Origin of the sequence: Bacillus sp. AFS073361 (genome assembly GCF_002567005.1) — a bacterium.
In the GTDB taxonomy this organism is placed as follows: domain Bacteria; phylum Bacillota; class Bacilli; order Bacillales; family Cytobacillaceae; genus Neobacillus.
Genome location: NZ_NUZU01000013.1, coordinates 80339 through 195681, shown reverse-complemented (window position 1 = coordinate 195681; position 115343 = coordinate 80339). Strand labels below are relative to the sequence as shown.

Below are 115343 nucleotides of genomic sequence, written 5' to 3'. Positions count from 1 at the left end.
CACCTAAAGACATAACGCCCATAATTGATTTTAAGTTAACTTTTTTACCTTTATATTCTAAATGAATCTCAGAATCAAATCTGCTTGCTGTTTGAACTAATAAAGTTGCTGGTCTAGCGTGAATTCCTGTTTCTGCGACTATTTTAAATTGTTTTTCTGACATGCTAATCAAACTCCTTTAGTATTTATATAAGATAAAACTTGCTTCATTAAAAATAAACATTTCTCATCATTTAGTCAACTAAATCAATAACTAACTAAAGAGTAATAGTAAAATCATTTCTTTCCAACTATTTTTTCCCAAAAAGAAACAAACATGTAATGCTTATTAACTCTGATGATAATGTTTTGATTTATACAATTGCTAGAATATCATTTTCTTCATATTCAAACAACTGAAAAAGGCTAATTTATATTTTATGTCACAAATCTGTCAAAAACAATCAAAATCTTTCATTTTTTTAATAAACATAAAAAATCCTTCAACATAACTTCTACAGCATTTTAGTTATCCGGATTTTTTATTACTATATAGAAAAAGAACTCCCTATTGCGAGAGTTCTTCTGTGTCAGCCATTAACTTCTTGGCTCCTCTAGATATTGATACAATACATCTCCGCCCCTTTGACCAATCCCGCGGAAATGTTTAAAGTCTGCCCTTTTCACTAGCACCTGACGAAATTCCATAAACTGATCATTTGTGACATAATACTCAGAAAGTTCCCCTGACATGAGGCGATTCAATATATCTGTAATCATTTCTTCTGTCATTTCAAACACCACCTTCACCTGATTTTATTTTAACGCAACCGCCTTTCCTTAAGCCAGCATTGTAAATTTCTTCAGTGATTTTTGAAAGCGTTTTCTATTCTTTTGTTGCCTTTTTTCTCATATAATTATATTGTTAATAAAGAATTAACATAATTGTCAAATAAAAGGCTTTACGAAACGAAAAAAGTAGTGCAAACTGTTATTTAACTGGATTTTATTTATAGTTTTTGAGGTAAAGGAGAGAGACATTATGAGAAAAGCAGAAGTTGGAAATATCATAGAATTCCGTGGTGGCTTGAAAGGGATTGTTGAAAAGGTAAATGAAAATTCTGTCATTGTCGACCTAACAGTTATGGATAATTATCGTGATTTAGAATTGGATCAGCGAACTGTTGTCAATCACAAAAACTATAAAGTTATAAAAGAAAGCGCTTATTAAAATAATAGTATACTAGAAAAGGCAGCCCTTACTATGGCTGCCTTTTCTTTTTTGACATTAGCCAAAATAGTTATTGGCCCTTTCCAGCTTCATTTGCCAATTGCTTTTTTGTTTTTACTTTTCCATGTGGATTTTGATCTTGCTTCCGGACAGTCCATTCTCTTTCTTGTTCACTTTTTGATTTGCTCATTTCTTTCACTCCCTTCCTTTTTTATTTTTTTCTTTTCTTTATGTTCTAACCTAACGAAACCGTAAAATTAGAGATGTAATGATTTCCATTCGAAAAACTAATTTGATAAAATATATTTTATGTTTTGTAAAAAGGAGATCGCGTAATGAAGATATTCTTCCAAGACCCGCGCGTACTAATTGGATTAATTATTGCACATGTACTTTTATTTTTTTCATTTCATGATAAAGTGATCTTTTGGTATATTTTTGCTGGTTCGATTTTAATCTTAATCGCTTATGCTATGTTTCAAGAAGAGGTGGATGATAACGTATCCTTTATTCAGTATATTTTTCTTGGGGCACTTACCGGTTTATTATTATATAGTATCTTTTGGGTTGGGATTCGGGGAATGAAGATCCTGCATCTACCCTATGATACAAGTCTTAGGAACCTATATAAATGGTTTGCTCCTACAATATTTTGGCAATATATTGCCCTTGTATTAGTTGCAGCCCCAGGAGAAGAACTTTTCTGGCGGGGGTTTATCCAAAAAAGATTGAGCAAAATGTTTAAGCCTGGGTTCAGTATTTTGGTAGCGTCAATCCTGTACGCTTCTGTCCATATTTATGCCGGCTCATTTTTATTAGTACTTGCAGCCTTTATTTCTGGTTTCGCTTGGGGATATCTGTACCTTTGGAAAAAGAGTATGCCTTTGGTGATTGTTTCTCATATCATTTTTGATTTGATGATGTTTATTTTCTTACCTTTGCATTAAAAAGCAGTTGCTCTCCTGAACAACTGCTTTTTTTTATTTTCTGACACTTGTTGGTAATGGCTTTATCCAAAGTAAAATAAAAAAAATCATACAAATATACCCAAACAAAGGATATAAATAGGAGAGCAGCGTCCCATAATTTACAAGGCTGATTAAATAAGAAACAACAAAAATGAGTGTTACAGATAGGATTGTCGGAATAGACGAATATTGTTTCAACTGCCGATCGAGTCCAAACACATTTCCAATCACAGAGGTGAAAATTTCTCCATAAATAACGAGAACAAAAATCCAAAATAAAAAAGGGGCTAAATTTTTCATGACAATGGCCATTGGGATGTTATATATTTCTAAACTAGGAAGCATGATTAACGAAAAGTGACTTGCAATTAAGATTATAGTTAAAGCAGCCCCTCCAAGAATTCCTCCCCATTTAATCGTCCAATCATCTTTCACTTCTGTAGCAATTGGCACTAAAACTGCTTGAGATAGGCCAAGATTTAATGCCACATAAGAAAATGGGGCGATGACACTCCTCCAGCCATCATCCGCATGCGGAATAAAAAGTAATTGATCGATAAAGTGGGGCATTTGCACTGAAAAGAGCATTAAGATAAGGCTGAAAGTTATCATAAGTGGAACAACAAATGTATTAACTGCAAAAAGACCTTTTGTTCCAACTAACATGACTAAAAAGGATAAAAAAATGGTCAAGAAAACGCCGGCCGCTTTTGGCAAACCTAACTGCTCCTCAAATACAGCCCCTGCTCCGGAAAGCATGACTGCACTAACTCCAAGAAGCATAAAAAGCATAAAAATATTAATGACACGACTTGGCCATTTGCCAAACAAATACTCATTAAACTCTTGATAGGATTTTGCATTTATATGTGCAGCCATTCTCATTAATTTCGACCCCAATGAAATAAAGAGATATCCGCTCATTATTATACTTATTAAGCCAAAGAAACCAAACCGTGAAAAAAATTCAACGATTTCTTTTCCCGTGGCGAAACCAGCCCCTACTACAGTCCCTACATAGACTGCAGCTATCTGAAACGCTTGCGTCCATTCCCTCTTCACATCATCTCCTCCTTATCATCAATATATGATGATAGGGGCAAACTCAGACGAGCTTTTTTCCTTAATTAGAAAGCATTGCCAAAACATTTCTCTTGAAAGTCAAAAAAGGTCAGAGTATACTATCGACATAAGGTCAAATATAGTCAAAGTCAAACAATATTATTCCATAATTTAATAGGAGGTTATTTACTTATGCTTTGTCAAAAATGTAATGAAAATAATGCAAACGTACAATTAAATATGATTATTAATGGGCAGCGTAAGGAAATTAAACTCTGTCATGAATGTTATGCAAAAGAAAAGCAATCTTTAGGAGCAGGGCTGGGTCAAAATATGAACTTTTTCCAAGGTTTCCCGTTCGAAGACTTTTTCATGTCAAGTGCAGCCCATGGGAAAGATGACATCAGTCAACCTGTTACACAAACTGGGGGAAAAAGCAGACATAGCAGTTTTATAGATCAATTCGGACGAAATTTAACTCATCTGGCTAAAGCGGGATTAATTGATCCGGTAATTGGTCGTGATGGAGAAGTAAAGCGTGTTATCGAAATATTAAATAGACGTAATAAAAATAATCCTGTCCTAATTGGTGAACCAGGAGTGGGAAAAACAGCGATAGCTGAGGGTCTTGCGCAGAAAATTGCGGAAGGAGATGTTCCTGGTAAGTTGCGTAATAAAGAGGTTTACTTGCTAGACGTTGCTTCCCTCGTTGCCAATACAGGAATTCGCGGACAATTTGAAGAGAGAATGAAACAACTCATTTCCGAATTACAAGACCGGAAAAATATTATTCTTTTTATTGATGAAATCCACCTTCTTGTTGGTGCTGGTTCCGCAGAAGGGTCAATGGATGCAGGAAATATCTTAAAGCCTGCCTTAGCCCGCGGTGAGCTTCAATTGGTTGGTGCAACCACACTTAAGGAGTATCGACAAATCGAGAAAGATTCGGCTTTAGAACGACGCTTCCAGCCGGTACATGTTCTTGAACCAACACCAGAGGCTGCCATTGAAATTTTAAAAGGGATACAAAAGAAATATGAAGATTATCACCAAGTAAACTATTCCGAGCAAGCGATTCTTGCCTGTGTTCACTTGTCACATCGCTATATCCAGGACCGCTTCTTACCTGACAAGGCGATTGATTTACTGGATGAGGCTGGTTCAAAATTAAATCTTAATTCAGATTATCAAAACAATGAACAAATTGAACAGCGCTTAAAAGAGATTGATGTTGAAAAAGAAGAGGCACTGAAAGGCGAGAATTATGAAAAGGCAGCTACACTTCGCGATGAAGAAGCCAAACTGGAAAAAGCATTAAATAAGGTTTCAGGTATAGAGAGACCTCTTGTGGATGTATCTCATATCCAAGAAATCATCGAAGAAAAAACAGGTATTCCAGTTGGAAAACTACAACAAGATGAACAGTTAAAAATGAAATCTTTAGAAGAAAATCTAAAGTCTAAGGTTATCGGTCAGGAAAAAGCAGCAAATAAAGTAGCGAAAGCAATTAGACGCAGTCGGGCCGGTTTAAAATCAAAACATCGCCCAATCGGTTCCTTCTTATTTGTTGGACCCACCGGAGTTGGTAAAACAGAATTAACTAAAACACTTGCCGAAGAACTATTTGGTTCAAAGGATTCGATGATCCGCCTAGATATGAGTGAATACATGGAAAAACACAGTATCTCTAAATTGATTGGCTCACCTCCTGGCTATGTAGGTCACGAAGAAGCAGGACAGCTAACAGAAAAAGTACGCAGAAACCCTTACTGCATTATTCTATTAGATGAAATTGAAAAGGCACATCCAGATGTTCAACATCTATTCCTGCAAATTCTTGAAGATGGGCGCCTGACGGATAGTCAAGGAAGAATTGTCAGCTTTAAGGATTCCGTAATCATTATGACAAGTAATGCTGGCGTAGGCCACAAGACCGTTCATGTTGGATTCGGTACAAACGAGGCGATTGAAGAAGCAAGTATCCTTGACTCACTTGGCAGTTTCTTTAAACCTGAATTCCTGAACCGCTTCGACAGTATCATTGAGTTTAATTCACTCAGCAAAGAGCATATCCTTTATATTGTCGATTTAATGATTAATGAGTTACAAGAAATGCTTACGGCACAAAAGATTGAATTAATGGTAACACAAGAAGCGAAAGAAAAACTCGCAAGGCTCGGATATCATCCAGCTTTCGGAGCACGACCGCTCCGCCGTGTCATCCAAGAGCAGCTTGAAGATAAAATAGCGGATTTTATCTTAGAGCAGCCAGAGATTAAAAAATTAACTGCTATTGTTGAAGAAGATGAGCTAAAAGTTGTTTCCCATGTTACTGTGGTTAAATAAATAATAGCGAAGCCCTTCTAGAAATTCTAGAAGGGCTTCGCTTTTTTCATTTATAGTTTTTTATCATCTACAGAGTTTAACCAATTTTCAATCACACCCACTACGGATTCTACACAACCGGCCTCAAATGGCGAGATTAAATTCGCTGCTTCAACTAACTTAGTGAATGACATACTACCGCCTAATTTACATAGTTTAACATAGTCTGCCCATGCCTCTTCTTGATTTTCTCTCGAGCGCTTCCAGAATTGAAAAGCACAAATTTGTGCAAGTGTATAATCTATATAGTAAAACGGTGAATTATAGATATGTCCTTGGCGCTGCCAGAAGCCGCCATTTTCTAAGTATTCATTCTCGTCGTAATCTTTATGAGGTAAATACTTCTTCTCAATTTCACGCCATTGAAGCTTACGCTCTTTTGGGGTTGCTTCTGGATTTTCATAGACCCAGTGTTGGAATTCATCAACGGATACCCCGTAAGGCAGGAATAATAGGGCATCACTTAGATGAGAAAACTTGTACTTATCGGTGTCTTCCTTAAAGAACAAATCCATCCATGGCCATGTGAAAAATTCCATACTCATGGAATGAATTTCACATGCTTCGTATGTCGGCCAAGCATATTCAGGAATCTCAAAATGACGACTCGAATAAACTTGGAATGCATGACCAGCCTCATGTGTTAGAACATCAATATCTCCAGAGGTACCGTTGAAATTTGAAAAAATGAAAGGTGCTTTATAATTTTCAATAAAAGTACAATAGCCACCGCCAGCTTTTCCCTTCTTCGCTACAAGATCCATCAAATTATTTTCTTGCATAAATTGAAAGAATGCCCCAGTTTCTTGTGAAAGTTCCTCATACATTTGCTGCCCATTTTCAATAATCCATTCCGGAGTGCCCTTTGGAGTGGCGTTTCCCGTTTGAAAATTAAAAGATTCGTCGTAATATTTAAGCTTATCGAGACCGATTCTATCTTGTTGGCGCGCCTTTAATTTTGTTACAATTGGTACAATATATTCCTTAACTTGATTACGGAAATTGGCAACCATTTCTGCATTGTAATCGGTTCTCATCATCCGGTAATAACCAAGTTCAACAAAGTTTTTAAAACCAAGTTTCTGAGCGATTTCAGTCCTAACTTTAACAAGGTCATCATAAATACGATCAAACTCTGCTTCATGCTCAACCATAAATCCAAATTTCGCTTCATTTGCCCTTTTTCTCATTTCTCTGTCCGTTGACTGAGCGAACGGTTCTATTTGGGCTAGAGTTCTTTCTTCCCCTTCGAAGTCAATCTTTGCAGATGCCATTAGCTTCGTATATTCCGTTGACAATCGATTTTCTTTCTGAAGTAATGGAACGATTTCTGGTTTGAATGTCTTCAGCTGTCCTTCGGCAAGGGCAAAAAGCTGTTTCCCCCATTTTGCCTCTAATTGAGACCTAAACTTAGAATCAACCAATACTTGGTAATACTTTGTCACTAACCCTTCCACTTCAGGCTGAATTTCATCCATATAATCTTGTTCTTCCTTGTAAAACTCATCATTCGTGTCAATGGAATGACGGATATAACAAAGATTGAACATCGTACCCAAGTCATTTCTTAGTGTATTAATCTCATTCATTACCGCGTTTTGTTCATCTAGTGAAGTTGCGTTTTTAAAACTCTCAATTGCCGAATTAAATTTTTTAGTTACTTCTTCTAAATTTGGCCGTATGTATGTATAGTTTTCAAACCCCATTGAAACAACCCCTTAGTAAATTTTTCTAATATTTCCACCTATTTTATTATATACTATCGCTTAACATTCCTGACAAAAAAAATACGGCCAAATGACCGTATTAGAATTTACCAGCAGGTATTCCCAGCTTTTTTAACAATTCAATCGCTTCTAGTTTTTCAGATTCACTAAGCGATGACATGAGACGATTGATTTGCTCTGCATGTTCAGGGAAAATTTCCTGAATAAATTTTTTCCCGTCTTCTGTGATTTGTGCATAAGTGACACGGCGATCTTTCGGACAGGCAATTCTTCTTAACATTCCTTTTTGTTCAAGCTTGTCGACCACGTAAGTAATACTTCCACTTGCAAGCAAGATTTTCCCGCCAATTTGCTGCATGGGCTGGTCACCCTTATGATACAGAAGTTCCAGAACGGCAAATTCCGTAGGGTTTAACCCGTTTGCCTGGATTACTTTATTTACATGTTCGTTAATAGCTTTATATGCTCTTGAAAGGACGATAAAAAGCTTTAATGAATTAGCAGTTGAATTATTTTCCATAAAAAACTCATCCTTTTAGTTTTATATAAATTTCATTAATATAAGTGACCGGTCCTTATAAATATCTTGATTTCAAGATTATTATAAGGAATTTTTGACTAGTTGTCAATTTACCCAACACAGAGGAGATACGAATTTTTGTTGAATAAAGAATAAATATTTCTTATTTCCCTCTTTCAATAGTAAGATAAGGTTAGCATATATTTACAACTACTTTAATAAAGAAGGGATGTTTATGAGTCAATCAGCAGTTTTACCATCACGCAAACCCAATACTTCTGAAGCAACCATGTACAAAATTTTATTTATTATTGGATTGTGCCATTTATTAAATGATGCCATTCAGGCTGTCGTTCCTGCGATGTTTCCTATTCTGGAAAAATCAATGGGCTTGAGTTTTACCCAACTTGGGATAATTGCTTTTTCCTTAAATATGGTTTCGTCCGTTATGCAGCCTATTGTCGGGTTTATTACCGATAAAAAACCAATGCCCTACGCACTGCCGGTTGGGCTCACTTTCACTTTAGTCGGTATTCTTGGATTAGGATTTGCTTCAAGCTTTGGATTGATCGTACTGTCAGTTCTGTTCATTGGTCTTGGGTCAGCGGTATTTCATCCAGAGGGTTCTAGAGTTGCCTATATGGCAGCGGGAAATCGCCGTGGATTGGCTCAATCCATATATCAGGTCGGCGGTAATACAGGGCAGGCACTAGCCCCTTTAATTACAGCATTAATTTTAGTTCCTCTAGGGCAAATTGGAGCTTCCTGGTTTACGGTTGTCGCTGCACTTGCGGTAATTTTATTAGTCTATATCGCTAATTGGTACCATCAGAGATTAATAGTTTCTCCAAATGTATTAAAGAAAAAGAAATCTAGTGCAGGAACGAATAAAGGGTTAACGAAAGAGGTAAAAACTACATTAGTTTTGATTCTGTTATTAATTTTTGCTAGAACTTGGTACACTTCTGGAATTACAAATTTTTACACTTTTTATGCAATCAAGGAATATTCTTTGACGATTAAACAGTCTCAGCTCTTCCTCTTCGCTTTTTTAGTTTCGGGAGCAGTTGGTACTTTTTTCGGAGGGCCGCTTTCAGATCGCTTTGGAAAGAAAACCATTATTACGATCTCAATGTTAATGACCGTTCCCTTTTCTATTTTAATTCCGTATATACCGCCCACGCTGGCGTTTATTTTCCTGATTATCACTGGATTTATCTTAATGACTAGTTTCTCAGTTACGGTAGTATACGCTCAGGAATTAGTCCCAGGTAAAATTGGGACGATGTCAGGATTAACAGTTGGCCTTGCATTTGGTATGGGGGCAATTGGTTCTGTAGGCCTTGGTTATATTGCAGACTGGATTGGACTGCAATCAATGATCCGATGGCTCGGAGTGCTCCCAATACTTGGTATAATAGCTTTCCTTCTTCCGACCGATAAGAAGATTTTGGAATGGAATAAGCAGGAAAAATAAAGGATGGGCACGGAGCCCATCCTTTTATTTTTCCTGGATTTTTTGATATAGTTCTTCCTTTTCCTCGTCTGTTAGCATTCTTTCCGCCATTGGGAATAAAACATTTTCCTCTTTGGAGAAATGCTCTGTTAAGATAAAGTAAGCACTTTGAACGAGCTGTGCTGCTTTTTTCATTTCTTCAATGGCCCCCGATTTATTTTCTATATTTGTAAGAAATTCGCCAATTTTGGTTTTTGCTTGGTCATGCTCATACTCCATTACAGCAATAGGTCCTGAAGTTGTTCCGATATAAACACCCATCATCGGAAAAAGAACACCTTCTTCTCTTTCGGAATGGGGGTCTAATGCGGTCTTAAATTCTTTTACACTTGTAATTAATGCTGAGAAATTAGTCTCGATACCTATTTCTTGGTCAATTTTTTGTGTCAACTCGTACATGTCATCTAATTGCTTTAATAACGGTGGATGTTCACCTTTTAATTGCTTCAGTCCTTTACTTAATTCAGCTTGGGGCATGCCTCCAAACGCACTCATACAGCCACTCATCTACAATCACCTCAATCACTTTTATTGGTACAAGTATAAAATCAACCAGTAGTCTATGTAGTGACTTTGCTCACATTTATGTAAAATTGGGAATCAATTAATGAAATTTTGTCAGTTTAATGAAAGTTCACTAATTTTTTTAATAATTTTAACATTTATCACACAAAAAAAGATTAAATGTTTCATATAATAGAGGTAGACAATTATAAGGGAGGGAAAAGAAATGAAAACCCCAAATTATCACGATTTTTATCAAAAGGCACTAATCCCCATTGGTGTAAATGACCAAATTGCTTTACAGGAATCCAGTGCATATTATGCGAACTCACCTTCAACCCATTGGCTGATTGCCGTAGAAGGGGTTCAACTCCCACAGACAAAAATATATTTTCATTGGAAAGTAAGTATATACCCTGCTGATTGTGAAGGAGATTTCGATTGGAAAAAGCCTTATTATTGTTCTCCAAACATGGAGTTAATTGATCATGCAAACGCATTTGCATCTTCTCTCGTTACAGCCGGCAAAAACGATAAACTTTCTTCAGCAACGCTTCTAGAGAAGATAAGCTAACCCCTAAAAATATTACCTTCTGCTTCACCTTCTTTTTACCTTCATTTGTGAAATAACCCACATATAGTAAAAAAGAAAAATTTACATAAAAAAGGTGCTGTCTGCGATTGCAGACAGCACTTTTTTCATTTGAAACTTAAGCTAACCTAAAGACAATTCCATGTCCGCCTTTAGGGTATTCCCATTTAATATTTTGATATGGACAGCCGATCCGACAGCTTCCGCATTCATGGCAGCCCTCATAGCCTACCTGCATGCGTGTTCCTTCCCACTTATAAACCTCAGCAGGGCAAAATACTGTACAAAGCTTATCGGGACATTTTGTCATGCAGACATCATGATCCAGTACGGTCAAATGAGATTTTGTATCACATTTAAAACGGAGGAGATACTGTTTTTCCTCGATATTTTTCGTTGACATTATTTCACCGCCTTCCAGGCACGATAAATATCTTGTATCACACGGATGGTTCCACGTTCTGAAGTCACACTCTTCATGATTTGTTTTTGTTTTTCCCGCTTCGGTGTTCCATCAACGGTAAAGAATTTGCTCATAGCTTTATTCATCATTGGAACATATTCATTAAAATATTGTGGATACTTCTCAAAGGTATGTGCAGCATCCTTATATTTCTCTAAATCCTTCATTATGAAACTACTATTTAGTGCATCACGATAGCTATTTAAGCTTGATTCACTGAAATCCCCGCGACTATGTGCCTGAACTACGGCTTCTGCAGCCATTTTTCCAGATGACATCGCCATGTTCGAACCTTCACGATGAATCGCATTGACTAGCTGTGCTGCATCTCCAACGACAATAACTCCATTTCCAGCCACTTTAGGAACGGAACGGTAGCCGCCTTCTGGTATGAGATGGGCAAGATATTCAGCCGATTCTCCCCCAGCGAGCATTGGTTTTACCATAGGGTGAGTTTTTAAGTAGTCTAGGAGCTCATATGGCTTTATTTTCGCTTTGATCATACTCGATAGTGTTGTACCTACTCCAATATTTAAGCTTTCTTTATTGGTGTATACAAACGCGGTTCCTAGGTTGCCTTTTGTTGAGTCACCAAAGATTTCAATGGTACACCCCTGATTATCTTCCAAATTAAAACGATCATTGATTTTTTCTTTTGGTAAATTAATCACTTCCATTACTGTTAAAGCAACTTCATCTGGTCGAAATTCCTTATGGAAGCCCAACTGTTTTGAAAGGAGCGAGTTAACCCCGTCTGCAAGCACAACGACATCAGCATATACCTCACCATTTGGACGGTCAGTACGAACTCCAACGACCTTACCGTTTTCAACAATACATTCAGTTACTACTGTTTCATTTATCAGAAGGGCACCTGCATCTACTGCCTTTTTGGCAAACCATTGATCAAACTGTGCACGTAGGACTGTAAAATTATTATATGGTTCTACACCCCATTCAAGACCTTTGTATCCAAATTGAACAACAGATTCTTTATCCATCATCCAAAAACGCTGTTCAATTACAGGTCGTTCCAAAGGTGCTTCCTTCCAAAATTCAGGAATTAATTCTTCCATTTGCTTCCGGTACAATACCCCGCCCATTACGTTTTTAGCCCCTGGGTATTCCCCTCTTTCAAGTAGTAAAACGTTTAGTCCACTTTTTGCACAGGTAAGGGCACATGAAGTACCTGCTGGTCCAGCACCAACGACAATTACATCAAATTTTTCAGACATAACTCATTTCACCGCCCTTTACAGATTTAATCTGCCTAAATTGTTCGGTTAATTTTGGAATGATTTCCAAGGCATCTCCAACAATTCCATATGTTGCAACATCAAATATTGGCGCATTGGGATCTTTGTTAATCGCGATAATGAAATCAGAATTTTTCATACCAACGACATGCTGAATGGCTCCAGATAAGGCAACGGCAAAATAAATTTTTGGAGTGACTGTCTCACCTGTTTGACCAATTTGAAGGTGATGCGGCAGCCAGCCAGCCTCAACAACATCACGTGTACCACCAACCGTTGCACCAATAGTTTCTGCAAATTCATATAGAAGCTGGAAGTTCTGCAAATCTCCCATTCCCTTTCCGCCACAGACGATGACATGGGCATCAGCTAAATTGACTTTTTTTGTTACGTCATTCACAATTTGCAATACCTTTGTACGCATATCTTCTTCATGAAGTGATATTTTTTCCTCAATGATTTTGCCAGTTCTCCTTGACTCAGGTTCTAATGCCTTCATTACCTTTGGTCTCACTGTTGCCATTTGCGGTCGATGTTTCTTACAAAGGATGGTTGCCATAATATTACCACCAAAGGCAGGTCTGCTTGCTTCTAGTAATCTGTTATCAATATCCACGTCTAGCATGGTTGTATCTGCCGTTAAACCAGTGTTTAAATCTGTAGCTACGGCACTAGCTAAATCTTTCCCATTGGGTGTTGCACCGTAAAGGATGATCTCTGGTTTGTATTTTTCTGCAAGGAGCATTACACCCTTCATATATGATTCTGTACGATAATTCATTAAAACAGGATGATCAACCATATATACAATGTCTGCACCATAAGAAATGATTTTATCAGCCAATGGTCTTATTTCATGACCAAGTAAAAAGCCAGCTAATGGGACTTGTAATTTATCTGCTAACTTTCTTCCTGCACCAAGTAATTCTAGAGAAACGCCTTCGACCCTGCCATCATTTTGTTCAATGAATACCCAGACTCCTCGATAATCGTCTAGATTCATATTAATTTCCCCCCTTGACAAAAAATTGTTCTATATTATTTAGATATCTGGATTGTTAATAGTTCCTTCTTCTCCATCAAAAGGTCCATAAGTTGCTTAACCTGCTCATCTATAGCACCTTCTAGTCTTTTTCCACCTTCTGGACGAGGCGGTGTAAACATCTTCCCTACAATTGTTGGTGAACCTTTTAGTCCGAGCTGCGAGCGTTCAACATTTTCAAAGTCACTTACTGCCCAAATTATCGGTTCATACCTTGCAGCTTTAATCATGTTGGTCATTGGTGAATACTCAATCTCATTAATCTCTTTTTCAACTGTTAATAAGCAAGGTATTTCTGACTGAATCAACTCATAGCCGTTTGTTAATTTTCGTTTTATCAGTACTGTCTTTTCTTTCTGATTGACCTCTGTCACTTCAATTACATTGGTAATTGGCGGGATATCCATCCTTCTTGCGATTCCGGGCCCAACTTGTCCTGTATCACCATCGATTGCATGCTTTCCACAAATAATCATATCCACTGGGTGCTCTTTATTTATTTTTTCTAAAGCTTTTGAAAGAGCGTAACTTGTTGCCAGTGTATCTGCTCCTGCAAAGGCACGGTCTGAAATTAGATATCCTTTATCTGCACCTATTTCTATACTCTTTCTTATGATTTCAGTCGCTTGCGGCGGACCCATTGATAAAACAGAAATAATCCCCCCAGTTTTCTCCTTGATTTTTACCGCCTCCTGAACAGCGTGGGCATCGTAAGGATTCAAGATAGCAGGTGCACTGCGGCGGTCGAGTGTGTTCGTTTTTGGGTTGATTTTAATAATTTTTGTATCGGGTACTTGTTTGACACATACGACAATATGCATGTAGGAATTTCCCTCCTCCATATGATCTCTAGAATTAGTGAAAGCGTTTGCTTCCTTATGGTTGAAAAATGCTTTTATTAACGATATATGTATCGCAACAGAAGCATAGTACCAAACATTGATAGATTTCTAAATTTCTTACTGGATTTTACTTAAACTAGTGATGTGTAAAAGATTCCAAACAAATCTTTATGCAATATCTGAGAGGCAGTGATAAAAGTATTAACAATTTGAAGTTATGACAAGTTGTGGTAAGATATGTAGTTAATCGTGATGTAAATATTTGATTAATAGTACTAATATAACTATATGAAATATTTAGATATAAACAATGATAAAAATCACAGTTCATGTCTAATTTTGTAGATGTCTTGATTAGGATTATTGGATAAGGAAGGAAGTATGTGATGACTGAGGTTATTTTTGGCAGTGTACTTTCAGCGCTATCTACTGGGGCAGGTGCACTACTCATTCTATTTATTCAACATTCTATTACACATCGCTGGAAGGATATTTTATTAGCCTTTAGTGCTGGTATTATGATGGCAGCTTCTACGATAGGTTTAATTCCTGAGGCATTGAAATACGGTGGATTTGCATCACTTTTTGTAGGAATCTGTTTAGGAGTATGGACGCTTACTCTATTAGAAAAAAATATTCCTCATATTGACTTACAACATAACAAATCTGGAATTCAGTTTGACGAGAAAGCTCTATTAATTATTTCTGCGATTACGCTGCATAATATTCCTGAAGGATTATCAGTTGGTGTCAGTTACGCGTCGGAGCAAGGCGATACAGGCAATCTTATCGCTTTGGCAATTGGATTTCAAAATGCACCGGAAGGCCTTCTTGTCGCATTATTTTTAATTAATCAGCGGATAGGTAAGTGGAAGGCCTTCATTATAGCGACCTTGACGGGAGCCATTGAAATCGTTACATCTTTATTAGGATATTTCTTGACATCATATGTTCAAGGTCTTGTACCCTATGGGCTTTCTTTTGCAGCCGGGGCAATGTTATTTATCATTTATAAGGAATTGATACCCGAAAGCCATGGAGACGGAAATGAGCGGGTGTCCACCTATGCATTTATCATGGGACTGCTTGTCATGGTGTACATTATTGATATATTTTCATAGGTTTAAAAAAACGGGGCCTAATCGAAATGGTTGTTTTTGTATTGTTATTAAATCAATATTTTAGGCCAAATCATAATCATCTGTTTAAAAGCAAACTTAATTTCATCATTTGGCTTGGAGGATCCTTCCATAGCCTTTTGATACTTGTTTATTAATTCATCCAGCTCTTGACTATATTTTATAGTTACTTCACTCGTAAACCCAAGTGAGTTGGCACTATTAATCATTAGTTGCCTTTTTTTCTTAATCTCTTCAATCATTTCATTATAATTATTACAATGCTCGTACATGTGTTTCCGCTTCCCCCTACCTATTACCCAATTGCAGTAAACCACTAAAATTTAGACTACTTGATGAATTATGACAAGAATTTTACTAAAAGTAAACACATTCGCAAAAGTAGACAAAACTTCCTATTTCTTTTGTTTTTCGACAATTTCTTTGTTTAATATATCGGTTTTGCGACAAAATTCTTCATTTTTCATAAAAACCCTATTCCAATAAATTAATAAGTTGGGAGCTAAAAAAAACTGGCCGCTTTAACACAGCAGCCAGTTTTCCTCTTACTATTATTGAACTTCTAACTTCTCGTAAATTGGAACCCATCCTTCGGTTGTTACAAATATCCTTACTGCAACAACTTTTCTGTCTTCTTCTAAGGTAAAATAGTGTCTTGTATTTTCGGGTACTGAAATCAAGTCGCCAGGATTTAAATGTACCTCAAAGAACTCACCATCTTTTCCTTGAATGACAAATACACCGTGACCACTGACAATAAAGCGAACTTCATCATCTGTATGATGATGTTCATTTTTAAAATTTGTCAGCAAAACATCCAAATTCGGCGTATTTTCTGACAGTGAAATGACATCTTGAGCTTTGTAACCCCGTCTAGCAGAGATATCAGCGATTTCTTCAGAAAAAACACTTAATATTTCTTCTTTTTCTCCCTCACTCAAAAGATACTTTTCTACCAAATCACTAGGGAGCTTGCTAATATCCCAATTTTCATAAATAACTTCTTGAGATTCAAGGAAACTTGCAACCTCTTCTTGAACATTTATTTGCTCTTCTTTGTTTTGAAACGTAATATATGCCATTTTATATTCTTCCTTTCCATTTTTGGTTGATTAGACTGCCTTAAATAATTGGGGATGGTTTATGTTCTAATAACCGTAATTGATACCGAAATAAAAACTCAGAAGCTTCAAGTATTTTTTTCGCTTCAAATGCAGTTCTCCCCCATACCGTGATTCCATGGTTACGAATTAAAATAGCACCTGTATCACCTGAAATATGTTCAGAGAATTCAGCAGCCAGAGTCGGTATATGTGCATAATTTCGAATGATCGGTATTTTTAAGGTTGCATCCTCTTCCCACATATCAAATGCTTTAATTAGCTCTTGTCCTTTAAAGGTGACCACACCCTGATCACCATATATTTCTGAAATAACATTATTATCAATTGTATGAACATGAAGACTGCAGCCAGCATTCGTTTTACGATAAATTTCAACATGAAGAAGTGTCTCGGCTGAGGGTTTTAAATGTGTTTGTTCGACAGGATGACCAAACTCATCAACAAGTAAAAAATCTTCATCCGTACGTTTCCGCTTATCCTTACCACTAGCTGTAACCAGAAATTGGAGTGGATGATCATTTACTTTTATCGCTAGATTGCCACTCGTACCCATAAACCAGTCACGATTTGCAAGTTCATCTTTTACATCTGCTAGATCATTCCATCTTTCCTTTATCATTTTAGTTCCCTCACCTCAATTCTTTTTTTTATTTCCTCGATGCATTCGAAGAACGTACTAAATCCTTGATGATTAATGCCCCATTCCTCACATTTCTCCTGCAGTAAATCTCTTGCTAACACAAAATTAGCATGTTTCGCTGCCTCAAGATCTGTGACCGAATCTCCGATGACAATCTTGAACAGGTCGTTTTCATGGGTCAGCTTTCGAATAATGCTCGGCTTACAGCAGCCACAATTATTGTCACATAACGAATCGCATTCGTTCGGCCAAAGAATTTTAATCCTCTCACCTGAAAAATCAGATTCGTTACAATAAATACCAGCAAATGGTCCAAACTTCCCTAATATCGGATAAACAAAAAAGTCAATCCCACCGCTAACAATATATAAAGGAATCTCTTCTTTATGCGCAAATTCTACAAATTCTTTAAATCCCGGGCGGATTTTTGCATGCTCAATCGCAAACGCAGTCAACTCTTCCTTCAATTGACTAGGTAATAAGGAGAACAATTTTCCTACTCCCTCATTAATGGAAATTTGGCAAGTGAGAATTTGATCTTTAATTTCTTCCCATCCCTGAGGAGCAAATTCTTCCATCATCCGGATAATGTTATCACTTTCCGTTACGGTTCCATCAAAATCACAAAAGATTACAGGTTTTGTCATACTGTTACCTCTGCATTTCCCCATAGCTTTAGTGCCAGCTTAAGTTCTGGATACATTTCAGCCCCTTCAGACAATAACTTGCCTTGGAGATTAGTTTCAATCGCTTGTCGGAATGCAAGACCGCCGCCCCGGGCACCGTCTGGATGTCCATGTACTCCACCTCCAGCATTAATAACCGAATCGATACCAAAATCACCTATTAACAATGGAACCAAGCCAGGATGAATTCCAGCCGATGGAACGGGGAACGACTTTTTAAAACTGTCCTCACTTGTTAATTCATTAGCAATCGACAGTGCCTTTGGTTTTTCTAATGCAACTGTCCCATACGGCGATGGGAACAGTGACAAATCAGCACCGGCATATCGAAGCAGTTTACCTAGTAATAAAGAATGAGATACTCCATATACGGGTGATGATGCCAATGCACCACTGAAAGCAGGATGTGCCATAAGCGGTAATGCAATTTCATCATCTTCTCTTAATTCCTGCAGCACATCTAACCCATAGGAAAAAACATTAAATAATAAGAGGTCTGCTCCAAGTTCAGCAGCCTTTCTAGCTTTTTCTTTGAGCTGCGAAGTTCTGCCTGTTAGATTAACAGCATATAAAGTGCGGTGTCCTGTTTGGTCATACACTTCTTGCAGTGCTTTTTTCCCTTCGACAATTCTTTTTTCAAATGGTGTTAATTCATTTTCAAACAGGATTTCATCATCCTTGACCAAATCAACACCACCAAGGGCTTGTTGTTTTAACTGTTCGACTAAAAACGTTAGGTCTTTCCCGAGTACGCCTTTAAAGATGCTCATTAATAAAGGTCGATTATTAACGTTTAATTTATTCCTTAGTCCATCAATCCCAAATCTTGGACCAGGAAACTGCCTCTTTAATCCCTCATCAAATTGCAAATCAAGTAATTTAATTTTTCCATCCAATGAGAGTTTACCGAAAACGGTTGTTAAGATAGCAGGGAGGTCATTAGAAAAGTTTATCGTTGGATAGGCAATTTTAATCAGTGCTTGCTCTTCTGTTTCTGAGGGATTCACTTCGACTGATACAACTCTTCCTTTATGTTTACGCAATTGGTTTTGTTCTAATTCAGGCAGATTCGTCCATGACCCAACGGTTAAACCAAGGGCAATTTCTTCTGCCTTCTTGGATGGTTTCTTTTCGTTATTTAGTAGATATGTAGCAATAATTTCAGTCATTATAAAAACACTTCCTTTTATTCAAACATAAAAAAACCTCTTCAACAAAGAAGAGGTTAGCCGCCAACTAACATCTTCTCATCTTTCAGCCTTGTTGCTGCAAGAATTAGCACCGTGCTTAAAACTAGATTTAAGTCGGTTGCCGGGCTTCATTGGGCTTTTCCCTCCGCCTGCTCTTGATAAGAAAACGATTCGTATATTATTCAGTTATTAATGTGTGTTTCACTTTAATTTGCATTATCGCAAGAAAAAAATAAAATGTCAATCGATTTAACTGGCTAATCAGAATTTTAAACAAAATTCTGAACGCATAAGTGCAACTACTCTTCTGTCTTCGCCTTAAGGGGCTCGCCATTCGGGGAGTTTTCTCTAAATATTTCTAAACGACTAATTCTTTCGACGGCTTCAGCTAATCGTTCTTCTGTTGAAAGTAGTCCCACCCGAACATACCCTTCTCCAAATTCACCAAATCCAATTCCAGGTGCAACCATAATATGTGCCTGTTCAAGGAGAATATTAGCAAATTCCGTAGAGGAAAAGCCTTCAGGAACCTTAAGCCAGGCAAAAAAGGATCCCCTTGGTGCGCTGACATTCCAACCCAAGGAATGAAGCCCACTTATCAATACATTCCTTCTTCGCTCATACAACTCGTTTAATTCCTTTACACAGTCTTGAGGGCCAATTAAGGCCTCCGCAGCAGCCTCCTGTACGGCTCCAAATAAACTGACATACAAATGATCTTGTAAAAGTTCAATAGCAGAAATGACACTTTCATTCCCAATTGCAAAACCAACACGCCAGCCTGCCATATTATAGGTCTTAGATAAGGTATAAATTTCAATTCCAACTTCCTTTGCCCCTTGAACCTGTAAAAAACTTACAGGTTTCTTACCATCAAACCCGATGGCACCATAGGCAAAATCATGAACTATACAGATATCATGTTCATTCGCTAGTTTGATTGTCTCCTCAAAAAATTCATGAGTCGCTACCGCACCAGTTGGATTATTAGGATAATTGAGGAACATTAGTTTTGCTCTATCTAAAACATCCCCATTCAACTCACCATAATCCGGTAGAAAATTATTTTCCTCCCTTAGCGGCATCCTTACCATTTCGGCTTTTGCAAGTGCAACCCCTGACAAATAATCCGGGTAGCCTGGATCGGGCACGAGGATGGTGTCGCCGGGATTTAATAAACACTGCGGAATTTCGACAAGACCCGCCTTACCGCCAAACAGTATAGCCACTTCTTTATCTGGATCAATGGGAACTCCATATTCTCTAAAATAAAAATCAGCTGCAGCTTGTTTTAAATACTGGTGCCCTTGAAAGGGAGAATATTTGTGATTTAATGGATTCACAGCGGCTTCCTGAAGTTTTGCTACGATATGTGCCGGTGTTGGCTGATCGGGGTTCCCTTGCCCCAAATTAATCACATCATACCCTTGTGAAATATATTCCCCGACTTTTTTAACGAGTGAAGCAAAAAACTGCTTAGGAAGACTATTTAAAATCTCTGATGTTGAAAATTGCTTCATGGTTCTCACCTGCTTTAATGATTTATAAAAGTAATTCTATTGTTAAATTCTAGTCACAAATGATATAACTTTTATAACAGCTTGTAAAGAAAAAATTCCGAAAGTTCAAACGAGGTGAAGATTCGTGAAATTAAAAATTTCATGTATACAAATGGATATCGCCTTTGGGGATCCAAATAAAAACTATCAATCTGCTGAAAGACTCATTGAAAAGGCTGTAGCCGGCCAGCCCGATATCATTGTACTACCAGAGCTGTGGACAACAGGGTATGACTTAACTCGTCTAAATGAAATTTCTGATTATCATGCTGGTAAGACCATTGATTTCCTTCAAAAGGCAGCAAAAAGGTACAAAGTAAATTTTGTTGGCGGATCTGTAGCCAACCGAGAAGAAAACGGTATAAAAAATACCTTGCTCATCGTCAATAAGGAGGGTAAACTCGTTCACCAGTATAGTAAACTTCACCTGTTTAAGCTAATGGATGAACATGTTTATTTAGAAGCAGGCTCTCAAAAAGGACTTTTTGAAATTGAAAATAATAAATTTGCGGGGACTATTTGTTATGACATTCGCTTTCCGGAGTGGATTCGAGCACATACATCTGAAGGGGCTGAGGCACTGTTTGTGGTTGCCGAATGGCCAGCGCAGCGATTGTCTCATTGGAGAGCCCTTTTAATTGCCAGAGCCATTGAAAATCAATGTTATGTCATTGCTTGTAACCGTGCCGGTCAAGATCCTAATAACCAGTTCGCCGGGCATTCCTTAATTATCGATCCGTGGGGAGAGGTGATAGTGGAAGCTGAAGAAAGCGAAGAAATTTTATCGGCAGAAATTGAGACGGATTTAGTCAAAGAGATTCGTAAACAGATCCCTATTTTCACAGATAGAAAACCCGAATACTATAATTAATTTTCAAAAAATATTGACAATATTATTTTATTGCTGATATGATTTTCACCAGTTAAATAAATATTCTCTTATCACGAGCTGGCTGAGGGATTGGCCCTTTGAAGCCCAGCAACCGACCTTAAACAAATTGGATAATAGAGCGCTTCATGCGCTTAACGATTCCAATAAGGCACGGTGCTAATTCCAACAGAAGGATTATCTTTCTGAGAGATGAGAGGTGCGATAGACAATTTGTCTTCCCGAGCCTCTTTCAAATGAGAAAGAGGCTTTTTTGTGCCTAATGCACAATGAAGCCTCCAAAAAACAAGGAGGAGCCATTATGAGTCTACTAAAACAGAAAACATACCAACCATTAACTAACGAGAGTGCGGTAGAACTTGCACTGGAATTAAATATTTTTCCAGGGCATGCTAAACTCTCCTGCAAGGAGATTGGCGACGGAAATCTCAATCTTGTTTTTCATATTGTCGAAGAATTAAAAGGAAAAAGTATTATTATTAAACAAGCTCTCCCATATGCAAAAGTAGTTGGTGAAAGCTGGCCATTAACACTGAAAAGAGCAAAGATTGAAGCAGATGCCTTAAAAATTTTCGGGCAAATTGCTCCTGAATATGTTCCAGAAGTATTATTCACAGATGATGTCCTTGCTCTAACTATTATGGAGGATCTTTCCCATCTTTTGATCGCAAGAACTGGCTTTATTAAAGGTGAAAGCTATCCATTAATTGCTAAACATCTGGGTGAATATCTTGCTAAGACATTATTTTACACTTCAGATTACGGATTAGGCCCTGGAGTAAAAAAAGAACGTGTCCAACAATTTATTAATCCCGAATTATGCAAAATCACTGAGGACTTGATCTTTACCGACCCATTTATGGATGCAGATACAAACGAATTTGAGGATAGCCTTCGTCCAGCAGTCGAAGCTCTTTGGCATGATGAAGAAGTAAAATTTCATGTAAATGTCTTGAAGAAAAGCTTTTTAACGGAGGCTGAGGCCCTCCTGCATGGAGATTTACATACTGGAAGTGTGTTTGCTAGTAATTCTGAAACCAAAGTAATTGACCCTGAATTTGCTTTCTACGGACCTGCAGGCTTTGATATAGGTCAAGTATTTGCGAACCTCCTTTTCCAGGTTATTGTGAATGAAGAAAAACGTGATCTTTTCATCAACCACATTGAAACCGTATGGAATGTGTTTGAGGAACAATATACATTCCTATGGAATACAGAAAATAAAGAGATTGCTGTAAAAACTTCTACATTCTTAAACTATCAGATATCCAAGTTTTTTGGGGATACCCTCGGGTTTGCAGGCTGTGAATTAATCAGAAGAACCATTGGCCTTGCACATGTTGCAGATTTAGATGGGATTGAGGACGAGCAAATCAGAATCACTGCTAAACAAAAAACGATTGAGCTCGGAAGAATCCTAATAAAACAACGAAATGAAATTAAGGATCTAATATCGCTTATCGCAACTATAAAAGAACGTATATAGGTAAGAAAAGCAATCCACTTTGGATTGCTTTTCTAGTCCATTTTTGCCCACATCTCTTCTGGATTTAGTTCATAAATACCATTCTCTCGAAACATATAGTGATTAATGATAAATTCCCGGCGAATGGTTGCATAGTCATCATGGAATTGTTTTATAAACTCATTTAATTGTTTTTCTTCGTATTTTTCACCCATTTTTAACCCCTGTATCATGTGTTCGAATACGATTAATTTCTTTTTTCGTTGTGCTGGAATATTTTTTAGTTTCCCAGTTTTCGTAAAGAAATTTTCGATGATTTTTTGTCTCTCGAGACTAGACTCGACCATTTCATCCAACTCCTCTCCCTTTTTTTCTAACAGTTCTGTAAACACCTTTGCCTGCTGATTTATCAATGATTCGTTTAGGTAAAAGTAGATCGTATTCTTGACTCTTCTGTCATAAACCACATGAACTTCCCGTAATTTCTTTAAATGATGTGTAATCGTTGGAGCAGACAGGCCAAGCTTTCCAGCAATCGCCTGACCGTGGAGTGGGCCTTTCGCCAATATGGCTACAATTCGAATTCTTGTTGGGTCTCCCATTGTTTTATAAAAAGATACGATTTTATCTAATTGGATCAATTTCCTACCTCACTTTTTTATAATTTCGATAACCATCTAATTAGATATATATCAAATTAAATTTACCATGTCAATAATTAAAAAAAACACTCCCAAAAGGAAGTGTCTTTGATCTATTCTACTATTTACAACATTGGATTTTCATCTTTTGCTTTTAGACGCTGCCATCTTTTCTCAACTTCAGCTTCAAACTCTTCTAACATTGGCTTGTTCTCTTCTTTTAGTAGATGTTTTGTTTTTCCCATATACTTTAACCAATCCGAAAGTGGAATTCGTTTATTCTTTTCTTCTGGATTGTAAGTGATTGTTGTAACACCCTGTTCGACTTCATAAAGCGGGAAGAAACAAGAGTTTACCGCAGCCTCCACTATGGTTGTGCCAAAACGGTCATCGGATTTCCAGTTAAGTGGGCATGTAATGAGAATTTTACCATAAACTGTTCCAACATTTTGTGCATACCATTGTGCTTTTGCACCCTTTTTCACTAGGTCCTGAGGGAATGCCTCGGAACCAGTAAATACATATGGAATATTCGTTGCTGCCATTATTTGTGCGGTATCTTTATGATGGAAAGCTTTACCACGCTGTGTTTTTCCTACACCAGAAGTACTTGTCATATGACCAATTGGCGTGGAATAAGACATTTGTGAGCCGGTATTCATGTAGCCCTCATTATCATATTCAAGCATAATTAGCTTATGACCACGAAGAGCTGTACCAATAGCTGATCCCATTCCGATATCCATTCCGCCATCGCCAGTAATCATTACAAATGTAGCATCATCAGATACTTGAATTTCACCGCGGCGTTTTAATTCCATGAATGCTTCAACTGTACCTGATAATGTTGCAGCACCGTTTTGGAATAAATTATGCATCATTGTTTGCTTATGGGATGTGCTTGGATAGGATGTTGTTGTTACATAGGCACATCCAGTTTGGAATAGTGTAACGATGTCTCCTTCAATTCCTTTAAAGAACAACTCAAGACCAGCAAAAATACCACAGCCCGGACATGCACCGTGACCTGATGCAATTCGTTTCGGTTTACCAGTTAAGGCCCTAAGTGGTGGAATTTTCACTTTTAATTTATTGGTTTCTTCATCCATCTTTACATCAATTAATCCGGTTTTAAAGACATCCCCATGTTGTGGTAAAATAACTGGTTTGAGAATTTTCTCAGGATTGCCAGGGATATGTCCATAGTAATCAAATGGCTTTTCGGCAAAGCCTTTTTCCAATGTATCCAATGCCATATCAAAGAAAGCCTCGGCATCACTTGCATAGAAATCCTTACCTCCAAGTCCAAATACACGACTTAACACAATCGTCTTGTTGTCTTTGTCATCTTGAAGGGCAGATTTCACTTCATGTGTAAGATTAGGCCCATTTGCTCCATAAGAATCCGCGCGTTCCCCAATTAATAATGATTTTACATTCTTAAGAGCTTCGCGAATTTCTTTTGCTGGGAATGGACGAATAATATTCGGGCTGATCACACCAGCCTTTATTCCTTTTTCACGAAGTTGATCCACAACATCTTTAGCAGATTCTGCTGCAGAGTTTAATAGAAATAAAGCTACCTCTGCATCTTCCATTTTATATAAATCTAGTATAGGATATTCTCTTCCAGAAAGCTTCGCGTATTCTTCAGCTACTTCTTTAAATACCTCACCAGCATTATACATTGCTTCTGACTGCTGGAAGTGATTATTAAGGAAATCATCTCCGCTCATATGCGCACCAATTGTTACTGGTTTACTTAAATCCCTGATAAAGTTGTAATCTGTTGGGCATTCACCCACAAATTGCTGTACAACACTGCGATCCTTAAAGAATTCAACCCGGCGCTTTTGATGGGAAGTAAAGAATCCATCATAAGCAACAATAACTGGTAAACGGACTTTAGAATGTTCCGCAATTTTTAATGCCATAATATTCATATCATATACAGCTTGCGGGGTTTTTGCTGTTAATATGACCCAGCCTGTATTTAAAGCATAATATAAGTCAGAATGATCTCCGCGAATATCTAATGGACCACTGACAGCACGTGTAACAAGATTCATTACCATAGGAAAACGAGTACCTGATTGGACTGGCATCTGCTCAAGCATATACAAGAATCCATTTGCACTTGTTGCATTGATTACCCTTGCACCTGTTGCTGCTGCACCATAGCAAATCCCGGCCGAACCATGCTCACCATCTGCAGGAATCAGTTTAATATCATGTTCTCCACGTGTTTTCATTTGATCTAGAAATTGAGCAACCTCTGTGGAAGGCGTAATTGGGAAGTATCCCATAATATGATAATTGATTTGTGCTGCGGCCAATGCAGCCATTTCATTCCCAGATTCAAAAGTAGAAATTTGTTCTGCAATCCTTTTTGCTGTTAATTTATCTTCTAAAATAGACATTATTGGACCCCTCCTGCAATATACGGAAAGTTTTGCTTTACGCGGTGTTCATCTGCATACCCAAGTAACTCACGAAGATCACCAAGGGCATCTGTTGGACAGGCCTCCACGCATTTCAGGCAGCCCTTACAGTATTGATAATCAATACCTTTAAGGAACATTTGTTTTCTGCCGCGCTTATCCTCCCCTTCTTCCCAAACGAAACAAAAGTCCGGACAAACATTGTCACAAGCTGCACAGTTAATACATTTCTCTTGCTGGAATTCTGGAAGGAATCCTTGGCGTGAGCCGCTTAAATCTTTATAAATACTATTAGCTTGTGAAACCATGACTCCACCGATTTCCTGGGTCATGTATCCAAGCATTGGCAATGAACGGGTAAAGGATTTTCCTTCCGCACCGGCTGGTACTTCGTATGTTTTAAATTGAACCTCATTATAACCGCGGTCAAAAGTACGGATATTTGGTTCAACTAGATGTGGGTATTTTTTTGTGAACGTTTTCCTTATTACATCTCTCATTGATTCTGGATCTAAAAAGTCACAAATGCGATAGAGTGCACCTAGCATGGCTGTATTTACTTTCGTTTTTTCCTCAACGGCAATCGAAAGGGCATCTATTATAGCAAGTGTACCGTATTGCAATTGTAAATCCTTTTTTACTTCATCAAAATCTCTCGCGGTATTAACGAGTACGATACCATCAGCATTTAATCCGCTGACAACATTAACAGTTCTATATAAAGCTTCATGGAAAACCCCAACAATATGTGGTTGTTCAATTGGACTATGGTCTCTAATTTCCACACCTGGTTCACAGAAGCGGATGAAACTCTTTACTGGAGAGCCCTTTTTTTCGGATCCGTAGGATGAAAAATTGGATCCTTTCAAGCCAAGACTCAAAACGCCTGCCTCCGCCAACATTTTTCCAGCAAGGTTAGCACCTAATCCCCCAATTGATTCAAGACGGATTTCAAAAAATCCTAGTTCATTTTTTTTCGGTAAAATAGACATAATGTCCCTCCCTGACTTCGTTCAATAAAACTCCACGAAATAGACATAAAATTTTACTATCCCACAACCATTGTAAAACGAATATTTTTATTAATCTGTGATAAAAGTCAAACACAAAGAAAAAAATTTTGTAACACAAAAATTAATTATTGAATAAACGCTAGTATATATGATCTTCAAGATGACATTTCATTATATAACAGATTATAAATTGTTGTATAACAGAATAAAACAAAAAAAGCCTGCACCGATTATGGTACAGACCTCTAAAAATATTTATAAATCATTAATGACAATATATGATGCCTTTACAGGTCCATGAACTCCAACGACAAGATTCAATTCAATATCTGCAGAGTTACTCGGTCCAGTAATAAAATTGATGCATGAAGCAACGTGACCAGTTTTCTTATGAATCTCCCGCATCTTTTGAGATGCTTGCGTAATCCGCGGTACTAGTGTACTTTTCGGTATAAGTGCGATATAGGTGGCAGGGAGAAAACTGACAGTTCTCCCCTTATTCTCATCGCTAAACAATACGACCGTTCCGGATTCAGCCAATGTTATTTCACTAATTGTAATCCCCACATTGGCCTTCTCTGCTTTTGCAATGTTTTGGTGCCCCTTGCTATGATTCCATTCGTAAACTTCTATATTCTGTGCTGGCCATTCCTTTTTTATAAGTAGATCGAGTCCCCACTTGGAAAAGCGTTCATCTTTCCATGTGACAATCGGACCACCGCCAAAGCCAGAAACTACTTCATTTAGGACTGAAGGTAAATCATTGCTATCAGTTACATAAAGGCTTGTATGAATTTTTTTACATTGCTCTTTAAGAACCTCTAACAATTCATCTTGTGTAGCATCCTTTAATACCTCATATTGGGGCTGGAATTTCCAGGCCGGCCTTTCAACTGGGGAGGAAATGCGCGGCCGCCCAAGACTGCCCGCAATTTGGTTTAGAAATTTATCTCGATTGTGAATCGCTCCAACCATGATTATTTGCCTCCTTTTTCACGGTTTTTAAACCAATCTCTGAATCGCTCTTTATTTGGTGCTGGAAAATCACGAATATCTGTCCAAGCCTTTAATGGACCTGGTCCCTTAGAAATCTTCTCACCCACTGTAAAAGGGTTCATGGCAGCAGGTGCCATCTTAGATCCTATGTTATACATGATTGGAGAGGCTGCCCCTAAACCAAAAGCCTTCATTAATAGTTTTTCGGATATTGGCGCTTTTCCCTCTTTTTCAACAATGACTTCTCGGTGTTTATGAAGAAGGTTATGTAACGGGATTTTTACTGGACATACCTCTGTGCAAGCTCCACATAGGGTTGAAGCGTAAGGGAGCTCTTTAAATTCATCATACCCGCCTAATAATGGAGATAGGACTGCACCAATAGGCCCCGAATAAATAGAGCCATATGAATGTCCGCCCACATGCCGATAAACCGGACATACGTTAATACATGCAGCACAGCGGATACACTGTAAAACAGATTGGAACTCTCCGCCAAGTATCTTGGATCTTCCGTTATCAACAATGACAAGGTGAAATTCCTCAGGGCCATCGACATCTAATGCTTCTTTCGGTCCTGTTAACACAGTAATATAGCTAGTTAATTTCTGACCTACCGCACTTCTCGTTAGTAAACTAACTAAAACTTCCATCTCTTCAAAGGTTGGAACCAGTCTTTCCATTCCCATAACTGTAATTTGTGTTTTAGGTAATGCTGTTACTAAATCAGCATTTCCTTCGTTAGTTACTAGACTAAAAGAACCAGTTTCGGCCACAGCAAAATTACAGCCAGTAATCCCGATATCTGCTGATAGGTATTCCTTTCGAAGCATCTCACGGGCATGCCATGCTAATTCTTCTGGTTTTGATGTTTTTGTGTAACCTAACCTATCCGTAAACACATCACGAATTTGTTCTTTATTTTTATGAAGCGCTGGTACAACAATATGTGATGGGGGATCATGATCATCAATTTGAAGAATGTATTCACCAAGGTCTGTTTCTATAACCTCACATCCCTCTTTTTCCAACATTGCATTTAAACTGATTTCTTCAGTTACCATCGATTTCGATTTAACAATTTTCTTGGCTTCCTTCTTTTTTACAATCCCTTGGATGTACTTATTTGCTTCTTCCTTGGTTTGTGCAAAAAATACATGTCCGCCACGCTTGGCAACATTCTCACTTAGTTGTTCTAAATAATAATCCAAGTTTTCCAGTACATGTTGGCGGATTTCTTCCCCATGCGAGCGCCATTCTTCCCAGTTTCCTAGTTCCTCAGCCGCGACTCTTCTTTTTACACCCATACCGTCCTGTGCTCCAGCAACAGCCCCGCGCATGAAGTCATCATGAATTCCTTTATCAACACGTTCTTTAAAATGTTCTGTGCTAATCTTCATTGCCATACAATCATTCCTCCATTCTTCTAAGTTAATAAAACTTGTCTATTGATTTCCGCTCCAGTCACTTCAATCAACAGACTTCCAAAATCAACGGCTATTTAATACCTCGGCAATATGCATTACCTTGATTGGCTTACCAACTCTATCAATTCTTCCGCCGATATTCATCAAACAGGCTGCATCGGCACCGATTAGATACTCAGCCCCAGTTTCTTCAACGTGTCGGACTTTTTCATCCACCATTTGCTCTGAAATTTGAGCCATTTTTACTGCAAAAGTCCCCCCAAAACCACAGCATTGTTCCTTCCCAGGCAATTCAGTAAACCTTAGACCTTTTACATTACTTAATAGAATCATAGGAGCTTTCTTTACACCCAACAATCTTGTCATGTGACAGGAGGTATGATAGGTTACACTTCCTTCAAAACGGGCACCGACATCTTCAATTTTCAAAACATCAACAATGAATTGCGTAAGTTCAAATGATTTTTCAGCAAGTCTTTTTGCTTTTGGTTCCCAAACCGGGTCTCCCTTAAAGATATGCTGATATTCATGGAACATAGTTATGCAGGACCCTGATGGTGAGACTATGTATTCAGCATCACTAAACGTGTCGATCATTCGTTTCATAGCTTCTTTTGTTTCTTTAACATAACCACTATTATATGATGGCTGCCCGCAACAAACTTGCGATTCAGGAAAATCAATTTCACACCCGAGCCTCTCAAGTAATTCGACAGTGGCCTTTCCTACATTACTTTTGAACATATCTACAATACAAGTTGCAAAAAGAGTAACCTTCATGATTGTCTTCCTCTCCTATTTTTCAAATTTACACAAGTTCCACTGATGAACTGGTCATCTGATGACTAATTGAAAAAAATTAAGATTTTTATATCATTCATACTACAATAAAAGTAGACCCTATTGAAAGTGCTTCCAGCAAAAAAAAAGAAAATTTTAAAAAACATGCGTTCCAAATTAGTTTGGAGGTTGCATGTTTTTTGGATTAATTATACAAAAAGTTAGCTTGTAAAATTCGCAGATTGAAAATATTTTTGTAATACGGCTTCAACGTTCTCAAGATGTAAAAGCATAAACTTTCTTGCTTTTTCTTCATCCTGTTCTTTAACCGCTTCAAAAATATCCTTATGTTCATCATAAAGTCGTTCCATCGTGGTTTGTTTAGAAAAGAGCCAAACACGACGTGTTTCTTTCATGGTTTCTCCCATTAATCCAGAAACATGATTCATCAAGCTAAGCAGCAAAGGGTTTTGCGCGGCATCGGCAAGAGCAAAATGAAATTGGAGATCAGCTTTTTCGCCCAGTGTTTCATTCCCTTGAGCATTTCTCATTTCTTCAAGTGCATCCTCCATCATTGCTAAATGGTGACTTGTTCTTTTTTTCGCAGCTGCAGCAGCCGTTCCAATTTCAATAATCTTACGAACCTCTAATAATTGAGCAATGTCTTCTTGGTTCATTAAAATAGCTGTTGATAGTGGGAAAGTAATTTGATCTGATTCAAATTCCTTTATGAAAGTACCTTCCCCTTGCTTCATTTCAACGAGCCCCATCGCTCTTAAAGAGGTTAACGCTTCACGGATGGCGGAGCGGCCTACTTGGAAATTTTCAGCAAGTTGTTGTACCGAATCAAGTTTTTCCCCAGGTTTAACCTGACCCGTTCGAATCATTTCATATATGGCCTCTGCTACTTCTTCATAGATCTTTTTTGGTTTTATTTTTTTATAATTCACCGGTCCAGCCCCTAACAAGCATTTGTTTCTTAGATCCATTTTCATTATACATTTTTCTCGAAAATCTGCCTATATAATCTACATTATCACTATAAACAAGATTCCACTATTCGTTACGTAATAATATTTAATAATGGAAATTTTTAAAAAAAAGATTGAATTTCTTCGATTTCGTCCATATAATTCATTTTAGAAGCAAGAAACATCTAGTCATCTGATGACCTTGTCACCATTTGTAAGCGATTGCTAATTTAAAGGAGGGTAGATTTTATTATTTGGAGAAAAAATCAAAAAAAGCTAATTCGGGGGGATTAAGCTATTATGACATTTACTCAAAACTTTACAGCAGTGGGAGATAATCTCGCATTATCTGCTGTTGTTGCACTAATTCCGATTCTTTACTTTTTCTGGGCTTTAGCCATTAAACGGATGAAAGGCTATCTTGCAGGAGTATCTACACTTGCTATAGCCTTAGTGATTGCTATTTTTGCCTATAAAATGCCTGCGGGTATGGCATTTATGTCGGCCTCACAAGGTGCTGTATATGGAATACTGCCGATTGGCTGGATTATCATTACATCAGTATTCCTGTATAAACTTACTGTAAAGACTGGACAATTTGATATTATTCGAACCTCTGTTGTTTCTATTACGGAGGACCGCCGTTTACAAGCATTATTGGTAGCGTTTTCCTTTGGAGCTTTTCTTGAAGGTGCCGCAGGTTTTGGTGCACCTGTTGCCATTTCCGCTGCTCTTTTGGTAGGATTAGGATTTAATCCTTTATATGCTGCAGGGCTTTGTCTAATTGCTAATACTGCACCTGTTGCATTCGGAGCGATTGGTGCACCGATTATTGCCATGGAAGGGCCAACTGGTATTGCAGCAACAGAGATCTCAAAAATGGTAGGCCGCCAGTTGCCATTTTTATCGGCCTTTATCCCATTCTATCTAGTATTTATCATGGCTGGCTGGAAAAAAACGAAAGAAGTCATGCCAGCTATTCTCGTATCAGGAGTAGCATTTGCTGGTACTCAATTTTTCACCTCTAACTTTATGGGACCAGAACTTCCCGATATCTTATCAGCTTTAGTTTCCTTATTTGCACTAGCTGTCTTCTTAAAATTCTGGAAGCCAAAAACAATCTTCCGATTTTCTTCTGAGCAAGAACTTGCTGCTACATCGGCAAGGAAACTTAAAACACAAGAAGTTAAACATACGGGAGGGCAAATTTTCAAGGCTTGGTCACCTTTCCTATTGTTAACAGCAATTATTACATTATGGGGTATTCCTACCGTTAAGCTTGCATTAACTGGTCATTACGAGGGGGCAAACGCCATCTTAAAAGCAGTTAATTCGATTGGGCATGCACTTACATATATTCCAAATGTGCCATTAATAAATAATAAAATCATTAACACCGCAGGAGCTCCAATCCCAGCAATATATAAATTGGAACTTCTTGGAGCAGCCGGTACAGCAATCTTAATCGCAGCAATTTTAACAAAATTCATCGTCGGCATCTCTTGGAAAAATTGGGCTATTACTTTTGGCGAAACCATCAATGAATTAAAATATCCAGTCATTACAATTGCTGCTGTTGTTGGTTTTGCCTATGTTACAAATGCATCTGGAATGAGTACTACTCTTGGAATGACACTTGCCAAAACAGGTTCATTACTATTTCCGTTTTTCTCACCTTTCCTTGGCTGGCTTGGAGTGTTTATTACTGGGTCCGATACTTCTGCAAACTTATTATTCGGTAACCTCCAAAAAATCACTGCGACTTCTATTGGTATGGATCCGGTGTTAGCTCTGGCAGCTAACTCTTCCGGCGGAGTAACCGGAAAAATGATTTCACCACAATCAATAGCTGTTGCCTGTGCCGCTGTTGGACTTGCAGGTAAAGAATCCGAACTGTTCCGCTTCACAATCAAACACAGCTTCTTCTTAGTAATAATTATTGGAATAATGACCTTTGTTCAGAGTCATTACCTCAGTTTTATGATTCCTTAATAATTATTTTGTAAGACCCATGCCAAACCGGCATGGGTCTTTTGTATCGTTTGCTTCTTTTTTTCTCTAAACTAGGCTATAATAAAATATTGTTTTCATTTATGCAAAGGAGTTTTTATATGAATGTTATTTGTTCAACCCTGAATGCTAAGTTTATTCATACCAACCTAGCGATTCGCTGCCTAAAGGCTTATGCAGCACCAGATTTTAATATACAAATCAAGGAATATACCATAAAGGACCCTATTTTAAATATTGTGACAGATCTCTATCAACAGAAACCGAAGGTGATTGGATTTAGCTGTTATATCTGGAACATTGAAGAAACCATTAAAGTGGTGAATCTGTTAAAAAAAGTGGACCCATCGCTAGTTATTGTTCTAGGCGGACCTGAGGTTACTTATGACACACGTGAATGGATGGAAAAAGTACCTGAGGTGGACTTTATTGTTATGGGTGAAGGTGAACAAACCTTTAAACAGTTACTAACTGAAATCCAAAATAATCATAACTTTAAAAAAGTACCTGGAATTGCCTTACGTGAGAATCAGCAAATAGTCATTACTCCCCAAATGAATAAGTTGGACTTAAAGGAATTACCTTCACCCTATCGTTTCCCTGAAGATATCGCCAATTTAGGCAAACGAGTCACCTATATTGAGACTAGCCGTGGTTGTCCATTCAGCTGTCAATTTTGCTTGTCATCGATTGAGGTGGGTGTCCGATACTTTGACCGTGAAAAAATTAAAGAAGATATACGCTATTTAATGGCTAATGGGGCAAAAACAATTAAGTTTGTCGATCGTACCTTTAATATTAGCAGGAGTTATGCTATGGAAATGTTTCGTTTCTTAATTGATGAACATCTTCCTGGAACCGTCTTTCAGTTTGAAATTACAGCAGATATTATGCGTCCTGAAGTAATTGAATTTCTTAATCAAGAAGCTCCTAAAGGTCTTTTCCGCTTTGAAATCGGTGTTCAATCCACCAATGACTTTACCAATGAACTGGTGATGCGAAAACAAAATTTTTCGAAACTGACAAGGACAGTCTCAATGGTAAAAGAAGGTAGGAAAATAGACCAGCATCTTGATTTAATAGCTGGTTTACCTGAAGAAGATTACGCTTCCTTTCGAAAGACTTTCAATGATGTATTTGAGCTCCGTCCGGAAGAGCTGCAATTAGGTTTTCTAAAAATGCTCAGAGGCACAGGAGTAAGGCTTCGGGCAGATCACCATAAATATATATATATGGATCATTCTCCCTATGAAATCTTAAGCAACAACGTCCTCTCTTTCGACGATATTGTTAGAATTAAGCAGGTTGAGGATGTGTTGGAAAAATACTGGAATGACCATCGGATGGATGCAACTGTGGAATATTTAATAACCAATGTATTTCCTTCACCGTTTGACTTCTTTCAAGAATTTGGTTCTTTCTGGGAAAGCCAAGGCTGGTCCAGAATTGGTCATCAACTTGAAGATTTATTCCGTAGACTGTATACCTTTTTAGAACACCAGGATGTTGCCGAGCTTGATGTTATTGTTGGGCTAATGAAGTATGATTACTTTTTGAAGCACAAATTCAAACCAAGAAAACCTTGGTGGGAAGCAAGCTTTAATAAGGAAAAAAGAACACAAATTTACAAACAAATTTCCGAACATCCGTCTATTTTAGGGGATTCGTTTGTTGATCTTGGCCTCGATGAAAAAGAATTGTATAAACATACGATGCTTGAAGAACTCACCTTTGATTTATCAGAATTCCTAACAAGCGGGAAGATTTTTAAACATCCTTCATGTCTTTTAGCTTATTTTGACCCCATGAACAGTGGTACACAGATTTTTTCATATTTAGAAAAATAACAAGCCGGCGTTGCCGGCTTATTTCTTTTTATTATTTTTCTTCTCTTTTTGTGTCACCTGCATAATGTCATATAATTTTGTGCCGTTAACATCGCCAAATTCGATGCTGAATTCTTCAGTAGGAATACGTGGTGGGGTTTTACGGCGGCTTTTCATTAACTTCTTCCCTTTTTCCCTAGTTTTGAATTTCGATTTTGAAATCTTATCGCATTGTTATTATCAGTGAATTCCGCTGAAAATTCACTTTCTTGAACATTTTTATGAGGTGTTTTTGTATATTTTTCCACTGCATCAAATTCTGCTTTACGTTTTGCCATCAAATAATCCTCCCAGAAAATAGTTTAACCTTACTACCTTAGTTTTGAACAAACTAAAGGTAATCATTCCTTTCCTTTTTTTTCATAAATAAATTTGCTCTACTCGAAGAAAATAAAGAAAAAACAGGAGTGATTTGAAAATGAAAAAAACGAAAAATACACAGTCTGCCGAGCCAGTAAGCTTGAATGAAACCATGCCTCATCAAATCAGTGCCCCTAGCTTTGAGGGTACTGGAATAAAAATGGAGCCTCCCTTTGTTAATGAACATGGTGTTACGATTGGTGATAGTATTTATGCCTCGCCTAATTCTCCTCTAGAGAACTGGACAAAAGATACAGACCCTTCGATTATGGCGGGAGATAAATGGGTTCATCCGACTAATGATATTGGCTGGAACACAAGTGAAAACCGAGATTTATTGGAAAGTAAAAAGAAACCGCAAGCATATCCTTTTATGCATCCTTCAAAAGATGTAAGTCAAGGAAGTGATTAAGTTCATCATTTTTACCAAACTCTGGATGACACATCCAGAGTTTTTTTACCAAACAACCTTCAGGCAAACACTGCTATAATAGAAGCAGTTGTTCTTGGAGGTGTCACCCTTGATATTACCTGAATTAGCTGAAAAAATTGTCAAAGAAGTCCAGAAGTTAATTGGTGAAGATATTATTGTTGTAAACACGGAAGGCTATATCATTGCAAGCACTGACTTCGATCGAGTAGGGTCTTTCCATGAAGGAGCTTTGATTGCATTACAACAAAAAAGAAAGATGATCATTACACATGAAGACCAATTAAAGTTAACTGGTGTAAAAGCTGGGATTAATTTACCGATTTTCTTTCAACATGATGTGATTGGAGTAATTGGAATTACTGGGGAACCAAATAAAGTTACCCCTTTTGGTGAAGTAATCCGAAAAATGACTGAACTCCTTATTAGTGAAAATTATTATGCCGAACAGTTTGAATGGCATACGCGAGCATTAGAATCATTCATAATGGATTGGGTCCAAGCCAAAGAGTGGAATTACTCTTTCTTAGACCGAGCTAAGCTTCTATCAATTGACATAACAGTCAAAAGATTGGTTGTAATTATTGAATTTATCGGGTTAAACGTACCACTTTCGAGGGATAGTTGGACAATGATTTTTAATAGGTTTCAGCAAAATGCAAAAGAAGTTGTCGCTAGGTCTGGCAATGATAGGATAGTATTACTCATAAATTGCTCTAATCGACCTACACGGGAGAGTATTGAGAGACGTTTACAGCATTTTTTTCAATTCTTGACAAACAAGTTCGGGATTCAAGCGATTGCTGGTGTTGGTCAGGCAACGGATTCTCAGGAAATTAGTGATTCCTATCGACAAGCTGAAAGATCTTTGAACATAGCAAAGTTAAATACCTCGATTATTTTCGATGAAGATTTGACTCTTGAAATGATTTCTGAAGAAATTAATCCCAAAACCAAAGCTGATTTTATTACAAGAACCATTGGACCCCTTTTGAAGGAAACAGAACTATTAGAAACCATTAAAGAATTATTTAAGCAAAATCATTCGTTGAAGAACACATCGAATACCTTACATATACATATCAATACCCTCCACTATCGTTTAAAAAAAGTTGAGGAATTAACACAATTAACCCCTAATAATATCCATGATTTAGTTACATTGTATCTTGGCATTCTCTTTTTGGATGAACAAACAAAAATCAAAAAATATTATTGAGTTTTATTAGATGTTTATCCATAGCAGGCAGATGCCTGTTTTTTTTATACTTAATTTAGAACATAAAAACACATTTACCTTGTAGGCGTATTCAGTGAATGAAGTGAATGGAGGAAACAGCATGCTTTCCAAAGTAGTAAAAGACAAATTAATCAGCATTGTTTCAAGGGAAAATTTTGATGATGCCAAAACCGAAAGACTTGTTTATTCCTATGATTCAACCCCAAACTTGCAGGCAATGCCGGATGCGGTTGTCAGCCCAAGGAATACAAAGGAAGTTTCAGAAGTTGTTAAGGTATGTAATGAAAATAAAGTGCCTATTGTACCGAGAGGTTCCGGGACAAATCTTTGTGGAGGCACATGCCCAACTGAGGGTGGCGTAGTTATTCTTTTCAAGCATATGAACAGTATTGTTGACTTAGATGAAGAGAATTTAACGATTACTGTCCAGCCAGGGGTCATATGCCTGGATGTCGCTAATGCTGCTTCGGCAAAAGGACTTTTTTATCCACCCGATCCAGGTTCAATGAAAATTGCCACGATTGGTGGAGCCATTAACGAAAACTCTGGTGGATTACGTGGACTTAAATATGGAGTCACCCGGGATTATGTGATTGGTCTTGAGGTTGTCATGCCAAACGGGGATATCGTAAGAACAGGTGGAAAACTGGCAAAGGATGTCGCAGGGTATGATCTTACCCGGTTAATGGTAGGTTCAGAAGGAACTCTTGGGATCATCACTGAAGCAATTTTAAAGCTTATCCCCATGCCTGAAACTAAGAAAACGATGCTAGCCTTGTATCAGGATCTAGAAGCTGCAGCAAAATCTGTTTCCAAAATTATTGCCAATAAAATTATACCTGTCACACTTGAGTTCCTAGATCAACCTACGATCAGAGTAGTCGAAGACTATTCTCAAATTGGATTACCTACAGACGTTCAAGCAGTTTTATTAATTGAACAAGATGGCTCACCTGAGGTCGTCGAACGTGATATTGAAAAAATCATCAAGGTTTGTAAGCAGGAAGGTGCCGTCTCCGTTCAAGTAGCATCTTCAGAAGAAGAAGCGTTAGCCTTAGCTGCTGCAAGGCGCACAGCACTTTCTGCACTTGCACGACTCAAGCCAACTACTGTACTTGAAGATGCTACTGTCCCAAGGTCAGAAATAGCGAAAATGGTAAACGCAATTAATAACATTGCTGACAAATACAATCTGCAAATTTGTACCTTTGGCCATGCAGGTGATGGAAATCTCCATCCTACATGCCCAACGGATGCAAGAAATCACGAAGAAATGGAACGTGTCGAGATGGCTTTTGCAGAAATCTTTGAAAGAGCAGTGGAACTTGGCGGAACCATTACAGGTGAGCATGGTGTCGGAGTTATGAAAGCACCGTATCTTGAATGGAAACTGGGTAAAGAAGGAATTGCCGTGATGAAAGCCATTAAACTTGCTTTGGATCCAAATAATATCATGAATCCGGGTAAGGTTTTTGCAAAAAGTTATAGGAAGCGCGTGGTAGTTTCTGGCCAGGGAACAGTTTTCGCAGCAGACGACAAAAAACAAATGGTGGTTTCAAAATGACAACAGTGAAAGAAAAAGAAATCATCCAAGAACAGTTTAAAGTCAGAATGAATGAAGATGAATTATTAAATTGTATGCGCTGTGGTTTTTGTTTACCCGCGTGTCCCACATATATTGAATCAGGCTATAAAGAATCACATTCCCCGCGGGGCAGAATCGCCTTAATGAAGGCTGTTACCGATGGTTTAATTGAACCGGATGAAGACTTTGAGCGTTCGCTTAACCTATGTCTTGGCTGCGTGGCATGTGAAACTGTTTGCCCATCTGGAGTAAAGTATGGTCATTTGCTTGAAGAAGCACGTGATATTGTCAGTCAGAATAAGAAATACTCACTATCGACTAGCATCGTTCGAAAAACAGTTTTCGAAGGATTGTTCCCACATCCAAAACGAATGAAAAATGTGACAGGGTTAATTGGGTTTTACCAACGTTCTGGCTTACAAACTATGGCGAGAAAAATTGGATTTTTAGGTATGTTGCCTGAGCATTTAACCTTAATGGAAAAAATACTTCCTCCAGTTTCAACGATGAAAGAACTGAAAAATAGACCGGTTCATGCAGAACCAATTGGAAAACAAACACACCGAGTTGCCTTCTTTAGCGGCTGTTTGATGGACTCCATGTTTATGAAAACAAATGATGCTACCATCAAATTACTCCAACTGGCTGGTTGTGAAATTGTTATTCCTGAGGAGCAAACCTGTTGTGGTGCCCTGCACGGTCATTATGGTGAAAAAGGGAGTTCAAAAGATCTTGCCAAGAGAAATATCAAAGCATTTGAGGATTTAAATGTTGATTTTATCATTACGAATGCCGGCGGTTGTGGTGCATTCTTACTTGGATATGATCACTTATTAAAAGAAGACCCAGAGTGGAGTGACCGAGCTAAGAAGTTTACCGAAAAAATTCAAGATGTAAATGAAATTTTAGTTTCAGTTAACTTCCATGAAAGGGTAAAATTAGAGCTCCCACCTCAGATAATTACTTATCAGGATTCTTGTCATTTAAGAAATGTGATGAAAACTGCATCTGCCCCTAGGCTCCTTCTGCAGTCCATTAAAGGAGCTAAATATGTTGAAATGAATGATGCAGACCGTTGCTGCGGTTCGGCCGGTATATACAATATTATCGAATCAGAAATGTCAATGAAAATGCTTGATTACAAAATGGTCCAAGCAAAAAATACCCACGCTTCCACAATTGTTACTACTAACCCTGGCTGCTTATTACAAGTAAAAGTTGGGATTGAAAAGGAAGGACTCTCCGAGAAAATGCGAGGTGTTCATATCGTTGACCTCTTATTAGAGGCAGTGAAGGCATAGTAAAAAAGAGCCGTTTGGCTCTTTTTTATTTAATTGGCTGTGTTAAAAATTAATTTTAACACTCTGTTGATTGGAGTGGAAGGCACGAAGACTCCTGCGGGNNGAGGAGGCTCCCCGGCACGCCCGCGAACCGCTTGTGCCTGGAACGGAAATCAACAGACAAACTTAACACAGCCATTTTTTTAAAATTTATATCCAATAACGAAAAACATTTCCACTTATAAAACAACAAAATAAATTAATAATACCTATACAGAGGTAAAATAATCTCTGTATTGAAAATAAGGAGCTGATTTATATGGCTAATAGCAGTAACAAGTTGTTAGTACCTGGGATTGAACAATATTTAGATCAAGTTAAATACGAAATCGCCCAAGAATTTGGAGTCAATTTAGGGTCAGATACAGTTTCAAGAGCAAATGGATCTGTAGGCGGGGAAATTACAAAACGCCTTGTCCAACAGGCACAAGCACAATTATCTGGACAACAACAATAATTTCATAAATATGGAAAAAGTCCGGAATTACTTCCGGACTTTATTTATCTATGTTTTCCATGAGAATTTTTATTTTTTTGGTCATCATCCTTATTTTCATTGATATGATGTTTATAGTTTTTATTCTCATGTTTATTTATTTCTTTTTCTTTATTTTTCCATTTACTATGGTTTTTATCAATACCATTATGATTGTCTTTCTTTTTAGATTTTTCTTGGTATAACGAATTTTTGTTCTCAGCTTTTTTTTCTTTGACGGGGTCTCTATGACTATCTTTCCCGTTAGACTTTTCTTGGTTCTGTGATTTTTTGTTCTCAGCCTTTTTTTCTTTTTGTTTATTATTTTGTTTTATAGGCCGCTCTTGATTTTGTTTTATATTATGTTCATCTATCTTTTTCAATTGTCCAGGTGGATTAACTTTTCCATTTATCCATTTCTTTTCCAATTGCCTTTTGTTTTCTGCAAATGCCTTATTTTGAACGGCCTTATTTTCTGTTTGTTTCTTCACTGGTCCTGAAGGAGTAGAGTGAACAGGCTGTTTCTTTTGTTTAGGTTTACTATCGGTAGTTTTCTTTTTATCTTTCGTTTTCACTTCATTTGTTCTATTAATGGAAACTTTGGCGTTATTATCGTGTAATTTACCAGCTGTAATGCCAAGTTTATGCGCTTTTTTTAATTCTTCTTTAGTAGGATTTACAACTATAAGTTCAACCTTTTGTTTGTCAACTGATGCTTTAATTTCTTCAATGTTTGCTTTAAGTTCCTTTTCCACTTTTTCATCAGGATCGGTGGTCCTTACTGCGGAAATGGTAACGTGTTCTTTTGTACTCAAATAACCTTCTTTATTCATTTCAGCGAAAATCGTTTGTGCTAATTCAGAAACATTTTTCTTTTTCCAATTAGTCAGGTGCGAGACAATCTTCTTACCGTCATTGTTAAATCCTATAATTTCAACAACCTGCATCTTTTTATTAACACCAAGTTCGATACTTGGATTAACATCAATTGACATATAGGCATACGCTTTATTACTTTGATACATTGGGAAAAATGAGCCAAGCATAATAACGAACGCAGCCACTAGTGCCCAAACAGGTTTAAATTTAAAAATGCTATTAAACCAACTAAAAGGTTTTGAGCTTTTAACATGATCTATTGGAAAAAAGTGAATTTCTTCCCCAATTGCATAGGGCTGATTTTGTCTTCTGCTATGTAAAAACTCACCTTCAGGGGTCATAAGCGTTAGGAATTCTTCTTCAATTTCCATTATAATTCCCTTTTTCATGTGTCTAGCACCCCCTTTATATAATCTTTCATATAAACATAATCACCAGATAATATAAGTGCAATGGCAATAATATATTTCCTATTTCGTTCAATCGTCTTCCTGCTGACATCTACCATTTTCTCTAACTGTTTAATGGGCAGCCGTTTATTATTAAATAACATTTCTTTTAATTCTTCGTTTTCGACTAACAATTTTGCAGCGATAATTGCGTTTTTGCGTGCATCGACATGCTTAGGTGAATTCTCAACTAAATCAGAAAAACTTAAATCAAAAGTAGTTAATAATTTCTGAAAATGAACAATTTCATCTTTTCTTAATTGTTCATCATTCTTTTTCTTGTAATCATCTAATGAGAGTTCATTAACAATAATTGTTCCAGCTGTTTCTTCTTCATTTGTATCATTAGTTAAGTCAAAACTTAAATGTTGATTTTTGGATTGCTTACGAATATAGTCAATTACTCTTCTTTTGATTATGACTTCAGAAAAACTCAATAAGGAGTTCCCACGCTCTGTAGAATATTTCTCAATCGCTTCATTGAACGCGATGAGCCCAATACTAAATTCATCATCGGTTTCATAGATATATCGTTTGCATACAGAAGATACTGTTTTTGCTATAAATGGTTTGTAGGAATTAATAATTTCATCAAGTAAATAACGGTCACCTTGTTGAATCAGAAGAACCGTTTCTTCCAAGGTGTTCTTCTTTTTCTTTTTGGCCATAAACAATAAACCTAGCATATGCTCACCTCTATTCGACCAATTATAACATATGAGTGTTATCTTGGACTTTTTTTGGGGTAAGCATTTTAAAAAAACAGCCCCAACAAAGGCTATCTTTTCCTGTTTATTGTTATAACCCTTATTTATTTATTTTTCTTTTTCCCAAACCACATCCTTTTATCTTGTTCCTAATGTATAAAAAGTTTATTTTTACTACATAGTTACGCTCCATCTGAAGCAATTTGTGGGGGTTCATTTTAAAAAAATTTTCCCAATAAAAAGCTTCAAACCAGAATATCCTGATTTGAAGCTTTTTATAAGTAATTTTTATTTTTGAAACTTTAAAGACAATAAAAATTTAATTAAAAAACCAATAAGCAACCCAGGGATTAAAAACAGCATCGGTAAAAAAACTGGGCCAGGATGAATTTGAAAAATTGTAACCTTAGGCGATACCATTAATCCTACAGTAACAAAATAGGCACCGAAGACAAATGGAAAAAACGAGTATTTTTCATTTTCAGGCATAGCTGAACGATAACCATCCCACAAGGAAAACAAATAGACACACGGGTAAAACATAAGCCATTGGTAATTAAGTACCTTCTCTGCATTGTTAATTTCTCCTAAGAAACTATACATGATTGCCGAATTAAAGTGACTATTTGAATTGATCATTACTTCTAATGTAACAAACAATATTCCTTTGATATATTGACCCATTAACAATTGACTAAAACCAGGAAAAGCAATATTCCAAAAAACAGCTTCAAGTTTGCTCATCTTTTTCATCGTACAGTCCCGCTTCTCGTGGCATATTTTTAAAGCTAAAAATTCACTTACCTTAGTTTATCCATCTCTGCCAAAAAATAGCGGATATTCTATTATTTTTCCCAACTTAATTCTTTTTGAGGATGCGTAAGTAGGTTTTTGAAAATATAATCCAGTTTCGATTAGCTTGGAAATAACTTTTAAAAAGCTGAAGAAATAATGGGTATTTTCCTTGATAAGGATACCAATGAATTTCACTCTTTTTCCGGCCGATGTCCTCGACAATAGCTTTTTCATGGCAAAAAATTCTTAACCCGGCATCCCCATGGTACCTGCCGATTCCACTTTGTTTTGCCCCTCCAAAGGGAAGGCCATGATGGGCAATACTTATAATAGCGTCATTTATCACTACTGCTCCTGATACGAGTTTAGAGGATACTCTTCTGGCTTTTACATGATCATTTGACCAAACGCTTGCATTTAACCCATAAACCGTATCATTTGCAAGACTAATTACTTCATCTTCACTCTCAAATGGAATGACTGGCAGAATCGGTCCAAAGGATTCCTCCTGGATTATTTTCATATCATGGTTCACATTTGTAACTACAATAAGCGGTAAAAACATTCCATTGTTCCATTTTTCAGGCATTAGACCGGTCTCAAGTCTTGCTCCCTTGCTCAATGCATCCTCTAACTGGTCTCTTAAAATTTCTATTTGAGCTGGGAAAGTCATCGAACCGACATCGTCATCTTCATTGTTCCCCTGTTTTAAGTTTAAAATTTCTTTTTTTAGTAAGGATAGAAATTTAGGATAAATTGATTTTTCAACATACAGCCTTTCTGCACTCATACATACTTGACCACTGTTAGTAAATGCCGCCCACACTGCCCCTTTTGCCGCACGCTCCAAATGAGCGTCCGCAAATACAATCATTGGATCCTTGCCGCCAAGTTCTAGGGTTGTTGGAATTAGATGTTTTGAAGCAACTTGTTGAATGATTTTCCCAGTCCGGACAGATCCAGTAAAAAAAATATAATCTGGTTTCCCATTTGTAAAGGCTGCCCCTACCTCTTTTCCACCATGTGCAACTTGAACAACTCCCATAGGAAAGCCCGCTTTAGCAAAAATCCCCTCCATACATTTCCCTACTAGTGGAGTTACTTCTGACTGGTTTTAAAATCACTGTATTCCCAGAGGCCAAAGCACTAAGCATCGGGACCATTGCTAATTGAAAGGGATAATTCCATGGCGAAATTACCAAAACCACTCCCCTTGGCATGTATTCAATAAATGATTTTTTTCCTATCAATAAAAAAGGCGTTTTTACTCTTTGGCGCTGAAGAATTTTCTCCCCATGTTTTATTATGTGATCAATACTGTCCAGGGTTGGTGTGATATCAGCTACCAGGGCCTCCGTTACCACTTTTCCAGTGTCCGCAGCGATTGTTTTTGCTATATCTTCCATCTGCTCTACGATAATATCTTTAAGTCTTAATAGATACTTTCCTCTTTCAGACATAGTCAGATTACTCCACTGCTTAAACGCTGTTTTACTCCTATGATAAAAGGAATCGACTTCGTTAACAGATGTTACAGGAATCTCCCCCAGCCGCTCTCCTGTTGCCGGGGCAAATATTTTAAGCTTTTCTTGAATTGCATCCATTTATTATCACCCCCGTTAAATAATTTTAATATGAAAGGTTGGGTTATCTTTTTGTTGTAAGTAAAATTCTGTCATTGGTTTAATTCCATCTTTAAAGTCAGGACAGGCGATCCCTGATTCCCTTAGGTCTGTGACAGCTTGTGTACAATCGAATTGTCCCTTCCAAGTAAAGTAGTCCAATGCTTCTTTCTCTACTCCCAGAAATTTGCGCAACGGTTTAAGAGAAAGGAACCATTTCCCGACAGTTAATGGAATCATTCCTTTTGGTTGTTTGTTTAGCATTTCTTTCATCATGATTTCATATATTTCTGAAGCACGGTAGGGATGTGGGTCTGTTAGATGATACGTTTTTCCAGCAGCATTGTCTAATTGGCTAAGATACGCAGTTGCTTGAATAATATAATCGATGGGAACAAGGTTTACATAAGCTTCACCTTTCCCTAGTCGAGGTATGAGAGGAAGAAATTTTAACCGATCTAAAAAGTTCATAATAAAATAAGGGCCATCAAATTTAATGGTTTCTCCCGTATCGGAATGGCCTTTGACAATCCCCGGCCGAATGATAGTAACAGGTATTTCTTTTTTTAATGTTTCCACTAAAACCTCTGCTTCATATTTAGTTTGTTCATAATGATTTTTAAAACCAGGTGGTGTAATAAGTTCCGTCTCATACAGAGTACCTTCTCTATTTCCGACTACATAGGCAGTACTAAAATAAATATATCTATTTAGGTTTGGTAATCTTCGCACCCATTCATTTACGTTTTCCGTACCATTTACATTCACTATTTGCGCTATTTCTCTTGGAACAGCTAAATCATAAATGGCTGCTAGATGAAAAACATGGGTAACCCTTTGTTGTAAGATTTCCTGTTCTTCTTCTGTAATAGCAAGAAACGGTTTGGTTATATCTCCAACAATAATGTGGAAAGTGGACTCATCTAACCCATATGCTGCTATAATAGCTTCCGATTCTTTTTTTGCTCTTTCAACCATATTAGGCAGGACTAGGACAAAAACAGATCCTATCAATTGATTATTTTTTATTACTTCGCGAATCAATTGATTACAAATAAACCCAGGAAACCCAGTAAAAAAGAAACCATTTCCCAACTTATCTCCTCCTTAGTCTTTATCAAGACGATTGTAATCATTGTAAAGTCCTAAGAAAAGATTTGTCCATGGGTAGTTAGTCTGAATTTTCAGTTTAATAAACATTAAGAAAAGTGGCGGAATAGAATCCGCCACTTTTCTTAATCATTTTGGTCCATTGGATTATAGAGTTTAACCGATGGATTTTTCTCTTGAAACCATCTGAGAGCAAAGTCATTTTCAAACAAAAATACATAATGATCATATCTATCTTTCACTAACATTGAACGAGAACTCGATAGATTTTCATCAACCGTTTCACTATCTACCCACCTGGCAATTTTTGAACCCATTCTTTCCATTAAAACTTCGGCATTATATTCATTTCTCATCCGATGCTCAAAAACTTCAAATTGTAATTGACCGACGGCACCTAATAAATAATCATCCGTTTTAACGGTTTTATATAGCTGAATGGCTCCTTCTTGAACCAGTTGCTGAATTCCTTTATAAAAGGACTTCTGCTTCATGACGTTTTTAGCGGAAACCCTAACGTACAATTCTGGTGTAAATTGCGGAAGTCTTTCATATTGAAAATCATTTTTCCCGGTAGTCAAAGTATCACCAATTTGATATGTGCCTGTGTCATATAATCCGATAATATCTCCACTAACCGCTTCATCGACAGTATTCCGTTCTTCAGCCATAAATGAAGTTGACTGCGAGAGCTTTATTTGTTTATTCAAACGCGGAATATTCACTGTCATTCCCCGCTCAAATTTCCCAGAACACACACGGACAAAGGCAATCCTATCTCTGTGGGCAGGATTCATATTTGCTTGAATCTTAAACACAAAACCTGAAAATTGTTCCCCTAACGGATCAATTTCTCCTATGGATGAATTGCGCGCCATTGGAGGCGGAGCAAACTTTAAGTATGACTCTAAGAATGTTTGAACTCCAAAAGCAGTTAACGCACTCCCAAAAAATACTGGTGTTAAGTTACCTGCTGCAATTCTTTCAGCTGAGAACTCATTCCCTGCTTCATTGAGGAGCATAATTTCATCGAGTGTTTGATCATAAAGTCCAGATTTTTTTAGCGGATGGTCTCCGGCAATTTCTCCGTCATCATTTAACGGTATAAAACGGTCATCATCCTCTACTCGGAACTGTTCCACTCGATTGTTATATCGGTCATAAATACCAAGGAATTCTTTCCCCATCCCAATCGGCCAGTTCATCGGATATGATTCTATGCCTAGAACCTCTTCTAATTCAGCTAACAGTTCTAGCGGCGGCTTGCCCTGACGATCGAGTTTATTCATAAATGTGAAAATAGGAATTCCGCGCATCCGGCATACTTTAAATAGTTTGAGTGTTTGTGCCTCTATCCCCTTGGCAGCATCAACGATCATTACAGCACTATCTACAGCCATTAAAGTACGATACGTATCTTCACTGAAATCTTGGTGTCCAGGCGTATCCAAAATGTTAACTCGGAATCCTTCATAGTCAAATTGCATGACACTGGAGGTTACGGAAATCCCCCGTTGCTTTTCAATTTCCATCCAGTCACTGGTTGCAAACTTTCCTGTTTTTTTCGCTTTTACAGTTCCCGCGTCTCGAATAGCGCCTCCGAATAATAATAGTTTTTCGGTTAGCGTAGTTTTTCCGGCATCTGGGTGGGAAATAATCGCAAATGTCCGGCGTGACAATACATCTTCTTTAAAATTGTTACCCATTTCGTTTTCCTCTCTTTTGACAATAAAAATTTTTGTCCATAACTTCAATCTTATCTCTCAAACGGAAACTTTGCAATATTTCTTTAAACCCGAGAGCATAAAGAATATAATGAAAGAAAGCGGTAATGATGAAAAATAAGTACGGCGAGTACATAACACATCGGAGGTACAGGACTTGGATATTACTAAAATTGATCAGCAGACCCTGAATTTATTGCATAAAGCCTTTGAAATTATCCTCAATGAGAACAAGATTTCTTATGAAAAAATTGGAATTGCTGAAGAAGATGACCAATTATTGTTCTTGTTTGAAGGAAAGGATGAAAAAGTTCATGTTTTTAAATGGAATAAAGCATCCTGTATCGGTGCCAGTATTGGCTCAATTGCTCAAAGTGTATTACATCCAATCATTCCACATCTTCGCTTATTATCGTAGCTTTTATAAACCACACCAGCGCATTTTAAAAAAAATTGTGCTGGTTTATTTTTTTTATGCGGGCATTTCTAGTTTCCCAACGATTCCCACATCCATTTTTCTGGAAACCCCTTTATAATAGAGGAGAACTCTGTTGAAGGAGATGAAGAAAATTGAAACCAAGTATAAAAAAAGTCTCGAAATTTATTCCGCTCATTGCAGCGTTAATATTAGTTATTGCAGGAATCGTCTGGATTATTCAAACTACCAATAATGAAGTTGCTATACCATTCTCCTCTGTTGAGAAAACTATTCAAGCACAACAAGGGAAAACTGTAAGTATAACTGAAAAACCCGATGGTAGCCTTTATATTCATGCTGGTGAAACGGTATATCTTTCCCATGTCCCACCCAACAGCCAAATGGTAGATAAGTTGGTTGTTAAATACAATATTGAATACTCCTATTCAAAGAGCAGTAAATATGGAAAATGGATATTAGGCGGCGTTATCCTTCTCTTGGCTGGAGCAGCATTCACGCTTCAAAAAACAAAAGGTGGATTGGGAATAAATAATTCAATGAAGAATAGTGTTGCAAAGTCGCGAACCCTTCCCTCCATTAGTTTGAAGGATGTGGGTGGACTCGGGGACGAAATGAAGGAAGAAATCTTACAAACTCTCTCGACCCTAAAAGAACCTGAGCGTGCATCAAAATTAGGGATTACACCACCAAAAGGTATTCTTTTGTACGGCCCGCCAGGTACAGGTAAAACATTACTCGCTCAAGCAATTGCCCGTGAATTAAACGCCGCTTTCTTTTCGGCAAGCGGTTCGTCATTTAATGAAATGTTTATAGGAGTGGGGGCTAGCCGGGTCCGTTCATTGTTCAAAGCAGCAAGAAAGCAAGGTCCTGCCGTTGTATTCATTGATGAGGTCGATGCTTTAGCAGCAAAAAGAAAGGCACATGGCGGCGAGGAAGCCGAAAAAACCTTAACAGAATTACTTGTACAACTTGATGGCGGACATTCAAATGATGGAATTCTTTTTATTGCTGCCACAAACAGAAAAGACATGTTGGATGAAGCCTTCCTTCGTCCTGGAAGAATCGATTTTTCCTTCCATGTACCACTTCCAGATACAAAAGGAAGAAGAGAGATAATCGCTATCCATGCTAAAGATAAATCATTTGATAAAGATGCTCTTGCACAATTAGATGAATTGGCAGAAAGTACTTCAGGTTTTTCAGGTGCAGAGCTCCAATCACTTTTCGAAACGGCTAGCAGAAGAGCTGTTCGGAACGGCCAAGAGTCCATCCAAAAGCAGGACATTGACTATGCCCTTGATCGAACGATTTTAGGAAGCACTTCCCGGTCATTACAAGATTATGATACAAAACGCAGGGTCGCAATTCATGAGGCTGGTCATGCCATTGTAGCATCATTGACGAAACCTGGTTCCGTTAGGAAAGCAACCATTATCCCTCGTGGAGAGGCGCTCGGTTATGTTGCACCAATTCCAAAGGAATTGCATCTATCTACGACCAGTGACTTATTAGAGCGCGTAGCAATGATATTAGCTGGCGGGGTTGCTGAGAGAATTCATTTAGGAGAACACAGCATCGGCGTAAGTGGCGACGTTCAACAAGCAAAACAAATTATCGAACAAATGGTAGATACCGGTATGCTTCAAGAAGGATTTACATTGACCTTCAAAAAACAAGATAAAGAAGAAAAGATGCAAGAGCTATTTGAAAAAGCTTTACAAAAATCAGAGAGTCTAATTAATAACCATCAATATCAGTATCAACAATTGGTCGATGCATTATTAAAAAAAGAAACACTTGAAGGCTCAGAGATTGAAGAAATAGTTTGGGGAACACCGGCAACCATAAGTGATAATATGGTCTTAGTATAAAGATAACCTATGAAAACCAGGTGCTGTTTATTGGGCACCTGGTTTTCATTTATGATAAAATATCTAATGTTTTTTTTATTTGGTGGTAAACTAAGCATGGACTTCACAAAAAGGAAGTGAATGCATTGTTCGGTAAAACTAAGATTTTTGAAAAAGAGCAGCATAAATATTCTACCGAAGCTAAAGAATATCTTGGAAACCCGCAAAAAACAGAGGGGTTGCTTAACAAAGCGATAAAAATGGCAAATGAGAAAAAAGGAAGTTTAGGCGATGTTTGGGAAAAACTGCAATTATTTTTTGAATTAGTTAAAGCCTATTCAAAAGGTGAATATAAAAATGTCTCACCCAGCACAATTCTTACTGTCATTGGTACCCTTCTTTACTTTGTTTCGCCACTTGACTTAGTACCAGATTTCATTATTGGTCTGGGGATCCTGGATGATGCAGCTTTGATTGGCTTTACTGTAAAGAAAATCTCCAATGAATTAGATGCTTTTAGTAAATGGAAACGGGCTTTTTCAAATGAAAACCCGCTTGATTAAACAAGCGGGCCTCCATTTTACGTTTTTATCTAAAGCAAGCTGCACCGACAATAATCAAGAGGATAAATAATACTACGATTAAAGCAAAACCGCCGCCGTAACCGCATCCTCCATATCCGTATCCGCATCCTCCATATCCGTAACCAAACATTTTTCAAGACCTCCTTTTTATCTAAGTTGATTTCTTAGTAGCACCATGAAGCCCCAATAATGATTAACAAAATAAATAAAACGACCAGTAGGGCAAATCCGCCGCCGTATCCACCAGCTACACCTGACATTTACATTACCTCCTTTTCTTAATTCCATATATCCTATTCACTTGATTAAAAATGTGCGATAGACACATATCCAAATTACCCAGTTTAATAAAAAAGAAGAAGCCCATAATTAAGGAAAAATTCAAGTACAATAAAGGAATTAGCCCTCAGAAAAATATTTTTTACAATTTTATCCTCTTCGAATTGACATTCTTATCTATTTTTCATACCATGTTCACAAATATATATAGATTGGGGCACCAACTTGAGAAATGCTGCTACGCTTTTATTCGTACTTATCATGATCATATACAGAGCAATCACACGGTTTAGTGAGAAAAAGAAAGAAAGCCGCCCCTTGAAAATCGGTCATAGAGGCGCGGCAGGCTACTGTCCAGAGAATACAATTTCATCCTTTAGGAAAGCCGTAGAATTAGGTGTCGACTACCTCGAGCTTGACATTCAAATGACAAAAGATCATGAATTAGTTGTGATACATGATCCAACCGTTAACAGAACAACTAATGGGAAAGGGAAAGTAAAGGATTTTACTTTACAAGAAATTCAAAGTCTTGATGCAGGAAGTTGGTTTCATTGTAATTTTACGGGTGAGAAGATCCCCTCTCTCTCTGAGATATTTGAGGAGTTTGCAGGGAAAATCGGCTTTTTAATTGAATTAAAAAAACCCTCACTTTATCCCCTGGTTGAGGAAAAACTTGCGGAGGAATTGAAGAAAAGAGAGTTAACATCCGTTGACAAGCAAATTATTGTTCAGTCCTTTGACCGTGGTGCGCTAAAACGGTTTCACGACCTTCTGCCTACCATTCCAATAGGCATTTTGATTAAAAACTCCGGTGTGAAGATGATTTCGAATAAAAATTTAAAGTCCTTTTCAAGCTATGTGTCGTATGTAAATCCCAAAATAACCATGGTGAATAAGCGGTTGATTAAAAGAATTCACCACCATGGCTTTAAAACAATGATTTGGACTGTTAATAAAAAGAATGACTTAAAAACGCTTAATCATTTCCATGTTGAAGGAATTATCAGTGACTTTCCAGATTTACCATAAATAGGAATAGGAATAGGGTCTATTATTGACTTAATAGACCCACTTACATTCTTTATTAACCTTTTGGTTTAACAATACAGAGAAGCCACGAATTAGATAAATATTACATACAGGATAATAGCCAGCACAATCCGATAAATAGCAAATGGTAATAATCTTATTTTGTTAATAAGCTTTAGGAAAAAGCGTATAGACAAAAGAGCAAAAATAAAGGCACTAATAAATCCTGCAATAAAAATTGGAAGGGCATCCAACGTCATATACTCCCAATTCTTTAATAAAGAGAGAAAACTAGCTCCGGCCATGATTGGCACAGCCATAATAAAGGTAAAGTCCGCGGCAGCACGGTGACTCATCCCCATCAATACTCCTCCAGAAATCGTTGAACCCGAACGAGAAAATCCTGGCCAAAGTGAAAAACATTGAAACAAGCCAACAGTCAATGCTTGTTTATAAGTAATTTGGTCAACTGTTTGTACTTTTGGACGTTTTGGACCAAAAATATCCGCAAGAATCATTAGGATCGCCCCAATAACTAAGCCAATTAAAACAGTTGCAGTTGAAAATAAGTGCTCATCAATATAGTCGTTAAAAAGGACGCCTAGTACACCGGCAGGGATTAATCCCACAATTACTTGAGAAAGTTTTAAACGGCCTTGTACTTGTCCTGAAGCTGCTTGTTTTTTTAAGCGCCCCAATCCTAATAAATCAATAAAGCGATCTTTAAAGGTGACAACAACCGCCAATATGGAACCAAGTTGGATAACGACTTTAAATGTGTTTGCTCCATGCTGTGTTAAAAACTTTTCGGATTGCAGCCACATATCATCCACGATAATCATGTGCCCGGTAGATGATACTGGTGCAAATTCTGTTAATCCTTCTACCAGCCCTAGAATAATAGCTTTAATAATCATAAGTAGTTCCATTTCTGATAATCTCCTAACCTTGTTGCAAAAGTATTGTAAGTGATTAAATTTATAACTCATCCATTTTACTCATTAAACAATAACAATGCAATATTTTTTAAATTCCAATTTACTCTCCACTATTAATAACGCAATTATTCAAAAATTAGTTTCATGTATTTTTTTCCAAAGAAAAAATGCAGCCTTAAATTATTACCACATTCAGTGTTTTTTCTTTATATTGTTAGTCGTTGATGATTCTCATAACACGCCCATTAAACTTCTTTTTGTAAAATCCTTGCGTTAAATCTACAACGGCTATTCCGGTTGAACTTTGAGAACCAATAAATTTACCTCCGCCAAGGTAAATCCCTACATGCCCATCTATTTTATAAGTGTCAAAAAAAACTAGATCTCCAGGACGCGCCTCACTTAGGGTAACTCTTTCCCCAGTATTTTTTAGGATATCTGTATGAGCGCCCACTTTAAATCCTGCCTGTCTGAAGGCCCACGCAACAAATCCTGAACAATCAAATCTACCATGGGCAACATCATAAGAGTTTCTTCCCCCGCCAAATACATAAACGGAGTTCCCAATATATTTTTCCCCAGCATGAATGACCACATTAATGGCTTCATTGGTGGTTGTAGGTAATGGAACATCCAAATTCACGGTTTCATTATTTTTATCTGTTCCCTTAGAATTCTGAGCCTCGTTTAATAAGAGCGCTTCTTTTATTGCTAGTGTTCCATCTTTCTGTTGTAAATCAGCTTTCTCAGAAAGTTTTTCCTGCTCTTTCATCCTAAGTTCTGCTTTTAAAGCATCATTTTGCTTTTTTTGTTCTAATATTTGTTCTTGCATCCATAAAAGTTCTGTTTTCATATTTTGCAATTCGTTTAACTTTTTCACCACTGAAGATTGTTTAGTTTGGACTTCATTCTGATCTTCTTTATAATGTTTAACTAGATCTTGGTCTGCTTCCACCATCGAGGCAACAGCACCAAGTCTTTCTACAAAATCACTAAAGCTCGAAGAACCTAGAACAACGTGTATATATCTAACCTGACCACCACTTTCTTGTAGCGATAAGGCACGTTTCTTTATTAATTCATTGCGTTTATTAATTCTATCTTGAATGGATGCTATTTCTTGCTGAAGATCCTGTACTTGGGATTGTGAGGCTTTTACCTTTTCTTCTGTTTGTTCAATCATTTTTTTATTATCTTTAATGGCTTGCTCAACTCTAATAATTTGTTCAGCTAGTCTAATTAATTCATCTTGGACTTGAAAAATTTCTAAATTTGCTTTTGAAATATCTGTTTGAAGACCTGTTCGCTGATCCTGTACACTTTTAAGATTATTTTCCTTTGCATCTACTGATGGACAAGAAAAAACACTCCCGATTCCCATAATAAAGGTCGTACATAGTGCGATTATCTTCATTTTCAAATTGGTTCCCCTGCCTTCTTAAAATAAACATCCAGCATCTAAGACGAATTATGTATTTTAAATTCTAGGTCACACAACAAAATTCCTATGTAATTACCAAATTAACAACCCATGAATATAAATGGAAATTATTGACTATACGTCAACAAAATATAAAATAATTCAATATTTAGGTTCCTCCAACAAATAAAAGAACCACAATCTCTATATAAGAAGAGAGATTGTGGCTCTTATGACTTGCAATCGATGCTTATATTCCCCAATTCTTTTAATTCTCCTTAGTTGATAACTAGTAGTTACGGAATCTTTACAAATTCTTTAAGACTACCTTTGCCTCGGTCAACAATGTTTAAATGAGTATCTCTTGCCAATTTAATATATTCCTTCCTAACCTGCTGCCACGCATTGCGCCGGTCACGACCAAAAGTTACGCTTGATTCTGCATTTTTTTCAAAATTATCTTCTAGTTGGTCGACAATCTGAAAAACTGATTTAATTGGCGTTAACGCAAGCTTCTCTAATTGTTCAGATACCTCTAAAACCTTTTTCTTAAGTTCTTCTCTCTCATTCACCGGAAAGTCCTCATCTTTGATTTCTTCTTTACCGAATGAAAATTGATGCATTAGTTCAGAAACCATCTCTTTGTTTGTTTTTTTCGACTGCTCATACAAATTCGCAACCGATTTTCTAAATTGCTTATTGAAATTAATGACTTCTTTTAAGGCATTAATGTATGCATCTTCTCTATTCTCTTGAAGCTGTTCTGCCCGTTCACTTGAAAGCTCAAATTGATCCCAAAAAGTGTGTACAAATGACCCTGCAGCCACCGATTCTTCTGCCGTTGGTACATTCTTTTCTTTAACAGTCTGGACCGTTTCATTTTTCTTCTGTGCCATCGTCTTTCCTCCTCTTTCTATTATTGACTTTCTCTATTGGATCCTTCTTATGGAACGAAGGAATATAGAGCTCAAAGAAACTGGTGTACATTTTGAAAAATTGATCCAATAACGATTGATAGGATTCTAGTTGGTTGGCATAACCATTTAAGTATGTTATTCCTGCTTTAGTAATTGAATATTTTCTTTTAGCAGGACCGCTCCCAGTTGTATCCCATTCTGAAGATAGAAGCTCGTCCTTTTCTAGTTGTCTTAGCAGTCTGTATAAATTCCCCTGGTCAAGCGTCTTAAAACCGAATGCCTCTAGCTTCTGGCTAAGTTCATACCCATGCAGTGACACCCTGCTAAGAAGCAATAAAATAAATGGCAGCACAAAATTTTTTGATGGATTGATCGTTTGATTGTCCTGATTCACCATATTTTTATCACCTCGCCCTGTATATGTGTATTTTACACCTATGAGTAATATTTTGTCAACTCAGCAAATATTTATGAATAAAAGTTAAAAGTTAGAGTCCTCATTTACTGTTATTTGGCAATAAGCTAATAAAAATAAAAAGGTGGTGTGAAATGGAAGCAGCAAGAATAAGTAAATTGGGAGTTCCTTATATGCACTTAGGGACAGGCGAGCCGTTAGTCTTGATCCATGGATTAGGTGAAGTAAAAGAAGGGTGGGAAGACCAATATGAATTGGCTAACCAGTATGAATTGATCATCCCTGACTTACGAGGTCATGGAAAATGCAGTAAGACAGAAGGCATCTCAATAAAAAATTTTGCCTTAGATATCCTCGGTTTGTTAATGGAATTAAAAATTGAAACCGCTCATATTTTGGGTCTTTCAATGGGTGGTGCAGTTGCGCAAGAGATTTACCGACAGGCACCGGAATGCTGCCGCACTCTCCTGTTAATTAGTTCATTTCATTACTTTCCTAAGAAACTGAAGAGTGTTTTATTTGAACCACGAAAAGAACTTCTCCAGCAAGTTTCATACATGAAGGAACACTCAGATTATGCAGCACGGATGGCACTTTATTTGTGGAATAAGGACACAGTTGAGAAGTTTAATAAGTTTTTCCAACCAAAACCGCAGATATTTGTTGACTCATTAGTAGCATGTTTTGAGGTAAATAATTTATCGTTATTACCAATGGTAGATGTTCCGACACTTATTATTGGAGGTCAGTACGACTCCGTCTTGCCTGTTTGGATTCAGGCTTGGATGCACAGGCTTATTCCAAATTCAGAATTTATTATTATGAGAAATACCGGCCATCTGGCCAAATTGGAGGCAAAAGACCGGTTTAATCGACTCTTAAGGACATTCCTTGCTAAACAAAAAGCTGCTTCATAACTAGTTAAAGCGGGATGGAGGGGAGTCCTTCCCGCTTTTACTTCCTTCTTAATTTAATTAAGAAGTTCCTAATTTTATTGTGACCGTGAGCAGAGCCATTTATCCGCAAAAATGGCAAACTTTCCAGATAAGGCTAAAGAAACGTGTCCACCATCAAATACCTCGTATGTCTTATCTTCACTAGAAACCATGTCCATAACAGGGAGGCTTTGTTTCTCTAGTATCAAGGTATCTCGTGATGTTGAGAAGACAAAGAATGAACAATGGATATTTTTTAAGTCTACTTTCCTTCCGCCAATCGTTAGCTCTCCTTTTAGGAGTTTGTTATCTTTATAGAGATCATTAAATAGCTGTTTGAAGGCAGCCCCTGAAAACGAGGCAGAGTCTTTTGTCCACTTGTCCATCCGCCGCCATTTTTTAACATATTCATCATCATGTGCACGGGAAATCAGGTTTACCCATGGACTAACGGAGACGGGTGAAAGTCCCCTAAACATTCGGTACATTATTTCAGATGGAATAACACCATAAACCTCAGAAAGTCGATCAAAATTTATAGTTCCTTTTTGGAGTCCGTTTAACCACTTATCCGGAACGATTCCTATACTGAAATCAATTGGTACCGTTGCTAGGACTAAATTCTTAATAGGCAAGTTTGTTAGTGAGGTAAAAATAGCAGCAATTGTGCCTCCTAAACAATAGCCGATCATCGATATTTCTTTTGCACCGGAATGTCGTAACGCACGTTTGACACCATTTTCTAAATAATCAAGGATATAATTATCAAGAGTGATCTCACTATCCTCATAACTAGGAGAACCCCAATCAAGGAAGTAAACATCATATCCTCTTTCCGTTAATCCTCCAACTACACTACTTCCTTCCCCGACATCTAAAATATACGATTTATTAAGCAGTGAGTAGACTAAAAACACAGGGATTTGATATTTTTTTTCTTTAGCAGGATGATAATATAATGTTGATTTATTTTTTTTCCAAACAATTTCTCTCTTGGTTGGAACAATATCCGGTTTCGGTTCTGTTAAGACTTTATAGACTTGTTCCCACCTTAAAGATTCCTTTTTCAAATCAACTAATGGAATATTTCTTAGTGCTTTAGCTATCATCTTTCTCAGCCCCTTCCATCCTCACTGCCAGTCCCAGTCAGAACAAGCTCATTGCCCCTTTTCTTAGTCTGCACTGGCTGCACAAGTTTTTTCAAGGCTGCAAGTTCCTGTTTAATATCTGTTAATTGAGAGATTTCTTGTCTCAAATTTTGAATCTCATTTTGAATGAAAGCTGATTCTTCCTTTATCTGTTTTATAATCGTCACCATATCTTGAAACATTGCAACGTTACCCGTACTAAGGGATTCTAAACTATCCTGTAAATTCCAAACCTGCTCTTCTAAAATATCAATTTTTTCTTCGGTTTGAAGAGATAATTTTGCTACATTTGCAATATCTTTTTTGGTTGGAATATTCATTACACCTGCCATGAGTTCTTGGTTCTTTCTTAACCGCTCCATATATCTTGCATGACTATCTGTCCCCACACTAAGAAGTCGAACGAACTCATTATTGTCAGTGATCATGTATAGCATGCCATTCAATTGTCTTTCCCACATTTCACTTATTCTTCTAAATCCTTGCAACGGATCATAGTTTTTTTCCTTCGACATTGCTTTTTGCCTCCTTTTTTAGAAATTTGTCATCTCTTCTTCTTTCTCCAAATATTTATTAAATGGAAACAACAACGGTTTAATTTGTCGTGCTAATAAATTAACAAAACCTTTTTGATTTTCATATATTAGGTTTCCAACTTGTTTAACACCCTTGATATATTGCTTCCTGATTTTTTTCCTAAGGACCACATATTGCTCGATCGTTTCAAGATATTTATCAATTGGTTGATTTTTGCTAATAACTTGGCAAGGTGTACTTAGAATTGAAATGGTTCTTTTTTGAAGTTGATCAATCTGGGCATTGATTTCTTCGTATGACTTGAGTGGAAAGAAATGCTGTAGACTCGTGGTGGACATCAAAAATTCCTCTCTTGCAGTCCTTTCCCATTCAGTAAATTCCTTATCAAATCTCTTTGCCATTTCTTTTATGTTTTCTTGATTCCTTTGGATGTTTTCAGCAAAAAACAATGCTTCTTTTAAAAATACCTCGTCTCGGAAGTCTGAACGCTTAGACCATTCGTCTAATTCTTGAAATGCTTTGCGCCAGAGAATGTCTAAGCTTGACAGTTGTGCAGCGCTCACCTCTTTTTCTCTAATTTGTTCAGCCTCCTTATTGATGATTTCGAGGATAGGTTCTTGTTCTTTTTTAATTTCTCTTTTCTCAAACATCCTACTCGCCTCCTTAAATGAAAAGTTTATTCTTCCATTTAAATACCACTAAAGGCCTGACGATAAATTTCTTCAAGTTCGCCTATAAATGGTTGTTTTGGATTTGCAATCGTATCTTGATCGTCAAATGCACGTTCTGCGAGAACTGCTACTTTGCTATCAAATACTTCTTTATCAACCCCGCTTGCTTCTATACTCATCGGGATTTCTAGTTCCTTTGTTAATTTAATAATTGCACGGACTAGGCTTTCAATACCTTCTTCAGTCGTACCGGCAGGCAGCCCAAGCATTTTAGCAATTTCCGCATAACGTTCATCAGCTATGAAGTTTTCATATTTAGGGTATGTCATGAACTTATTTGGTTTGGCTGCATTGTAACGGATTACATGTGGCAAAAGAATCGCATTGGCGCGTCCATGTGGTATATCAAATTCAGCCCCTAAAACATGGGCAAGACTATGGTTTATTCCTTAGAAGGAATTGGCGAAAGCCATCCCTGCTATTGTAGAAGCATTATGCATTTTTTCACGGGCAAGTTCATTACTTCCATCTCGGTAAGCTATTGGCAAATACTTAAAGACAAGTTGAATGGCTTTTAATGCAAGTCCATCTGTATAGTCATTGGCCAATACGGAAACATACGACTCAATCGCGTGTGTCAACACATCCATCCCTGTATCAGCGGTAACATGCTTCGGAACTGTCATAACAAACTGTGGATCGATAATGGCTACATCCGGTGTCAATTGGAAATCCGCGAGAGGGTATTTTATATTTGTTTTATTATCTGAAATAACAGAGAAGGCTGTGACCTCTGAACCGGTTCCGGATGTTGTTGGAATTGCAATAAATTTTGCTTTTCCACGTAGTGCTGGGAATTTAACTACTCTTTTACTAGGATCAAAGAATTTTTGTGTTAAGCTATGAAAATCAGTTTCTGGATGTTCGTAAAATAGCCACATCGCTTTTGCGGAATCTATCACTGAGCCGCCGCCAAGAGCAATAATACAATCTGGTTGAAATCTTCTTATCCGCTCTGCACCGATTTTTACTGTATCAATGCTAGGTTCAGGCTCGACTTCGGAGAATGTTTCAAATTGGATTTTCCTTTGATTCTTGTTTAGATAGTAAACAACCTTGTCAACATACCCATTTTTGACAGCACTGTTACTTGTGACACTAAATGCCTTTGAGATTCCTGGTATAGAGGCTAGCATTTGGATTGAATTTTTTTCAAAGAATATTTGCGATGGAACTTTAAACCACTGGGTAAATGTTCTTCTCTTTGCAACCTTTTTAATATTTATGAGATTTTGTGCCCCTACATTTTGTGACACAGAGTTCCCTCCATAAGTACCACATCCGATGGTTAATGACGGTAATGATGTATTATAAATATCCCCAATTGCACCATGTGTCGATGGTGTATTGACCATGATCCGCCCTGCCTTCATACGAAGTGCAAACAAATCTACTAAGCATTGGTCCGAAGTATGTATTGATGCTGAATGCCCAAGACCACCATATTCCAAGGTTTCCTCAGCAATTTGAATGCCCTCTGCAAAACTATTAACCTTGTAACAAGCAAGTATCGGACTTAGTTTTTCACATGAGAGCGCATATTTTGGCCCTACACCCTCTAGTTCTGCAATGAGAATCTTGGTATTTTCAGGAACATTCACTCCTGCCAATTTTGCAATCATTGTGGCTGGTAATCCGACAATTAAATGATTAATGGTATTCGTCTTTTCAATAATGGCGATCTTCTCTACCATTAATCTTTCTTCTTCATTAAGGAAATAACAATTATTAGAAATCATTTCCTGTTTCATTTCATCATAAATTTCTTGATCAATAATTAAAGCTTGTTCAGAAGCGCAGATCATTCCGTTATCAAAGGTTTTTGACAGGATAATGTCGTTAACAGCCCTTTTGATATTTGCTGTCTTTTCAATATAACAAGGTACATTTCCTGCACCTACCCCAAGTGCAGGTTTACCTGAGCTATAAGCTGTTTTCACCAAATTTGGTCCACCTGTTGCTAGAATAAGAGAAACCTTTGGATGCTTCATTAAGGCCTGAAACGCTTCATGTGAAGGAACTTCAATCCACTGAATGCAATTATCTGGTGCACCTGCCCTAATGGCTGCCTCCTTCAGTAAAATCGCGGTCTCCGTACAACATTTTTGGCCAAACTGTGGGAATGCGAAAATAATTGGATTCCTTGTTTTAAGCGAAATCAAGGATTTAAATATTACAGTAGAGGTTGGATTTGTTATTGGAATAACCGCAGCAATCACACCTACTGGCTCGGCGATCTCTACTATTCCTTCATTTTCGTTTTCGTTGATTACACCAACAGTTTTTATCTCTCGAATATTGTTATAAATGAACTCAGTAGCAAACATATTTTTGAATACCTTATCTTCATAAACCCCTCTTTTTGTTTCATTTACAGCCAATTTTGCAAGATTCTTATGATTTTGAAGAGCAGTAAGAGCCATTTGTTTGACAATTTCATCAACCATCTCTTGGTTGTATGAACGGAATTCACCAAGTGATTTCTCTGCATTATTTGCTAATGTATCAATCATTGAAGTGATTATTTGTTTATCATGTACTACCTTTTCTTCAACTGCCATATAATATCTCCTCCAAGTTCATTCCTTGATCTTTGATTCGACTAAAAATTGGCCTATATCCTCTTAATAATTACTTGGATACTTTTCTGGTTAAAATATAGCACGATGGATAAATCGAAAAATGTCGAATTTTGCGCAAATATGAATGAATAACCATTCATTTTTAAAGAATTCATAAAACGTTCATAAATTTTCCCATATATATATAAAAGCCCTAAATCCTTTTTGAAAAAGAATTTAAGGCTTCCTTTTATAAATCAACCAGTATTCCGTAGTCCAGCAGATATTCCACTGATAGTTAGCAAAACTTCAATTAATAAGTCTTCGTTTGATCCACCCTGACTTCGCAGTTCTTTTATTAACTCTACTTGTAAAAAGTTTAATGGATCGACATATGGATTTCTTCTAAATACCGATTCTTTAATATTTGGTGTATGATCAAGCAATTCATTATCGCCTGTAATTCGGAGAAGAATTTCTTTGGTACGTTCATATTCTTCAAGAATATTAGTAAATATCCGTTCAGCCATATTTTGGTCTTCAACAAGGGATAAATATTCTCTAGCTGTCGTGATGTCTGCTTTCATTAAGGCCATTTGTAAATTATCAATTGTTGATCGGAAAAACGGCCATTTTTCATACATATCCTGGAGAATAGGCAAATTTTGTTCGCTCTTTGCTGCAAACCCTGTTAAACCGGTTCCGGCTGCATACCATGCAGGAAGCAGTTGGCGGCTTTGCGTCCAAGCAAATACCCATGGAATGGCCCGTAAATCTTCAAATCGTCCTTGATTTTTTCTGCTCATCGGTCTGGAGCCGATGTTTAAATCCCCTATCTCTTTTAGTGGTGTGGCTTCAGTGAAATAGGTAAGAAAATCTGAATCACCAAACACCAATGATTGATATTTTGTTAAGGCTAAACTCGATATTTCTTCAATCGATTCAACCCAAATTGGATCACGTTGGAAACCTTGCTCTGCTTCCTTAGAGATATGTGCAACGGCTAAAAGTAATGTAGAGGTAGCTTGTTCTAAACTACGGTAGGCAATATCCTCAAGCAGATATCTTGAAGATAATACTTCACCTTGCTCAGTAATTTTTACACCATCCCCAATCGTTTCAGCCGGCTGGGATAGGATACTTTTATTTAATGGACCGCCGCCACGGCCTAACGAACCACCACGGCCATGGAAAAACTTTAGTCCGATTTGGTACCTTTTCGCCATTTCATGAATCTCAATTTGTGCCTTATATAGTTTCCAGTTAGCTGTCAGTGTACCACCATCTTTGCTTCCATCCGAGTACCCAAGCATGATTTCCTGCTGATCACCCAATATTTGCAAATGATTACGATAGATAGGCATCTCGAAAAGTGTTTCCATTATTTTTGGCCCAGCTGTTAAATCGTCGATTGTTTCCAGTAATGGCGCCACGTGTAAATGACTTTCTAAAGTGCCATCTGCGTGAAGGCGATAAATCCCAGCCTCTTTTGCAAGTACCAGTACCTCAAGCAAATCACTCGGTGATTTTGTCATGCTCACAAGATAAACGGAAATAGCTCGCTTTCCGAATTCTTCGTGTGCCTTCTTAATTGTTTGGAACACTTTAATCATTTCCTGTGTTTCCGTTGAGTAGTCTTCATTTAATAGTAAGAGTGGACGAGGATCTAATAATATATTTTGCAATATTTTTAGTTTCTCCTCTTCAGAAAGACCCGCGTAATTCTCGGTGATACTGACTTTGCGTAAAATTTCTGTTATGGCTGCTTCATGTTCGCCGCTATGATTTCGAATATCGAGTGTAGCTAAATGAAACCCAAATAATTGTACTTGTCGGATCAGCTTTTGAATAATTTTTGATTCATGTCCTGCTGGATGATGCTTTTTCAAACTCCTTTTAATCACATACAAGTCTTCTAATAATTCTTCGGAAGATTTATAGCCCAAATCCGTTTTTCCAACTTGTTTTACACGTTCAATAATAATTGCAAAGGCACGGCGGTATGCCTCACCTTTATTTGGCCATTTTTTGTCATCCGTTAAATAAGTATCCTCTTGCTCAATTAATGTAAGAAGATCCTCACTTACCTCCACCCTAGAAGTGGAATGACTGTATCGTTTCATTAATTCGACTAAAGCTTTTTTATATTTTTTTAAAACGAGTCTTCTTTGTCTTTTCAAAGTCTCCCAAGTGACATCATGTGTAACATTTGGATTTCCATCCCGGTCACCACCGATCCAGGAACCAAAACGTAAGAAATTAGGAACTTCCCATTGTGTATTAGTGAAGTTCTTCTCTAAACATTCTGCCACTTCTTGATGAATTTCAGGCAGTACTTCGAAAAGAGTTTGATCAAAATAATACAAACCATTTCGAACTTCGTCTAAAACAGTAGGCTTGTTCTGTCGTAATTCATCCGTTTGCCAAAGTATTGAAACTTCGTTAAACAAACTTTCTTCCAGCTTTTTTCTTTCTCTTCTTGTTAACAAAGGGTGATCGAGGTTTTTAAGAATATCAGCAATTCGCTGCTGAATCTCAAGTATGGAGCGTTTCGTTGCCTCTGTTGGATGAGCTGTAATTACAAGCTCAAGAGATAAAGTATTTAAAGTATCTTGAATGACTTCTTCTTCTATATTATTCTCTTTAAGCAAAAGAATCGCACTTTCAATAGAAGCAGGTTGGACAACCCTTTCCTCTTGAAGTTGGTACTGTCTTCTTCTACGCATACGATGGTTCTGTTCCGCTGCATTAATTAAATGAAAATACATTGAGAATGCTCGAATAACTTGTTTCCTCATCGGAGCATCTAGACTAGAAATTTCTTCTTTTAAGGCATTATAAATTGATTGATCAAAATTTTCTCTTAATGTTTTACACATTAAACGTATTTTTTCCACTTTATCAAATAATGCAGAACCACTGTGATTAATCAGAATATCTCCTAATATTTTACCCAGTAATTTTACATCACGACGCAACGGAAGACTGCTGTCATTTACTTTTACTTCTGTTGTCATACTGCCACCTTCCTTTAATCTCAAAATTCGCTAAATTTTTTATTTATTAATATACCACAATTTTGTTGGACGTGTTAAAGATAAGTTTTCTTTTTTTTTAATAAATTTTTAATTATACGAAAAAAACCTGCATTGTGCAGGTTTTTTAGGGTTATCTAATCCGTACTTTTCTAAGATTCTTTATCAAACACAAGCACATATGTCTTTCGATCAACATCATCATACGTAACGACGACAGAAATAATTGTTTTCTTGTCATTTTCCAGTTTTATTGTTTTGCTCGTTCCACCTTCAATCGAGATTTCCGAACGGCTATATTTTGCAATCGGCTTTAGTGTTATTTCATCAGCATCACTTGACACCGTGATATGATAAGTAAACTCATCGCTTGTAAAGTTACTATCCCATGTTCCTTCAGACACTGACAGTGAAGAAAGTAATGCTTTACTTACTTTTTCGGTATTTAAAGAACTTTGCTGCTGGGATGTCGGCTGTGCAGAATTAGGTCGAGTATTTATTCTGGTACTAGGCTGGATAGATACTGGATTATTTTTCTGATTTGCTGCAGGGGCTTTGACTTCAGCTGGTGTATCTTCCACTGCTTTATCCTCAACAGCTTTCATCCTTGTAACGTGGATGGTATAAATCTTCTTTTTACCATTTTCAGCAGTTACCGTGATCATAATATCTGACTGTCCTACGGGAAGTGAAACATCCACCCCATTTTTCCCTGTTATTGTAGAATTTACTTTTATTGTTGACGTTGCTTCTATCGCTGTCGGTTTAAATGTAATGGCAGGAATTTCATTTGAAACATTGACATTATATTCATTAACATCTGAAGAAAATTTGGGTGATAACTCGCCTTTTGATAGTTCAATACTTTTTAAGAAATTATTCGCATTTTTCTCTCTTGTTACCGTCAGAGTATAGGTATTTGATGAACCAGTTCCATTATTTACAGATATAATAAACTTATTGTCTCCTGTTTGAAGCGCATAAGTCCCTGTTGTCCGCTTGACAATCTCCTTACCGTTAATCGTAATCGATGCATCTGTATTAGAGCTATCTACTAAAAGCTTAATATTTTCAACCTCGTTCCCAACTGTGGCAGTATATTCAAATAAGTCTGCAGCGAATTTCTGGTCGAGCTCCTTGCCTTCAATTTCTAATTTTGAAAGATTGCTTGCTAGTTGGTTTTCTTGAACTGTTGACGTATTAGTTTCAGCATAAACAGATGATATGGATGATCCAGCTCCCACCCATGCCAGTGAAATAATTAGAAATACATTTAGGGCTTTGTTTGGTTTTGATTGTTTCATCGTTAATCCTCCTGTCCTCTATCTTTCGGGATAGTGGAATTTGGACTAACTTTATCATGGTTTGCTTAAGTTTAGCTTAAATTTTTACCTGCGATGAAATTCTTCTAATTTAGTAGAAATGACTGACGCTACCTCATCATCTGATTTTTGGAGTGCTTTTTTAAAAAGGGAATTAGCTAAAGATCCCATTGGCCCTGTTGCATTGATTTCTAGAAAGCCCGTCACACGAGTTTTATTTTTATTTAATGCCTTTGCTTCAAAATAACCCTTACCTAAATATTTTTCATTTGAACGTTTTAAATCAAAAGATATCCTGGATGGTTCGTTCCACTCTTTAATATCTATCAATAAACTAACCTTTTTTTTCATTACTCCAAGATCACTCTTAAATTCCCAACAGATTTGACGTTCATTTCTTTTTTCATGTTGAATATAGCCAGGTACAAGTGGTGCCCAATTGTTTTCGTCTCGAATAAAGTCCCAAATCACTTCAATCGGGATATCTAATTCTAAATGTTGTAAATCGCTGAGCATTTTATCCCTCTTTCATTTTCAAAGTAAAAGACCCTCTTGCGAAAGAAGGTCTTTTAAAAAATATATGTAGATATTTATATTTATAGAAGAGGCAAGAAGGAGTTTGCCCAAAAAATCACCATTACGTATGATGTTACTTTACTTCTTTCTTGAATATTCCATTAGGAATTCATGAATTCTTTCAGCCGCTTGGGATAGTCGTTCTGGTGGTTGCACCATAGCAATCCGAACATATCCCTCACCCAGGTTTCCAAACGCATCACCCGGAATGACAGCCACTCCAGCTTGGTCAATTAATTCAAAGGCAAACTCACGGGATTTCCATCCTGCTGGGATTCTTGCCCACACAAACATGGTTGCTGGGGACTTGGCAACTTGCCAACCACTTTTTTCAAGCCCAGAAATCAATACATTGCGACGCAGCTCATATTCATTCACCTGTGTTTTAAGAAAAGCAAAATCTGAAGTTAACGCCCTTACGGCTGCTTTTTGGATCGGATAAAAGACTCCATAATCAATATGTGATTTAAATGATGCTAAGATGTCAATGGCTTGCACATTGCCGACGACATAACCAATCCGGCAGCCTGCCATATTAAAGGTTTTTGAAAGAGAATTAAATTCAATTCCAATCTCCTTTGCCCCAGGGACAGACATGAAACTAAGCTGTGGATTCCCATCGAAAATCAACTCAGAATACGCAAAATCATGAACAACCAAAATATTGTGCTGCTTAGCAAAGGTAACTACCTTGTCAAAAAATGACTGATCAGCTAAAGCTGTTACAGGGTTACCAGGATAACTGATAATCATCATTTTGGTTTTATCCAGCACATCTAACGGGATTTCTTCTAGCATTGGCAGGAACTTGTTTTCAGCTAATAACGGCATCGGATAGATAATCCCGCCTGCAATGTTTACACTTGCCTCATAAATGGGATACCCGGGATCCGGTACCAATACATAATCACCAGGATTAATGATTGCCGAAGCCAAATGAGCAAGACCATCCTGAGACCCCATTAGCTGCAATACTTCAGATTCTGGGTTTAGGTCAACCGCATATCTTTGCTTATAAAAATAACTTACGGCATGATTAAATTCAGGTATCCCTGTTAGGGTATAGCCATATTTGCTTGAGTCACTAGCACAATCAATCAATGTATCGACAACAAATGACGGCGGTGGAAAATCTGGACTTCCTACACTTAAATCAATGACATCCTTACCAGCTTTGATAGCTTTCAGTTTTCGATTAGCTATCTCTTGAAAAATACTAGCCGACATTTTTTTTACTTTTTCTGATGCAACGAGATGCATAGATATCCCCTCTATCCTAAGAAAAATTTAACTATTCTAACATATTTAAATTATATCAATCTAACGAATTCAATTCTATATATCAATATAATCATTGATTATTATTCAATCATACTTTAGAATCTTAAGATAGGTTTTAATATTCAGAAAAAAGGTTTTGTGTGGGGGTAACTAAAAATGAAGCTGGTTCAGTATTTATTATTTTTTGCGGGACTAACCTTTTTTGGCTTAGGAAATGCAATTGCCGTTAAGGTAAAATATGTGGGCCTGCATCCTTGGGAGGTACTGAATGTTGCGCTATTTGAACATTTTGGTTTAACCATTGGAACATGGGGAGTCATATGCGGACTGATCCTGATAATCATTTCTGTTTTTGTAGCAAGGAGTTATATTAACATAGGTACTATCCTTAATGCCTTATGTATTGGACCTATCATGGACTTTTTCCTCTGGTTAGATATTCTTCCAAAAGCAACAGATACTTGGGTTGATTACCTTATTCTTCTCTGTGGAATCATCATTACAGGGGTCGGCGGCGGGATGTATGTTGCAGCAGGAATCGGTGCGGGTCCTCGTGATGGCTTTATGTTATCCATCTCTGATAAAACTAAGTTATCAGTTAGTCAAGCACGCATTACGGTAGAAAGCATAGTATTATTGATTGGTTTATTGTTAGGTGGTCCTGTTTTTATAGCTACTTTCCTTTATACATTCATTCAAAGTCCAATTTTCCATCATTCTCTTAAGCTATTTAAGGCATTAGTAGAAACAATCACTAAGAAGAAACGACGAACTCAAGATATTGCCCTCTGAATAAGACTAGGAAGCCACCATATTTTAACCTTTTAAAAAAATAGAAGATGCACACGGCATCTTCTATTTGCATTTTATTTTTTTCGGATTGCGATAATCAGTGCAGCGAAGGAAAGCAACGCTGCTAATCCCGATAAAATTAGTGATAAAGATGTGAATGTTTCTGTTTTCTTTTCAGTCACTTCTGTTTTCGTTTTTGAGTTATCCTTTGTTTGTGCCTTATCACTATGTTCTGATGTTTGACTGCTATGTTGGTCTGTGTTGGAAGTAGTTACAATATCTGTAATAGAATGGGGTGCGTCAGACCCTTCCCCACCGGTCCATTCGACTATACTGCCATCCTTGTAATATTGAAAAGCATCCCAAGCAGCTTTGGTTGCCTTTTCCGGGTTTTTCGCTACAAATACAAATTGTTGGAATTGACCACTTAAAATCCCTTCCCCAGTTGTTTCGAAGGTAAATGTTTTTACTTTACCACTAGCATCCTTTTCAGATGAATAGGTCCAGCCTGGAACGGGTTGATAAGACATAATTTCTACACCAGCTGGTGCTTTGACCGTTACTTTCGTGGTGGCTACATCCTTTTCAACTGGCACTTTTAAAGTATAAGTTTCCCATGCGCCTGTTGAAGATGTTTTTGGCATTACTGTGACATGAGCACTTGCCATACTTGAAAAGACAAATAAGCTGATTACTGCCGGAATAAATACTTTTGAAATTCTGCCAATCATTTTTTTCATTGTTAACTCTCCTCGAATGTTTTTATTGGCTTCCCACTAAAACGATGAAATCTGTATCGATACTTTCTAATGACTTTGTTAAAACGTGTACATGTACGTTCCACTTTCCAGCCATGGTAAAATGTAAACCCTTTACTTCGTACTTTCCTTCGGCCGTTTTTGCTAGGTTAACCGTTTCTTTTCCCATATCCATTTCAAGCATTGTAAACGTTAGGTGTAATTGTTCAATATCTTTGATGGGCTGTCCTGCTTTATCTTTTAATGTAACTTCAAATAAATTCGTTCCAATTATATTTGGGGTTGCTGCCAGTGTAATTTGCTTGCCCTCATTTACTATATTGGTTTCCTTGAACGGCCCCGGCGACTGCATGGCTGTTGGTAAATTGGTTAACACGACAGAAAGAATAAGGATGATTAGACCCGTCAAAAGTTCACCCTTTATGGGAGTCCCTAATCCCTTGGCAGTACCCCTTTTTCCTTTAAGAAAATTCACCCCAGCAAGCACTACCATTAGGACAAATAAACTAACTTTACCTATTAATACCTGTCCATAAGTTGTTTGGACCAGGGCTGAAAGGTTGGGAATATATAATAAGCTGCTATATATTCCTGTACAGGTTAAGAGCAGAACAATAATTAAGCCCCATTTGGAGAAGTTTTTTATCATTCTAAGATAATCCTGTTTAAAATCCGTATTTTTTCTTAATGAAAGGAAGCCGACAAAACCAATTAAACTTCCAATCCAAATCGATGCGCCGAATAAATGAAGGAAATCCATTGCAATCGGTAAAAATTGATTTGATTGGGAAGCAGCATGACTTGTCATAGACTTTGTCCATAGCAAGGCACTTCCTAGAATAAAACAAGCCCACAAAATGATTCGTTTCGTGCTCTCGGCCATCCCCATGAAAGAGGTAAGTAGAACAAGCGTAATGAGGAGAGCGATTTGAATAATCCATGAATGCCCATAACTCGTATTCATTAAGACATTTTCAATTAATGGAAAGCTGAACACTTCACTCCATGGGAATCCAGATTCAATCGATGCCTGTAGTGGCAAACTTAATAAAAGGCTAAAGAATAGGAGGGTTAGACTCGCATTAATTAGTCTCCGGAACTTATTGTCAACTGATTCTATCTCCCTTAATTTATAGGGCATGACCATCATATAAAAAAAGATTAGCCCAACATAACCAGCATTACTAAAATATTGAAGCCAACGAATGACGATTAGATCGGCCTTGGGTTTGTAACCCTTTGTTACCTTATTGGAAGTTGCTGAATTTTGACCTTCATCACCAACCTGAAATGGAATGACACCTTCGACCGGATGCCCATCACTTGAAACCACCTTCCATTTAATCCGGTAGGATCCATCGGGAAGGCCATTCTTTAATCCACTCGTTAAGATAGATGGTTGTTTTGGATCAATTCGGCCATTCTTTTTATCGACTCGATTCCCCTCTGAATCAAACACTTTTATGGAGTTAAAGGCCGGTTGGATTGATTCATCAAATTTTATCATAACCTCAGATGGTGCCTTTTCAACTGTTTCATTTTCTAATGGTGTAGACTTTTTTATGTAGGCGTGCGCCGAAGAAATAGACGGAAATAAAAATAGAAACAGGGCAAAGACTAGTAGTAATGTACTTACCTTCTGTTTTGTTTGCAACCCATCACACCCTTATCACCAAAATCATTGTTGTAATAACTTAACTTTATGAAAAATAGTTTCTACTGTCGATACAATGATAATGATAAATAGGGTTAATAACAATATCTTTTCCAGACCAACTTGTGACTAATTGTTGAACTTTTACGGTTATTGAGGAATTTTTATTTATAATTATCCTTAAAAAGTTTGGTTTGCAAGTAATAATCATAAAAGGAAGAGATTATCAAAAACCTCAGAATAGGTTTTTGATAATCCCTTCCCCTTTTTAAAATTATTTATAATAAATAAGGCATTATTTAATCCTACATCAAACTCTATGCATCATAGGTAAGGAGAATAAATAAATATTTGTGATTGCTAGGACAGTCATAAGCGCGTAATATGGCAGCATAGCTTTAAAAGATGTCATTTTGCCTCTACCCATTCTGTACACCACATAACAAGTACCTACCAACCCGATTAATATCACTATATACTGAATCATTTGTACGGTTGGAGTTGAGGCGAGACTTAAACTTGCTGGGTTAGTATCTACTCCAAATAATCGGATTGAATTAAACCATACTGCCTTCCCTTCTGTGAAGATGTGGAATAGGTTATGAGCCAGATGACCAGCAAGATCCAAAGGAATAATCGCATAGCCAAAACGAGTAAAGTTCTTTTTGATTGAACCTTCCATTCCAAGTAGTGATGCTAGTTTTGCAGTACCTAACATTAAAAAAATTGGTAATGCCATGGCAATGATAAAGGCAATCGTAAAGTTCACAACATAGTTTTCTGTACCAGTCACAGAACCAATTGCATTCAGTATATCCTGCCATGGTTCAAGCATGGTTATATTTTGTACGAACACGATACCCATAATAACAGCAGCCAAAGAAGCATGCTCAAGCTTCGGTTTTTTTAATCCCCACAATTCTTTTGTAGGAATTCTTGTTGTAATTTTAACCGAATTGCTTGGACAGTTTTTCACACAGTTTCCGCAAATATTACATTCTGCACCGGACTCCATTGTTTTAGGGAATTGGAACATTGGGCATCCTTCAACACCCTCGGTTCCTTTGTAGCAAGATTGGACTTTACAGGTTTTACAAATTTCAGGAGTCGCCTGTACTTTTAATGCACCAGAGCGTGAATAGTTTCCAGCAAGACCACCAAGGAAACAGAGTGTTTTACAAAAGGTTCTTCTTTCATAAAAAACAGAAGTGGCTACGACCATGGTTACGAGTAAAAGCAATAGGTAACCTGAACCTCGTGGCGACTCTACAATTCCCCACACATGGTCACTGTAAGTAATGGCAATAAAGAATAAATCTATCAACCAAATTCCATATTTCCTTAAAAACTTAGGCATCGGTCGCTTGCTGCCAACAAATTTACGAACAATATCACTTAATTTACCGAACGGACATATCGCACACCAGAAGCGTCCGGTTAGTAAAAATAGAACTGGAATAATCGGCCACCATAACACCCATGTCATCGTTGTACCAAAATTTTTACTCGGATCCACGGTACCCATTACTAATTCGTAAACTATGATGGAAAATACAAAAATAACAATCCATTGAAAGATTCCAGGATACCATTTGCTTTTCACAAACTTTTTCACCACTGGTATAGATAGGAGATTACAAGGTTCCTTTTCTGGTAAGTTTTTCTCAGGCATTGCCATTGTTTTCATCTCCCTTCCGTCTAAACCATTTATTCCAGACACCTATTAAGACAAATGATAGATTTACTGCCCCAAAGGTACCTAACACTTTATAGTTTGGGGGGGATTCAACCACTGGTCCATGATGATCATGAGCTGCCCCACCGTTTCCTTCCATGTTCATTCCTTCCATATCGGTTCCACTATCATGATTCATGCCTTCCATGTCGGTTCTGCTGTCATGATTCATAGTGGCATGATCACCAACGGATGTTTCCTTTTTTAGATTCTCTGTTGCTTGTTTTAAATTGGGGGTATGAGAATGCCCCTCATCTGCAAATACCCTTACATCGAATGAAAGGATAAATGATAATGCAAAAATAAATAAAAATAGTTTCTTCATTTTTCCACCTCCAAAATGCTATTTTTGTATCTAATGTTCATATGTTTAATGTAATGGGGAAATTTGCAGATTGTATGCATTTTTGTTGGAGATAATATGGAGTATTGATTTTCTGTTCATTTGTTCATTGATTTGTAAAATCTGGCTTCAATTTTTTGTTACTTTAGCCCAAAATCTCAAAAAAAAGAAGAACCCAAACGGCTCTCCTTTACTACTTTACTTTTTGTGTTGTTATTCTTATAAAGACCAATAAGTTAATGTATCAAAAATTCCTAAGAGAAACATCAAAATACCGGCAATCCTTTGTATCACCATTCCAAACTTTCTCCCTTTTTTCATTAACACTCCACTACCGCCGAGGAACCAAATGATAAAAATAAAAATCAATAGTGGAATTGCAGTTCCAATTGCAAAGATTGGAGGTAGAATAAACCCATTTGCACTAGATAATACGACAGGCATTAAGGTGACAAAGAAAAGTACAAACATAGTCGGACAGAATGCTAATGAAAAACTAAATCCTAACATAAAAGAGCCGAATGGATTTTCACTCTTGTATTCATTTAATCCCTTTAATAGATTTAATGTTCCTGTTAATTTAATAAAACCCATCATAAATAACCCAACTATCATTAATAATGGCCCCATAATCTTCCGAATCCATGGAAAATATAAGGTGAGATTTTGTTCCATTTCCCTTCCAAGAAGCCACACCAAAACACCTAATAAAGAAAATGCTACTATTTTACCGAAAGTGAAAAAGATAACATCCTTCCAAGCGATTTTCTTTTGAATAGAACGGTTACCATAAATTGTTACAGCACTAATATTACCAGTTAGCTGACAAGGTGCAAGAGCCCCAATAAGTCCTAGAATAAACGCAAAGACTATTGGCCATGCTTCTAAACTATAGGCTATATTGGAAAACGGTTTACTAACAAATGAGCTAAATTGACTTAATATACTATACATTTAATCACCTTAAATCAATATATACCTTTTATTTGCTTGAAAGTTCACTTTCTGTTACCCATTTATGATTTGTAACTTTTTCTCCCGCACCAACCGGAGTGTAGTCAATCATATATACCGTAGTTTGTTCTGCTGAATTTATTGTGCCAGAGGCACCCTTCATACCTTCCATGTGGTCTGCTTCTAAGGTAACTTGAGTTCCAGGTTTTAATGATGTACTACCAGCATTCATAATTTCTTCTTGAATCACCCATTTATGGTTTTCTACTTTTTCTCCACCTGTAGTTGGAGTATAAGAAACCGCATAGGCTGTTGTAACATATGCTCCCGCTATTGTTGCTTTAGCTCCATTCATCCCTTCCATATGGTCAGCATTGATAATTGCTTGACTTCCCACTTTATAAGTAGGATTCACTTTTTCCTTTAAACCATTAGGAACCTCACCTGAACCTGAATGTTCCATATGTTCCATTTTCATACTATTATGGTCCATTTTTTTATTTTCATCAGAACTCTTCTCATTACTATTGTTAGCACAGGCAGACAACATTAACATTAAGCCCAATGAAACAAATCCTACCACCAATCTATTACTTTTCATATTTACCTCCTAAAATTATATTTCAAATGGTATTCTACAACAAAAATTTGCAGAAACTATGAATTTTTATCCCTCTAACAATTATCAACAGCTAATATTTATTTAAAACAATGAGCCACTTTTGATATAAAGTGGCTCACAAAGTAATTTATATTTTTTTGAGGCTGAGATGATTATGCCCAAACCTCTTCAAGAATATCTCGGAATAGATCATCCAAAATCGGGGTCATATCCTCTTTAGATACTTTAAGGGTCTTGGTATATTCCTCAATCCGATTGATTTCTTTTTCTAAAAAGTCATTTATGGCATTAACCTTCGGCTCAAGGTTGAGTTCATCGCCGCTGATTTTCCTTTCAAGCAAGGTAGAGATTTCCTGCTTTAACGGCCCCTCTTCAATAAGCTCTTCTACCAAGATTTGAAATTCAATTGGCGGGACCGTATTGTATCTTTCAATCCATATACATGCTAAAACGGGTCTAATGACATAAAAGTACTTTTTAATTTTCACATGGTCTCCACGGAGATAATCGCGAAAATTGCCTTTTGCCATATTTAAGTAATGATAGAGAGCGGATTGCGGTAAAAACACTTGATTCTGGATTGCCTTCAATTTATCTACTAAAGAAAAGGCTTGATAATAAACAATTCCCGAATGGAGCCACTCCATCAGCGGCGGATTGGATTTCCTAAACAGTTTGAGCGCCTTTCGTATTTCCCAGCCATTTATATCAAGGAGGTCATTAATTGGAAGTTCGATCACCTCTCGCTTTTGATCAATGCTCAAATACCAGTCCTTTTTATGGACATAAATGAATCGAACATCGTAATCACTATCCTTAGAAGGAAATCCCCATGCCCGGCTCCCAGATTCAACGGCCAGACAGATTTTCACTTCAAATTGCTCTTCAATTTTATTAATTTCAGCGAGTATTTTTTCTTTCAGGGTTATTCACTCCTTAATCCATGCCTTGACCACAGACTTTTACAATAATGGCGATATTCACGATGCAATAGTTGTACTATTTGGCCTCGTTTACCAGGAAATTCATGTCCTTCCAATGTAGAAATGGGGACGATCTCTTGTATTGAATTAGTAACAAACATCTCATCTGCTTCCAGGCTATGTTCCAAAGAATAAAGCCCCTCTTCTACACTCAGATAATGTTTCTTGGCTAACTCACTAACAAACTGTCGTGTAATCCCATTTAAAATCCCCGTTTGTACGGAAGGGGTGTATAAGCAATTCCCTTTTACCCAAAAGATATTAGAGACAATCCCTTCTGCTATGCACCCTTTCTCATTAAGGAAAATCCCTTCTGTATCTACAGCATGTCCGATTTCCTTTTTTGCAAGAATATTATTCATAAAATGATGGGACTTCAGACGTTCACTTCCTTCGGGACTGTTCCGTCTCAACTCCAATAAAACCGCCTTTTTTTCCGTTAAGTCCCCTGCCTGAGGTAATGGTTTAGGAAAAAAAAGAATGTTTGGGTTAGTATACGGTTCTACTTGTAAGCCAATATCCCCTATACCCGCTGAAACATTTAGCCTTAGGTAAGCATTGTTCAGATGGTTTACTTTTAATAATTCTTGCAGGATATTATTCGTTTCTTCTCGCTCAAAACGATAGTTGATGTTTAGAACTTCTAATCCTTGATTAAGTCGCTCTAAATGGTCATCCAGTAAGAAAGGATGTCCTTCATAGACCCGGAACGTTTCAAATAACCCCATTCCATATAAAAAACCATGATCAAACGGGGAAATCATCGCCTCTTCTTTTGTTAAAAATTGTCCGTTTATATATATCACCATAATTAATGACCCTTTTGCACAATGATATTTTTATAATGATGGACAAAGTTTCTCAAAAGATCCTTTCCTGAGGTAGTCAATATAGATTCTGGGTGGAACTGTACTCCTTCAATTGGTAACTCCTTATGACGGATTGCCATAATTTCTCCTTCTTTTGTCCAGGCGGAAATCTCAAAGCATTCCGGCAATGTCTCTCGTTTGACGATTAAGGAATGGTATCGAGTAGCCGGAAAAGGATTTGGCAAGCCCTGAAAAATTGTCTTTCCATCATGATACATATCGGATGTTTTCCCGTGCATCAGCCTTTCCGCACGAATCACATCTCCATTAAAAGCCTGAGCAATTGCTTGCTGGCCTAGGCACACACCGAATATTGGGATTTTCCCTGCGAATGCTTGAATCGCGTCCAAGCTGATTCCTGCTTCATTTGGACTGCATGGCCCTGGAGACACCATTAAGAATTCAGGCTGTAGTTCTGCAATCTCTTCAATCGATGTTTGATTATTTCGCTTAACCACTAATTCCTCTCCCAATTCACCTAAATATTGCACTAAATTAAAGGTAAAAGAATCGTAATTATCTATCATAAATATCATTTCTCTACCTCCTCTGCCATTTCTTTCGCTTTCCATAGTGCCGCTGCTTTTTTCATTGATTCTTTGTACTCATGCTTTGGATTAGAATCAATAACGATTCCTGCTCCTGCTTGCACATGTGCCATCCCATCTTTAACAAGCATGGTGCGGATAATTATGTTTAATTCTAAATCACCGCTAAAATCAATCCAGCCAAGAGAACCGGTGTACACGCCTCTTTGAACAGGCTCAAGTTCCTCGATTATTTCCATTGTACGGACTTTAGGTGCGCCAGTTATGGTCCCTCCAGGGAAAACAGAATCAATGATATCAAAACTTGATTTGTTATCCGCTAATTCTCCTCTTACATTGGAGACGATATGCATGACATGTGAATACTTTTCAATGACCATAAATTCATTGACCTCGACGGTCCCATACTTACATACCCTGCCAAGATCATTTCTTTCTAAGTCCACTAACATCACATGCTCCGCACGCTCTTTTTCATTTTCAATTAATTCATTCGCGAGCTGGATGTCTTCTTCGTGGTCTTTCCCCCTCGATCTAGTACCTGCAATTGGGCGGGTACTTACCACTTGTCCATCTTTTTTCACGAGTAGTTCTGGTGACCCGCTTACAAGTTGAAAGTCTGGCGTATGCAGATAGGCCATATATGGAGATGGATTTAAGGACCTTAATTGTTCATACACTTCAAGTGCTTCTACTTCAATCTGTTTTGATTGGCGGACGGCTAGATTCACCTGAAATACATCGCCTTGTCCAATATATTGCTGAATCTTAGTGACAGCCTGTTTAAACTGATCTTCGGTCATTGAAACCTCTAGATTATTATTGTTACTTTCTCTAGGCTTTTTTGTTTGAATGGAAGGGATATCTTGAATCCATTGATTTTCCCATAAGGAAATTTTTTCTTCCATCCCCTGATCATTTTCAGCTAAAAACATAAGCCACAAAATCTCTTCTTTATGATCAAAGACAAACCATTCCTTCACAATAAAAAAGTAGATTTCTGGCAATCCTAAATCGTCTGATGCTAGTTCTGGAAGTACTTCAATGTAACGAGCGTAATCATAGCTTATGTATCCAATGGCACCTCCCAGGAAACTAGGAAGCCCTTCTATTTTATCAACATGATACCGGCTCATATATTCCATCAATAAGTGTAATGGATTTCCTTCTTGTTTCTCGGTACCATTTTCATTTTGAATTTCAAGCATATGGTTTTTCCCTTTTATTATCGTCTCAGGCTGAAGGGCAGCAATGCTATAACGCCCGCCGCGGCCGCTTTCCAACAACACATGATGGGTGTTTTTCTCAGCCAATACACGATATTGACTGAAAAACCTTGAATAAGTAAAAGGAATTTTCTTACAGTATAAATGTAGTTGTTTCAACCAATTCACTCCTTAACTTTTCTCTTTTCTCATCATACTTGAAAAGGGTGTCAGGCACCACTCTTGTTGTGAAGTTGCAGGTCGTTATTTTTTCAATTAATAAAAGGAATTTATTACCCTGCTATGGAAAAGTGTAATAAATTAGTAATATTCAATTTCTTAGGGGGATCAATTATGAAAAAGGAAACCATTCTAGTGGTTGAAGATGAAGAAAAGATCGCTCGGCTTCTTGAGATCGAACTTGAGTACGAAGGATATGTGGTAACTAAGGTAATGGATGGTCTTGAAGCATTTGAAGCATACAAGAAGGGGAAATGGGATTTAGTATTACTTGATGTCATGCTGCCTGGAATTAGCGGAATTGAATTGCTCAGGCGGATTAGGGTAAATGACCAAATCACACCTGTTCTTTTACTAACTGCCAAAAGCTCGGTTGAGGATAAAGTGTCTGGACTGGATTATGGGGCAAATGATTATATAACAAAGCCCTTTCAAATTGAAGAGGTATTAGCTCGGGTCCGTGCTGCTTTAAGGGTGAAAGCTGTAGAGCAGCCTCAAGAAGACGGAAGTTTATTACTATTTGCTGACCTCAAAGTAAATCCAAAAACAAGGGAAGTTTTTCGTGGAGAAGATGAAATTGAATTAACTCCTAGAGAGTTCGATTTGTTGGTTTATTTATTAACAAATAAGCGGCAAGTATTAAATAGAGATCAAATTTTGGAAGCAGTTTGGGGATATGACTTTATCGGTGACACAAATGTAGTGGATGTTTATATTCGATATGTCAGAAAAAAATTAGAACAGCAGAATAAGCCCGCATTAATTCATACTGTCCGTGGTGTCGGATATGTTTTAAAGGAAGCTAAATGAAACTTAGTAATAAAATAAATTTTTATACTGCTGTGTTATTTGCCGCCTTATTAATCGTGATGAATCTATCTGTTTATTACACCTTTAACAAATTAATTCTCAACAGTGAATTAAACACCTCCGCAAAGGAAATGGAAAAAACGACAAATGATATTGGGAAATCACTTGGCTCTATATCTGAGGGAGAACTATTACGTTCTTACGTCCCTATCAATGGAATGATCCAATTTGTCACAGAAAATAACAAACCCTTATCAACAGTTACAAGCCCCACAGAACAGGCTTTAATTGGAAGAAAAGCCAAGTTTCACCAAGGGGAAGTTAGTACTTTTATTGTTTTTCAAAAAAAGTCTTATACCTTTGAGTCGATGCCTATTATTTTGCTTGATGGAAGTGTGGCAAATCTTCAAGTGACTAAAAGCATTCAGCCGGCAACTGATAACTTAAAAATTCTGAGGCTTGTCTTGATTTTGGTGACACTTCTAGCACTAATTCCTGTAGTTGTTTCCAGCCGGATTCTTAGTAAACTGATTACCAACCCTGTTACATCCATGATTAAGACTATGAAAGAAATTAGACAGAGCGGCCGCTTCAAGAGGCTGACGCTTGATGGAAAATCAAAGGATGAACTTTATCAAATGGGAGAAACCTTTAACCATATGATTGATTTACTTGAGACAAATTACGAAAAACAAAAACAGTTCGTTTCAAATGCGTCCCATGAATTTAAAACCCCCTTAACCATTATTGAGAGCTATGCAAGTCTTTTAAAGCGAAGAGGGTTAAAGGAACCGGAGCTTTTTGCCGAATCGATTGAAGCGATTCACTCCGAAGCAGTTCACATGAAAGACATGACTGAACAGCTGTTACTGTTGGCTAAGCATCACGAGCAGTGGAATATCCAAAAGGCTGAGCTTAATCTTAGTGTTTTTATGCTGCAAACAGTTAAAGCCTTTCAAAGTGCTTATAGTAGAGAAATACATTTTCAGCAGAAAAAATTACAGAAAACAGTTGTTACGGATGAAAAGAAACTAAAGCAGCTACTGTATATCTTGCTTGATAATGCACGGAAATATAGTGATGATGCCATTACAGTTAATATCGGCATAATGCATGATGAGGTATTTATAAGTGTGGCCGACAAGGGAATCGGCATCCAAAAAGATGAACTGCCCAAAGTCTTAGACCGTTTTTACCGTGTTGATAAAGCAAGAACTAGAAAAAAAGGCGGTTCTGGACTTGGCTTATCCTTAGCAAAGGAAATTGCTGACGCCTTTGGTATCAGGATTCACCTTGAAAGTGAAGAAGGAGTTGGAACCACGGCAACTCTTTTTATTAAAACTAATAAAAATTAATCCATTTCTCAGAATTTTCTAATCTTCATATTAGAAAATAAATGTACTTAACGTGTGAGGTGATATTATGAAGAAAAAAACTGGGATTTGGGTGATAATAGGCTTTCTTTTTTTTGCCTTTCTCATTTATTTTAGTTGGCAAAGGTTCGGTCCGACCGAGGCATCGGCTAAAATTCTATCAAAACAGGCAGCGCAAAAACTTGTCCAGGACCGCTATCAGGGAACTGTTATTCAAATTAACTTAACTGACAAGCAATACCATATAGATTTAGAGAAAAAGGATACTATTTATCAGATCGAACTAAATGCGATTTCTGGAAAAGTCCTTTCATTTGTCAAAAAAGAATCGAAGTCTCCACCTCTTAATGAACCAGAGGTTACATTTAAATCAGAAGATGAAATTAGAAAAATCATCTTAGCTAAGGTTAAAGGAACGATTAAATCCTTTGAAAAAATAGTCAATGAGGACGAAACGATTTACAAGGCTGTTGTAAAAGAAGGAAATAATCAAACTACCCTCTCAGTGGATGCACTTACAGGAAAGATTCTTTCCTCCATTACTACTCAAACCAATACCTCCTCTAGGCGGCTTACTGAGAAAGAGGCTCGCGATATTGCAAAAAAACAAGTGAATGGGATTGTTGAACATATTTGGCTGGAGACTAAAGGTGAACAAACCTATTACCTGGTTGAAATTGAGACACAAGATGACAGAGAAGCAATTGTACAAATACATTCCATTACAGGCAATGTTATGTCCATTTCATGGGACGATCGCAGTAGTGATGACGATGATGAAAAGAGTGATGATTCTAAACAACGCGGCAAGGACGATAAAAAGGAAGATGATGACTAAAGTAAAGAACAGATAGTTTACCTAATGATAATTCTCATTAATTTCTAATGTTATTCCCCCTTTTGCTCTAATCTTCACTGGATATTCTATAAGTGTAGTAAACAAACACAAAGGAGGAATTATTAATGAAAAATAAATTTATTGTTGGTGCATTATCTGGGTTATTAATCTTGGGCGGTGCCGTTGCAGCGGGGGCTTCAAAAAATGATACGCGAGCTGAGGACTCTATCCATCAGGAAGATAAAAAAATAAGTACAAATGTAAATGGAAATGACCAAGGCCAAACAACTATTAAAGTGGAATCTGATGATAGCAATAGTACAGCAGCGGCAGATCCTAATTTAATAACGGTGGAAAAGGCAACAGAGATTGCACTTAGTGAAGTAAATGGAACAGTTGATGAAATTGAACAAGAATTTGAGCATGGTAGAATGGAATATAAAGTAGAGCTATACACGAACACGGGTGAAGCAGAGGTAAGGATCGATGCTGAAACTGGAAAAGTTGTTAGTGTTGAGCACGATGATGATAACGATAGTGATGACGATAATAAAACCGATGACGGCGCTCATCAAAACAGACACAGCGGTGATGACGATAATAACTGAGAACAAAACTTGTGAGGAATTCCCGAATAAAGGAACCTATCCCATTGGATAAGTTCCTAGTTTTTTTGAATCATTTATAAAATTAGATTATTGTTAATGACATTCATTTATATGTAAACAGAAAGAATCCCATCCATATATTGGATAGGCTTCTTTTTCAGAATAATAGGATCCGTTAATCGATAACTTAAGAAATCTTTTTTAGCTCTTCTGTTAATTTTAGGAATAGTTCCTTATCCCCGTTTAGTAATGTGTGGTCGATTTCCTTGCGGATTTTCTCCCGTCTAAATTCTAGCAGGGCATTTTTTAGAAACATTTCTGCAACAACAGCATCTGTATTCTCATCCGAATGTTGTGGTGAATTAAGTAATTTCTTTTCCATGGAAATCAACTCCTTACGTTTTTTCTAATTATACAGTTAATTTTCTAAAAATTCAAACACTTTGTTCAAAAAACCAAAAAAATTTTCACAAAAAAGATTGGTGTCAGGCACCACACGAAGACACTTGTTCACCCCAGGAAGACAAATGCGGATTTTAGTGAATTTGGCTTTCAAAAAGGGTGTTTCTCTGGTTAAATTTGGTGATGATTTTAAGTAGGATTCCATTAGCAACCAGTAAACCAACTCCAATTAAGAATAAGGTTAGTGGACTTAGGAAGAAAAGCCCACTAACTTGGCTGATAATAAGGCCGACGACAGGTAACACCATAATACCGCCAAATTGTTGTGCTTCCTGAAAAGATTTTACTCTGGCGGAAACCAGCACATTCAAAACAATATTAAAAATTACTAAGGCTGGGATCACCCAAAACATTAAAAGTAACCAGGTTGAATTCATAAATAAAATTTCATCAAAAATTCGATAAGTAATTAGATTTACAATCACGGCATTTAGTAAAAAAGCGGCAAACGTTATGGCGATTGTAGGGATGAAGGATGCAATCACCTTGCCAAAAAACAATTCAGAAACTGTGATCGGAGCAAATAATAATGTTTCCAATGTATTTCTCTCCTTCTCCCCTGCAAAGCTATTCGAAGAAGTAACCATAGAATTGATAATAGCAGTCATTAAGAAAAATGGGATGATCATAAAGTTTAAGAAAAAATAAACCGATTTGTAACCAAGTGTGGGAAGCGCAGATAGGGTATTTCTTAACTCTTCATTCGGAAAGTTCTTAATGATGACATTGATTGGTTTTTCTAAATCCTTTGAGGATTCCCCAATTAATTCTGTATTTAAACCAACATACGCAAATATTGCTGGGAGTAAAATGCATAGAAATAAAGGTAGGATTATCATTGGTACCCATATCTTTTTGGAAGAAAAAGTATTCTTAATATCTTTTTGAGCGACGGCAGCTATAATGTTCTTATTCATGCTTTTCACCCCTTATTTTAAAATATAAAGACTCCAAACTTCTATTGGTTATTTCACACGAATGAATCCACGTTTCACTTAAAATACTCTTAAGTAGAGCTGGTATTTCATTTTTTGAGGGAAGATTAAACTCAATATTATGCCGATCTTTTCTAATGTAAGCAAAGCCCCTATATGTCTTAGAGTCGATTGGTAAGAGACCAGTTTCAACCAATAAAGTAACATTCGTCAAATATCGATCCTCTAATTCACTTCTAGTTCCCTTCTCAACGATTTGACCATCCTTTAAAAATAGGAAGGTGTCACAAATAGTTTCCAGTTGGTGCAGAACATGTGAACAGATGACAATCGTGACCTTTTCTTCCTTATTTACTTTTTTTAGGTAATGAATCACATCGTTTATCCCTTCAGGGTCTAACCCATTTGTAGGCTCATCCAAGAACAAAAGCGTAGGTTTATGTAGCAAGGCCTTTGCTAGGGTAATTCTTTTTTTCATCCCCGTTGAAAACGTGCCCACCAAATGGTCCTTCTTTTCAATCATTTCAAATTGCTCAAGTAGATGAGTGATACGCTTGGGGTCATAGGCATTATAGATTTTAGAAAAGAAGACCAAATTATCCCAGGCACTCATGTCATGGTACAGGGCGGCACTCTCCGTTACAATCCCCGCCCTCTTTCTAATTTCATCACCCTCTGTTTGAGGGTCATATCCCATTACCCTCATCTTACCGCTCGTAGCATTAATTACTCCATTTAACAAACGAATCATCGTTGTCTTTCCAGCCCCATTTGGTCCAAGCAGACCAATAATACTACCTTCCTTAATCGCGAAAGAAACACCCTTTAAAATATCACGCCCATTAAACGCCTTATCCACATCAAACGCTTCAATAATTGACAACCTACATTCCCCCCAAATTTGGTGTCAGGCACCGCAAAAAGACACTCTCTCAAGTTTTCCACGACGGATGGACACTTCGCCAAAAATAACCATTTTTATTAAATTTTATCAGATTCTTATGGGAGGTTTGTACTGTTATTTTGAAATTTATATAAATTGCTGATATTAATGGGTTTTTATTTTTAGGATATATATTTTTTGGGTATGTACAGATATTTAGGGAACATTATACTCATCTATTTTATTAATAAGAGTAGGTGAGAGATCTTGATGGAACAAACCGTCTTTGCAGGTTATCAACCAGTAAATAACATTAATGTTTATTACGAGTTTTATCCTAATCACACATCTGAAAAAACGTTTGTTTTATTACATGGCTTCCTTTCTTCCACCTTCACATTTCGCCATTTAATTTCTTTATTGAAAAAGGAGTACCAGGTTCTAACTATTGATCTTCCCCCCTTTGGTAAAAGCGCTAAATGTAACCGCTATGTATATTCTTACAAAAATTTAGCCGATACAGTAATCCAGCTTACAGAATCATTAGGGCTTAAAAAAATGACGTTTATTGGTCATTCTATGGGAGGACAAATTGTTTTAAATATCCTCCATATGATGCCAGAACTTGCGGACAAAGCTATTCTTCTCTGCAGTTCAGCTTATCTCAAGCGTTCAAAATTGCCTTTGATTATTACAAGTTACCTACCCTATTTCCATCTTTTTGTAAAATATTGGTTTGCACGGACGGGGGTCAAGAAGAATCTTCAGGACGCACTTTATAATCACGCCATTATTAACGACGAAATGATTAACGGTTACTTACAACCATTTTTATCAGATGAAATTTTTGTAGCTCTTACAAGAATGATTCGTGATCGCGAAGGAGACTTGCCTGCCCAAATTCTTAACCAAATAAAAACACCTTGTTTATTACTATGGGGGGATCATGATAAATCAATGCCCCTTAATATTGGTGAGAAGTTAAACAAGGATTTAACTAATTCAGAGCTCATTGTTTTAAAAGATTCTGGACACGCCCTTCCTGAAGAACGTCCTAGGGAAGTTTTTAATTATATTAAAGGTTTTATTGATAAGTACCATAACGCAGCTGAAGCCTAGTTGCTTTTTCCTAATGGATTGGATTTGGTCTACTTTGAAGAAACAAAAAATGAACGGTGCCTGACACCGTTCATTGACTACTTATTTAAACCAGCCTTTTTCTTTGGATTGAGTAATCGCCTCGATACGGTTTTTTACTTCAAGTTTATCGAGGATAATTGAAATATAGTTTCTAACCGTTCCAGTCTTGATACTTAGCTCTTCTGCGATTTCCTTTGTATTTTTACCATTTGCAACGAGCTCCAACACTTCTTTTTCTCTGTCTGTTAATGGATTTTCCTCACCATACACATCGTCCATAAGTTCTGGTGCATAAATTCTCCTTCCTGACATTACACTACGGATTGAACTTGCCAACTCTTCACTCGGACTGTCTTTTAACAAATACCCGTTCACACCTGCTTTCAACGCACGTTGGAAGTAACCGGTTCTGGCAAAAGTAGTTAATATGATTACTTTACAGCCTAGACCCTTTAGTTCTTCTGCTGCATCTAGACCACTCTTACCTGGCATTTCGATATCCATAATACAGACATCAGGATGGAATTTTTTCACCAGTAACACGGCCTCTTCACCGTTTGATGCCTTTCCAACCACTTCCATGTCTTCTTCCAAGTTAAGAAGTGAACCAAAAGCGCCTAATAGCATTTGCTGATCCTCAGCAATCACGATTTTAATCATTTTTCTCCTCCTTTTCCATCCTTGGTTTAACATCATTTGGTACTTTTATGATTAATGTCGTTCCTTCTTTGGTTCTCATTTCTAGACTCCCATTAATAAATTCCAAGCGCTCTTTCATGCCAATCAGCCCATGGCAGCCTTCCATCGTCTCTTTCTCCCCCTTATATACTCCATCATCGCGAATGGTCATTACCAATTCCTGCATTGATTGAATAATGGATATGAAGCAAGATTTCGCACCACTGTGTTTGACAACATTATTTACAGCTTCCTTCATACACATGCTGAGAATGTTCTCTGTAAACAGAGTAACTTTTGATGGAGTAAAATCTCCTTCACTGCTAAAATTAATTTCAGCCGCGTGAAGGATTTGTTCTACACGAGTAATTTCGTCTCTTAGTCGGATTCCACGCATCGATGACACCATCTTACGTACCTCACTTAATGCTGTTCGGGCTGTTTGCTGGACATCTTTTAATTCATTCCGTGCTTGCTCCGGGTCCTTTGAGATTAACTTTCGGGCCAAATCCGTTTTCAACCCAATAAGTGAGAGCTTTTGTCCAAGGGTATCATGAAGGTCCCGGGCAATCCGCTGCCTTTCCTCTATTTTAACTAACTCTGAAATCCGTTTGTTGGCATCCAGTAACTTTTCTTCCAGTTGACCTCTTTCCTTCCTGTTATGGATGCTAAACGGGAGAAGGATGACACTAATCCAGATGATAATAACAAAGGGTAATTGCTGCAGAAATAATTTTTCTTGCATGACAATACTGAAGTTAATGGATACCGACGTACTAAACAAATGAATAAAATACAACGTTAAAAAAGCAATTCTTTCTTTAATATTGCCGATAAAATATGCAAGAAAAAAAGCAAAGTAAACATAATTGAAAAGACTTGTGGCAGTAATAGAAATACCAATCAGGATCAACGTCCATAGATAGACGGGCCAGCCTTTAGACATAAACGCAATTCTGTAAAGAATAAAGAATAATAATGTGAGTAATATCCCCACTACTATTTCAATGGTTGAGGGGGATTGAAAAATAAAGTAAAACGGTAAAATGCCAAGAACCGTCCAAATATACGGAGCAATTCCATTGTTTTTTTGAAATGTCAGATACTTTTTTATCATAAGGGAACCTCATTTTCAATTAACGTCCTTAATCCTTTTATCATAACTCAAAACTACCAGGTTGTACTCCAATTCACACCATTTTAGCTAAAAACTTTCTCTCTTTCTTTTGAGACAGGTAACTCTGATATCTGTGCATTACACCCATATGTAATATTTCCCCATAATTACATATATAATAAAATAATCGTACTTTTATACCCATTTAGACCATTCAAATATTGGAAATAACAGTTGTTATTATACAACTAGGAGGAATGAATGTTGAGTGAAATATTCAAAAGTTACTCCGGAATTCCTTATTTGCGGTTTGGTGCAGGTGAGCCTTTGGTTTTTATTCACGGTCTAGGTGAAGTAAAGGAGGGGTGGGCAAACCAGTTTGAGTTTGCGAATCAGTATGACTTAATCATCCCTGATTTACGGGGGCATGGAGAGTACACTGCACCAGGGGAGATCTCCATCAAAAGCTTTGCCTATGATGTAATTAGTATATTAAAAGAGCTGGGAATTGAAAGTGCACACATATGCGGGTTATCAATGGGGGGAATGGTTGCCCAAGAAATTTATCGTCAAGCACCTGGAATGTGCCGGTCTCTGATGTTAGTAAGTACTTACCATTATGCTCCAAAGCAATTCGGAACGCTTTTTATTAATTTCAGGAAAGCCTTAGGGGAAATTAAATCACCTGAAATGGTCACAGAAAGATCTGCAAAGGTTTGTCTTTATTCATGGAGTAAAGAAAATATCGAGACCTTCTCTAAATTTTACAAGCCAAACCGTGAATTCTTTTTTAAATCAATGGAGGCTTGTTTACAAGTAAATAACATAACATTACTCCCACAGATAAAAGTGCCAACGCTAATTATAGGCGGGCAGTATGATTCAGTTATACCCGTTTGGGTTCAGTTTCTAATGCATAAACAAATTAGGCACTCAGAATTTGTCATCTTCAGGAACACCGGCCATGTTGCTAAATTAGAGGCAAAGGATGAATTCAATAAAGTTCTGAGGACATTTTTGAACAAACATAAAAGAGCAAGTTAGGAGTGAGGAAACCTCTCTCCTCTCCTAACCTGCCCTACTGAAATATATCTGTTTATTCCAATCTATATTTAAAAAAGACGATTGGAACGACTAGACGCCCATTGATCAACAATTTCTGCTAATAAACCAGATAATGCAAGACCAACATGCCCTGATTCAACGCAAACATACGTTTTGTCTTCACTTGATACTAAATCCAGAATTGGTTTACTTTGCTCTTCTAAAACTAAATTGTCTCTAGACCCTGAAACTACGAATAGATTGGCACGAATATTTTTCAAATCGGCAGCCTTTTTCCCAACCATCAACTCCCCTTTAACCAGCTTGTTACCTATAATCAATTCATTGACAAATTGTTTATAGGCTTCACCAGCAAAAGGCACTTGATCCTGTGTCCATTTATTCATCCGACGCCATTTTTCAACATAACGGGAATCGTGGGCCCTATTTAAGAGCATGGTATAATTGGTAAAATAGATTGGTGATCCAATGGCTCTAAACATCAATTCCACATATTTAGGGGGAACAACCCCATAAACATCCAGAAAATGATCGATATTAATATCTCCACTTTGGAGACCTTCCACCCATTTTTCCGGCCCTACAAACGTACTGAAATCAATAGGAACCGTGGCTACGATTAAATTTTTTATTGGTTCCTCGGCTACAGATGCGTAAATAGAGGCAATCGTGCCGCCTAAACAATATCCAACGAGTGAAATTTCCTCCGCTTCAGAATGGCGAAGCGCCCGCTTAACAGCCGTTTTTAAATATTTCTCGACATACGTATCGATACCAATCTTTTTGTCTTCATAGCCTGGTGTACCCCAATCCAATAAATACACTTCATAGCCCATCTCAGTTAAGTTTTTTATCACACTTTTCTTAGGATCAATATCTAAAATGTATGGTTTATTAAAAAGCGAATACACAAAAAATAATGGAATCTCATACTTTTTCTGTTTGGCAGGGTAATGCCATAAAACTGATTTATTCTTTCTCCATACTTCAGTCCTTGGAGTCTGAGCAACCTTGGGTTCAGGTTCAGATAAAAGTTTTACGACATTCGCCCAACGGTCCATTTCTTTTTGATAATCAAATTCTGGAATGCTCCCCTTGAACGGTGCTTCTGTTCCCAAGCTCCCCACTCCATTTCATTTATTTCGATGTCCCTGAATCTGCTAATTCTCGCTCCACTTCTTTGTCCTTTTCAAGAAGACCTTTTAATGACTCAAATTCTTCTTTAAAGTTAGTTAATTTCTTTAACTCTAACTTCATTTCTTGGAGTTCGGCCTTTAATTCTTTGGTCTTTATTTGCTCTTTTTTCGTTTTTACTAACTCTGTTTTAAGCTGCTTTGTTAATTTAATGATTTCTTTTGAAATATCCACAACACTCTCGATTTCTCTAGTTTGCGACTTCATGGAATCCTGCAAATCCAAGATTTGTTCCTCAAGAGCTTCAATTTTTTCCTCGGCTTGGACCGTTAATGATGCAATATTAGCTATATCATTTTTAGTTGGTAAATTTAGAACGCTTGCAAGTGTTTCCTGATTCTTTTTAAATGCCTCGAGATACCGAGAATTAATTTCGGTTCCGGCATTAGACATTTTTATGAAATCCTTGTTAGCCGTCCAATGATTGATAAAATCATTTATCTGTTTTTCCCATAAAAGACTAAGCTCATGAAAGGATTCAACTGGATCGTAAGGTTTTTTACCAGACATTACTCTCACTCCTTTTTAGTCATTATTTGGATTGATCGGTAGAATCCTTCATATAATTCTGAAATGGCATTATCGCAGATTTCACTTGCTTAGAAAACATATTTACAAATACTTTTTGATTTTCATATAAAACATTGCTGGTTTTCTTAACACTCTCAATATATTTGTCTCTGCCATTTTTTCGATAAGCAATATACTGTTCAACGGTTTCTACATATTTATCTAAGGAATTTAATTGTCCTGTTAATAATGCTTTAGTTGGGGTTAATAATAAATGAGCTGTTTTAGTTTGAATGTCCTCAACAACTTTGTTAATTTCTTCATATGATTTCACAGGAAAGAACTGCTGTAGTGGAGTGGTTGTCATAAGTAATTCTTCTCGCACTGCCTCTTCCCACTCTTTCAGTTCCATCCCAAATTGCGTCGAAACGGTGAGGGCATTTTCTTGATTCAGTTTAAGCATTTCCACGTAGTTCTTGACTGCTTCTAAGAAAAGTGTATCTCGTTTATTTAAGCGATTTTCCCAAGCATCTAATTCATTGAATCCTAACTTCCAAAGAAGGTCTAAGCTTGAGGCATTTTGTTCCTCTTCAACCTCTACTTTTTGATTTTCTGATTCTAATACTTTTTCAGTTTTATTCGTCATGTTTTTTCTCCTCCAAATTCAATTCAAATAATTGTTTTAACTCATTAAGCTCTTCTTCCAAGCTTTTTAGTTTACATGCGTGGATTTCCCGTGTTTCCTTTTCCAATACGGCTTGCAAAGCTCCCCATGATTCACGGATCATTTTTAACTTGTTCCGGTTCTCTTTCTGTCTTTTATTCATCCAAAAGATAGATTCATCCAAAAGATCTAACTTTTCCTCATAATCTACGATTCTTACAGAAATAGCACTTATTTCATCTTTATTTGGAAGTCCAAGCTGATTTAATCTTCTTGTTGCTAATCTTCTGTGAATTTTTAAATGCTTCACATGTGTTTCCATAGCATTTCCAAATGCAATAGTGAATTTTCTGTTATTTGTGTATGCATGGATTCTCTTATTGATTTCTGTTTCTATTTTTTTATAAAAAGAATCTCTGTCTTGATGCATGGACTCCATGTACATCCCTCTTCACTAACTGACCAGTTTCTTCTATTTACTGTACACTGGCAGTTGTCCCACCGTCAACATCTAGTATATGACCATAAACATAATTAGAAGCTTTGAGGCTAAGAATAGTGCTGGACCTTTCATGTTATTAAAAATAGCTGCAATTGCTTCGAAGGGTTCCTCAAAATCATTAATTAGAATAGTAATATAGTTAATATTATTGTAGTAAACTGAGGTTTTGTAAACCTCCCTCTTTCGACAATATCCACAAAAGTCTTCGTCCCTTAAAAGAGCGAAAAATTAATGCTGTTAAATTAAACAAACATCTTCAAAACACTCCTTTAGACCGAAGGAAATCCCAAAAATTACCGGAACGTTTTTTAAATAATATTATCTGGTGTCAGGCACCGAATAAAAACATTTGTCCCCCAAGGAATGACGCTAAGGTATGCACAAACAAATACGCCACTCTGAATTTGTGATCCTTAGGAATACTGGTCATATTGCCAAATTAGAACAAAAGGACGCATTTAATAGAGTTATTCGCAACTTTTTAAAGAAACACTCAAAAGTAAGCTAAGGGAGGATTTGGTCCTCCCTTCTTCCATGTTCTTTCCTTAGTTAAATTATCATATAATTTACCGTTACTTTAAAAAATGCTGTGTTAAACTTGTCTGTTGATTTCCGTTCCAGGCGCTTCGCTTTCCGCGGGCGTTGCGGGGAGCCTCCTCGGCGCTTTCAGCACCTGCGGGGTCTCCCCTGCCCCGTACTCCCGCAGGAGTCTTCGCGCCTTCCACTCCAATCAGCAGAGTGCCAAAATCCACATTAACCTTTAACACAGCCTTTAATAAAGGAGGATTAATTAATGCCAATAGCTACTGGAAATGGGATTAATCTTTATTATGAGGTTCACGGAGAGGGTGAACCATTGCTTTTAATAATGGGGTTATCACTAAATTCAAAATCTTGGTTCAGGACACTCCCTGCTCTCAGTGAGCACTTTAAAGTAATTATTTTTGATAATCGCGGGACAGGTCTTAGCGGCAAACCAAATTCCCCCTATTCAATTGAGCAAATGGCGGAAGATGCTAAATGTGTCTTGGATGCTGCCGGAGTAGAAACAGCCCATGTATACGGCATTTCTATGGGTGGGATGATTGCACAAAGATTATCACTATTGTATCCTTCTAGGGTCCGTTCTCTTGTGTTAGGTTGTACAACCTCTGGGGGTGCAACCCATGTCCAGCCTAGTGCAGAAGTCTCGATGCTAATGCTTTCAAGGGGTTCTGCGGTTGCAACACCAGAAGAAATGGCTTGGGCCACCGCTCCAATCCTATACAGTCATTCATTTATAGAAAAACAACGCGAATTAGTAGCAGAGGACATACAAAGAAGAATAGAGATACCTGTTCTCCCTTATGCCTATATTCTTCAACTTCAAGCCTGCTTAGCTCACGATACTTCCAACGTGATGGACCAAATCGAATGCCCTGTCTTGGTTATCCATGGAGACGAAGACAAATTAGTTCCCTATCAAAATGGGGTAATCTTAGCTGAGAAAATTCCAAATGCTGAATTTTTGACAATTACCGGTGCTGGCCATATTTATATAACAGAGGCCAATGATTTAGTAAATGAAAGAGTAATAGAATTTTTAAAAAATCAATAATGATAAAAAAATGCCCGTTCGCTAATTGAATGGGCATTTCCTTAATTTTGCGGATTCTATTTTAAGCTTTTATCTAGGCACCTCATCATCTCGAAATACCCTTCTAAGTAATTTGAATAGATAGATCGATCGTCCGATAGGCTATCAGAAAGGTTGCAAAGGAGTAGATGGCCTCACTTAACCCAAAGATGAAAATGGAACTCCCGAAAATGAATACATTCAATAACAAGATAATTTGTCCGATTGAAAATGAAGAATGTTTACTTAAGAGGATAGCTATCACTTCTGTTCCATCAAAACAGCCGCCGAATCGAATCGTTATGCCGACACCTAGTCCTAAACTTATTCCGCCAAGGACAATTACTAGGAGGGGGTTAGTGGTGAGGACCGGAAGTGAATCGAATATATAGGTTTCAAACGAAAGAATGAGGATGGCGAATATGCTGAGAATAAGAAACCTTCTTCCTAGAAACCGATAGGCAAGGAGGACAAAAGGTGTGTTTAATACCAACAAAAACAATCCTATTTCTTCTTTTGTAATATGAGCTAGCAGGATACTTATGCCAATGATTCCTCCATCAATCACATGATTCTCCACCAAAAATAATTGTAAGGATAAGGTTACAAGCGTAGCACCAAAAAAAATGAACAATAGCCGTTTATAAATAGAACATGCCCCTGCTCTGCTTAAATCCATATAAAAGTTCATCCTGTTACTTATCATACTTGTCCCCTTTATCAACCAAATTCCATAGATTATTTGTTTAAATATATTCAATAAACTCGAGAAACATTCTCTAACCCCCAGATATAAAAAAAGAACCGCTAATAGCAAATGGGTAATATGTACTAGATGTTCTCTAATGGAGTTATCTAATGGTGTCAGGCACCATCATGCCTGTGAAGTAAGCGGGTGTTTGAATTCATTTGGTAACGTGACGTTTGTTTGATTCTTTATAAAAAGGACATTATTGGTTTTATATAGCTGTTTTTCATATCCTAGTTCATGCTGATCGGGATGAAAATGGAAAAAGACTTTACTGCAATCCAGCGGGACAATTGCACTTAACACTGTTTGAAAATTTACCTTTCGAGAACTGACAATGTCATAAAGGTGGATACAATCCCCCTCTCTTTGAAAGATCACCAGTGCGTTCTCATTCTCAAGATAGTAGAGGTCCTGGCTAAAAACCATAATACAATAAAACATGAGGAGCTCCTCACAATTTGAAGTTCCGAATACTTCCGACAAAACCTTACGATTACTCGCTAAATTATAGATGTACTCTAAATCATCTGGATTGCTAACATCTAATTTTCTCATTTTAGAAGATGATGGAGGCATATGATTATAGTCCAATATAAATTGCACTTCATCTCTAGAAGAAAATCCAAATTTCGGGTAAAAGTCCAATACTGTTTGATTGGCAAACAAATAAATCATATCGACATGTTTATATTCGTCTAACACAATCTCCATCAAGCGTCTCGACAATCCCTTATTTCGATAATCAGGGTGTGTCATGACCGTCCCGATTTGGATTGCTTGTTTAACCTCCGCATTTACGACCAAGTTTACAAAATTAACGGATACATTAGCTACCACTCTATTATGAACAACAAATGAATACGGCAAATACTTATCTGTCCAATATCCATTTTTGTACCACGTTTCAAACTCTATTCCAAACGTATCAGTGGCCAATTGATTAAAGCTTTTCCTTAAATACTCATGATCTTTATAACCTTTTACTAATAATAAGTCTTTCAATAAACTGCTCCCCCTAGATAGAACAAAAAAGGACGAGCCATTTATCGGCTTATCCTTATGTATATTATTATTGTTTCAACATCCTAAACACCTGCTCAACATCCTTATCACCGCGTCCTGATAGGTTAACAATTAGGATATCTTCGTTAGATAATTCTTTCGCAAGCTTAATAGCATATGCGACGGCATGTGAACTTTCTAACGCAGGGATTATTCCCTCCGTCTTGCTTAAAAATTGGAATGCCTCTAGGGCCTCTTGCCCAGTCACTGTTACATACTCTGCTCGCCTGCTTGTTTTCAAATGGCTGTGCTCAGGACCGACACCTGGATAATCCAGCCCCGCAGCAATCGAGTACGTTGGTTTAGGCTCCCCGTTTTCATCAAGTAATGTTAAACATTTAAAGCCATGAATCACCGCTGGAATTCCTTCCGTCAAAGTTGGTGCCTCAGCTGGTTCGACCCCAATTAAGCGCACATCTTTTTCGTCAATATAATGGGCAAAAGCACCAATGGCATTGCTGCCACCTCCAGCACAAGCAATCACGGCTGTCGGCAGTTTTCCTTCCTTTTTAAGAATCTGCTGTTTCGATTCCTCGCTGATAATTGCCTGGAAGTGCTTGACCATGGTCGGATAAGGATGTGGTCCTACAGCCGAACCAAGTAAATAAAAGGTATTTTTATAGTTTTGCACCAAGTCACCCAAAGCTTCATCGACAGCATCTTTTAAACGCCCTTGGCCTTTATCAACAGGAACAACTTTCGCACCTAGTAATTCCATTCGGAAGACATTGAGCGCTTGGCGTTCCGTATCAAGTTTACCCATATAAATAATGCATTCCATCCCAAACATGGCACAGGCAGTTGCTGTGGCCACACCATGCTGTCCTGCACCTGTTTCAGCGATAATTCTCTTTGCTCCCATTCGTTTTGCTAAAAGAATCTGGCCAATGGCATTATTAATTTTGTGTGCACCCGTATGGTTTAAATCTTCTCGTTTCAGATATATTTTTGCCCCTTGATTTTGTTTGGTTAAATTTTCTGCAAACGTTAATGGATTCTCCCTGCCTACATATTCTTTTAAGTAGTATTTGAATTCCGCTATAAATTCAGGGTCATCCTTATATCGATTAAATTGCTCTTCTAATTCGTTCATTACCACTTGCAAATCCTCTGGAACAAAACTTCCGCCAAATTCCCCAAAATAACCTTTGCTCTCTACACTAAGTCTCTCCATGCTCATCTCGACTCCTTCTAAACTATTATTCTAAGTCAATCCTATCACGAATTGTTATCTGAATATTCCTATAATTATATTATCACATTACCCATAATCTGCAAACTGATAACTATACGGCAATAACAGGAAAAAGCCTACACCTTCGTGTAGACCCTTGATCTCATTTCCTAATCAACCTTTATTCATATCTCAGGGAATCAATCGGGTCAAGCTTAGAAGCCTTGTTTGCTGGAAGTAGTCCAAACACAATCCCAATAACCATTGAGAACAACATCCCACCTACTACCACCTGCCAAGACACTAAGGATGGCCAACCTGCAAAGAAACTAACAATGGTGGACGTTCCCCAGCCAAGCAAAATCCCGAGCATACCTCCTATAAAAGTTAGTGTCATCGATTCAATTAAAAATTGAGTCAGCACTTGTCCTCGGGTAGCTCCAAGCGCCATACGAATCCCGATTTCCCTTGTCCTTTCGGTCACGGATACGAGCATGATATTCATAACACCAATTCCACCAACAAATAATGAGATTCCTGCTATACTCCCGATAATTAATGTCATGATTTTTGTGATTTGTCCTACCCCTTGAGCGATTTCTTCCATATTAATAACTTGGTATGATTTATCCGTCCTATGCAGATTATTTAATAATTTAGCAGCCTTTTTACCTGCGACCTGCAGTTGTTCAGCTGACGATGCTTGCAGGGTTACTTGGGTAAAATCACTGCTACCGTAAATCGTTTTCCACGTTTGGAAAGGCAGATAAACCTCCATTGATCCAAATGATAGAAGACCAGTTGGTTTCTCTAAAACCCCAATGATTTCAATCGGTTGATTGGCAACCATAACAACTTTTCCAACTGGATTTTTCCCTTTAAATAGTTCCTCTTGCAATTTATTACTGATTAATGCTGCACGGCGGCCGCCAAGAAAATCAGAGGTTGACAAGCTCCTTCCCTTAGCAACTTTCAACTCATTTAATTTTATATAGGCCTGATTAATTCCAGTTGAAGAGGCATCCACGGAATCCTTTTGAAATTTAACAGAGGACAATTTGGTGCTTGACGCAACAACACTTTTAATTTCCGTAATTTGTTCCAACGCTCTGATATCTTCCTGATTGAAGGGGGCTTGCTGAAATATATTGGGGTTCGCACGTATTTCTTCATCGGAAGGCTGATAAAATAACTCAATCGTATTCCCTGGCCCGGTAATTTGTGATTTCAGCATCGCTTCCCCGCCCTGTCCGATGGCTACGACGATAATAACAGCACCCACCCCAATAATAATCCCAAGCATTGTTAGAATACTCCGCATTTTGTGGGCTTTTAGTGAACTTAGTGCCATAATAAGATTTTCCATAAAACTCATCCTGCCGGCCCCCTAACACCCTCAAAAGGCGACTGAATCATTCCATCTCTAACCATGATCGTTCTATTCGCATATTCGGCTACTTCTGATTCATGGGTAACAATAATAATCGTAACTCCTTCATTATTCAGTTCACTAAATTGTTCCATAATGTCCTTGCTTGTTTTTGAATCAAGGGCACCTGTGGGTTCATCCGCTAGAATAATCTTTGGTGTATTGACAATAGCTCTCGCTATGGCAACACGTTGCTTCTGTCCTCCAGATAGAGCATTAGGCAGATGGTTCATGCGGTCGGCAAGACCTACTTTCATTAATGCCTCTTCTGCACGAGCCTGGCGCTCTTTTTTGGAGATTCCTGCATAAATCATTGGTAATTCAACATTTTTCAAGGCCGTCAAGCGGGGGAGCAAATGAAACTGCTGAAAGACAAAGCCAATTGATTGATTTCTAACCCTGGCCAATTCCTTGTCATTATAATGAGAGACATTTTCCCCGCCAAGATAATACTCACCCTCTGTCGGTTTATCCAAACAACCAATAATATTCATTAAGGTTGACTTTCCTGAGCCAGATGGACCCATGATGGCAGCAAATTCACCTTTATGAATGGATAGACTAATACCATTTAGGACAGGTACACTTTCTTTTCCCAACAAAAACGATCTTGAGATGGATTCTAGCTGGATCATTTAACGGTCACATCCAACCCATCTTTTAGTTTGTCAGGTCCATTAATGATGACTTTGTCTCCTTTTGTAACACCTTCAAGGATTTCAATCTTCTTTCCTGATGTAATGCCAGTCTTGACATTTTGTTTTTGCGCCTTTCCATCCTTTACGAGATATACAAAGGGCTGATCCCCCTCATCAAATAACGCATCGAGCGGCAGGACCATCGCTGTCTTTTTATCTGTTTCTATTTCCATAATAACTTGGAAGCCTGGTTTCAACGTTTTTGTATCACCGGAAATCTTTACTGTGACAGGATACTGCACAGCCTGTGTACCATTTTGCAAACTCGCTTGGTTCTGCTCTGGCAAAATAGATGTCTTCGTAATTTCACCCAGCCACTCTTTGCCTGGCAATGCCTCTGATTTGATGATCACTCTTTGACCCTTGCTAACTTTAAGAGTATCGTATTCGGACAGTAGTCCTGATGCTGTCATCCCTGCTAATTTCCCAATATGTATAATAGGCTCGTTTGTTGCATCAAGTGATGTTGCTGGCTTTTTGGCTGTCAAAACAATTCCAGCCATTGTACTCTTAATCTCTAAATCATCCTGGCGTTTACTAATCAAGTCTTTTTGAAGTTCTGTTTGCTTAAGTTCAATGTTAGCTAGCTCTTTTTCCATCTCTAGCTGTTCAAATTCAGGAGAAAGCTGCTTTTTCGCTTCCTTTTTTCCAACCTGCTCACCTAAGGTCTTTTCTTTGTCTTCAAGTTGCTCCAATTTCTTATCGATTTGGTTTATTTTTAAATTAGCGGATTCGACCGCTAATTTATTCTGCTCAATTTCCAACTCAAGCTGAGGATTTTCTAATTGAGCCAAGACAGCACCTTTCTTGACGGTCTCTCCTTCCTTGACGAGCAGCTTCTTGATTTCCCCTTTGTCTGGTGTCGCATAGACCAGTTGTTCTTGAGGAAGCTTTACTATTCCAGGAATCATTAATAGAGAGGAGATTTCTTCTTGGCTGATTTCCGTGGTCTTAACGGAAGGCCCCTTTGCAAGGACCTGCCGGTAGACACTTACAGAAATCATTATGATAATTAATAAAATTACACTAATGCTAATCCAAATTTTCTTCTTCATTATAGCTTCGGCGCTCCCTGTAAAAGGGTACCGACCAAAGCAAAGCCAATACTAACTACGAAGAAAATCACCGCAATTGTCCATGCCAGACCTTTAGAAATTTGAGCTGTTTTATGAAGTCCCAAGGCAGTCAATATAGCAGACCAGATTCCAAATACTTCGATGGAACCTAAAACACCAGCTTTATCCTGATTGAGAAGCCCTGCCAAACTGGTAATATATATTTCTGGATCCCCGCCGATGGCATATCTGATTCCCATATTCAATATAAGTCCTGCTGCACCAATAATCATGATAAAAGTATTCATAGATAATAATTGTTTAAAAGAAACAGTGGAACTAGCAATCTTGACAATCGCTATTTGAATAGCACTGCTCACTAAAACACCAATGATAGGTGTGATGATGCCCGTAACTAAAACTGTTACTTTTGTTATGGTTAACACTAAATCAACTTGATCTTCTGGCACTCCTTGAGCAATTAAAGTAGCTGCGTCTAGTGATAGAGCCATAAACGCCATACCAATGGCATAAAGGATACTAATAATAGTTAATGGTACCCAAATTTTCGGACTTTGCTTAATTCGCTCAAACTGCACCCCAGGACTCGTAAACATTCCTAATAACTTAGGATTCTCTTTTTGTATATTTACTTCTGTTTGCAATTCCAAATCCAACACCCCTTCTCTCCTCTTATGTAAATTATTCCATTTAAGTATACGACAAACTAAGCCGAAAGTTTCATTTTTTTAATATCCCCATCTGGTGCCTGACACCAAAAGTAATACTATTATTTGTCTTCTATTCCAAGTTTTTGATATAATTTTAGTTAAACTAATTGAAAGGCTGTGTTAAACGTTAATGTTGATTTTAGCACTCTGTTGATTGGAGTGGAAGGCGCGAAGACTCCTGCGGGAGTACGGGGCAGGGGAGACCCCGCAGGCGCTGTAAGCGCCGAGGAGGCTCCCCGCAACGCCCGCGGAAAGCGAAGCGCCTGGAACGGAAATCAACAGACAAGTTTAACACAGCCAATTGAAAAAAGGGGAAAATAATGTCAAAAAGAAAATTCCAATATGGGTTAATCCAAATCCTTCTAATATTAACCATCATCTTTGTTTCAACAAAGATTTCATTTTTATTTATGCCGATCGGTATCTTTTTCTCTACTCTTTTTTTCCCAATTCTGATAACCGGATTTCTCTTTTTCTTACTAAATCCAATCGTTAATTTTCTTCAGCGCCAAAAAGTGCCAAGAATTCTTGCCATCCTAATAATTTATGTAGTGTTTATTGGTATTCTTGTTTTAGCGATTGGCAACTTGGTTCCTGCCATCACAGAGCAATTTACCGCACTTGCTAATGCACTTCCTGATTATGCCAACAAAACCTTGCAGTATTTTGATAAGCTTTCACGAAGTTCCGAATTCAAATGGATCATGGAGGAGCAAAATGATCTTTTGGAAACCGGTAAAGAAAAACTGATTGCCTATGCGAATACCTTGCCGGATAGGATCACTGGCGGTATTTCCAATATCCTTGGTGTGTTTGCCAATATTGCTGTCATCCTAGCTACCGTTCCGTTTTTACTGTTCTATATGTTTAAGGACGGACATAAGTTCCCTAAGGCTGTAACTAAATTCCTTCCTGTATCATATCGGGAAGCAGGATTGCTTATGTTGAAAGAGACAGGTGAAACACTTTCCTCCTATATACAAGGGCAAGTTATTGTTGCCCTATCAGTAGGAATACTTGCATTTGTTGGCTACCTGATTATCGATTTGCCATTTGCACTAGTTATGGCCGTAATTGTTGCGTTTACCAACATCATTCCATATGTCGGCCCCATTCTTGGCGGTGCACCCGCTGTGATTGTTGCTTTATTTGATTCACCCACAAAAGCTTTATTAGTTATTTTAATTATTGTGATAGCCCAGCAGGTGGAAGGGAATGTATTATCTCCGCTCATTCTTGGAAAATCACTTGATACCCACCCCGCGACAATCATTATCGTCTTGCTCGCTGCCGGAAATTTAGCTGGTATCTTGGGGATGGTTTTGGCTGTACCGTTTTATGCCGTAGTCAAGACCATTGTTTTAAATGTAATCAAGTTTCTGAAGGCTCGAAAGAGGGCAACCATAACAAACGAACCTTAGGATTCCTTAATAAATATCTAATTCAAAAAACTGTTAGGATCAATGGTTCCTAACAGTTTTTTATGTTTTTATGCTGAAAATCACAAAATACATTACTCGTATTTCTTAGGATCGACAAAAGCCTTATAGAGCAAATAAATGACCATACAGATTGCAGTTGTAATAAATCCCCAGCCTAGTGTAATTTGTTCAATAATTAAATAGTTATTACATAATTGCACGGGGGAATATATATATAACCACCCCATTGCGGAAAACATAATAATAAAAAAATAAAAAGTGATATGTTTACCAACAGGTCTAAGTTTTTTCCAGCTATCCCTTAGTGGGATTCCTGCCAATATAGGTAAACTAGTAAATTTAAACACTTCCATACTCTGTAAAGTTAATGCTTCATCCATAGACCTTGGCAGTGTCCAATAAGCGACGATGATGATAAACAATATGATTCCTGGTATTCCATTTCCGTTCCATTTTTCAAAAAATCGTGGGAAACGTAGTTGAAAAATACGGGCAAGGAGAAATCCGGTGAAAATTAACAGCGGCATTTGCATATGCATGTGAATAATCATGACAGATTCCATTAAGTTTGCCACAGGAGGCATTGAAAGGAATAGGAGGATCAATAAGCCATATAGTGATTGCTTCATAACTATTCCCCCGCTTCCATGTCAAGAATCCCTGTAAGCCTTTTAGCAGCTTCATCCGTTTTTTTGTAGTCTAAAACCTCTAGAAGTCTGCCTTTTTTATCAACAATATAAAAAGCTGAATTATGGGCAAAATTACCGTATTCATCGGGAATGACAATCACACCAAATGCTTTTAACAATGCATCTAATTCTGTTTTATTTGCAATTCTTGCCATCCTCCATGTTTCACCGTCACTATTAAAATAGCCTCTATATTTTTCCAACGTGGCTGGGTCATCCCTGGAAGGATCGAAGCTGATACTTAAAAAGACAATATCTTTGCCTATATATTTGCTTGGTACCTTATCATAAACTTTCGACATATTCATTTCTAATTGAGGACAAACCGTTGTACAGGACGTATACAAAAAGGTAATAAATACATATTTGCCTTCAAATTCAGAAATAGAATATTCCCTCCCTTTGCTGTCTTCTAAGGTTACATTAGGGAATTGGGGTTTATCGGCAATTAGTTCTTTTACCCGCGCTGTTTCTGCCGTGAAAGCTGTGAAACCATCTGTTCCGAAATAAAACAATGCACAGCCAAATAAGATAACAAGCAAACATGCAAATGTATGATGTCTATTTTTGATCATGAAGATCACTTCCCACATCTATTTTTTGAAGTGGAAAGAGATAGCCCTAGCCACCCGAGCTATCTCTCTCATTGAAAACCTTCCAGATAAAGCGCCTACTGGCTTTTAGCTTTTCGAAATCACCATGTTTTAAACGGTGGTGACCCAGGAGGAGCATTGACGATAAACTCCGTTAATGGGATAACATAGGCCATGGCTACAACTAATAGCATAACAACAATCCAAAGGCCCCAACGCTCTGTCCAGTATGGTGTTTTAGCATTTTCTTCCTCTTCCGCAATCGGAAATTCTGTTTCACCTTTTGGCGCAAAGAACATCATATTGACAACAGCATACACTTGAAGAATAACACCGATAATTAATAGTGTTCCTCCCACAGCTAAGCACATTAAATACGGGTCCCAGCTTAATGCTGTTGCATTATCGCCGTAGGTTGTATAGGAAGTTCTTCGCGGAGAACCAAGTAATCCAACCCAATGCATAGCACCTGACATAAATATCATACCAATTGTCCAGATCCAAGTTTGTATTACGCCTAATCTATTTATTTGTGGAGTTAGAACACGTTTTGAAATATAAGGAACTAACCAATAACTAATTCCAAAGAAAGTCATTACCACCGACATTCCGAGTGTTAAATGGAAATGCCCAACAATCCACATGGTATTATGAACAACTTGGTCTAGCTGGTTTGTACTTTGGGCAATCCCTCCTGCACCTGCTGGAATAAAGGCGACCATAGCAATAAATGGTGCTAGGAAACGAACATCCCCCCATGGCATTTTCTTATACCAGCCAATTAGACCTTTTCCACCTTGTTTCCTGGCAGTCCGCTCAAATACAGCAAACATAGCGAATGCGGTCATTAATGATGGGAAACCAATCGCCAAACTCATAAATACATGCATAAATTTAACTGCTTCAGAAATTCCTGGGTCGATAATCTGATGATGGAATCCACCAGTGATGTTCATTACAACTAAGGCAATAATAACCACACGGGTTAAGGTATCACTCCAACGTCTTCCACCGATAATTTTTGGTACAACAACATACCATGCAGACACGGCCGTTAAATACCAAATATTAACCAGCGTGTGTCCAAACGCCCAAAATAGTGTCCGAGCAACCATGACATTAATTGTTTCAACCCACCCAAAGGCCCATGGAATAATGGTTAAAACTTCAATTGCAACTGGGATTAGAGCAAAGAATAAAAGGATAAACACACCGGTTGCAAAGTAAGCAAGAATAGGAACATGTTGACCTTTGTTGTTTTTTCTCCAATTTGCGACATTGATAAACGCCCCAATGCAGCACATCCAAACGCCTAAAGCAATGAATACTAACCCGATATAGAAAGCCGGATGTGCTGCCATCGGCGGATAAAATGTATACATAACTGATGCTTCGTTCATTAGAATTGGCACTATGCATAGAACAAAGCCAACAATCTTCATTCCAAAACCAATCCAAGCTATCTTCCTTACTTTCGGCAGCAGTCCTCCTAAAGTATGGGAAAGTGATGCATAAAAGTATCCAATCGTAAAGAAGGCAGTTAAGACAACAACTAATAATAAACCATGTGCTGTTAATACTTGATAATAGTTAAGCCATGATGGCAATTCTAGAAGTCCTGACCTATTTAGTCCTTGCAGCAGTCCTAATATTCCGCCTAAAAGTAGTGCTGTAAATGCTACAATGATATATGTTTTTGTTAAAACGGCATCTTCCTTACTGATTCCCATTACTTTATTTGCTTGATCTTTTAGTGTAGGTGATTTTGCTGTTTGCATTTTCTTTCCCCCCTTTATTTAACCGTAATCGTTGTACTCATTGCTTGGTGACCAGCCCCACAGTATTCGTTACATAACACTAAGTAAGTGCCTGTTTTATCAAACTTTTGGGTGATTTTTTGAATATGTCCTGGCATTACCATTGCATTCACGTTTGTTCCAGCTACTTCAAAGCCGTGGACCACATCTTTGGAGGTTAGTGTAAAATGCACTGTAGAACCAGCTGGAATTTCAAAATTACCTGGATTAAAGCTAAATACTTGTAATGTCATCACAACTTCATATTCATTTTCACCAATTTTAGTAACACCTGGTTTATCGAATGGTGCGATTTGGTCCACTTTTTGTGGATCAATAATTTCCTTATTGCTTGGTGGAGCCATATCCAAGGCAAATGCTTGATAGCCTGTGATAAACATGAAAATCATGATTATCCCAAAACTTAAGGTCAGCCAAATTTTTTCATCAAGATGCATCTTCATTCCAAATCCCCCCTAAACTCTAGACATGTAAAGTCCATATAATAAGAAATACGTAAGAAGAATGACTACTCCTACAACACTTACGGAAATCCATGTTCCTTTTAACGGTGCTTCTTGAACTTCGCCTGCCTTCTTTTTGTTGTTTCCTTTTGCAGCTCCCATTCTGAATCATCCCCTTTGTGGTTTTCATACTTATATCATAGTTGGGAACCATTCTCAGTGTAGTGAACCGCATCACACATCTCTCCATTTAAAAAAATAAATACATTTAAAAGATCAGATCAATAAAAAAAGTCCGATCGATTGTAGGCATTGTATTTGCCTACAGCGATCAGACTTTTTCATATAATTTCTTTTAGCGATGGAAGATTGGTAAGGTAACCACAATCATCATGAGGAAGATAATGGTTATATAATTAACTGAGTATAAGAAATTCACTTGGGCCCATTTATGGTTATCTTTGATAAAAAAACCGCTGATACTTACCACCAACCACCCTGCGTTTAGCAAAGCAGCTATGACCATAAAGGTTGTTCCAAGTGAATCTAAAAAGAATGGCAATGGAAACAAGCAAGCAATATACATGACCATTTGCCGTTTAGTCACTGCGAGTCCACGAACAACGGGAAGCATCGCCACCCCAGCCGCTTTATATTCTTTATATTTCTTAATGGCTATCGCAAAGGTATGCGGCATTTGAAAAATAAACAAGATTAAAAACAAGATCATTGGTACCTTTTGAAATCCAGGTGCGATCGCTGTCCAGCCAATTAAAGGTGTAACCGCACCAGACACACTGCCAATTATGGTATTAAAGGTATACTTTCGTTTCGACCACATGGTATAGGGAAAACAATAAGTAAACCATCCGACAAAACCATATAATGCCGCTTCGAATGTCGTAAATAGTAATAAAATAAACCCAACTACGGTAAGCGAAATTCCAATGATTAATACTTGCTTAAGTGAGAAATTCCCAGTCACCGTTGGACGATTCTTTGTACGATCCATTACTGTATCAATATCAACATCGTACCAGTTATTGAGCGCAAGTGCCCCGGCAATCACCATTGTACTTCCGAAAATAGTCAAAAGTAATAAATCCACATTACTTGAGAGAGGGACATCCGTAAAATATAAAGCTAACCAGAATCCTGCAAAAACCGGCAGGACATTAGCGGTTAAAACATTTGCTTTAAATAGTAACTTTAGATCAGTCATTAAACTAGATAGATTTCGTTGATTTACTATAATAGACCTTCCATCCTTCTGTAGAGAAGGTACCTCATTATTACTCATATAATATCCTCTCCTAAGAAGTAATTCTAAACAAATTTAATACTATCATACCATATTTAGATTATCATAATAATTGGTGTCAGGCACCCGAAAATGATTGTTGTATATTACCAATTGTCCCAAACCTGATGAGATTTTTGAGGATGTTCCCCACATCTTAGATAAAAAAGGCATAGAGAATCACCTTTTTTAATGATTCTTTACGCCTTTTATTTATCGGACTTCGCTTAACACCTCTTGATTTATTAAGGAAGGCGGCTGTTTTCCCTGGAGACCAAGCACTAGATTTTCAGCTGCAAGTTTAGCCATTTTCAATCGTGTTTCATAGGTTGCAGAACCAATATGCGGCAATGTGACTACGTTATCCATTGACAATAGCGGGTGATCTGGGTTTACTGGTTCTTGTGTATACACGTCAAGTCCTGCAGCTAAAATCTCTCCGTTTTGGAGAGCCCGAACTAAGGCATCCTCGTCTACAGTAGCCCCGCGCGAACCATTGACAAAAATGGCTGATTTCTTCATTAATTTAAATTCCTTTTCCCCGATGAGTTTAACAGTGTTTGGAGTTAGCGGCGTCATTAAGCAAATGAAATCAGCTTGCTGACAAATTTCTTCAAGTGAACAATAGGTTGCATCAAAGGTTTGTTCGGCTTCTGGATTTCGCGAACGATTATGATACAAAATAGGCATATCAAAGCCAAAATGAGCCCGTTTGGCAATAGCCGAACCTACTCCTCCCATTCCGATAATTCCTAATGTCTTATGATGAGCATCTACGCCAAATTGCTCTTCACTAATTTTCGATGTCCACTTCCCTGACTTGACCAACTGGTTTAATTCTGGCATTCTTCTTGCTGTTGCTAGTAATAAGCCAAAAATGGTATCGGCAACACTATCATATAAAACACCTGGTGTATTGGTTGCCATAATTCTTCGTTTTGTTATTTTCTCAAGATCTAAATTATCGTAGCCAACTGAAATATTGCTAATTACTTTTAGGTTAGGGGCCTGCTCTAAAAACTTCTCATCAATTTTTAAACTCGAGCCTAGAATTCCTTCTGCATCCTTTAATTCTTGGTAAAATTCAGGAAGTGTGGTTGCATCTAAGTCTTCAAAATAAATGACTTCACAGGCTTTACGTACATACTCCAAAACTGTTGGATCGACTTTTTTATAGACAATAACTTTTGGTTTCAACAAATATTCCTCACCTTCATTATTAGATCCTTCATAGAAGCTTTAATTACATAATCAATATACACTTATTCAAGTGGAAAATAATAGATTTTTGATTGTAGCATCAAGATAGAAACATTGTTTTCTACACTTTTATGATAAAAATAGATTATAGCAAAATGCCGGAGGAGATAAAGTGACGAATCCTAGAAATACCTATGAAGAGGAATCATCCAAAGTAATCATTCCGCTGCCTGAAGAATTTGACCTGAAAGCAAACCTTGGTTATCTAGAGCGGAATAAAAATGAATGTATGTATGAAGTTGAAAATGATACCATTACAAGGGTCATTGCAATTGATGAAATTCCAACCCTTGTCAGAATAAAAGTCAATGATTCAAATCAAATGGTTGTACACTTTTTAAAAGGTAAACCGCAGGAGACTATAGATGTCGTCCAATATATTCGAGAATGGTTTGACCTTGATAATGACTTAACTCCCTTTTATCAAATGGCAAAAACAGACCCATTCCTTAAAATGATTGTAGAAAAGTTTTATGGATTACGTCTCATCGGAATCCCTGATTTGTTTGAGGCGCTCTGTTGGGGTGTCTTAGGGCAGCAAATTAACTTAAGCTTCGCCTACACATTAAAGAAGCAATTTGTAGAAAAATTCGGTGAGTCAATCGAATGGGAAGGCAAAAAATATTGGATATTCCCCTCCTACAAAAGAATTGCTAAACTCACACCTATTGACCTGGCAGATATTAAAATGACTGTTAAAAAGAGTGAATATATTATTGGGATTGCGCAATTAATGGCCAGCGGTGAATTATCCAAAGAAAAATTAAGGGAAGCCGAAAACTTTAAAGAGGTCGAAAAAAGCTTAATTAAAATACGTGGGATTGGTCCATGGACAGCTAATTATGTGCTGATGCGCTGCCTGCGCTTCCCTGCCGCCTTCCCTATCGATGATGCAGGTTTAATCAATGCTATTAAAACCCTACTTAATATGGATAGAAAGCCAACCAAAGAGGAAATCCTAAAGATTTCTATCCCATGGAGAAATTGGGAATCCTATGCAACCTTTTATTTATGGCGTGTTCTCTATTAATTAAGAAAAGCGCAAGCGCCCTGGTCAGCGGCGTATGGCCTCCTCGAAAGAGCTAACGCTTTTTCTTCGTGCGATGAATCAAAAAAATTATTATTGACCTGCTTATGCCTATGAAAAAACCGAAAATATTAAGTTTCGAAATGAATCTTTAATTTTTTCGGTTTTTTAAGTTATCGATTATTGGTCCTGCTATGGTTGTATCATACCGTGCTTTCCTCCTCTAATATGGTATCAACGTGTTTCTTAGCCTTAGACCTTCCATCTGCGACAAGAATGGCTGAATACAAAACCAATGCAATTCCTAACACCTGCCATCCCCGTAGTTGTTCCCCCAGAAAAAGTACTCCAGTTCCTACTGCAATGATAGGTTCAATCGTTGCTAAAATGGACGCTTTACTAGCTTCTAAATACTTTAGTCCTGAAGTATACAAAACAAAAGCTGCAACCGTTGATACTAGAGCTAACAACACCGCTGCCACCCAAACATCAGCATATTGAAATTGATCAGTCTTTTTAATAATGTCACTTGTCAATAACATGAATATACTCGTATAAAGAAATGTGTACGTTGTAATGGTCAATGCAGAATACCTTTGGGTTACCGGTTTACTGAAAATACTGTACAACGCATAACAAAATCCAGATAAAATCCCCATGACCAAGGTTTTCATTTGTATACCTTCTTGGCCTAGTGGCAGCAGGCCTACAACAAAGGCACAACCTGTAATAGCAAGAGCAAGTGCCCACCCTTTACGAATAGTCAGGGACTCCTTAAAAAAGAGCCGAGACAGGATGGTTACAAACAGAGGACCTGTATATAAAAGTGTTACTGCAAGGGATAAACTCGATTGAGAAAAAACTTCAAAATAAAAAAAATTAAATAAAGCGACACTTAAAATTCCTGCACAAGCGAAAAAAATATGATCTTTTAATCTAGTACGTAATTGATCCCGATAAAATACTGTCATAACTAGGATTAGGATAACAAAGGTAAAAATACCACGAATGGCAACTACCTCCCAAGCCGTGAATCCGCGAGCATACAAAGGGGCAATAAATAAACCAATAAGTCCCCAACATACCGCACCTGCAATTGTAATAATGTAAACTCTTAAACTCGATAGTTTTTCCATTTTTGCACCTCATATTTCCCAAGGAAATGACTCCGATTAATCAATTCGCCGTTAACCCTGTCAAATCCTTTTAATAAACAATAATTGCAATTTACCTTTCCAAAAAGCCATTTCGATCAAATACTAAACGTATTAATTAAAGAAGATAGTGGAAAAATAAATCTTGTCTACCATATTTTGCATATAAACTAGGTTGCTAAAGAGGGAAATGATATTGGATTGGAAAAAACGAATGAGAAAAGTTCTTTTTAAAACCTCCGACAAGAAATTACCGCTGGAACAGACTGATGAAAAGGCACTTACCGCCCAAGATAATCTTTCCAATAGTTTACAGGAAAACATCAGTGCTCTGAAATCCATCTACAGCAAATGTCCAGATGTGATTTTCCGAACGTTCTTGATAGGAAATTCGCAAAAAGCTGTACTGATTTATATTGAAGGGCTATCAAATATTGAAGAAATGGATAAGAATGTGTTGTCCGAACTTATTAACCTTGAATCAGAAAATGGGTTAGATTATTCTGTTCTGGAGAATCTTCCGGTTTCAAATATAAAGCAAGTAAATAAGATTCAAGATGTGATTAATCAAATATCAACAGGAAACCCCGTTATTTTAATTGATCAACATTCTCAGGGTGTCACGTTGGGATTAGCCAAATGGGAAAAACGTTCCATTGAAGAGCCTAGTGCCGAATCCGTTGTTCGTGGTCCGAGAGATGGTTTTACAGAAACTTTAAGTGTTAATATTTCACTTTTGCGTAGAAAATTAAAGAGCCCCGATTTAAAAATGTTCTCTATGAACATTGGACGTTACAGTCAAACTCAAGTTGTTGTTATGTATATTGACGGACTTGTGGACCAAACGCTGCTTGAAGAAATCAACAACCGATTAAGTCGTATCGATGTTGACGGTATATTGGAAAGTGGCTATATCGAAGAGTTTATTGAGGATTATCCTTTTTCTCCTTTTCCACAAGTTTTAAATACCGAACGACCAGATGTATCTTCTGCAAATTTGTTAGAAGGCAGAGTAGTTATTTTAGTTGATGGAACTCCATTCACAATTATTGCACCCATCACCTTTTATTCATTATTTCAAGCTGCAGAGGATTATTATCAACGTTTTTTGATGGGAACTTTAGTACGGTGGCTGCGATATGCATTTTTACTGATTGCTTTATTGCTGCCGTCTACATATGTGGCAATCCTTACTTTTCATCAAGAAATGGTCCCAACAACGCTATTGATAAGCGTTGCTAAATCAAGGGAAGAAATACCCTTCCCAGCCTTAGTAGAAGCTCTTATTATGGAAGTTACATTCGAAGCATTACGAGAGGCGGGTCTCCGTTTACCCAAGCAAGTTGGCTCTGCCGTTAGCATAGTTGGTGCATTGGTAATTGGACAGGCTGCAGTGTCAGCTGGACTCGTTTCAGCTCCGATGGTGATGGTGGTAGCAATCACAGGGATTGCTTCCTTTTCCATTCCCCGTTATAATGCAGCGATTGCCATACGCATGCTTCGTTTCCCCATCATGTTTATGGCAGGAACAATAGGACTGCTTGGGATCATACTTAGTCTACTAACAATTATTATACATTTAAGTACGATTCGTTCATTTGGAGTACCATATTTAGGACCGATGGCACCAATGAAAGGAAATGAGATGAAAGATGTTTTAATAAGGGCACCATGGTGGTCTTTGAAGAAGCGTCCTCGTTTAACAGGTTCCGGAAACACAAACCGCCAATCCTATGGACAAAAGCCAGGTCCCACCCATGAAGATGAACAGGAGATGAACAAGACATGATAGAAAAAGGAAAAATTTCTGGCTCTCAAATGGCAATTATGATGAATCCAGCTATTTTTGCAACAGTTTTACTATTAGTACCTGCCATTACCGCGAAACACGCAAAGCAGGATATGTGGTTATCACCGATTTGGTCATCTCTTATGGGATTTTTGGCTGTCTTTTTAGCTTATAAACTAAATAAGATATATCCCAGGAATACCCTTATCGAATATTGTGAACTTATTTTAGGAAAAGTCTTAGGAAAAATTCTTGGAGCTCTATACTTATTTTTTTATTTCCATATTACTGGCATTATTGTTCGTGAATATGGTGAATTTGTTTCGGGTACATTTCTTCCACATACTCCCATGCTTTTTATTTTTGGCACGATGATTTTGGTATGCTCTTTTGCGGTTTATGGTGGACTGGAAGTAATAGGCAGATGTTCTGAAATGATAGTCCCGGTTGTGCTTCTTTTGTATCTAGTGATTTTTATCATGCTTTTAAAAGATTTAGACATTCAGAATATGTTTCCATTTATGGCAAATGGAATAGCACCTTCTCTTAAAGGGTCCATTGTTCCGCAAAGTTGGTTTAGCGAGTATATTCTCATTGCTTTCTTCTTACCTTATTTAACCAATCGAGAAAAAGGGTTGAAATGGGGATTAATCTCAGTCACAAGTGTGATGTTCTTTATCGTTCTGACCAATTTTACTTCCCTTTTATTATTTGGAAATCTGACATCAACATTGACTTATCCAGTCATGATAGCGGCACAATACATTAGTATGGCTGAATTTTTGGAACATCTGGAAGCGATTGTAATGGCTATTTGGGTTGCAGGAACATTTATCAAAATTTCGGTTTTTTATTATGCATTAACTCTAGGAACGGCCCAATGGCTTAAGTTATCAGATTTTCGCCCGCTTGTGTTTCCAATTGGATTTTTGTTAATTTCTTTTGGGGCATGGTCAGCACCTAGTTTACAAGAACTTTCTCATTTTCTTAGCACTTCAGCACCATTTTATTTTCTTTCATTACAAATTATCGTTCCATTCATTCTCCTCATTATTGCTTTAATTCGCAATAAATTTCTGCGAAAAAAAGAGACGGCGACAGGATGAGCAACGAAAGTTTACAAACTATAAAGAAAATATTCGCTCTAGTTTTCATAAATATTATGGTCCTGCTTTTATCTGGTTGCTGGGATAGAAAAGAGGTAAATGACTTGGGGTTAGTAACGGCAGCAGGCATTGATAAACTATCAGATAAAACCATTGAGCTTTCTGTGCTTCTCTATATCCCTAAAAGTGCAGGCAGCGGACAAAGTATGAATGGAGGAAGCGAAGTAGGCGATGCCCAGACTTTAGTTAGGTCCGCAAAAGGGGTAACTATAGCTGAAGCCATGTCAAAACTTCAGGAAAAATTGCCGCGTCATATTTTTTGGGGGCATACAGAAGTATTCATCTTCAATGAAAAGTTAGCAAAGAAGGGTCTTCTAAAACACGTTGATTTTATTATTCGGCATCCCCAACTACGTGAAAGGTCACAACTATTTATTTCTAAACAAAAAGCAAAAGAAGTATTGAGCTTGCTTCCACCTTTGGAACGGGATCTAGCAGCTGTTCTTCGTGAATTAGAATCCCTAAAGGTAGGGATGGAAGTAACCGTCAAAGATTTTGCGTTAATGGTGTTGAGTGAATCTGGAGATTCTGCTGTTCCTTGGATCAAGATGTTACCTCCTGAAGGAGGAAAAAAGAAAAAAGAAACGATTGCTTACATTGCGGGTACCGCTATATTCCAAAAAGATAAGATGGTTGGTAAAATTGATGATTCCATCACTAGAGGGGTTCTGTGGCTTCGAAATGATATTAGGCTGGCAACTGTAACCGTTAAACCAAAAGGAGCTAACGGATATGTCTCGTTGAGTTTACAGAATGCATCATCAAAATTAATCCCAAAGGTTGATAATGGAAAGTGGAAAGTGTTACTTAAAGCTAACGCAGAAGCTGATATCGTTCAAAATACAACTCCATTAGATATGACCAATATTGAAGTGATAAAAAACTTACAACACCAGTTAAAAAAGGAAGTTGAAAATAGAGTGAAACTCGCATTAGTTCATGTCCAGAAAGATATGAAAGCAGATATTTTTGGTTTTGGTGATACATTTAACAGAAAATACCCTGATTTGTGGAAAAGGGACAAATATCGTTGGAATGAAATCTTTCCAACTATTGAAGTAACAATTGACCTGGACATTAAAATACGCAGACAGGGAATGAACTCAGTGCTTTCTGCCATTATTCCAGAAGAGGTGAAAAAAAAATGAGATGGGGTCCTTTATTTGGAAGTACGTTTATTGTTCTTTGTATGACGCTTTTCCAATGGAAAAAATTAAATCGCAATCAAAAAAAGGAAAAAGCAGCATTCGTCAGCTTGACGATTTTGGGATGGCTGCTAATGAATTTACTGTTCACTTTCCCAAATATCCCAGGACCTACTGAAATGATCGATTCCATATATAAACCTCTTGGGAATCTGTTGGAATAGAAAAAGCTAAACTTGACTATATTGTTATTTAACCTGGCTTTAGTAAAGCAAAATGGACTCCCGACGTGACCATTGTGTGACTTTCGCAAAAAAATCACCTTCATTTGAAGATGATTTTTTTGATGATCTGGGTGGGGATTGAACCCACGACCCCTTGCCTGTCAAGCAAGTGCTCTCCCCCTGAGCTACCAAATCGTATTATAAAATTTTTTATGACCCTATCCTTGTCAAGGATGTATTCTCACACTGAACTATCAGATCAATATATTAAGTACAAATATAATTATAATAAAATTTATAAGAATGTCAATATCTTTTTCTCTCCATTTGTAAAGAGCTACTCGCCACAATTAACCAAATAGAACATTAGTTCTATACATCTTGAATAAAGAACAAATGTTTGGATATAATAATATTATAAACCAAGAAAGGCGTGATCCAGATGGAAGGACTGTTTATGCGTTCAATTGAGGAAAATATTCCATTAGAAATGATTTACCTAGCCGATAACCAAGAATTATCCCAACGGAAGTTGATTGTGAAGGAAATGAATGACGAATATATTCGCGCCTTTTGTCTGCTTCGAAAACAAATGCGCGCCTTCAAACGTGAAAATATCCTATCCATTATGCCTGAATCCCGTACTAACCACCGCTATCTTCACTAATTCTCACACCCACATTCACACCATATTCCTCCCCCCTATTATTAAAAGCATTTCCACTTTAGTTTTGTTATAATGCAGTGGTAGAGATCGAATCACAGGGGGTTTTATCACATGGAGTTTCCAAAAGGAACCATCAAAGAACTTACCATTTATAGTGCAGAACTTGGAGAGGATGTTCAACTCCTTGTTTATCTGCCAGCAAACTTCTCACCATTATATAAATACTCGCTGTTAATCGCCCAGGATGGCCGAGACTATTTTCAGCTTGGTAGAATTGCGCGATTGGCAGACGAGTTTCTTTTTCAGAGAGAAATTGAAAATTTAATCATTATAGGGGTACCCTATAATGATGTAGAAGACCGCCGCAAGAAATATCATCCCAAAGGCTCTCAGAATCAACAATACATCCGGTTCCTAGCCCATGAATTAGTTCCATTTCTTGACCAAGAGTTTCCTACCTATCAAATGGGCTCAACAAGAGCACTAATCGGCGACTCCCTTGGCGGTGCTGTCTCTTTAATGACAGCGCTTCAATACCCGCATACATTCGGAAAAGTCCTTTTACACTCTCCATATGTGGATGATAGTATTTTGAGCGCCGTTAAAAACTTCTCGGAGGGACAGTTATTACAACTCTATCATGTAATTGGGAATCAAGAAACCGAAGTTCAGACAACAGACGGCAGTCTTAAAGATTTCCTAACCCCGAACAGGGAGCTTTCAAAAATAATTTCAGAGAAACCCATTACATATTTTTATGAAGAGTTTAGTGGTAATCATACCTGGACCTACTGGCAGCCTGATTTACGGCGCGCCCTTAAAATGTTGTTTTAATTAACCCCTATCAACATCATGATAAGTCATTTAATATATTTTGAAAATTTGCTATAATATTAGGAAGGTTAATTTTTGTTTTTATTATAAAGGCTGTGTTAGAGGTTAAAGTTGATTTTTAGCACTCTGTTGATTG

General features: G+C 37.5%; 116 protein-coding genes, 1 tRNA gene, 1 pseudogene and 2 riboswitches (1 of these 120 cut by a window edge). Of the genes and pseudogenes, 36 read left to right on the top strand and 82 right to left on the bottom strand.

Features of this window, described 5'->3' with window-relative positions; genetic code table 11:
* On the bottom strand, nt 1-163 hold the 5' portion of the coding sequence (locus COJ96_RS08895; protein WP_026566280.1) for a phosphocarrier protein HPr. 104 nt of this gene lie to the left of the window's left edge; 163 of the gene's 267 nt are visible here — the first part of the coding sequence; the start codon lies at nt 161-163; its stop codon lies beyond the left edge, outside the window.
* 413 nt (nt 164-576) lie between these two features.
* Entirely contained in the window at nt 577-771 is a 195-nt protein-coding gene (locus COJ96_RS08890; RefSeq protein WP_098572576.1) for a hypothetical protein, read from the bottom strand.
* A gap of 250 nt (nt 772-1021) precedes the next feature.
* Between COJ96_RS08890 and COJ96_RS08885 the strand changes: the two genes are divergently transcribed.
* A complete protein-coding gene (locus COJ96_RS08885) occupies nt 1022-1210 on the top strand; it encodes a YkvS family protein (RefSeq protein ID WP_026566278.1) in 189 nt (62 codons plus the stop codon).
* A gap of 70 nt (nt 1211-1280) precedes the next feature.
* Here COJ96_RS08885 and COJ96_RS29195 read toward each other — a convergent pair whose 3' ends face one another.
* Nucleotides 1281-1400: a DUF6254 family protein gene (locus COJ96_RS29195; RefSeq protein WP_222127323.1), complete on the bottom strand. Its 120-nt coding sequence runs from the start codon at nt 1398-1400 to the stop codon at nt 1281-1283.
* Nucleotides 1401-1545: 145 nt separating this feature from the next.
* Here COJ96_RS29195 and COJ96_RS08880 point away from each other — a divergent pair, with 145 nt between their 5' ends.
* On the top strand, nt 1546-2157 hold the full coding sequence (locus tag COJ96_RS08880; protein ID WP_098572575.1) for a CPBP family intramembrane glutamic endopeptidase: 612 nt from the start codon (nt 1546-1548) through the stop codon (nt 2155-2157).
* Nucleotides 2158-2190: 33 nt separating this feature from the next.
* Here the strand turns inward: COJ96_RS08880 and COJ96_RS08875 are convergent, their stop codons facing one another.
* Entirely contained in the window at nt 2191-3240 is a 1050-nt protein-coding gene (locus tag COJ96_RS08875) for a YkvI family membrane protein (RefSeq protein ID WP_098572574.1), read from the bottom strand.
* A 192-nt stretch (nt 3241-3432) separates the two neighbouring features.
* Here COJ96_RS08875 and COJ96_RS08870 point away from each other — a divergent pair, with 192 nt between their 5' ends.
* The gene (locus COJ96_RS08870; RefSeq protein WP_098572573.1) at nt 3433-5586 is read left to right on the top strand and encodes an ATP-dependent Clp protease ATP-binding subunit; all 2154 of its coding nucleotides are present in this window, start codon (nt 3433-3435) and stop codon (nt 5584-5586) included.
* Between the two features lie 50 nt (nt 5587-5636).
* On the opposite strand, the gene COJ96_RS08865 is transcribed toward COJ96_RS08870, so the two are convergent.
* Together COJ96_RS08865 and COJ96_RS08860 are read right to left on the bottom strand one after the other, a co-directional pair.
* The gene (locus tag COJ96_RS08865) at nt 5637-7331 is read right to left on the bottom strand and encodes a M3 family oligoendopeptidase (RefSeq protein WP_098572572.1); all 1695 of its coding nucleotides are present in this window, start codon (nt 7329-7331) and stop codon (nt 5637-5639) included.
* Between the two features lie 100 nt (nt 7332-7431).
* On the bottom strand, nt 7432-7872 hold the full coding sequence (locus tag COJ96_RS08860) for a MarR family winged helix-turn-helix transcriptional regulator (RefSeq protein WP_098572571.1): 441 nt from the start codon (nt 7870-7872) through the stop codon (nt 7432-7434).
* 235 nt (nt 7873-8107) lie between these two features.
* Here COJ96_RS08860 and COJ96_RS08855 point away from each other — a divergent pair, with 235 nt between their 5' ends.
* Nucleotides 8108-9349 (top strand): MFS transporter, encoded by a 1242-nt coding sequence (locus tag COJ96_RS08855; protein WP_098572570.1) that lies wholly within the window; start codon nt 8108-8110, stop codon nt 9347-9349.
* Between the two features lie 24 nt (nt 9350-9373).
* On the opposite strand, the gene COJ96_RS08850 is transcribed toward COJ96_RS08855, so the two are convergent.
* Nucleotides 9374-9895 (bottom strand): hemerythrin domain-containing protein, encoded by a 522-nt coding sequence (locus COJ96_RS08850; protein WP_257148469.1) that lies wholly within the window; start codon nt 9893-9895, stop codon nt 9374-9376.
* 223 nt (nt 9896-10118) lie between these two features.
* Here COJ96_RS08850 and COJ96_RS08845 point away from each other — a divergent pair, with 223 nt between their 5' ends.
* Entirely contained in the window at nt 10119-10466 is a 348-nt protein-coding gene (locus COJ96_RS08845) for a hypothetical protein (RefSeq protein ID WP_098572569.1), read from the top strand.
* A 136-nt stretch (nt 10467-10602) separates the two neighbouring features.
* Here COJ96_RS08845 and COJ96_RS08840 read toward each other — a convergent pair whose 3' ends face one another.
* The 4 genes from COJ96_RS08840 to COJ96_RS08825 are packed head-to-tail and all read right to left on the bottom strand — an operon-like array spanning nt 10603 to nt 14066.
* Nucleotides 10603-10887 (bottom strand): ferredoxin family protein, encoded by a 285-nt coding sequence (locus COJ96_RS08840; protein ID WP_026566270.1) that lies wholly within the window; start codon nt 10885-10887, stop codon nt 10603-10605.
* Entirely contained in the window at nt 10887-12182 is a 1296-nt protein-coding gene (locus tag COJ96_RS08835) for an FAD-dependent oxidoreductase (protein WP_098572568.1), read from the bottom strand. The genes COJ96_RS08840 and COJ96_RS08835 overlap by 1 nt, the downstream gene beginning before the upstream one ends.
* Nucleotides 12175-13206 (bottom strand): electron transfer flavoprotein subunit alpha/FixB family protein, encoded by a 1032-nt coding sequence (locus COJ96_RS08830; protein ID WP_098572567.1) that lies wholly within the window; start codon nt 13204-13206, stop codon nt 12175-12177. Before COJ96_RS08830 ends, COJ96_RS08835 begins: the two co-directional genes overlap by 8 nt.
* A 35-nt stretch (nt 13207-13241) precedes the next feature.
* Nucleotides 13242-14066, bottom strand: a complete 825-nt coding sequence (locus COJ96_RS08825; protein WP_098572566.1) for an electron transfer flavoprotein subunit beta/FixA family protein — start codon at nt 14064-14066, stop codon at nt 13242-13244.
* Nucleotides 14067-14473: 407 nt separating this feature from the next.
* Here COJ96_RS08825 and COJ96_RS08820 point away from each other — a divergent pair, with 407 nt between their 5' ends.
* Complete coding sequence (locus COJ96_RS08820; protein WP_098572565.1) at nt 14474-15208, top strand: ZIP family metal transporter; 735 nt, start codon at nt 14474-14476, stop codon at nt 15206-15208.
* A 47-nt stretch (nt 15209-15255) separates the two neighbouring features.
* On the opposite strand, the gene COJ96_RS08815 is transcribed toward COJ96_RS08820, so the two are convergent.
* From COJ96_RS08815 to COJ96_RS08790, 6 genes are all read right to left on the bottom strand, one after another.
* Nucleotides 15256-15498: an aspartyl-phosphate phosphatase Spo0E family protein gene (locus COJ96_RS08815; RefSeq protein ID WP_098572564.1), complete on the bottom strand. Its 243-nt coding sequence runs from the start codon at nt 15496-15498 to the stop codon at nt 15256-15258.
* A gap of 279 nt (nt 15499-15777) precedes the next feature.
* Nucleotides 15778-16308, bottom strand: a complete 531-nt coding sequence (locus tag COJ96_RS08810; protein WP_098572563.1) for a 1,2-dihydroxy-3-keto-5-methylthiopentene dioxygenase — start codon at nt 16306-16308, stop codon at nt 15778-15780.
* A gap of 40 nt (nt 16309-16348) precedes the next feature.
* Nucleotides 16349-16969: a methylthioribulose 1-phosphate dehydratase gene (locus COJ96_RS08805; RefSeq protein ID WP_098572562.1), complete on the bottom strand. Its 621-nt coding sequence runs from the start codon at nt 16967-16969 to the stop codon at nt 16349-16351.
* On the bottom strand, nt 16966-17637 hold the full coding sequence (locus COJ96_RS08800; RefSeq protein ID WP_098572561.1) for a 2-hydroxy-3-keto-5-methylthiopentenyl-1-phosphate phosphatase: 672 nt from the start codon (nt 17635-17637) through the stop codon (nt 16966-16968). The genes COJ96_RS08805 and COJ96_RS08800 overlap by 4 nt, the downstream gene beginning before the upstream one ends.
* Entirely contained in the window at nt 17634-18845 is a 1212-nt protein-coding gene (mtnW, locus tag COJ96_RS08795; RefSeq protein ID WP_098572560.1) for a 2,3-diketo-5-methylthiopentyl-1-phosphate enolase, read from the bottom strand. The genes COJ96_RS08800 and mtnW overlap by 4 nt, the downstream gene beginning before the upstream one ends.
* Before the next feature lie 75 nt (nt 18846-18920).
* A riboswitch (SAM riboswitch) is annotated at nt 18921-19031 on the bottom strand.
* Nucleotides 19032-19165: 134 nt separating this feature from the next.
* A complete protein-coding gene (locus tag COJ96_RS08790; protein ID WP_098572559.1) occupies nt 19166-20386 on the bottom strand; it encodes a pyridoxal phosphate-dependent aminotransferase in 1221 nt (406 codons plus the stop codon).
* 124 nt (nt 20387-20510) lie between these two features.
* Between COJ96_RS08790 and COJ96_RS08785 the strand changes: the two genes are divergently transcribed.
* Together COJ96_RS08785 and mtnK are read left to right on the top strand one after the other, a co-directional pair.
* The gene (locus COJ96_RS08785; protein ID WP_098572558.1) at nt 20511-21296 is read left to right on the top strand and encodes a carbon-nitrogen family hydrolase; all 786 of its coding nucleotides are present in this window, start codon (nt 20511-20513) and stop codon (nt 21294-21296) included.
* Nucleotides 21297-21361: 65 nt separating this feature from the next.
* A riboswitch (SAM riboswitch) is annotated at nt 21362-21513 on the top strand.
* Nucleotides 21514-21615: 102 nt separating this feature from the next.
* Nucleotides 21616-22800 carry an S-methyl-5-thioribose kinase gene (mtnK, locus tag COJ96_RS08780; protein WP_098572557.1) on the top strand — a complete coding sequence of 395 codons (1185 nt, stop codon included), beginning with the start codon at nt 21616-21618 and terminating at the stop codon, nt 22798-22800.
* Between the two features lie 32 nt (nt 22801-22832).
* Here mtnK and COJ96_RS08775 read toward each other — a convergent pair whose 3' ends face one another.
* From COJ96_RS08775 to COJ96_RS08745, 7 genes are all read right to left on the bottom strand, one after another.
* Nucleotides 22833-23417, bottom strand: coding sequence for a DUF2087 domain-containing protein (locus COJ96_RS08775; RefSeq protein ID WP_098572733.1), 585 nt, complete (start codon nt 23415-23417; stop codon nt 22833-22835).
* Between the two features lie 128 nt (nt 23418-23545).
* Complete coding sequence (locus tag COJ96_RS08770) at nt 23546-25840, bottom strand: thiamine pyrophosphate-dependent enzyme (protein ID WP_098572556.1); 2295 nt, start codon at nt 25838-25840, stop codon at nt 23546-23548.
* Nucleotides 25840-26853 (bottom strand): 2-oxoacid:acceptor oxidoreductase family protein, encoded by a 1014-nt coding sequence (locus COJ96_RS08765; protein ID WP_098572555.1) that lies wholly within the window; start codon nt 26851-26853, stop codon nt 25840-25842. Before COJ96_RS08765 ends, COJ96_RS08770 begins: the two co-directional genes overlap by 1 nt.
* 276 nt (nt 26854-27129) lie before the next feature.
* The gene (locus COJ96_RS08760) at nt 27130-27849 is read right to left on the bottom strand and encodes a LutC/YkgG family protein (protein WP_098572554.1); all 720 of its coding nucleotides are present in this window, start codon (nt 27847-27849) and stop codon (nt 27130-27132) included.
* A 2-nt stretch (nt 27850-27851) separates the two neighbouring features.
* Nucleotides 27852-29276 carry a LutB/LldF family L-lactate oxidation iron-sulfur protein gene (locus tag COJ96_RS08755; protein ID WP_098572553.1) on the bottom strand — a complete coding sequence of 475 codons (1425 nt, stop codon included), beginning with the start codon at nt 29274-29276 and terminating at the stop codon, nt 27852-27854.
* Nucleotides 29277-29360: 84 nt separating this feature from the next.
* Complete coding sequence (locus COJ96_RS08750) at nt 29361-30077, bottom strand: (Fe-S)-binding protein (protein WP_098572552.1); 717 nt, start codon at nt 30075-30077, stop codon at nt 29361-29363.
* A 221-nt stretch (nt 30078-30298) separates the two neighbouring features.
* Nucleotides 30299-31027, bottom strand: coding sequence for a FadR/GntR family transcriptional regulator (locus tag COJ96_RS08745; protein WP_098572551.1), 729 nt, complete (start codon nt 31025-31027; stop codon nt 30299-30301).
* Between the two features lie 321 nt (nt 31028-31348).
* Between COJ96_RS08745 and COJ96_RS08740 the strand changes: the two genes are divergently transcribed.
* Together COJ96_RS08740 and COJ96_RS08735 are read left to right on the top strand one after the other, a co-directional pair.
* Complete coding sequence (locus COJ96_RS08740) at nt 31349-33040, top strand: L-lactate permease (protein ID WP_098572550.1); 1692 nt, start codon at nt 31349-31351, stop codon at nt 33038-33040.
* A 119-nt stretch (nt 33041-33159) separates the two neighbouring features.
* The gene (locus COJ96_RS08735; RefSeq protein WP_098572549.1) at nt 33160-34905 is read left to right on the top strand and encodes a B12-binding domain-containing radical SAM protein; all 1746 of its coding nucleotides are present in this window, start codon (nt 33160-33162) and stop codon (nt 34903-34905) included.
* 18 nt (nt 34906-34923) lie between these two features.
* Here the strand turns inward: COJ96_RS08735 and COJ96_RS28525 are convergent, their stop codons facing one another.
* Nucleotides 34924-35061 (bottom strand): hypothetical protein, encoded by a 138-nt coding sequence (locus tag COJ96_RS28525; RefSeq protein ID WP_180230027.1) that lies wholly within the window; start codon nt 35059-35061, stop codon nt 34924-34926.
* A complete protein-coding gene (locus COJ96_RS28520; RefSeq protein WP_166257651.1) occupies nt 35061-35222 on the bottom strand; it encodes a hypothetical protein in 162 nt (53 codons plus the stop codon). Before COJ96_RS28520 ends, COJ96_RS28525 begins: the two co-directional genes overlap by 1 nt.
* A 140-nt stretch (nt 35223-35362) precedes the next feature.
* Here COJ96_RS28520 and COJ96_RS08730 point away from each other — a divergent pair, with 140 nt between their 5' ends.
* The 5 genes from COJ96_RS08730 (at nt 35363) to COJ96_RS08710 (ending at nt 40356) form a co-directional block, all read left to right on the top strand.
* Nucleotides 35363-35716 carry a DUF3905 domain-containing protein gene (locus tag COJ96_RS08730; protein ID WP_180230026.1) on the top strand — a complete coding sequence of 118 codons (354 nt, stop codon included), beginning with the start codon at nt 35363-35365 and terminating at the stop codon, nt 35714-35716.
* A 109-nt stretch (nt 35717-35825) separates the two neighbouring features.
* On the top strand, nt 35826-36953 hold the full coding sequence (locus tag COJ96_RS08725) for a CdaR family transcriptional regulator (protein WP_098572547.1): 1128 nt from the start codon (nt 35826-35828) through the stop codon (nt 36951-36953).
* 121 nt (nt 36954-37074) lie between these two features.
* Entirely contained in the window at nt 37075-38538 is a 1464-nt protein-coding gene (glcD, locus tag COJ96_RS08720; protein ID WP_098572546.1) for a glycolate oxidase subunit GlcD, read from the top strand.
* On the top strand, nt 38535-39860 hold the full coding sequence (locus COJ96_RS08715) for a (Fe-S)-binding protein (protein WP_098572545.1): 1326 nt from the start codon (nt 38535-38537) through the stop codon (nt 39858-39860). Before glcD ends, COJ96_RS08715 begins: the two co-directional genes overlap by 4 nt.
* A 298-nt stretch (nt 39861-40158) precedes the next feature.
* On the top strand, nt 40159-40356 hold the full coding sequence (locus COJ96_RS08710) for an alpha/beta-type small acid-soluble spore protein (RefSeq protein WP_026566245.1): 198 nt from the start codon (nt 40159-40161) through the stop codon (nt 40354-40356).
* A gap of 44 nt (nt 40357-40400) precedes the next feature.
* Here COJ96_RS08710 and COJ96_RS08705 read toward each other — a convergent pair whose 3' ends face one another.
* The 7 genes from COJ96_RS08705 to COJ96_RS08680 all read right to left on the bottom strand — a co-directional run bounded on the left by COJ96_RS08705 (nt 40401) and on the right by COJ96_RS08680 (nt 47642).
* The gene (locus COJ96_RS08705; RefSeq protein ID WP_098572544.1) at nt 40401-41642 is read right to left on the bottom strand and encodes an anti-sigma factor domain-containing protein; all 1242 of its coding nucleotides are present in this window, start codon (nt 41640-41642) and stop codon (nt 40401-40403) included.
* Complete coding sequence (sigI, locus tag COJ96_RS08700; protein ID WP_098572543.1) at nt 41639-42388, bottom strand: RNA polymerase sigma factor SigI; 750 nt, start codon at nt 42386-42388, stop codon at nt 41639-41641. The genes COJ96_RS08705 and sigI overlap by 4 nt, the downstream gene beginning before the upstream one ends.
* 309 nt (nt 42389-42697) lie before the next feature.
* On the bottom strand, nt 42698-43162 hold the full coding sequence (locus tag COJ96_RS08695; protein ID WP_098572542.1) for a hypothetical protein: 465 nt from the start codon (nt 43160-43162) through the stop codon (nt 42698-42700).
* 106 nt (nt 43163-43268) lie between these two features.
* Nucleotides 43269-44282 carry an aldehyde dehydrogenase family protein gene (locus tag COJ96_RS08690; RefSeq protein ID WP_257148468.1) on the bottom strand — a complete coding sequence of 338 codons (1014 nt, stop codon included), beginning with the start codon at nt 44280-44282 and terminating at the stop codon, nt 43269-43271.
* Nucleotides 44263-44808, bottom strand: a complete 546-nt coding sequence (locus tag COJ96_RS29190) for an aldehyde dehydrogenase family protein (RefSeq protein WP_257148467.1) — start codon at nt 44806-44808, stop codon at nt 44263-44265. The genes COJ96_RS08690 and COJ96_RS29190 overlap by 20 nt, the downstream gene beginning before the upstream one ends.
* A gap of 15 nt (nt 44809-44823) precedes the next feature.
* A complete protein-coding gene (locus COJ96_RS08685; RefSeq protein ID WP_098572541.1) occupies nt 44824-45921 on the bottom strand; it encodes an SDR family oxidoreductase in 1098 nt (365 codons plus the stop codon).
* A 140-nt stretch (nt 45922-46061) separates the two neighbouring features.
* Nucleotides 46062-47642, bottom strand: a complete 1581-nt coding sequence (locus COJ96_RS08680; RefSeq protein WP_098572732.1) for a peptide chain release factor 3 — start codon at nt 47640-47642, stop codon at nt 46062-46064.
* Nucleotides 47643-47817: 175 nt separating this feature from the next.
* On the opposite strand from COJ96_RS08680, the gene COJ96_RS08675 reads away from it, so the two are divergent.
* The 3 genes from COJ96_RS08675 to COJ96_RS08665 all read left to right on the top strand — a co-directional run bounded on the left by COJ96_RS08675 (nt 47818) and on the right by COJ96_RS08665 (nt 50512).
* A complete protein-coding gene (locus COJ96_RS08675) occupies nt 47818-48078 on the top strand; it encodes a hypothetical protein (RefSeq protein WP_098572540.1) in 261 nt (86 codons plus the stop codon).
* 152 nt (nt 48079-48230) lie between these two features.
* Nucleotides 48231-49970 carry an AAA family ATPase gene (locus tag COJ96_RS08670; protein WP_098572539.1) on the top strand — a complete coding sequence of 580 codons (1740 nt, stop codon included), beginning with the start codon at nt 48231-48233 and terminating at the stop codon, nt 49968-49970.
* Nucleotides 49971-50095: 125 nt separating this feature from the next.
* Nucleotides 50096-50512, top strand: coding sequence for a YkvA family protein (locus tag COJ96_RS08665; RefSeq protein ID WP_098572538.1), 417 nt, complete (start codon nt 50096-50098; stop codon nt 50510-50512).
* A 25-nt stretch (nt 50513-50537) separates the two neighbouring features.
* Here COJ96_RS08665 and COJ96_RS08660 read toward each other — a convergent pair whose 3' ends face one another.
* Both COJ96_RS08660 and COJ96_RS08655 read right to left on the bottom strand, forming a co-directional pair.
* The gene (locus COJ96_RS08660) at nt 50538-50663 is read right to left on the bottom strand and encodes a YjcZ family sporulation protein (RefSeq protein ID WP_081825507.1); all 126 of its coding nucleotides are present in this window, start codon (nt 50661-50663) and stop codon (nt 50538-50540) included.
* A 34-nt stretch (nt 50664-50697) separates the two neighbouring features.
* Nucleotides 50698-50793 (bottom strand): YjcZ family sporulation protein, encoded by a 96-nt coding sequence (locus tag COJ96_RS08655; protein ID WP_098572537.1) that lies wholly within the window; start codon nt 50791-50793, stop codon nt 50698-50700.
* Nucleotides 50794-51037: 244 nt separating this feature from the next.
* Here COJ96_RS08655 and COJ96_RS08650 point away from each other — a divergent pair, with 244 nt between their 5' ends.
* Nucleotides 51038-51844, top strand: a complete 807-nt coding sequence (locus tag COJ96_RS08650) for a glycerophosphodiester phosphodiesterase (RefSeq protein ID WP_098572536.1) — start codon at nt 51038-51040, stop codon at nt 51842-51844.
* Between the two features lie 92 nt (nt 51845-51936).
* Here COJ96_RS08650 and COJ96_RS08645 read toward each other — a convergent pair whose 3' ends face one another.
* The 4 genes from COJ96_RS08645 to phaQ form a co-directional block, all read right to left on the bottom strand.
* Nucleotides 51937-52773 (bottom strand): undecaprenyl-diphosphate phosphatase, encoded by an 837-nt coding sequence (locus tag COJ96_RS08645; protein WP_098572535.1) that lies wholly within the window; start codon nt 52771-52773, stop codon nt 51937-51939.
* A 223-nt stretch (nt 52774-52996) separates the two neighbouring features.
* On the bottom strand, nt 52997-54196 hold the full coding sequence (locus COJ96_RS08640) for a coiled-coil domain-containing protein (RefSeq protein WP_180230035.1): 1200 nt from the start codon (nt 54194-54196) through the stop codon (nt 52997-52999).
* Nucleotides 54197-54498: 302 nt separating this feature from the next.
* Nucleotides 54499-55098, bottom strand: a complete 600-nt coding sequence (locus tag COJ96_RS08635) for a hypothetical protein (RefSeq protein ID WP_098572533.1) — start codon at nt 55096-55098, stop codon at nt 54499-54501.
* A complete protein-coding gene (gene phaQ, locus COJ96_RS08630) occupies nt 55079-55516 on the bottom strand; it encodes a poly-beta-hydroxybutyrate-responsive repressor (RefSeq protein WP_098572532.1) in 438 nt (145 codons plus the stop codon). Before phaQ ends, COJ96_RS08635 begins: the two co-directional genes overlap by 20 nt.
* Before the next feature lie 152 nt (nt 55517-55668).
* Here phaQ and COJ96_RS08625 point away from each other — a divergent pair, with 152 nt between their 5' ends.
* Nucleotides 55669-56451 carry an alpha/beta fold hydrolase gene (locus tag COJ96_RS08625; RefSeq protein ID WP_098572531.1) on the top strand — a complete coding sequence of 261 codons (783 nt, stop codon included), beginning with the start codon at nt 55669-55671 and terminating at the stop codon, nt 56449-56451.
* A gap of 74 nt (nt 56452-56525) precedes the next feature.
* On the opposite strand, the gene COJ96_RS08620 is transcribed toward COJ96_RS08625, so the two are convergent.
* The 8 genes and pseudogenes from COJ96_RS08620 to COJ96_RS08585 all read right to left on the bottom strand — a co-directional run bounded on the left by COJ96_RS08620 (nt 56526) and on the right by COJ96_RS08585 (nt 67639).
* A complete protein-coding gene (locus tag COJ96_RS08620) occupies nt 56526-57578 on the bottom strand; it encodes an alpha/beta fold hydrolase (protein ID WP_098572530.1) in 1053 nt (350 codons plus the stop codon).
* A gap of 5 nt (nt 57579-57583) precedes the next feature.
* On the bottom strand, nt 57584-58132 hold the full coding sequence (locus tag COJ96_RS08615) for a polyhydroxyalkanoate biosynthesis repressor PhaR (RefSeq protein WP_098572529.1): 549 nt from the start codon (nt 58130-58132) through the stop codon (nt 57584-57586).
* A gap of 18 nt (nt 58133-58150) precedes the next feature.
* Entirely contained in the window at nt 58151-58804 is a 654-nt protein-coding gene (locus COJ96_RS08610) for a hypothetical protein (protein WP_098572528.1), read from the bottom strand.
* A gap of 38 nt (nt 58805-58842) precedes the next feature.
* Nucleotides 58843-61446 (bottom strand): annotated as a pseudogene (gene adhE, locus COJ96_RS08605) (bifunctional acetaldehyde-CoA/alcohol dehydrogenase).
* Nucleotides 61447-61703: 257 nt separating this feature from the next.
* Nucleotides 61704-64463, bottom strand: coding sequence for a phosphoenolpyruvate carboxylase (gene ppc, locus COJ96_RS08600; protein ID WP_098572527.1), 2760 nt, complete (start codon nt 64461-64463; stop codon nt 61704-61706).
* A gap of 170 nt (nt 64464-64633) precedes the next feature.
* Nucleotides 64634-65785, bottom strand: a complete 1152-nt coding sequence (locus COJ96_RS08595) for a cadherin-like beta sandwich domain-containing protein (protein WP_098572526.1) — start codon at nt 65783-65785, stop codon at nt 64634-64636.
* Nucleotides 65786-65869: 84 nt separating this feature from the next.
* Nucleotides 65870-66319 carry an SRPBCC family protein gene (locus COJ96_RS08590; RefSeq protein ID WP_098572525.1) on the bottom strand — a complete coding sequence of 150 codons (450 nt, stop codon included), beginning with the start codon at nt 66317-66319 and terminating at the stop codon, nt 65870-65872.
* A 138-nt stretch (nt 66320-66457) separates the two neighbouring features.
* Nucleotides 66458-67639, bottom strand: coding sequence for an LL-diaminopimelate aminotransferase (locus COJ96_RS08585; protein ID WP_098572524.1), 1182 nt, complete (start codon nt 67637-67639; stop codon nt 66458-66460).
* A 177-nt stretch (nt 67640-67816) separates the two neighbouring features.
* Here COJ96_RS08585 and COJ96_RS08580 point away from each other — a divergent pair, with 177 nt between their 5' ends.
* Nucleotides 67817-68452: a YczE/YyaS/YitT family protein gene (locus COJ96_RS08580; RefSeq protein ID WP_098572523.1), complete on the top strand. Its 636-nt coding sequence runs from the start codon at nt 67817-67819 to the stop codon at nt 68450-68452.
* Nucleotides 68453-68526: 74 nt separating this feature from the next.
* On the opposite strand, the gene COJ96_RS08575 is transcribed toward COJ96_RS08580, so the two are convergent.
* The 10 genes from COJ96_RS08575 to pabB all read right to left on the bottom strand — a co-directional run bounded on the left by COJ96_RS08575 (nt 68527) and on the right by pabB (nt 78303).
* Nucleotides 68527-69183: a YcnI family copper-binding membrane protein gene (locus COJ96_RS08575; protein WP_098572731.1), complete on the bottom strand. Its 657-nt coding sequence runs from the start codon at nt 69181-69183 to the stop codon at nt 68527-68529.
* A gap of 31 nt (nt 69184-69214) precedes the next feature.
* On the bottom strand, nt 69215-70864 hold the full coding sequence (locus COJ96_RS08570) for a copper resistance CopC/CopD family protein (protein ID WP_098572522.1): 1650 nt from the start codon (nt 70862-70864) through the stop codon (nt 69215-69217).
* Between the two features lie 310 nt (nt 70865-71174).
* The gene (locus COJ96_RS08565; protein ID WP_098572521.1) at nt 71175-72542 is read right to left on the bottom strand and encodes a 4Fe-4S binding protein; all 1368 of its coding nucleotides are present in this window, start codon (nt 72540-72542) and stop codon (nt 71175-71177) included.
* The gene (locus COJ96_RS08560) at nt 72529-72924 is read right to left on the bottom strand and encodes a hypothetical protein (protein ID WP_098572520.1); all 396 of its coding nucleotides are present in this window, start codon (nt 72922-72924) and stop codon (nt 72529-72531) included. The genes COJ96_RS08565 and COJ96_RS08560 overlap by 14 nt, the downstream gene beginning before the upstream one ends.
* A 237-nt stretch (nt 72925-73161) precedes the next feature.
* The gene (locus tag COJ96_RS08555; protein WP_098572519.1) at nt 73162-73896 is read right to left on the bottom strand and encodes an urease accessory protein UreH domain-containing protein; all 735 of its coding nucleotides are present in this window, start codon (nt 73894-73896) and stop codon (nt 73162-73164) included.
* Nucleotides 73897-73924: 28 nt separating this feature from the next.
* Nucleotides 73925-74497, bottom strand: a complete 573-nt coding sequence (locus COJ96_RS08550) for a YdhK family protein (RefSeq protein ID WP_098572518.1) — start codon at nt 74495-74497, stop codon at nt 73925-73927.
* 173 nt (nt 74498-74670) lie between these two features.
* The gene (locus COJ96_RS08545) at nt 74671-75441 is read right to left on the bottom strand and encodes a nucleotidyltransferase domain-containing protein (protein ID WP_098572517.1); all 771 of its coding nucleotides are present in this window, start codon (nt 75439-75441) and stop codon (nt 74671-74673) included.
* A gap of 2 nt (nt 75442-75443) precedes the next feature.
* The gene (gene pabC / locus COJ96_RS08540) at nt 75444-76310 is read right to left on the bottom strand and encodes an aminodeoxychorismate lyase (protein WP_098572516.1); all 867 of its coding nucleotides are present in this window, start codon (nt 76308-76310) and stop codon (nt 75444-75446) included.
* Between the two features lie 2 nt (nt 76311-76312).
* Nucleotides 76313-76906 (bottom strand): aminodeoxychorismate/anthranilate synthase component II, encoded by a 594-nt coding sequence (gene pabA, locus COJ96_RS08535; protein ID WP_098572515.1) that lies wholly within the window; start codon nt 76904-76906, stop codon nt 76313-76315.
* Nucleotides 76903-78303 carry an aminodeoxychorismate synthase, component I gene (gene pabB, locus COJ96_RS08530; protein WP_098572514.1) on the bottom strand — a complete coding sequence of 467 codons (1401 nt, stop codon included), beginning with the start codon at nt 78301-78303 and terminating at the stop codon, nt 76903-76905. Before pabB ends, pabA begins: the two co-directional genes overlap by 4 nt.
* Before the next feature lie 174 nt (nt 78304-78477).
* Here pabB and COJ96_RS08525 point away from each other — a divergent pair, with 174 nt between their 5' ends.
* The 4 genes from COJ96_RS08525 (at nt 78478) to COJ96_RS08510 (ending at nt 81992) form a co-directional block, all read left to right on the top strand.
* A complete protein-coding gene (locus tag COJ96_RS08525) occupies nt 78478-79173 on the top strand; it encodes a response regulator transcription factor (protein WP_098572513.1) in 696 nt (231 codons plus the stop codon).
* Entirely contained in the window at nt 79170-80528 is a 1359-nt protein-coding gene (locus COJ96_RS08520) for a sensor histidine kinase (protein WP_098572512.1), read from the top strand. Before COJ96_RS08525 ends, COJ96_RS08520 begins: the two co-directional genes overlap by 4 nt.
* 67 nt (nt 80529-80595) lie before the next feature.
* Nucleotides 80596-81384: a PepSY domain-containing protein gene (locus COJ96_RS08515; protein WP_098572511.1), complete on the top strand. Its 789-nt coding sequence runs from the start codon at nt 80596-80598 to the stop codon at nt 81382-81384.
* Nucleotides 81385-81509: 125 nt separating this feature from the next.
* Nucleotides 81510-81992 (top strand): PepSY domain-containing protein, encoded by a 483-nt coding sequence (locus COJ96_RS08510; RefSeq protein WP_098572510.1) that lies wholly within the window; start codon nt 81510-81512, stop codon nt 81990-81992.
* Between the two features lie 187 nt (nt 81993-82179).
* Here the strand turns inward: COJ96_RS08510 and COJ96_RS08505 are convergent, their stop codons facing one another.
* The 3 genes from COJ96_RS08505 to COJ96_RS08495 all read right to left on the bottom strand — a co-directional run bounded on the left by COJ96_RS08505 (nt 82180) and on the right by COJ96_RS08495 (nt 84272).
* Entirely contained in the window at nt 82180-82374 is a 195-nt protein-coding gene (locus tag COJ96_RS08505) for an IDEAL domain-containing protein (RefSeq protein ID WP_098572509.1), read from the bottom strand.
* Between the two features lie 154 nt (nt 82375-82528).
* Complete coding sequence (locus COJ96_RS08500) at nt 82529-83371, bottom strand: ABC transporter permease subunit (RefSeq protein WP_098572508.1); 843 nt, start codon at nt 83369-83371, stop codon at nt 82529-82531.
* Nucleotides 83364-84272 carry an ABC transporter ATP-binding protein gene (locus COJ96_RS08495; protein WP_180230025.1) on the bottom strand — a complete coding sequence of 303 codons (909 nt, stop codon included), beginning with the start codon at nt 84270-84272 and terminating at the stop codon, nt 83364-83366. The genes COJ96_RS08500 and COJ96_RS08495 overlap by 8 nt, the downstream gene beginning before the upstream one ends.
* 270 nt (nt 84273-84542) lie before the next feature.
* Between COJ96_RS08495 and COJ96_RS08490 the strand changes: the two genes are divergently transcribed.
* On the top strand, nt 84543-85391 hold the full coding sequence (locus COJ96_RS08490) for an alpha/beta fold hydrolase (protein WP_098572506.1): 849 nt from the start codon (nt 84543-84545) through the stop codon (nt 85389-85391).
* Between the two features lie 81 nt (nt 85392-85472).
* On the opposite strand, the gene COJ96_RS08485 is transcribed toward COJ96_RS08490, so the two are convergent.
* Nucleotides 85473-86072 (bottom strand): response regulator transcription factor, encoded by a 600-nt coding sequence (locus COJ96_RS08485; RefSeq protein WP_098572505.1) that lies wholly within the window; start codon nt 86070-86072, stop codon nt 85473-85475.
* Nucleotides 86065-87207 (bottom strand): sensor histidine kinase, encoded by a 1143-nt coding sequence (locus tag COJ96_RS08480; protein ID WP_098572504.1) that lies wholly within the window; start codon nt 87205-87207, stop codon nt 86065-86067. Before COJ96_RS08480 ends, COJ96_RS08485 begins: the two co-directional genes overlap by 8 nt.
* Nucleotides 87208-87468: 261 nt before the next feature.
* Between COJ96_RS08480 and COJ96_RS08475 the strand changes: the two genes are divergently transcribed.
* A complete protein-coding gene (locus COJ96_RS08475) occupies nt 87469-88251 on the top strand; it encodes an alpha/beta fold hydrolase (protein WP_251456383.1) in 783 nt (260 codons plus the stop codon).
* 68 nt (nt 88252-88319) lie between these two features.
* On the opposite strand, the gene COJ96_RS08470 is transcribed toward COJ96_RS08475, so the two are convergent.
* Genes COJ96_RS08470 through COJ96_RS08455 form a run of 4 tightly spaced genes read right to left on the bottom strand, consistent with a single transcriptional unit; the run spans nt 88320 to nt 91079 of the window.
* On the bottom strand, nt 88320-89390 hold the full coding sequence (locus COJ96_RS08470; RefSeq protein WP_098572503.1) for an alpha/beta fold hydrolase: 1071 nt from the start codon (nt 89388-89390) through the stop codon (nt 88320-88322).
* A gap of 19 nt (nt 89391-89409) precedes the next feature.
* On the bottom strand, nt 89410-89976 hold the full coding sequence (locus COJ96_RS08465) for a polyhydroxyalkanoate biosynthesis repressor PhaR (RefSeq protein ID WP_098572502.1): 567 nt from the start codon (nt 89974-89976) through the stop codon (nt 89410-89412).
* A gap of 22 nt (nt 89977-89998) precedes the next feature.
* A complete protein-coding gene (locus COJ96_RS08460; protein WP_098572501.1) occupies nt 89999-90622 on the bottom strand; it encodes a hypothetical protein in 624 nt (207 codons plus the stop codon).
* Complete coding sequence (locus tag COJ96_RS08455) at nt 90612-91079, bottom strand: hypothetical protein (protein WP_098572500.1); 468 nt, start codon at nt 91077-91079, stop codon at nt 90612-90614. Before COJ96_RS08455 ends, COJ96_RS08460 begins: the two co-directional genes overlap by 11 nt.
* Nucleotides 91080-91935: 856 nt before the next feature.
* Between COJ96_RS08455 and COJ96_RS08445 the strand changes: the two genes are divergently transcribed.
* Nucleotides 91936-92739, top strand: a complete 804-nt coding sequence (locus COJ96_RS08445) for an alpha/beta fold hydrolase (RefSeq protein ID WP_098572498.1) — start codon at nt 91936-91938, stop codon at nt 92737-92739.
* 103 nt (nt 92740-92842) lie between these two features.
* Here COJ96_RS08445 and COJ96_RS08440 read toward each other — a convergent pair whose 3' ends face one another.
* The 7 genes from COJ96_RS08440 to yknW form a co-directional block, all read right to left on the bottom strand.
* A complete protein-coding gene (locus tag COJ96_RS08440; protein WP_257148465.1) occupies nt 92843-93436 on the bottom strand; it encodes a YitT family protein in 594 nt (197 codons plus the stop codon).
* A gap of 195 nt (nt 93437-93631) precedes the next feature.
* Nucleotides 93632-94510, bottom strand: coding sequence for a GNAT family N-acetyltransferase (locus COJ96_RS08435; RefSeq protein WP_180230024.1), 879 nt, complete (start codon nt 94508-94510; stop codon nt 93632-93634).
* A 67-nt stretch (nt 94511-94577) separates the two neighbouring features.
* Nucleotides 94578-95744 carry a tryptophan synthase subunit beta gene (gene trpB, locus COJ96_RS08430; RefSeq protein ID WP_098572495.1) on the bottom strand — a complete coding sequence of 389 codons (1167 nt, stop codon included), beginning with the start codon at nt 95742-95744 and terminating at the stop codon, nt 94578-94580.
* A 181-nt stretch (nt 95745-95925) separates the two neighbouring features.
* The gene (locus tag COJ96_RS08425; protein WP_098572494.1) at nt 95926-97119 is read right to left on the bottom strand and encodes an ABC transporter permease; all 1194 of its coding nucleotides are present in this window, start codon (nt 97117-97119) and stop codon (nt 95926-95928) included.
* Nucleotides 97116-97808 carry an ABC transporter ATP-binding protein gene (locus tag COJ96_RS08420; protein ID WP_098572493.1) on the bottom strand — a complete coding sequence of 231 codons (693 nt, stop codon included), beginning with the start codon at nt 97806-97808 and terminating at the stop codon, nt 97116-97118. The genes COJ96_RS08425 and COJ96_RS08420 overlap by 4 nt, the downstream gene beginning before the upstream one ends.
* Nucleotides 97805-98926, bottom strand: a complete 1122-nt coding sequence (locus COJ96_RS08415; RefSeq protein WP_098572492.1) for an efflux RND transporter periplasmic adaptor subunit — start codon at nt 98924-98926, stop codon at nt 97805-97807. The genes COJ96_RS08420 and COJ96_RS08415 overlap by 4 nt, the downstream gene beginning before the upstream one ends.
* Nucleotides 98926-99606, bottom strand: a complete 681-nt coding sequence (gene yknW, locus COJ96_RS08410) for a YknW family membrane protein (RefSeq protein ID WP_257148464.1) — start codon at nt 99604-99606, stop codon at nt 98926-98928. Before yknW ends, COJ96_RS08415 begins: the two co-directional genes overlap by 1 nt.
* Before the next feature lie 371 nt (nt 99607-99977).
* Between yknW and COJ96_RS08400 the strand changes: the two genes are divergently transcribed.
* Nucleotides 99978-101078, top strand: a complete 1101-nt coding sequence (locus COJ96_RS08400; RefSeq protein ID WP_098572490.1) for an AI-2E family transporter — start codon at nt 99978-99980, stop codon at nt 101076-101078.
* A gap of 92 nt (nt 101079-101170) precedes the next feature.
* Here COJ96_RS08400 and COJ96_RS08395 read toward each other — a convergent pair whose 3' ends face one another.
* The 7 genes from COJ96_RS08395 to COJ96_RS08365 all read right to left on the bottom strand — a co-directional run bounded on the left by COJ96_RS08395 (nt 101171) and on the right by COJ96_RS08365 (nt 107138).
* Nucleotides 101171-101728 (bottom strand): hypothetical protein, encoded by a 558-nt coding sequence (locus COJ96_RS08395; RefSeq protein WP_098572489.1) that lies wholly within the window; start codon nt 101726-101728, stop codon nt 101171-101173.
* Between the two features lie 2 nt (nt 101729-101730).
* On the bottom strand, nt 101731-102363 hold the full coding sequence (locus COJ96_RS08390) for an SCO family protein (RefSeq protein WP_098572488.1): 633 nt from the start codon (nt 102361-102363) through the stop codon (nt 101731-101733).
* 119 nt (nt 102364-102482) lie between these two features.
* The gene (locus COJ96_RS08385) at nt 102483-104159 is read right to left on the bottom strand and encodes a cbb3-type cytochrome c oxidase subunit I (protein WP_098572487.1); all 1677 of its coding nucleotides are present in this window, start codon (nt 104157-104159) and stop codon (nt 102483-102485) included.
* A 14-nt stretch (nt 104160-104173) separates the two neighbouring features.
* Complete coding sequence (locus COJ96_RS08380; protein WP_098572486.1) at nt 104174-104641, bottom strand: cytochrome c oxidase subunit II; 468 nt, start codon at nt 104639-104641, stop codon at nt 104174-104176.
* Between the two features lie 12 nt (nt 104642-104653).
* Nucleotides 104654-104803 carry a cytochrome c oxidase subunit 2A gene (locus COJ96_RS08375; protein WP_098572485.1) on the bottom strand — a complete coding sequence of 50 codons (150 nt, stop codon included), beginning with the start codon at nt 104801-104803 and terminating at the stop codon, nt 104654-104656.
* Between the two features lie 193 nt (nt 104804-104996).
* Nucleotides 104997-105941 (bottom strand): heme o synthase, encoded by a 945-nt coding sequence (cyoE, locus tag COJ96_RS08370; protein ID WP_098572484.1) that lies wholly within the window; start codon nt 105939-105941, stop codon nt 104997-104999.
* A 213-nt stretch (nt 105942-106154) separates the two neighbouring features.
* The gene (locus COJ96_RS08365; RefSeq protein ID WP_098572728.1) at nt 106155-107138 is read right to left on the bottom strand and encodes a 2-hydroxyacid dehydrogenase; all 984 of its coding nucleotides are present in this window, start codon (nt 107136-107138) and stop codon (nt 106155-106157) included.
* A 220-nt stretch (nt 107139-107358) separates the two neighbouring features.
* On the opposite strand from COJ96_RS08365, the gene COJ96_RS08360 reads away from it, so the two are divergent.
* Nucleotides 107359-108231 (top strand): DNA-3-methyladenine glycosylase family protein, encoded by an 873-nt coding sequence (locus COJ96_RS08360; protein ID WP_373561679.1) that lies wholly within the window; start codon nt 107359-107361, stop codon nt 108229-108231.
* Nucleotides 108232-108431: 200 nt separating this feature from the next.
* Here the strand turns inward: COJ96_RS08360 and COJ96_RS08355 are convergent, their stop codons facing one another.
* On the bottom strand, nt 108432-109364 hold the full coding sequence (locus COJ96_RS08355) for a DMT family transporter (RefSeq protein WP_098572482.1): 933 nt from the start codon (nt 109362-109364) through the stop codon (nt 108432-108434).
* Nucleotides 109365-109572: 208 nt separating this feature from the next.
* On the opposite strand from COJ96_RS08355, the gene COJ96_RS08350 reads away from it, so the two are divergent.
* From COJ96_RS08350 to COJ96_RS08335, 4 genes are read left to right on the top strand one after another with little or no spacing between them, the layout of a single operon-like run.
* The gene (locus COJ96_RS08350) at nt 109573-111171 is read left to right on the top strand and encodes a spore germination protein (RefSeq protein WP_098572481.1); all 1599 of its coding nucleotides are present in this window, start codon (nt 109573-109575) and stop codon (nt 111169-111171) included.
* Nucleotides 111168-112277, top strand: a complete 1110-nt coding sequence (locus COJ96_RS08345) for a GerAB/ArcD/ProY family transporter (protein WP_180230022.1) — start codon at nt 111168-111170, stop codon at nt 112275-112277. Before COJ96_RS08350 ends, COJ96_RS08345 begins: the two co-directional genes overlap by 4 nt.
* Nucleotides 112274-113485 carry a Ger(x)C family spore germination protein gene (locus tag COJ96_RS08340; RefSeq protein ID WP_098572480.1) on the top strand — a complete coding sequence of 404 codons (1212 nt, stop codon included), beginning with the start codon at nt 112274-112276 and terminating at the stop codon, nt 113483-113485. Before COJ96_RS08345 ends, COJ96_RS08340 begins: the two co-directional genes overlap by 4 nt.
* Nucleotides 113482-113706: a hypothetical protein gene (locus tag COJ96_RS08335; RefSeq protein ID WP_098572479.1), complete on the top strand. Its 225-nt coding sequence runs from the start codon at nt 113482-113484 to the stop codon at nt 113704-113706. Before COJ96_RS08340 ends, COJ96_RS08335 begins: the two co-directional genes overlap by 4 nt.
* Before the next feature lie 123 nt (nt 113707-113829).
* On the opposite strand, the gene COJ96_RS08330 is transcribed toward COJ96_RS08335, so the two are convergent.
* A tRNA-Val gene (locus COJ96_RS08330) sits at nt 113830-113901 on the bottom strand.
* Nucleotides 113902-114163: 262 nt separating this feature from the next.
* On the opposite strand from COJ96_RS08330, the gene COJ96_RS08325 reads away from it, so the two are divergent.
* A complete protein-coding gene (locus COJ96_RS08325) occupies nt 114164-114373 on the top strand; it encodes a hypothetical protein (RefSeq protein WP_257148463.1) in 210 nt (69 codons plus the stop codon).
* Between the two features lie 111 nt (nt 114374-114484).
* Complete coding sequence (locus COJ96_RS08320; protein ID WP_098572477.1) at nt 114485-115207, top strand: alpha/beta hydrolase; 723 nt, start codon at nt 114485-114487, stop codon at nt 115205-115207.
* The last annotated feature ends 136 nt before the right edge of the window (nt 115208-115343 follow it).

Coding starts and splice junctions, on each gene's coding strand:
- COJ96_RS08890 (WP_098572576.1), bottom strand. CDS start 771: ATGACAGAAGAAATGATTACAGATATATTGAATCGCCTCATGTCAGGG.
- COJ96_RS08885 (WP_026566278.1), top strand. CDS start 1,022: ATGAGAAAAGCAGAAGTTGGAAATATCATAGAATTCCGTGGTGGCTTG.
- COJ96_RS29195 (WP_222127323.1), bottom strand. CDS start 1,400: ATGAGCAAATCAAAAAGTGAACAAGAAAGAGAATGGACTGTCCGGAAG.
- COJ96_RS08880 (WP_098572575.1), top strand. CDS start 1,546: ATGAAGATATTCTTCCAAGACCCGCGCGTACTAATTGGATTAATTATT.
- COJ96_RS08870 (WP_098572573.1), top strand. CDS start 3,433: ATGCTTTGTCAAAAATGTAATGAAAATAATGCAAACGTACAATTAAAT.
- COJ96_RS08865 (WP_098572572.1), bottom strand. CDS start 7,331: ATGGGGTTTGAAAACTATACATACATACGGCCAAATTTAGAAGAAGTA.
- COJ96_RS08860 (WP_098572571.1), bottom strand. CDS start 7,872: ATGGAAAATAATTCAACTGCTAATTCATTAAAGCTTTTTATCGTCCTT.
- COJ96_RS08855 (WP_098572570.1), top strand. CDS start 8,108: ATGAGTCAATCAGCAGTTTTACCATCACGCAAACCCAATACTTCTGAA.
- COJ96_RS08850 (WP_257148469.1), bottom strand. CDS start 9,895: ATGAGTGGCTGTATGAGTGCGTTTGGAGGCATGCCCCAAGCTGAATTA.
- COJ96_RS08845 (WP_098572569.1), top strand. CDS start 10,119: ATGAAAACCCCAAATTATCACGATTTTTATCAAAAGGCACTAATCCCC.
- COJ96_RS08840 (WP_026566270.1), bottom strand. CDS start 10,887: ATGTCAACGAAAAATATCGAGGAAAAACAGTATCTCCTCCGTTTTAAA.
- COJ96_RS08835 (WP_098572568.1), bottom strand. CDS start 12,182: ATGTCTGAAAAATTTGATGTAATTGTCGTTGGTGCTGGACCAGCAGGT.
- COJ96_RS08830 (WP_098572567.1), bottom strand. CDS start 13,206: ATGAATCTAGACGATTATCGAGGAGTCTGGGTATTCATTGAACAAAAT.
- COJ96_RS08825 (WP_098572566.1), bottom strand. CDS start 14,066: ATGCATATTGTCGTATGTGTCAAACAAGTACCCGATACAAAAATTATT.
- COJ96_RS08820 (WP_098572565.1), top strand. CDS start 14,474: ATGACTGAGGTTATTTTTGGCAGTGTACTTTCAGCGCTATCTACTGGG.
- COJ96_RS08815 (WP_098572564.1), bottom strand. CDS start 15,498: ATGTACGAGCATTGTAATAATTATAATGAAATGATTGAAGAGATTAAG.
- COJ96_RS08810 (WP_098572563.1), bottom strand. CDS start 16,308: ATGGCATATATTACGTTTCAAAACAAAGAAGAGCAAATAAATGTTCAA.
- COJ96_RS08805 (WP_098572562.1), bottom strand. CDS start 16,969: ATGATAAAGGAAAGATGGAATGATCTAGCAGATGTAAAAGATGAACTT.
- COJ96_RS08800 (WP_098572561.1), bottom strand. CDS start 17,637: ATGACAAAACCTGTAATCTTTTGTGATTTTGATGGAACCGTAACGGAA.
- mtnW (WP_098572560.1), bottom strand. CDS start 18,845: ATGACTGAAATTATTGCTACATATCTACTAAATAACGAAAAGAAACCA.
- COJ96_RS08790 (WP_098572559.1), bottom strand. CDS start 20,386: ATGAAGCAATTTTCAACATCAGAGATTTTAAATAGTCTTCCTAAGCAG.
- mtnK (WP_098572557.1), top strand. CDS start 21,616: ATGAGTCTACTAAAACAGAAAACATACCAACCATTAACTAACGAGAGT.
- COJ96_RS08770 (WP_098572556.1), bottom strand. CDS start 25,840: ATGTCTATTTTAGAAGATAAATTAACAGCAAAAAGGATTGCAGAACAA.
- COJ96_RS08765 (WP_098572555.1), bottom strand. CDS start 26,853: ATGTCTATTTTACCGAAAAAAAATGAACTAGGATTTTTTGAAATCCGT.
- COJ96_RS08760 (WP_098572554.1), bottom strand. CDS start 27,849: ATGGTTGGAGCGATTCACAATCGAGATAAATTTCTAAACCAAATTGCG.
- COJ96_RS08755 (WP_098572553.1), bottom strand. CDS start 29,276: ATGGCAATGAAGATTAGCACAGAACATTTTAAAGAACGTGTTGATAAA.
- COJ96_RS08750 (WP_098572552.1), bottom strand. CDS start 30,077: ATGAAGGTTACTCTTTTTGCAACTTGTATTGTAGATATGTTCAAAAGT.
- COJ96_RS08740 (WP_098572550.1), top strand. CDS start 31,349: ATGACATTTACTCAAAACTTTACAGCAGTGGGAGATAATCTCGCATTA.
- COJ96_RS08735 (WP_098572549.1), top strand. CDS start 33,160: ATGAATGTTATTTGTTCAACCCTGAATGCTAAGTTTATTCATACCAAC.
- COJ96_RS28525 (WP_180230027.1), bottom strand. CDS start 35,061: ATGAAAAGCCGCCGTAAAACCCCACCACGTATTCCTACTGAAGAATTC.
- COJ96_RS28520 (WP_166257651.1), bottom strand. CDS start 35,222: ATGGCAAAACGTAAAGCAGAATTTGATGCAGTGGAAAAATATACAAAA.
- COJ96_RS08730 (WP_180230026.1), top strand. CDS start 35,363: ATGAAAAAAACGAAAAATACACAGTCTGCCGAGCCAGTAAGCTTGAAT.
- glcD (WP_098572546.1), top strand. CDS start 37,075: ATGCTTTCCAAAGTAGTAAAAGACAAATTAATCAGCATTGTTTCAAGG.
- COJ96_RS08715 (WP_098572545.1), top strand. CDS start 38,535: ATGACAACAGTGAAAGAAAAAGAAATCATCCAAGAACAGTTTAAAGTC.
- COJ96_RS08710 (WP_026566245.1), top strand. CDS start 40,159: ATGGCTAATAGCAGTAACAAGTTGTTAGTACCTGGGATTGAACAATAT.
- COJ96_RS08705 (WP_098572544.1), bottom strand. CDS start 41,642: ATGAAAAAGGGAATTATAATGGAAATTGAAGAAGAATTCCTAACGCTT.
- sigI (WP_098572543.1), bottom strand. CDS start 42,388: ATGCTAGGTTTATTGTTTATGGCCAAAAAGAAAAAGAAGAACACCTTG.
- COJ96_RS08695 (WP_098572542.1), bottom strand. CDS start 43,162: ATGAAAAAGATGAGCAAACTTGAAGCTGTTTTTTGGAATATTGCTTTT.
- COJ96_RS08690 (WP_257148468.1), bottom strand. CDS start 44,282: ATGGAGGGGATTTTTGCTAAAGCGGGCTTTCCTATGGGAGTTGTTCAA.
- COJ96_RS29190 (WP_257148467.1), bottom strand. CDS start 44,808: ATGGATGCAATTCAAGAAAAGCTTAAAATATTTGCCCCGGCAACAGGA.
- COJ96_RS08680 (WP_098572732.1), bottom strand. CDS start 47,642: ATGGGTAACAATTTTAAAGAAGATGTATTGTCACGCCGGACATTTGCG.
- COJ96_RS08660 (WP_081825507.1), bottom strand. CDS start 50,663: ATGTTTGGTTACGGATATGGAGGATGCGGATACGGATATGGAGGATGC.
- COJ96_RS08655 (WP_098572537.1), bottom strand. CDS start 50,793: ATGTCAGGTGTAGCTGGTGGATACGGCGGCGGATTTGCCCTACTGGTC.
- COJ96_RS08645 (WP_098572535.1), bottom strand. CDS start 52,773: ATGGAACTACTTATGATTATTAAAGCTATTATTCTAGGGCTGGTAGAA.
- COJ96_RS08640 (WP_180230035.1), bottom strand. CDS start 54,196: ATGAAGATAATCGCACTATGTACGACCTTTATTATGGGAATCGGGAGT.
- COJ96_RS08635 (WP_098572533.1), bottom strand. CDS start 55,098: ATGGCACAGAAGAAAAATGAAACGGTCCAGACTGTTAAAGAAAAGAAT.
- phaQ (WP_098572532.1), bottom strand. CDS start 55,516: ATGGTGAATCAGGACAATCAAACGATCAATCCATCAAAAAATTTTGTG.
- COJ96_RS08625 (WP_098572531.1), top strand. CDS start 55,669: ATGGAAGCAGCAAGAATAAGTAAATTGGGAGTTCCTTATATGCACTTA.
- COJ96_RS08620 (WP_098572530.1), bottom strand. CDS start 57,578: ATGATAGCTAAAGCACTAAGAAATATTCCATTAGTTGATTTGAAAAAG.
- COJ96_RS08615 (WP_098572529.1), bottom strand. CDS start 58,132: ATGTCGAAGGAAAAAAACTATGATCCGTTGCAAGGATTTAGAAGAATA.
- COJ96_RS08610 (WP_098572528.1), bottom strand. CDS start 58,804: ATGTTTGAGAAAAGAGAAATTAAAAAAGAACAAGAACCTATCCTCGAA.
- ppc (WP_098572527.1), bottom strand. CDS start 64,463: ATGACAACAGAAGTAAAAGTAAATGACAGCAGTCTTCCGTTGCGTCGT.
- COJ96_RS08595 (WP_098572526.1), bottom strand. CDS start 65,785: ATGAAACAATCAAAACCAAACAAAGCCCTAAATGTATTTCTAATTATT.
- COJ96_RS08590 (WP_098572525.1), bottom strand. CDS start 66,319: ATGCTCAGCGATTTACAACATTTAGAATTAGATATCCCGATTGAAGTG.
- COJ96_RS08585 (WP_098572524.1), bottom strand. CDS start 67,639: ATGCATCTCGTTGCATCAGAAAAAGTAAAAAAAATGTCGGCTAGTATT.
- COJ96_RS08580 (WP_098572523.1), top strand. CDS start 67,817: ATGAAGCTGGTTCAGTATTTATTATTTTTTGCGGGACTAACCTTTTTT.
- COJ96_RS08575 (WP_098572731.1), bottom strand. CDS start 69,183: ATGATTGGCAGAATTTCAAAAGTATTTATTCCGGCAGTAATCAGCTTA.
- COJ96_RS08565 (WP_098572521.1), bottom strand. CDS start 72,542: ATGGCAATGCCTGAGAAAAACTTACCAGAAAAGGAACCTTGTAATCTC.
- COJ96_RS08560 (WP_098572520.1), bottom strand. CDS start 72,924: ATGAAGAAACTATTTTTATTTATTTTTGCATTATCATTTATCCTTTCA.
- COJ96_RS08555 (WP_098572519.1), bottom strand. CDS start 73,896: ATGTATAGTATATTAAGTCAATTTAGCTCATTTGTTAGTAAACCGTTT.
- COJ96_RS08550 (WP_098572518.1), bottom strand. CDS start 74,497: ATGAAAAGTAATAGATTGGTGGTAGGATTTGTTTCATTGGGCTTAATG.
- pabC (WP_098572516.1), bottom strand. CDS start 76,310: ATGGTGATATATATAAACGGACAATTTTTAACAAAAGAAGAGGCGATG.
- pabA (WP_098572515.1), bottom strand. CDS start 76,906: ATGATATTTATGATAGATAATTACGATTCTTTTACCTTTAATTTAGTG.
- COJ96_RS08525 (WP_098572513.1), top strand. CDS start 78,478: ATGAAAAAGGAAACCATTCTAGTGGTTGAAGATGAAGAAAAGATCGCT.
- COJ96_RS08520 (WP_098572512.1), top strand. CDS start 79,170: ATGAAACTTAGTAATAAAATAAATTTTTATACTGCTGTGTTATTTGCC.
- COJ96_RS08515 (WP_098572511.1), top strand. CDS start 80,596: ATGAAGAAAAAAACTGGGATTTGGGTGATAATAGGCTTTCTTTTTTTT.
- COJ96_RS08510 (WP_098572510.1), top strand. CDS start 81,510: ATGAAAAATAAATTTATTGTTGGTGCATTATCTGGGTTATTAATCTTG.
- COJ96_RS08505 (WP_098572509.1), bottom strand. CDS start 82,374: ATGGAAAAGAAATTACTTAATTCACCACAACATTCGGATGAGAATACA.
- COJ96_RS08500 (WP_098572508.1), bottom strand. CDS start 83,371: ATGAATAAGAACATTATAGCTGCCGTCGCTCAAAAAGATATTAAGAAT.
- COJ96_RS08490 (WP_098572506.1), top strand. CDS start 84,543: ATGGAACAAACCGTCTTTGCAGGTTATCAACCAGTAAATAACATTAAT.
- COJ96_RS08485 (WP_098572505.1), bottom strand. CDS start 86,072: ATGATTAAAATCGTGATTGCTGAGGATCAGCAAATGCTATTAGGCGCT.
- COJ96_RS08480 (WP_098572504.1), bottom strand. CDS start 87,207: ATGATAAAAAAGTATCTGACATTTCAAAAAAACAATGGAATTGCTCCG.
- COJ96_RS08475 (WP_251456383.1), top strand. CDS start 87,469: ATGTTGAGTGAAATATTCAAAAGTTACTCCGGAATTCCTTATTTGCGG.
- COJ96_RS08465 (WP_098572502.1), bottom strand. CDS start 89,976: ATGTCTGGTAAAAAACCTTACGATCCAGTTGAATCCTTTCATGAGCTT.
- COJ96_RS08460 (WP_098572501.1), bottom strand. CDS start 90,622: ATGACGAATAAAACTGAAAAAGTATTAGAATCAGAAAATCAAAAAGTA.
- COJ96_RS08455 (WP_098572500.1), bottom strand. CDS start 91,079: ATGGAGTCCATGCATCAAGACAGAGATTCTTTTTATAAAAAAATAGAA.
- COJ96_RS08445 (WP_098572498.1), top strand. CDS start 91,936: ATGCCAATAGCTACTGGAAATGGGATTAATCTTTATTATGAGGTTCAC.
- COJ96_RS08440 (WP_257148465.1), bottom strand. CDS start 93,436: ATGGATTTAAGCAGAGCAGGGGCATGTTCTATTTATAAACGGCTATTG.
- trpB (WP_098572495.1), bottom strand. CDS start 95,744: ATGGAGAGACTTAGTGTAGAGAGCAAAGGTTATTTTGGGGAATTTGGC.
- COJ96_RS08425 (WP_098572494.1), bottom strand. CDS start 97,119: ATGAGTTTTATGGAAAATCTTATTATGGCACTAAGTTCACTAAAAGCC.
- COJ96_RS08420 (WP_098572493.1), bottom strand. CDS start 97,808: ATGATCCAGCTAGAATCCATCTCAAGATCGTTTTTGTTGGGAAAAGAA.
- COJ96_RS08415 (WP_098572492.1), bottom strand. CDS start 98,926: ATGAAGAAGAAAATTTGGATTAGCATTAGTGTAATTTTATTAATTATC.
- COJ96_RS08400 (WP_098572490.1), top strand. CDS start 99,978: ATGTCAAAAAGAAAATTCCAATATGGGTTAATCCAAATCCTTCTAATA.
- COJ96_RS08395 (WP_098572489.1), bottom strand. CDS start 101,728: ATGAAGCAATCACTATATGGCTTATTGATCCTCCTATTCCTTTCAATG.
- COJ96_RS08390 (WP_098572488.1), bottom strand. CDS start 102,363: ATGATCAAAAATAGACATCATACATTTGCATGTTTGCTTGTTATCTTA.
- COJ96_RS08385 (WP_098572487.1), bottom strand. CDS start 104,159: ATGCAAACAGCAAAATCACCTACACTAAAAGATCAAGCAAATAAAGTA.
- COJ96_RS08380 (WP_098572486.1), bottom strand. CDS start 104,641: ATGAAGATGCATCTTGATGAAAAAATTTGGCTGACCTTAAGTTTTGGG.
- COJ96_RS08375 (WP_098572485.1), bottom strand. CDS start 104,803: ATGGGAGCTGCAAAAGGAAACAACAAAAAGAAGGCAGGCGAAGTTCAA.
- cyoE (WP_098572484.1), bottom strand. CDS start 105,941: ATGAGTAATAATGAGGTACCTTCTCTACAGAAGGATGGAAGGTCTATT.
- COJ96_RS08355 (WP_098572482.1), bottom strand. CDS start 109,364: ATGGAAAAACTATCGAGTTTAAGAGTTTACATTATTACAATTGCAGGT.
- COJ96_RS08350 (WP_098572481.1), top strand. CDS start 109,573: ATGATATTGGATTGGAAAAAACGAATGAGAAAAGTTCTTTTTAAAACC.
- COJ96_RS08345 (WP_180230022.1), top strand. CDS start 111,168: ATGATAGAAAAAGGAAAAATTTCTGGCTCTCAAATGGCAATTATGATG.
- COJ96_RS08340 (WP_098572480.1), top strand. CDS start 112,274: ATGAGCAACGAAAGTTTACAAACTATAAAGAAAATATTCGCTCTAGTT.
- COJ96_RS08335 (WP_098572479.1), top strand. CDS start 113,482: ATGAGATGGGGTCCTTTATTTGGAAGTACGTTTATTGTTCTTTGTATG.
- COJ96_RS08325 (WP_257148463.1), top strand. CDS start 114,164: ATGCGTTCAATTGAGGAAAATATTCCATTAGAAATGATTTACCTAGCC.
- COJ96_RS08320 (WP_098572477.1), top strand. CDS start 114,485: ATGGAGTTTCCAAAAGGAACCATCAAAGAACTTACCATTTATAGTGCA.